This is a genomic window from Colwellia sp. F1 (genome assembly GCF_056238625.1).
On sequence record NZ_JBWDLI010000014.1, the window covers coordinates 1 to 105,084 of the forward strand.

Below are 105,084 nucleotides of genomic sequence, written 5' to 3' on the forward strand. Positions count from 1 at the left end.
TAAAAATTATGTTATGTTTATACATGCTAGCCTCCAGTTTTAGTTGTTTAACACACTAATTATGGCTCTGGTTTTACTAACCCACGAATTTGGAGGCTAGCACCTCGTGGGGAGTCATTATGTCTATTAACGTATTTTTTTTCTGCTCACTAACAAGGTGAATGCAAGTAATAACAGTAAAATACTCGCTGGCTCAGGAACAGATACTGGGTTGCTAGCAGCCACAGCATAGGCTTTATTGTTACTAGTAACATCAGTAAAACTCATTCCAAAGTCATCGCCAAAAGCGACGTTGGTAAGCCCTAACTCACTTAAGCCATCGCCAATAACATTAAAATTAATACTGGCTAAGGTAAAACTGCTTAACCCTTCTTGCGCGGGTAATAATTCATCCCACCAAGCATAGCTTATTTCAGACAGTGTTAAGCTGTTACTCATTACATCAGTGGCAAATTGGTCGCTACCGAGCAATCCTACATTGAGCTGATTGCCAAAACTAAACGAAGCATATTCAATTAGGCTGTTATCCCATAGTAAGTCAAATTCAAAGCTTGCCAGTAACTTTTGAAAACCAAAGCTGTCGTCTTCAATATCAGAAATAATAAAGTCAGCGGTTAATACATCGCCCACTTGATAGCTATCTTGATTTAAGTCAATGCTAAGTAAAGAGGCTTTGCTACTGAGTGAAACGAACAGTAGCGTTAATAATAATATTACTTTTTTCATGGTTATTTCCTGTTAAATTTATCGTAAGTTAAGTGTTATTCTGCAGCACAACGTGAACGCGTACATAAAGACATTAATGCTCTTATATCAAGGAGATTCACAACGCTATCTTGGTTGAAGTCATATTGGGGGTTATCAATTTCGCCGTGACGAATCATCATGGTGAATAGCGTGATATCGTGTCTATCTATATCGCCATCGTTATCAAAATCACCGAGTAGCTCAACATGACTGCTTAAATTAAATGACACAATAATAGGGTCATGATCGGATGAGCGATAAGCGTCTTCAGCAAAGTAAGTGGTTAGCTGTTCAGACGATTTGTATTCGGTGTTGTAGTCAAAAACGGCAGGCTCGTCAGCATTAATATGCCAAATAGTCGTATCAGCAACTTGCTCAGCTAAAGTATTATTTGCCAGCGCATGGTCTAAATAGCCAATTTCGCCGCCAAAGGTATAAGAATATCCTGCAACGCCTTGATAATCAGCAACTAGGTTACGAAAACCCTTAGCGGTAATTGCGTTGATAGGATCTTCTTTACCGTAAGCATTTAAATCACCAATAATGAGTTGGTTATTATTACTGGAATCCGTAGGGTTGGTGTTTAACCAGTCAACTAATGCGGTCGCTGCTTGGGTTCTTAACGCATTCCAACAGCCTTGGCCATCGCCTTGGTCAAGGTTGTTACCCGAAGCACTACCACAGCTACCTTTTGATTTAAAATGGTTAACCGCAATGGTAATTGACTCATCCGTGGCAATTTCTTTAAAGGTTTGCACCAGCGGTTGACGGTTACCAAAATTAAAGGGACCTTGATTAGTCGTGATAGCGTCACCGACCAAAGTAACCGTAGCCGGTTTATAAATAAGGCCTACCGTGATTGCATCTTCGCCAATACCCGCTTGATTCATTTTCACATAATCATAGCTATTTTCACCCAGTTGAATATTCAGTTGTGATACCAGCTCAGCAATCGCGCTGTTAGCCCCAAAACCATCGTTCTCTATTTCCATCAAGCCAACAATATCAGCATTCATATCAACCAGTGCCGAGACAATTTTACTATTTTGACGGGTAAATTCAGCTAAGGTATTTGCCCCGCGAGCGGTTGGAAACCCTTGGCCTGCACCATCGCCATTAAAGTAATTTAATACATTAAAGCTGGCAACGGTTAATGAGCCGGCATTAGTAACATCAGGTTGTGAAGTGCGCGGATTGGTAGGGGTAAACTGTGGCGTTGTCGTTGGTAGTAAACGAAACTCATTAAAACTATAATCAATCACCCCAGTTAATGCAGTGATAGAGTCACCTAAACGTAATGTATTTTGATAGCTTAACCCTGGGGCAGGGAATGGCACATTATCAGGGTTTTGCGCGTTATTTATATCATCTAAAATAATACGATTTCGCTTGTTTTTATCGGCTAAATTTAGCGCTTGCTCACTACCCGCGTTATATAGATTGGTTGGAATAATTAAACGACCATTTGATAAGGTTACCTGACCATAGCGGCCTAAATAATAAGTATCACTAACGTTTAACGTGTCTGTAAAACGAACTAACATCCCTTCAATAGTCTCCCAGTAATCACTACTTGCAACAGGTAAAGATACCTTGATTGCTTCAATTGGCTCCCCAACACCACAATCAATAAAATTAGTTGACGCCGTTAATTGAGTGCGGCCAAAGTTTTCGCTTACTGTGCCATTAACTCTGACTTTATTGCCTACACTTGGAAAATTTGACATCCCGTTGGCATAAACAAAAATAGCTTCGGAGGTGTTTAAGTCGTTATCAGTATCGCTTGCTTCTTCTTGAACAAAGTAACCAGCTAAATCGGGCGTTATTGCAGTAACAGTACCTTCAATCACTTTTATTTCACCAATAACAGGAGAGTTATCAGCACTGCCTTGAATACTACTAATAAGGTCAGCGTCATCGTTACACATACCCAATTCAGGATCTTCTGTCGGCTCTGTAGGTTCGGTTGGCTCTGTAGGAGTATTATTTGCTAAATGAAAACCTAAATTGTTAAACGTATCTCGCGCATGTGATTGCCATTGCTCTGCTTTAATAAACTCGTCTGTGCGATCAGTGTCGCCCGATTGTATTGAAGCTAAGCGTACTAATGAGGTGTCTTTGCCCCAGTTTTGTTTAACGCCATAAATACCAACATTATCAATAATGTGATCGCCGTGAACTAATTCAATGTAATCATCGCCGTTAAAGTTAACCGCACTGACAAAATGGTCAATGTAAGGTGCTAAAGCACTGTCGTTAGCAATTTGAGTTGACCCCAGCACTACGACATCTTTAGGAAGAATCTCACCCGTTAAGGTGTAGCTACTACTAATTTTTTTGCTGCCGTTTGAGTATAGATTGAACTGATACTGTGTTAAATCAATGGTTGACTCTGTGGGGTTATAAATTTCAACCGCTTTATTATAGCCAGAGCCTTCAACGTACTCTGAAAAGAATAAATTCAGTTCTGGTGTTAATGGCGCTACAGGTTCAGTAGGTTCAGTCGGCTCAGTAGGAACAACCGGTTCAGTGGTGGAACATTCAGCACTGTAAATCGTTGAAACCCACTCAGGGTTGTCAATAAAGGGGTTACGGTTGCCTTGGAATTCATAAATTTTGTTATTACGGTTAATTTCAAATTCATCAACCGGATCAGCATCATGCCATGCCAATAATGTACATAGTTTGCCTAGTTTTGGCTCTCTAGGCGATGTTAATGTATCAACAACTTGTAAATTAGGCGTTATAGAGTCTAAACCGGCATAGCGCATATCCATATATAAAACGATACGTGCTACATCACCTTTTACCGCATCTCTTGGTTCAAATGAATTACCATCAACACGGTTTGCTGGCGCTTCAGCTAAAGGCGCATCGCTGTGGTCAAAATCTAAATTGCCGCGTGACGCATTAACCGAAATATCGGTAGGCCTTAAGTGATGAATGTCAGCATAAGCTAGGGCGCTACTGCTTGGAAAACCATGACTTTTAGCCCAAACATGTTCACGGTTCCAGTTGTCTGGATTGGTCGATTGCGAACCACTACCATTGGCGGTCTTTGCTTTTGAAATACCACGATAAAACAAGATAACGTTGTCACTATTCAGCGGGTCTTCATCGGTTACCGTTAAAGCCGTCCATGCTTGAGAGTAGGTTAATTTTTTATGATTGGCAGAAATAACTTCATTGAGGCTGGTGCGGATCAGATCAACACTTTGTGCTGAATTAATCGCATTGATGACAGGGGCATAATAAGTGGCCGCATCAAAATCATCTGCATTAGCAATAGGGCTTAAATCTGGACAATTAAAACACGCGCCTGTAATGACGCTATTTTCGTTATCAACCGCTTTATTGTTTGAAGCTGATTGACTAAAGTCTTCAGACAACAGTGTTTTTGCGCTTAACGTACCTTGCATGGCCACGCTTGAAACCACACAAAAGGTTATCACGCTTAAGTTGATTTTCTGTTTAACAAAAAACCGTCTTTCCTTACTTATTTTCATTTTATATCTCCGAATGAATAAAATTAATTAAATAGTCGAGATAGTTTGACGTGCAAATGTTACGGTTTAGTTAATTAATGGCGGTTTTCTTGTAAAAGTTGACTTGATGGTCAAAAGTTTTGATCAGTAATGTCTTAAGTAGTCACCAGGTTCATTATAGGTAATGCGGGCTTGCAGACAATCTTTGCTATCATAGGTAGTCATATTGTTGACTTCACGGTAAAGCTTGTGATCACTTAACTGCAATATTTCTGTAATTTTATTATGAGTGAATATATTAAACAGGTTGTCGAGACTATCGAAAATCTTAAAGCCCAAGTTGAATATTTAGAGGCGAAAAATAACGAGGTAAGAGAGTTTATTCTTCTTAAAGATTTCCCTAATCTTATAGAGTCTTATTGCACTGACAACTAACTTGAAAAACTCCGGTTATGAAATTGCCAATCGTTATCTAATTACAGGGCTAGCCAATCAAGAAAAGCTAAAGTATTAGTATTCTATCCAAAGCTGTAGAGATTGAATTTTGAGCGGAGTCATTGAGCTCTCTGTCATTTGGTACAGATCTGTCACAGGCATATTTTTACCTTTTGTGACAAAGAAAAATAGCGGTCATTGACTACATGTTAAATACATTGGGGGCTTTGATAATTGAACACGATAAGAAGCCAGTAATGGCGCACCATGCAGGAGTCGAACCTGCGGCCTTGCCCTCCGGAGGGGCACGCTCTATCCAGCTGAGCTAATGGTGCATAGTATTGTTTTAACTGTTGTTGCCGTACATCTTTTGCAGTGGTTATTGTTTTTAAATATCAAACGCAACCAAGATAAGTTTAGGCTTGCATGCGATAAGCGCCGAAATACTATAGCTAATAAGGGGATTTGTCTAGCGATGAGTGTGAATATTTTCTTATTTAAGCAAGGTAACCGTTGATCAAATTAGCATTATAAGCCAACGATATTAATGTACTTTATTAGAAAAAATGCCTAAAGTAGAGATTATACTTTCAATTGACTATTGAATAAATTGCTATTTAATTATGACAAAAATAGAATCTCCGCTTTACTTTGACTGTCACCAGCCAATATTGATCAACATATTGAAAATAATTAAGCCAAAAAATCACAACCTTGTTTTGGCTTTGTTGTTTTTCTGCCTGGTCTTTGCCGCTAAACAAGGGGTAACACAAACGCTAAACCAAAGGACTGATAAGGGCGGATATCAGGTGACACAAATTGACGCAGAACCTTATACGCAAACCATACAACGTACTGGTAAAATAGATTTTGCCAGAGAGGTGAGTCTGTCATTTAAATCGGCTGGGTTTTTAACCGAGTTAACTATTGATGAAGGTGGAACTTTTGAAAAAGGCCAAGTACTTGCGGCCTTAGACACCGCGGAATTGCTTGCTGAAAAAAATGCCGCTTATGCACGTTTGCTGCAAGCTAAACGTAATATAACCCGCGTTAAAGCCTTAATAAAACAAAACCTAAGCTCACAACAAGACTTAGACGACGCGCTTACTACGGTAGAAACGACAAGAGCAACCCACAAGGTAGCAGCTTATAATTTAGAAAAAGCACAAATTTTAGCCCCCTTCAATGGCGTGGTGCTGCAGAGAAATACTGATTTAGGCGAGTTACAATCACCGGGAGCTGCCGTACTACGGGTGGCGGCATCAACAAATAATTTAATCGCTCGGGTTTCTTTGACGGGTAAAGAAGTTGCCTTAGTGCATTTAAAGCAGCAGGTAAAAGTTAACTTGCCGTATATCGGAGTAATGCAGGGTAGAGTTAGTAAAATTCCGGCAATAGCGGATAGCCGCAACCATTTATTTACTATTGAAGTTGCCTTAGCAGAAACTAACCTCACTCAGCCGATTATTGCTGGGCAGCTAGCAAAAATAGCGATTGATGTGCAAAGCCAACAGTTTGTTTATCGTTTACCTTTAGTCGCATTGAACGCTATGAATGAACAAGGGCAGGCATTAATAATGCTCGAGCAGCATAATAAGCCGCAGCAACAGGCCTTTGTTATTTATAAAATAGATAATGACTTTATTTATTTAACAGCTCAAGAAAACTCACCAACATTAACTGTTATTTCGCAGGGATGGAATCATTTGTCTCCCACCTCTGCCAATAAGTAAGAATGATGAAGTTACCTCGTTTAGCGATTAAAAATGCACAGTTCACGCTAACCATAGTGGTGCTATTAGTGCTGGTTGGTATAGTGTCTTATCTGAACATGCCGCGAAGTGAAGACCCTCAGTTTGATATTCCTATAACCTTAATTGAAGTTATATACCCTGGCGCATCGCCCAGTGATATTGAGACCTTGGTCGTTGACCCCCTTGAAGCTGAGTTTGCCGACATCGAAAATATCAAAAAAGTTGAATCGCAAATAAAAAATGGTGGTGCTCGTATTGAGGTGAAGTTTCATTATGGCGCAGATGCTGAGCTTGCTTTTAATAAAGTACAATTAGCGGTTTCTACCGTAAAACCGTCATTACCTGCTGGCGTACAAGATTTACTGGTGTTAAAAGCGACCCCAACAGCCGTTGCTGTCGTGCAACTAGCCTTATGGACTGAGCCGACTGATTACAAACAAATGGAGTTTTATGCCAAACTGTTAGCAAAGCGCCTAGAAACAATAGGCAGTGTTAAAAAAGCTGATGTGTGGGGGTATCCTCAACAAATCGTTGCGGTTGATTTAAATCAAGATTTACTATTACACCACAACGTGCCAATTACCCAAGTATTACAGGTATTAGAAGGGCGAGCGATAAATATTACGCCCGGCTTTGTTGATGCAAAAACACGCCGGTTTAATGTAAAAACCAGTGGTAACTTTGAAAAAACAACCCAATTAGCAGAAACCATTATTGTTTCAAATGATGATTTTGTTTTACGGCTTAAAGACGTTGCAAAGGTGAGTTTTGCTAGCCAAGATCCTAGTTACTTAGCTTACTATGATAAAAAGCCTGTTATATTTATTACCGTTGAACAACGCAATAATACTAATATCTTTTCTCTAACAACAGCGATACAAGCGGAAATAGCCCAATTTGAAAAAACTATACCAGCGCAATTAAAGCTTGCGGTTTTGTTTGAGCAAGCAGACAGTGTTGAAAGCCGCGTTAATGGCTTTTTTAACAATCTTTGGCAGGGGCTGGCACTGGTAGGCTTATTATCGTTGCTGTTTCTAGGGGTAAGAGAAGCTGTGGTGGTGATGATAGCTATTCCGCTTTCTTTTCTTATTGCCATTGGCTGGCTAGACTTTGCTGGTTTTGGTTTACAGCAAATGTCTATTGTGGGGCTTATTATTGCCTTGGGCTTGCTAGTTGATAACGCTATTGTGGTAACTGAAAGCATTCATAGAGAAAGGAAAAGCCATCTATCGCTTGCTGATGCTGCCATTGCCGGTACCAGTAAAGTGGGCTGGGCAATTTCAAGTGGCACTATCACTACCATGTTAGCCTTCTTGCCCATGCTGATGTTAGCAAGTGATACCGGTGATTTTATTCGCTCTATGCCGGTTACGGTTGTGTTAGTGTTATTAGCATCGCTGTTAATTGCGCTAACCTTTACGCCTTTTTTAGCGAGTCGGCTTTTATTGTCTCAGGCAAGTGAGCAAGGCGGCGTGAGAAAAACTAAAAAAATTAAAACGCTACAACATTATATTAATCACTTTGCTGAAAACTCCTATACAAGGTGGTTGAAAAGGCTGTTTCGTTTAAGAGCCCTGGTTATTGGTATCGCGTGCGTTAGTTTGTTAGGTATGTTGTCACTTTTTTCTGAGGTGGGCTTAAGTTTATTTCCTAAAGCCGAAAAACCCATGCTCTTAATTGATGTGGAAACACCACCTAATTCATCGTTGAAATATACCGATAGCGTGATGCAAGAAATGACACACTTCATTGAGCAGCAAGGGTTGGTGGATAAAGTTGCGTTAAATGTCGGGAGCGCTAATCCCCGTATTTATTATAATGAAATCCCTAAACGGGGGGTGGTTAAGTATGGCCAAGTACTAGTAGTATTAAAAGAATTTAATACCGAAGGTGTCGCGGCATTAGTGAGAACGTTACGTAATGAATTTACTCAGTGGTCGCAGGCAAAAATTACGGTAAAAGAATTCACCCAAGGCCCCGTAACAGATAAACCGATAGCCATTCGGTTAATGTCAGAATCTTTAGCTGATTTAGAGCAAGTCGCCAAGGACTTAGCGCATAAAATGGCTGAAACCCAAGGCACTATTAACATTGAAAACCCTATTGGTGTAGCAAATACAGAACTGAGCTTATCCATTGATTATGATAAAGCAGGCTTGTCAAATATAGACATTAATGCGCTAGACCAAACTTTGCAGTCAGTGTTAACAGGCACTTATATTGGTCGATTAAATGATAGCAATGGCGAAGATTACCCGATTTTAGTGCGCACTAAAGACGCTGATATTAACACCTTGTTAGCGAGTTATATTACGAGTAAAACAGGCGAGCAAATCCCACTAATGCAAGTGGTTGATATGCAGTTGCAAAAAGGGCAAACTGATTATTTTCATTATCAAAAATTACGTATGGCAAAAATATCGGCTGATGCCGCTTCAGGTTATTCTGTAAAAGCACTCACCGAAGAATTTGTACAATATATTGAGCAGTATAACTTACCTATGGGGATGTACTATACCTTGGGAGGAGAAGAAGAGTCTAGGCAAGAGTCTTTCGCGGGGTTAACACAAATTATGATGATCACCGCGATTGGTATCTTTGCTGTGTTAGTGTTGCAATTTAAATCTTTTTTACAGCCACTTATTATTTTTAGCTCTATTCCTTTTGCGATGGCAGGGTCGGTCATTGGGCTGTATTTAACAGGGCTTTCATTTTCTATGATGGCATTTATTGGTCTTATTAGCTTATTTGGTATTGTAGTTAATAACGCGATTATGCTCATTGACAGCAGTAATAGAAACTTAGCAAAAGGGCAGAGCAAGCAACAATCAATACTGAGCGCGAGCGCCACCCGCTTTACGCCAATATTGCTAACTACCTTAACGACTATTGGTGGTTTAATTCCGCTAACCTTGTATGGTGGCGCCTTATGGCAACCGTTGGGCGTTGTGCTTATTTCAGGGCTATGTGTTTCTGCAATTTCAAGCTTTTTGCTCGTGCCTGTGCTAACAGAGTTGCTGACGCGTGCAAACAGCCAACCTTACACTCTTGAGCAGGAAAACAATTAACGTATGCAAATGTATAGTGTTGGTATTTGGGGTTATAGTTTTGCGAGTATTGCTTATGTGCTTTTTTCGTTATTAATTCTTGCCGCTCATAATAAATCAAGCATTGCTAAATGGTTGTTGTTCAGCGCGTTAATGGCAACAACAGCGAATGTTATTGCTGCCTTGCAAATTAGCTTGGGCTTTTCTTTGCAATGGGCCATGCTGGCTGATGCGATTAAAATAGCGGCATTTTCCGTGTTAATTCTTAGCTTTAATATTGAAACGGGTAATATTAAAGAAATACTACAAAATAAGGTGGTAGGTAAGTACTTACTTTTCTGGCTAGTCTCGTCTGTTGTGTGCTGGACTTTAACCTATATCTTAGACCATGCTTACGAATACTTGTTTTTACTCTTTGTTTTACTTAACTTAACTAGTTTGGTGTTACTTGAGCAAGTTTACAGAGGCGCTAACATTGAAGCTAAGAAGTCTATTACGCCACTGGTTATTGCTTTAGGTAGCGTGGCGGTATTTGACTTTGTACTCTATGCCCAAGCCACTATGATCGAAGGCGTTGAATTTAACTTTTGGTATATCAGAGGGTATTTGTCAGCGGTAGCAGTGCCTCTACTGTTAGTGAGTATTCGGCGCTTTAAAGCCGGTACAGTGCGAATATTTGTCTCGCGCAATGTGGTGTTTTATAGCTCAATGCTTATGATTGCCGGGTTATATTTATTAGTTATGGCGGTAGCGGGTTACTTAATTAATTACTTTGGCGGTAAATGGGGACAATTTGTCAGCTTTGGTTTCTTTATTCTTGGCAGCATTGTGCTGGCGGTATTGCTGATTACCGAAACAGTGCGCCGTCAGGTTAAGGTTTTTATTTCAAAGCATTTTTTCGCCAATAAATATGAATACCGAGAAGAGTGGTTAGAGCTTATTGGCAAAATTGAAACGGCGACCGATGAAAACTATTACCAAATGTCATTAAACATTATGATGTCTAAAGTAGATGCTAGCGGTGGCAGTATTTTAAAAGCAATGGGTAATAATCGCTTTATCGAAAAATATAGTGACGGTATCAAGCTAGATGAGTCATTTAATGAGGATTTAGTGCTACTTGAACACTTCACTAAGCACCAAGGTTGGATTATTGATATTGACCAATACAGTGATAACCCGCTTGCCTATCCAGGGTTATTTATTCAACCTAAAATGTGGCATGACGCTGGCGTGAATATTTTAGTACCAATTTTTATCGGGAAAATTTTCTATGGTTTTTTTGTATTACTCAATAGTGGCGAAGAGAAAAAACTTAACTGGGAAGACAGGGACCTACTGTTCGCGATTGCTAAGCAATTGGGCAATTTTATCTCTTTAAATGAAGCGAATGATAAATTAGCCGAGTCTAAACAATTTGATGCGTTTAACCAAATGTCTGCGTTTTTAGTGCATGATTTAAAAAATATTCAAGCACAATTAGCGCTGATCACATCGAATGCTGTACAACATCGTGACAACCCTGAATTTGTTGATGATGTTTTTGAAACCGTAGAGTCAGCAACAGAGCGGCTCGCGAAAGTACTAACACAATTAAGACATAAGCAAGCTGCGCAATCAACGAGCAAAGAAGTCGATATAGTGGATATTATTAAACGTGTCATTGTCCAACGAAACGTAACACAGCCACAGGTGACGCTGCACTATAAAGAAAATTATTTACTCAATATAGATAATGAACGCTTTTTCTCGGTGATGAATCATTTAGTGCAAAATGCACAAGAAGCAACCCCTAGTGATGGCTGGGTAAACATTGCATTAGAAAAACATCATAATCAGATCAACATTATTATTAGTGATAATGGTTGTGGTATGTCAGAAAGCTTTATTAAAACAAGGCTTTTTAAACCTTTTGATACCACAAAAGGTAATGCGGGTATGGGCATTGGTGTGTTTGAAGCAAAGCAATTTTTTGAAACCCTTGCCGGTAGTTTAACGGCTGAAAGTATTGAAGGGCAGGGCACAAAAATGATAATTAGTTTACCAGCGTAAAAAAGTGCTATGTGGTAGTTGAGGCTTGAATAGAAGTTCACACAGATAATAAATTAGGATAAAGACTTCAATGGAAAAAGTATTAATTGTAGATGACGATAAAGGTATTCAAAAACAGCTGAAATGGAGTTTGTCTGACTACAGCCCTGTACTTGCGAGTGACCGCGAGTCTGCTATTGCCGCTGTTCGGCGCTACGAGCCTAAAGTTGTTACCTTAGATTTAGGTTTGCCCCCCGACCCAGCTAATGCAAGCGAAGGGCTAAAAGCATTAGAAGAAATTCTAGCGATTGCGCCACACACCAAGGTAATAGTCATTACCGGTAACGAAGACAGAGCAAATGCCTTAAAGGCAGTCTCAGCAGGTGCTTATGACTTTTATCAAAAACCCATTGATGCTGAAGTAATTAATGTCATTATTTCTAGGGCATTAACGTTAGCAACGATAGAAAGCGAAAACCGCACAATGCGAGCCGTGACCGATAGTAACATTGGCATTATTGGTAATAGTGCAGCTGTTGACCGCTTGCGAACGATGATCAAGCGTATTGCACCAACCAATATTACCGCATTATTATTAGGTGAAAGTGGCACCGGTAAAGAAGTGGCAGCTAAGGCAGTACACTTAGCTAGCGACAGAGTCAAGCAGCCTTTTATTGCTATTAACTGTGCCTCTATCCCTGAAAATTTACTTGAGAGTGAGCTGTTTGGTTTTGAAAAAGGGGCATTTACAGGGGCGCATAAAACCACTAAAGGCAAAATAGAATGCGCAGAAGGTGGTACTTTATTTCTTGACGAAATTGGTGATATGCCCTTTAACTTACAGGCTAAATTGCTTCGGTTTTTACAAGAGAAAGTGATAGAAAGATTAGGCGGGCGAGAGGAAATACCGGTTAATGTTAGAGTGGTTTGTGCAACCAATCAAAACTTAGAAGAAATGGTGGCGAATAAAACGTTTCGCGAAGACTTATTTTATCGCGTCAGCGAAATAACACTGAATATTCCGCCATTACGTGACCGTGAAGAAGACGTGTTAATACTGGCGCAATATTTCCTACAACTTTATGCTACTGAATATAAAAGTAATGCAAAATCATTTGCTGATGATGCTATTAGCGCTATTAAAGCGCATAAGTGGCCCGGTAATATTCGTGAGCTACAAAATAAAGTTAAATCATCAGTCGTAATGAGTACTGGTGTACAGGTCACTGCATTTGATTTAGGCTTTTTTGACCATAATGATAGCAACTACGAGCTGTCGTTAAACTTACGTGCGGTAAGAGAGCAGGCGGAATCAATTGCTATTCAAAAAGCGTACGCGCTTGCTGAGGGCAACATGTCTAAAACCGCTGAGCTACTCGGCGTAACACGGCCTACCTTGTACTCATTAATTGAAAAATATGAATTGAGTATTAACAATAGCTAGTGCCTAAGGCCTTGTTAACGCAGCGGCCTGTAGCGGCTATTGGTCGTTGAAAAACTACGGGTTGCTGGCGTTAGTTGAGGTATTATAGTAAGAGGAGATTAAGGCTCTTCTCTGCTTTCCTCTGTCCCTTGCTCTACTTGCGCCTGGGCAAACTGTCGATTTTTTTGTTTCAGGAGTTTATCAACATAGCGGGCTAATTTAACTTTCTCTTTAATTGTCCCTTCTAATATCTCTTCAACTTCGCGTAAAACTTCTCTTATGTTTTCAACGTTTTCAGTTGAATTAACCACTTGTTGAGCCGCCCCTTGGCTATTCTTTTGGTTGTTTTCAAGTGTGCGCGTGCTTAAAGAGCCTGTGAGCTCAACTGACATTTCTTGGGCAACCGCAGTAATATCCTCCAGAGTAAATTGGTTTAATTCCTCCAAAAAGCCGAACAGTAATAAGCGATCAACAAAAATATTAATTTTACGAGGAACACCAAGTGTTTTTTGATGGATCAATGCAAAAGCGTCATCTAAAAACAAGGCTTCTTTTACACAGCCAGCTTGTTGTAACCTATGGTTAATATAACTTTTTACTTCGGCTACGCTTAATGGCTGTAAGTGCGCAGAAGCAATAATACGCTGCCTAAACTGCTCCATATTAGGCGCCTGAATAATATCTTTAAGCTCTTCTTGGCCAAGTAAAAAACTTTGTATTAACGGCTTATCGTCAAGTTGAAAATTTGACAACATTCTTAATTCTTCTACGGTTTCAGCCGGTAGATTTTGCGCTTCATCAACCAAGAGCAAGGCGCGTTTACCTTGCTTGTGAAGTTGCCCTAAAAATGTCTCTATGCTGCGCAATACTTCTGCTTTAGTGCAGCGCTCTTTTAATGGAATTTTAAACTCAGTAGCAACAAGCTCAAGTAATTCGTTAGGTGATAATTTTGTTGTAACTAATTGTGCTGCAACAATATTTTCATCGCCAATGGAGGACAATAAATTACGGGCAATCGTTGTTTTACCTGTGCCTATTGGGCCGGTGATCACAATAAAGCCTTCGCCTTGGTCTAAACCATAGCGTAAATAAGACAATGCACGTTGGTGATGGCTAGTGGCAAAGAAAAAACGAGGATCAGGACTTAACTGGAATGGTTTTTCTGTAAAACCATAATAACTTTCATACATATTAAAATTCTTTGGTAACGTTAATTATTGCGCGCATTTCATCGTAGGTATACCGTTCAAGGTTTGAATCTCTATTAATATGTTGAAGGGTAAAGTGCGTTGATAAAGATGAAGTTAAATTTTTAGTGTAAATAGCAGACACCGTTCTGTAATGATCTTCTTGTCTACTGCCTTCGGGGTTGTTTTTATCAAAAATAAGGTAGTCGTATTTTGTCGTGAAGGTTAATTCACTCTTTCCACTGACCTTTCTGTTAATCGTAAAGCCAGCGCTTAAAGTATCATCAACCAAGCTAGACTCAATTCCTTCACGCCTTGAACCACTAGCATTCAAGGTAAAAGAGGTTCGGGCGAGTTGTAGTCTTGAGCTCCAAGCAAAACGCTTGTTTAAAGAAAACTCATTGCTTTCTATTAGCGCCAAGGTATACAAGTTTGTTAGCTGAAACTCACCATCAGTTGGTTGTGCTGATTGAGCAAAGCAGTGTGAAATATTTTCTATCACTGTCTCAGCAGGGCACCAGAATGCGCCTAAATCGACTTGTTGATAGCTGTTTCGGTCAAATACCTCTAAGCTTTCATCGTAGGTAATGGTATTGGTTAAACGCCTTGTACGATGTTGTAGGTTAAGGTTGTAAGACTCACCAAAAAAACGTTGGCTATAACCCGCAGCTAATGATGTTCTTGGAGAAGGGTTCCATTGAATGGAGGCGTTAATGTAATCATCACTTACTTGATCATCAGAGACATAATTGTAAGAGAGATCTAGGTGTAAATGTTGTGATACTAACCAACGAATACCTGGCCCCCATGACGTGGTTGCCATTTGCCTTTGATTTGCAACATTGCCCGAGAAATCCTCATCGTAAAAACGCACAAAGGGATTGAGGTTTATTGAGGTTATTAGTCCTAGTTTTGCGTCAATAGTGTATTGTTTTCCTGTGCTGGTTACCCCTAATGACTTTTGCTCTCTATTTGTATAATTACCGGTTAGCTGCCAAAAGGTCGTGCGTGCATTGCTGTTGTTTTGTGTTGCTAAGTAAGCAGAGGTCGCATTATATTCACCAATATTATCTTCAAACCTACTGACATTGTAACTTATTGATGAATCAAGAGAAAAGCTGCTATTGTTAACATTGTAAAGCAGGCCAGAAGCATAGCTTTCTGCTTTAATTGTGTCACCTGACACTAAATCAGCCAGCCCATTGTTGGCATTGTTTCGATTAATATTGTCAACAGTTGCCGTGGCAAATAACTGTGGTCCGTCAGCCCAGAGGCTATACTGGCCGTGGGTATCAAGCGTGAGATAATTGTCATTAACATCTGTATCATGGCTAAAGAAAAGGTTGTTGCTTTTACCGGTGAATGCTAGGTTGGCCACGCGTGATTGATAACCAAAGTCTACGCCAAAAATTGCTTGTGACACTAGACTAGAAGTTGGGTCTATTGTTGTGAGTTCAACATTGTCAGTATAGGTTTCTTCTATGCCGAAATTAGGCTTAAACTGCCACTCTCCGGCCATAGACCAAGATGAACAAGTGAAACAAAACAGTAGTGAAAGTGCGTTAGCTAGGCAAAAATGTTTAGATTTTCTTGCCGTAACCATAGCCATAATAGCCATATTCATCCTTTTTAGATCTAATGGTTTTATTCATTACGAAGCCGATAGCAATATCTTCATTTAGTTGAGAGACTGCTATTTTTACCTGTTCTATTTTTGTTCTTGACTCTTCTACAACAATCACCGCTTGTCCAACTAAGCTCGACAGAACAGGGGTTTCAGTCACCCCTATGATGGGCGGGCAATCAAAAATAACAAGACGGTCGGGGTAGCGTTGAGCCAACTCTTCAGCGAGTGATACCATTTTAGCACTGGCTAGTAGCTCATTGGTTAAATGATGAGGTTTACCAGCAGGGATTAATTTTAAGTTGGCAATATTGGTATTATAAATAACATCTGATAATGAGGGGGCTTCATCAAGTAGGTATTCAAGCAAGCCTTGTTTGCTTTCAAACTCAAACTCTTTATGTATGCTGGGCCTTAATACATCAGCATCAATCAATAAAACGGTTTTATCTTGCTCTAGCGCAATACTTAACGCGAGATTAATAGAAACAAACGTTTTACCTTCATTGGGGTTTGAGCTAGTCACCATAATTAAATTGCTGTGCTTTAATGTTTTAGACGCAGGCCCAAAAGCATTATTGATTAACTTACGTTTAATGTGACGAAACTCTTCTTGTATATGGTGTGCACTATTAGCACCGTAGATAAAGCCTCGCTCGGTTAACTGTTCGCCGTTTAAAATAAGTGTTTCTTTATTTTTGCTTGTGGCTTGGGTTGGCGCTACTGCCTCTTGCATTGATGGCTCTATTGGGGCTGTTGTTTCAAGTGCTTGGTTGTCTTGTGCGGCTTGTTGTTTGGCCAACGCCTTTTCTATGGTACTCATGGCTTATAATAGTCCCTTGATTGGTGCTTGAATGGCATCAGGAAATAAAAAATAACTGATAAATATAACAAGAATAATAAGCAGAACAAGGTTAGAAGCAATGAATATAATTGTTTTCTTTTTATGCCACTTTTGTAGCCCTAAGTTTTGGTTAGCAGAGACAACGCCAAAAACAGGGACGCCGGTCGCTTTAGACAATTGCGCAGTCGACGTTGCGACAGGCGACAATTGGCTAAGCAATAATGACAAACCTATGCCTGCGCCAAAACCAATAAAAGTGACTAAAATTAAGAATAAAATCCGCTTAGGCCCAGAAGGCTTGTCAGCTGCTCGTGGTGGATCTATTACTTTGAATTGAATTTTATTGGTGGTTTCGTCCGCTTGCTGTGCTAGCTGAGCGGTGTCTTGCCGGTTTAACAGCTCTTCGTACTTCTTTTTTGTTATTTCATAACCGCGATTAAGGGCAACAAATTCAGCTTCTATTTCAGGTAAAATATGAATTTTACTTTCAAGCTCATCAACTTGAGATTGGTGTTCTTGCGCTCTGACTTTAATTGAAGCAACTTGGTTTTCAAATTGATTCACTTGAATTTGTAATTGTTGAATGACGGGGTTTTGGCTAGTGATTAATGCATCACTGTTTGGCACACTTAAGTAGTCCTCTATTTCTTTAGCTCGTTGTTCTTCTATATGCTCTAGGCGCCTTTTCGCTTCCATTACATCGGGATGCTTATCGGTGTATTTTAATTGTAATGAGTCTAAGGTCAGCTCTAATTCAGCAATACGCTCATCGTAACTTGTTTGTATTGACGTTTCTGTTTGAATTTTATTTTGAGCATTCGCCGATTTAGCAGGTACGTTATTTAATTGAGCCTTGGCTGACTCAAGTTGTGTTTGAGCTTCAAGTAGATCTAATTCAATTGCTTGTAACTGTTCTTTAGCTTTATTGAGTTTATTGTAATAACCGCCATATTGATTTGGCAGCATACCAGTGTATTTTTGTTTAAAATTGGTTAAACGAGCTTCTGCAACGGTTAACCTGTTTTCATATTCGGCAATTTGGCTTTTTAAGAACTTTTGTGCAGAGTCAGCGTCTGTCCGGTTTTGTCCTAGGGTATTCTCTATAAATACTGTTAACGCAGATTGCACTACATTTTTTGCCATTTCAGGATCTTTATCTTCAAAAGATATGGTAAATATATTATCCCTACCGCGTGTTTTATTGATGATGATATTTTCTTTCAGCCGATTGATAATCCCTTCATATTGCTGGGGAGTATCAGCTTGAATATCTAAATCGGTCATGCGTGAAATGCGCTCTAAGTTCGGCCTACTCAGTAGCGTTTTTATCATTAAGTTTATTTGAACGTCAGGGTCTGTTTGTACCGTAAGCCCTTTTAATAAAGGCTCTAAAATTGATTGGGTGTCGGCATAAACTCGTGCTTCAGACTCATAAACGTCAGGCATCATAGCAACTACCCCCCACCCAATAGGACAAATTAACCAAGTTGATATAATGATATACCGACGTTTAATCCAAATACCTTTTAAATAATCGAGTAAATCATCAAATAATTCTTGCATTCTGAACACTAACCTTCATTAATTATATTTTTATAAAAGGATGTTTTACCCTTTTTGTTAGAACAAATTTCCATCTAAACTAAGCACCTGTGTACGATAGATGTTACCTACAACAAACCTGCACTAATGGTACTACTTAGCTTTCTAGCACCCAAGGCCATATTACTCGTTGGTCGGAATAAATCTTTGCTTAGGCGAGCAGGTGCGTAGGCATTTTGCGTTGAAGCAACGAAAAACGCATTTTACTTAAAACCAAGCTTCAGGAATAATAATAATATCACCAGGGAGCATATCTACATTGGCGCTAATATTGCCGTCTTTTATTAAACTGTCGATCAGTATGTCATATTGCTGTTGCTTGCCATTTTCAATTCTCACTAAAACAGCATTATTGCCATTGGCAAACTCGGTCAAACCACCAACCTGAATCATTACGTCGAGTAAGGTCATGTGCTGTGTATAGTTTATTGCGCGGGGTTGTGCGGCTTCACCAATAACACGTATTTGCTCACTAAACGGACCAACAAAGCTATCTACGGTAACCGTAACAATAGGGTCTCTTAAGTAAGTGGCTAATATTGCTTCTATTGAACGGGCTAATTCTGTTGGTGTTTTACCTGAGACTTTAATGTCTTCAACTAATGAGGTGGTAATCATGCCATCAGGGCGCACGACAAAAGAGCCGGAAACCTCAGGATTACGCCAAACGAATATATTCAGTACATCACCAGCACCAATAAGATACTTATAAGAGTTAACGTCTGCTGTAGTCGATGGGTGTAATGTTGCCGTTGGTAAATGATTAGTAGAACAGGCAGAAATGATTTGTGCTAAAAGTAAAACAACGGTTACTTTTAGTGTCTTGCTCAAGTTTATATCCATGCTTCGTACCTTAAACAGAAAAAATTATTTGTAATTCTACTGTTGATTGTAGGGTATTTTTTTCACAGATGCCACATTTAACAACTGTAAATAAAACGTTAACTTTAGGTATATTTTTGTTAGAATTACTTTTTTATCTTATTATAATAAGAATTTTCGTGGTAGTAGTGATAGATATATGATTATAAGGCAAGTATATCTATGGTGTGTAGTTGACTATAGTGTTGTAATGCGAGACTGAATAAATACCAACCTACAGCTATTTATGTTTTTTATTAGGGCGAAATTTATTTCGGCAATTATATTATTTATCAAGGAACCTAGTCTATTATGTCTAGCCCCAAATTTCGTGATTTATCTGCAGCGAGCAAATCATTAATATTAATTGAATTTTTTTTATTTTTAGGAGCACTACCATCAACCATATATGGTAATAACCTTCTAGTAGTGATGGATATTCCTACAATTTCAGACAGCTACCTAATTGTTTACTCACTAATATTTGCTTTATTAAATCAATTAACCTCATTAGCACTAGGCTTGTATAACTCTAAATTAAGAGTCAACTTTAGTGGCGTTATCAGGCGCGTGTTAATGTGTGTTGCGGTAGCATTCTTTATTTTAACCATCATCAATCCGCTATACAGTGAACAGGCATTACCCATTGAAGTATTAGCAGTGGCTTCTTTGGTCAGTTTTATTGTCATTGGTCTTTTTAGGTATTTAACTTTTACGATAGATTTTTTCGGCCTGAACAAGCGGGTTGTTTTAGTGCTTGGTGCGGGGGAAAGAGCCTCAATTATAGAAAGAAGAATGCGCAGGGATGTTGACAGGCAAAACTTTTCAGTGCACGGATATATTGTAATGAAAGGAGATGGCGAAGAAGGTATTAAGCAAGAAACACGTATAGTATTAGAAGGGTCATTAGTTAACTATGCATTACAGCATAATATTGATGAAATAGTGGTGGCCAGTGATGAGCGTCGTAATAATATCCCTATAGATGACTTATTCGCCTGTAAAATTCGCGGCATTGAAATCACTGAAATTTTAGACTTTATTGAGCGAGAAACTGGCCAAATAGCGGTTAATCTCATTTATCCAAGCTGGGTTATTTATTCTAACGGCTTTGCTTCGGTTAACCACCTTCGCAATACATTAGATTGGATTTTTAACGCGAGTATGGCTTTTGTTTTATTTATATTTACCTGGCCCATTATGTTAATTACCGCCTTGTTAATTAAATTAGACGAAGGCTTTAAAGCACCCGTTTTTTATTCACAAGAGCGCGTAGGTCTTGACGGTGAACCTTTTAACATTATTAAGTTTAGAAGTATGCGCTTAGACGCAGAAAAGCTTGGTGCCCAAATGGCGTCAGAAGATGATCCTCGCATTACTAAAATAGGTAATATACTTCGTAAATACCGTATAGATGAGTTACCGCAAATTTATAATGTAATGTGCGGTGATATGGGTTTTGTTGGCCCAAGGCCAGAGCGACCAGAGTTTGTCCATAGCTTAATTAAAAATATACCTTATTATAATGAACGCCATAATGTTAAGCCGGGTTTAACAGGGTGGGCACAATTAAAGTACCCTTATGGCGCTACTGAGGCTGACTCATTAGAAAAGCTAAAGTATGATTTGTACTACATTAAACACCGCAGCTTTATGTTAGATGTATTAATACTGATTAGAACGGTTGAAATTGTATTGTTTGGCAAAGGTAGGTAGTGCGTTCTATCGAGCTGTTTTCTGAGAAAGTTATCGCTTTAGCGAGGTGAGTATCATTTCTTTTAAAAACTTTTCGTCGAATGCTCTATCAATAGAAAGCCTGCCTAGCTCATACTTTCTATTTTTTACATCACAATTAATGATGTTTCTAAAAGTAAAGCCAAGTTGATAACCAATATTATTGAGTAAGTCAAACATACTGTGGCTGTAGGTTGACTCTCCCCCAACAGGATAAGATAAACAATTAACCGGTGTCATGAGGCAGTTTTCTAGTAGGCGTTTAGACTCTGTTAATTCGTAGGTGAGCTCTTTATTTGATAAGGCAGATAAAATACGGTGCGTATGTGAATGCGCACCAATGGTCATGCCATTTCGCTGTAACTCTTTTAAATGCTGCCACTGAACGAATAAATTATTTGCTAATTCAGTAGGAATTTCTTTTTGGGAAAGCGCGCGTAACTCTTTTAATTGCCCCTCTATTTTTGTAGGAAAAGACTTCACCCGGCTTAGCACTAAGCGAATTGCCTGCGAGTCGATGCGCTCGGGTAGTGTAACGCTATCAGGCCAGATACTTAACTTAACCGTTTGTCCAGCTAAGTGTCTTACATGCCATGCAATTTCATCCCACCAGGGTACAATATTTGCCCCCACTAAACTGGTGGTAACAAAAAATGTTGCTGGAATATTCATGCTTTTTAATAGTGGATAAGCACTGTCATAGTTGTCGCGGTAGCCGTCGTCAAAGGTTATTAGGGCTAGCTTTTCTTTTATTGGCAACCCCTGCTGTACAATGACATATAACTCAGCCATATCGATAATTCTAAAGTGGCTTTGAAAAAACAGTAAATGCTTTTTGAAATTTTCAATGTCGCAAGAATAAACACAAGGATCAAACGGTGTTTTACTCGCATCGCCAATACGATGAAAATTAAAGCAATACAAACCATTAGCACGAAGAGGCCATAAAATATTGGCGAGCCTTCCTCGTTTGATTGCTTGCCTTTTAATTAGCGCCAACGACATTAATAGCGCACTTTAAATTGTGGGCGAGGTAAAATATAGTCTCTATACTGGTTAGGGTTACCTACTTTCCCATCTTCAGCAGCTTTGACTATGTTAAACATTTCTCTTGAATTAACGTAGTGTAATACGTAGTTTTCACCATCATTATAAGTGTTTTCTAAGTAGGTAAACATATCATCGATCGGTTTGCCAAGTAGCACATCCATATCTTTTTCTTGTGTACCATGTGTATGTAGTTTTATAAAGCGCCATTCAGGTCTGCCTTCTACGTGTATGTTGGCGTTTACCCATAAATCAACGCGGTCATTGGTTGGCTCCATACCGCTTCTAAGATCAGAGTTTTCTATTTGCGGAAAGATACCCTTTTTAAGCTTTTTCCAATTAAGCATGAGCGGGCCATTTATTAATAACAAATCCCCCCAAGGTTTTTGTTTAACCTTAGCGCTAACGCCTGTGTTATGTGAGTTTGGCGCTACTGGATCGTCTTTGGCGTAATAAATACTATTAATGGTTGCTGGCTGTGTAGGATGTGGCGCAGACGGGAAAGTAAAGTCAGCATAGCACCCCGTTTCTTTGAGAATTATTAACTCGTTATTGATACCACAATTTGCCCCAGACGGATCGCAGTTATCTAGCGCCCAATTACCATGTATAAAGGCATATACCAGCTCACCAGTAGCAGGATCTCTACTAAGCGCTCCATGCTCGTTGTGCAATGTGTCACAAAAAGTGGTTAACAAATGACGTAAGTTTTCTTCGGTGTCGTCATGGTGATGTAAATGTACTTCAATTTCACCAAAACCTTGCTGACACAGGTCGGCAATTTTGTTTAAGTGCTCATAACGATACTCTTCTTCAGGATAAAAGAAGGTGTGCTGTGGGTGAAAACCATCAGCATCTTGGTGCTTCATTGCCATTTTAGGATAATCGCTTAGCCAACGGTCAACACGAGAGCGTTCAACTTCAATATCATTAGGCTTTCCCCATTGAGGTTCATAGTGGTCAACAATGGAAAACAGTATATGAATGGGTTGGTCGAGTTTTGTCTTGCGCTTTGTGTATTGCATTACGTATTGCGGCATCCAATTGAGCATATTCTTTTTTTTAAGAATAAAAAGAAATGCGGCTAGCGCAGAAGTAAATAGAAATAACAGAATAAAAACAAGCATTATCGAGAAGTCCTTTGCCATGTGCCTTGTACGTTAGAATTGAAGTATCGGATAAAACCCCGCATTAATGCCATGTTCATTGCAACAAAGAAAGCAATTAATGCCGCCACAGTATTAATATGTACCTCTTTTTTTTGTTGTTTAATTCCCCAAAATGCGACAGTGTAAAACGCGATCTGTCCGAGTAAGATTATTTGATATAAAGGCGCTGACAGTAAAGCAATATTAGTCATTAGCGCAATCAACATAAAGTGTGGTACAAACCACCTAAATACTTTATGACTTAAATAGGCAATAAAACGCCAGCCTAACAGAGGGTTTAGTGCCCATGTCATACTGAAAAAAGCTTGGTAGTTGCCCAAACCAATTCGCACTCTTCGCCCTTCTTCCTCAGCTAAGTTAGGCGCGACTTCTTCAGTGGCCACAGCAGCGGGGTCATAAACGGTTTTAAAGTTTTGCTTTGACACATTCATCACAATTTGAAAATCATCAACAATGGTATTGGTAGGCAATGGAATATAGAGTGATTTTTTTATGGCATAAATTGCGCCGTTAGCCCCGAGTAATGCTCCTAATTGAGCTTCATGAGACTTAAGCACTTGCTCATAACGCCAATAGAGGCTGTCTTTATTAATTCCAGACGCAGCATCAATAAGGTTTAACTCACCACAAACAGCGCCAATATGCTCATCTTCAAAGTGTTTAATTAAAACAGTAATAGCGTCAGAGTTAAAATGGGTATTGGCATCTGACATAACTAAAATTTCATCAGTCGCGCTTGCAACCAAGTCGTTTAATACACTCATTTTGCCACGGTTTTTGTCAAAAATATGGGCGTGAAAGTTTTTGGCGCTAACTTGTGACAAGATTTCTGCCGTTCTGTCGGTACTTCCGTCTGAGCCTACACGAATGGTTAATTTTTCTTGTGGGTAATCTAACGATAATAAGTTTTCAATACGCGCTTTAATACAAGACTCTTCATTATAAGCGGCAATAATAACAGTAACATTTGGTAACTCATTGCTGCTGTTGTTTGTGCTAACGCTATTTTTAGCACAAGTATTGATGTATTGTTCAATAGGCAAGTCTTTATTGCTAAAGGCTTGTTTTATAGTGGTGGTTAAGATGAGTAGTAGCGGATACATAAAATAACTGTAGACGATTAAGCCTATAGCTGTCCAAAATAAGGTTTCCATCAGCTAGGCATCCCTATTGGTCTTTTTTTCATAAGGCTGAGCAGGAATACCTAACATAGTTGCGCCCGCAGGAGCGCTTTTGGTTAACACAGCGTTTGCACCTACTTTAACATTGTCTTCAATCGTTAATTGCCCAATCACTTTGGCACCGGCACCGATAAATATATTTTGACCAAAAATGGGCGATTTGCCTTTTTCGTCGCCAATGACTACGCCACTTTCTAAAGTAATATTTTCCCCGCCTTTTACTTTAGAGTTAATGACAACCCCGATAGGGTGCATAATCACAAAACCTTTATCAAATTCAGCGCCAATGCCTATCACGCAGCCATTAAAAAACTTATTTAGCCATTGAAAAATATACGCTATTATTGTTAGTTCGTGAGTTGCGAACCAACGCATAAGGCGATAAAAAATATTGGCACTAGTCCCATCAGCGAGTAAAATGCGCAGCATGCTAACGTGGGCGCCGTCTTGTGCAAAAATATCTTGCTTACGTTTTAGGTCTGCTTTTAAATATTCCATTATTATTAATTACACTTTTTCATTGAGTAAATCGATTATTTGCTCAGCATTGTGCCGCCATTGGCGCTCTTTTTCAATGTAACTTCGCGCATTTAAGCCCACTTGTTTTTGCTGTTCGGATTGTTCAATTAACGACAGGGTTAAGTCAATGCATGCTTGACGATTATTTGCTGGAAATAGCCAACTGGTCTCTTTATCTTTCACTACCTCGGCAATAGGAGAAAAATCAGGGGCAATCATACCTTTTTCCATCGCCATAAATTCAAATAACTTCATTGGTGAGCCATAGTCATTTGAATCAGGCAATATGCCAAAATCCATTGCAGACAAATAAGTGGGTATTTGGGCATGCTCAACCCTACCTGGTAATATAATTTGAGATTCAACCCCCGCCATTTGGGTTCGCTTTTTAATGGGCTCAAAACAAACTCCATCACCAACGAGTAATAAAACCAACTTGGGGTGCGCTTTTAAATGGTCAACAATCATATCAACAAACCAGTCAATCCCATGCCAATGAACGAAAGCGCCAACATAACCTAGTACAACTTTGTCATTAATGCTTAATTGTTTACGTAGGGCAATGCCTGCATCTCTATCGATAACAAATTTATCTAAGTCAGCAGCATTCGGTGATACCACCGAGGGCGCTATATTTGGATAAGCCTGCGTTGCAACACGTTGAAAGTGGCTAGAAATAAAAACTAATCCTGTTGCATTACTAAAAACCCAAGCTTCAATTTTTTGCGCTAACCTTTTGAAGGTAAGGTGCCTAACACGGTGCACTAAACAGGAATCGTTGATTTCTAAAACAATGGGGACGCCTTTACGCTTTGCCCACCAGACACTCGCAAAAAGGAATAAAGAGTAGCGCTCATAAATACAATCAATATTGTGTTCTTTAACAGCGCGGCGTAAACGAAAATATGAAATAACATTAAAAAATAGCTCTATCCATTCAAAAACAAACTCAGGAAGGTACTGAGTTAACTTGGTTAATTTAGATAAAACCCCTTTTTTCTCTTTTATTTCAATGGCTTTAGGGGTGGTGGGAACCGTCTTAGGGATGGCTAACTCTTCCTCTTCGGGGTCTGCTCCTGGTAAAGACAATATAAAAACGTTATGGTTTAATTCTCGTAAGCCTTTTACCACGCCTCTAATATGCACGCCTTCTGCACCGCGGCCCCGTGTTCTGTGATGAAAAAGAATATTCATATTAGCTTTCACTCGTTAAATTTTCCATGGTGTACCCTTGTGATTGCCAGTAGGGAAGCAATTGCTCTAATACTGAAACGCATAAAAGGTTATCGTCATGGAATAAAATGATATCACCAGCCTTAACTGCCTGCTTTTTAAATCGGTTAATGATCACTGGCGCAGACTCCTTTTTAAAGTCTAGCGAATCTCTACTCCAATGTACTGCCGTTATTTTTTTCTGCCATAAAAAATAAAGTAATTTTAAGTTCCAGCGGCCTTGTGGAGCCCTAAATAACCTACAGGTATTGTTGGTCGTTTGCTGAATAATGTTGTTGGTGCTTTGTATTTCATGGTATTGGGCTTGCGCACTAATATTATTGAAATTAGGGTGACTATAAGAGTGATTAGCGATGCTATGGCCTTCATTATAAATACGAGCCATTAGCAATGGCTCTTTCTCAGCGACTTTACCAATAATAAAAAATGTCGCCTTAGCATTATATTTTTTTAATAACTCCAGCAATGGCTCAGTCACGCTCGAAACAGGGCCATCGTCAAATGTTAGATACAGCGTTTTTTTACCACGAGTTTTAGCGTATAAAAACAAGCTATCCGGTAATAAATGTGTGCGAACAAAGGCTTTAACCTGCTGAATCATTAAATAAGCATCCAATTACGACGTGAATTACAACTGATTGTTAATGTAGTGTAGCAAATATGCGATAAGAACAAAGCAATTTTGCATGTTAACTCCCTTTATTTTCTAACATTTTAAGCAATAGCCTCTTATTGGTTAGCCAAGAAAACTGGGTGGCATGCTGTTTTATTTGGTCACGAGACCAATGACTGCTAAGCAGTACCATTAAACCATCAGCGACAGCTGTAGCGCTTTTAGCTGGAATTAACTTACCGCAAATGTTCTCATCGACTACTTCAGGAATACCCCCGACAGTTGTGGCGAGCACAGGTGTACCTGCTGCCATAGACTCAAGTACAACATTAGGCACGCCTTCGTTGTAGCTAGGTAAACAAAGTGCTTTAGCATTTGATAACCACGGAGGTAATTCATTGTGAGCAACATTACCAAGCAAGGTTACCTTATTGGTAATGTTGTGTGCGTTTGCGTATTGCATCAGCTTTTTATGCATAGAACCAGAACCAGCATAAACAAGGTGTAAGTTAGGGTGTTGCTCTTGAATTTGACTAAAGCCTTCAATTAACTCCATCACGCCTTTGTCTTGTTTAAGGTTGCCAATATATAAAATATAATCGTCAGGAATTTTTGCCGGGTAATTTAAGCCAAATTTTTCATGAGCCACGCCATTATAAATAGTATGAATTTTTTCTTGTGTAACGCCTAAAGCAACAAGCTCTTTCGCCAAAGCTTTTGAAACAGATAAAATACCTTGCGCTTTCTTGGCAGCAGCTAAAATTTGTTTTGCCCGTGCAGGAACCTTACCGTGTAAGTTAATATCACTACCGTGAACTTTGAAAAAGAACTGGGTGTTATATAAACGGCTTAACCAACTTGCTGCTACCGCTTCAGGGAAAGCCCAGCTAGCAAAGATAACTTTGGGTGCACGTTTTTTTAGCCAAATGCCGCTATGCAAGAGTAGGGATAAAAACATAGTCACACTGTAAAAGCGACGGCCAATTTTAGGTAAATAAAAGTAGGGCACATAACGAATGTGGGGAGTTTGTTTAATTTGCTTTCTATGTTTAAACCAATCGGGGAAGGCGATAGGGATCAGTATACTTAAGTCATACTGATCCTTTAACAGCGCAAACTGTTGTTTATTGAAGGTTGCTCTATTAGGCTCCCAAGGCAGTGGGAACAAGTTAGTAATAATGACTAAAGAAGGAGTGTTACTAGACTTCACAAATAGTTACTCTATGTTTACCGCTGACAGTAAGTGGTATGTCATCAACAAAATTCAAATGCAAAGTCAGCTCGTTATCTGCATATTTATTAATTTCATCTTTTATTTTTTGTTGTTCGCTTAACGGTAGGGGGTTACTAACAATCATGGCGATAGCGAGTTCATCAATTTTGCTTTGTTTTACTTGAAAGCGAATAATATCTGCAAACTCTTTAAATAAGTGTGGAAATAACTCCCCAGGAATTTTCTTCCCCGAAGGTGTTTTTATAATATCAAGCTTTCTACCGTCGATACTTTTCATAATAGGTAAAGGGTTATTACAGCGACAAGGTGAATTAACTAACGTGGCTCTATCACCATTTAGATAGCGAATTAGTGGCATACCATAGTTGTATAAATCAGTAACAACCAAGTCACCACTTTCACCTGTGATTGCTGTGCCATCATCGGTAATAGTTTCCACCACCAAATGGTCAATATTTATGTGTAGGTTTTTGTGCGCTTTGCATTCAGCGGATATCAACATGAACTCACGACAACCAAAGGTATTGTATACGTGGCAATTAAACGCTTTTTCAATCACCTCGCGTTGAAAATCATGTAAAGGCTCAGCACCCGTTAAAATAGTGTTAGGAGAAAAAACTGATATATTATTCGCTCGTATGTACTTTGCCAGTTCATATAACGGGTTCACGTATGACACTAAAGCTTGAGGGCGATATCTGTTTATTTCGTTAACATATTCATGCATGTTGCTTGCGTTCATGGCAAACGAATTCATCATTTTTCTATTGTAAAAGGCATGGTATAAGTTATTTTTAAGGGCCTTTAGCTTAGTAGGCTGGCCAATGTCAGCACCCCATAAATACAATGTTTTTTGGCCAAGCCCTGCGCCTAACCAACCATAACCTCGCCACATCACCGCTTCACGCCGTGTATTACTATCAGTGTTTAATTCAAACCTAAAAGGCTGCCCAGTTGAGCCACCAGTGGCTTTTTTTATATTATTTGAATAATTATTTGCGACAAATTTTTGATAATGCTTAGCAATATCTGCTTTAGTGACTACCGGAAGTTGTTCAAAGTCAGACCTGTTTTTTATGTCATCAACTGAGTAAACCCCGACCTTTGCCCAAGCTTCGGGATAAAAGGTTGTGTTATCAAACGCATGCTGTAACAGCTTTCTGAGTTCTTGCCACTGGTGTTCAGCGAGCTGTGCTTTAGTTAATGATAAGTTTGACTGATAACGATTAATAGCAGCGAGCAGATTTTTGCCTTTTATTTTTTCGTATAAAGGCAGAATTAACTTTTTAAACAAAACGGGATACATATACTTTTCCTGACATTAAAGGCTAGTAAGTTTTTCCATTAAACAAAAATTGGATCGGTTTAAACTTTAAAACGAACCCTTTATGGATAGAGAGCGTAATAGCAATCGTTGTAAGTGTTAGTATTAAGAAACCTAACAGAGGTGCAACATTATACTTTACTAAAACTATAGCTAATAAAACTACAGTTAAATTATGAAATAAATATACGCTGTAGGCTGAATTTGAAAGGAACAACCATTGGTTAGAAGGCTTGTTAGCATATAGATAAAACAGTTTGAAAATGATTGCAGAAGAGACCCAGGCGATTAGGCTCTGTGAGTAAACCTTGACGACATCACCTAACAGGGGGTTTTCAATATTAATACCAAACTGTAGTAAGTAAGCGAATAACAACAAAAATAACAAGGATATACTATGTACAGAACTAAACCTCTTGAGTAATGTTGGAGAATTAAACAGCAATATACCAAAAATAAAGTAAGGTACATACGATACTATTTGGTAGGTATCAATCGCATTTAAAAAGATTGAATATAACGGAAAGCCGATCTTATTTAGTGCAACAATAGCGATAGAGCATAATGGTAATAAAAGTATTAATAATTCAACAGGTGGCTTTTCTAGTGTGATTGTAAAACGGTTCGCCTTTTTGACTATATTAGTACAGAAGTGGCTAATAACTGCGGCTATAAAAAAGTATACAAGTAGGTTAATTAAAAACCATAAATGTGAGAGCCAATGCCCCGACATTAAAAAACGGTAAAAAGAAAACACTTGCTCGTTTACCTTACTTAATATGAAACCTTGTAATAAATTAAGCGTGATAATAGTGGTAAATAAAGGGATAAATATTCGTTGTAACTTACTGCTAATAAAAAGTTTAATGGGTTGTCGTTGCAACATCATTAAACAAAAAAAGCCTGAAATAATAAAAAAAGCTGGCATTCTAAAAGAGTGGATAAAGGTAACTAAATAACTAAAGAATGGGTGGGTAGTGTCACTAAACACTAACCAATTTTGGTTCGGGTTATATACCTGAGAGGAATGAATAAATATACCTAACATCATGAGGACGCTACGCATGGCGTCCATATAATAATATCGCATGGAAGATGCTGACAAAATAAATTTACTCCTTTAAAAATTATACAAATACGGTTATTAAGCGCTTAAAAAATGAGAAATATGCCGCTTTTTTAAAAAGTATTTTCCTTCGTACTACAACCCTACTTTTAACGCCATATAAACAGCAACAATAATAACCCAAGAATAGCCCATGCAGTTAAACACTGTTTTTTTATTGAACAGCTGCGCTTGTAATTCTGGTCTTATTTTTATTAACCGTAAATGACTTGCGGTTAACATCCCTAAGAAAATAAACAGTAACAGCGTAAATTGCCGACTTAAAAAAAACGCGGTGACCATAAAGCCTATCATTGAATAAAACATTGCCTGGTTCATTTTTATTTCGGCAACATAAAGCGCTTTTTGTTCTTGGTTAGCGTCGGGGCTATCCCACTGGCTGAATTCTTTTTTAATACGGTAAGCGGCCAACATAGATAATACAATTAAACCACCCCATAGCGAATAACCAAGAACACCCATTTCTCCCGCAACATGAATATATGAATTATGCGCGACTAATTCGTGATGATCCATAAAATTACCTTTGCCCACGCCAAAAACAGGGTTGTGTATTAGCATTTGAATGCCAGCATACCAAGCCTCTAAGCGGCCGTTAGCAGACGACTCAGATGATGATATACCGCCAAACTTTGAGATTAACGTTGCTGCAATGGGAGCCATTACAATGGCAAATAAAATTAGCTTAGCGCCCGCTTTTTTCAGAAGGTAGTAAATAGTAATGACACCTAATACGCCAAGAATTGTTCCCCTAGAGCCTGTTATTAAAACGCCATAGCAGAAAACTATAAAAATGGTGGGCATCAATACTTTATTAATAAAACCTTTTTCACTAAAAAAATAAGCCAAAAAAGCAATATTCATCACTAAAAACATCCCTAAATCGTTAGGGTCACTAAAAAAGCCTAAATAGGTAATTCGAATGAGTTCTCGCCCAACAGAAACAGAGTCACCTAACCCATAACCTCTGATACCATCAAACGATTTTTGCTGTAAATAACCGTTATAAACCATAAATAAAGCCGCAATGATAGAAATATACATCAGTATTTTTTGCCGAGATATTGAGGTGATTAAGCTGCTATAAAGAAAAAATGGAATAACAGAAGCGACAAAAAACTTTTGTGCTTCAATAATGCCGCCACCACCCCAGCCATTTAAAAAGGCTGAAATCATAATTAAGGGGGTAAAGCCCAACAACATGTAGTGCTGAGGGAGGAGCTTTATAGGCCTGAGAGAGGTGAGCGTAAATATAAAAGCCAAAATGGCAAATACTTTAATAAAAATATAGTGCGAAGTTTCAAAAGAAAACTCATGCGGGCGTATCAATACTGAAATCGTGTAAAGAAATAAAAATAAAAAGGCCAAGCCAGCATTTGCTTCTTTTGTTGGAAAATGTCGAGCCATAACTGAATGTATATCCTAAGTTAATATGTTGCTTGTTGTACTTGCTGTCATTTACGTTAGCCATAACGAATAGCACAAAACGCGAGGGTTGATAGTGCGTAACTCATTTCATATAAAGAGGCTATGTTTACTCTGGATTTGTGCAATTTTGCCCGTTACTTGTTAAGGGCCAACCTTGTCCCGGTTGCCAGTTTTGTAGTAAACAACCATCCCTAAACACGACTAATTCATGATTAACTTTAACATTAGCGTAGGTATATTGTGGCCCGCCGTGAGGAAACTCTACCGTTAGGTCTATGGCGGTAAGGGTACCTAAACCAGCGTAAGCAATAAAACGGGCATCGGCTTGATTATAATTACCTAAATAGCGTGTCGCTATTATTGCTTGATTGCTTGGATCGCGAAAAATAAACTTAGTATGGTAGCCATCAGTATTATTCTTTAAACCACGCGCTCTAATTTTTAGCCAGTTATTATTATTAGCATTATTTTTATAAAGCTTTAAACCGTTAATATTGCCGGATCCTTTACTTAAAATAGCAACATCAAGAAAACCGTCATTATTCCAATCAGCAATATTACCCCATGGCCTAAATACATCAACACCAGCACCACTATTCATTATTAAGTTTCTTAATATGGTAAAAGTACCATCACCGTTATTTTGAAATACTCTTGGTGAGTTGCGGTAACTTTGGGTCATGGTCATAAAGTCGATAAGTCCGTCATTATTAAAATCACCAGGGTATATACCGCCGTATGTAGTCCAATTATTCTGATTAATTAAGCTACCGTCTGTCCAGGTTCCACCGCCTGCTTTGTCAGTGACATTGGTAAAGGTGCCGTCACCATTATTACGATGTAAAGAAAGATAAAACTCTTTTATTTTCTCGCCACCAGACCACTTACCATAGCCAAAAAGAATATCAAAATGCCCATCGTTATTATAATCTAAAGCAACTTGCATATTCCCTGTTACAGCGCGATCAACAGGGTGGTCGAACGCCAAGACAAAATCATCAAATGCTTTTTTTTCAGGGTTATAGCGCCAGTACCCCCCCCCTTCACCAGATACCACATCAGGCCAAGAGTCACCGTCAACATCAACGATTAAGTAAGAAGAAGAGCTATAGCCAGGGGCATCAGTATTGTCTAATTCAGGAATAATTGTTGTATTGGTTAGTGGCTCGTAAATACGTCGCCTAGGGTCGCGCACATCGGAAGAGACAATAAATTCAATATCACCATCACCGTTAATATCAAGCGCAGAGCACCTTGCTTTGCCGCCTCTACAGCCTTTAATTTCACTGTTATAAACAGGTAAACCGCCAGTGTTAACGCTAGCAGATAAGGGGTAGATTACAGAGTCACCACCGTCGGCATCTGAGCCAAATATGTCAGGTAATCCTGACTTTTTCCCCGTGACATTGGAAAATATATAGCGAGAAGTAATGCGGCCACTATCTGCTTGAGAGTATTTTCCTTTAGTATTGCTATAGTGTGAAAATTGATGACTACACTGACCTGAGACTACCTTATGTAACCACATTTGACTATCGCCAGCATTATCATTGTGCGTACCTGCAAATAAGTCCGGGCATCCATCATTATTCACATCAGGCATGCCTATCCAAAAGGGTTGATGTGCAAACGGCGCTATATCAATAACATCTTCGCTAACTTCTGTAAAAGAAACCATAAGGCTGGGATGTTGCGGCTCTATTACGGGCACATCAGGGGTGCCAGGTACATCAGGAACTGTAGGGGGCGTAACGGGTGGGAGCTCTTTATTAATCCACTGCCATGTTCTAACAGCGTTTGATCTATGTTGCCAGTTGAATAGCCGATACACATTTGAAAAAACACTGGCACAACCAACATGACCCCAGCCAGCAATGAGTTTTTCAATACGGGCGCTTAATCGTTCTTTGTTCGCTTGGTTATCTTCAAAGTAATAGGCAGTGGCTAGTATTAATACGGTTTCAATATTATGGGTGTCAGAGTAATAAGGCCAATAATCACCACTGGTACGGGTTTTATCGTCTGCCCAGGCGCTAGCAAAATACAGTAAGTCGGTATCTGTTTTGGTTTTATTGCAACTTTGCGCTCTACTACCGCCAATAGCCGCAAATGCTGGCAGGGGAACATGCGTTTTTGTGTTGGAGTTATAAGTAGAAGTAAAACCATATAAATCCACAGCATTACCTAATTTTATCAGCATATTAGGTATTGCTTGATTATGGGTAACCCAGTAACTTTGCCAGAGAAAATCAGCGATGTTCTCACTCATCCACGGAGAAAAACCACGGGAGTTTGAATCATTAAGGGGGGCACTGGTTGCACTATGGTTACCTTCATGTACATCAAGGTTATGTTCAAATCCGCCTGTTTTAGGGAGCCAATTGTTGACTTTATCCCAAGGGTGTTCATTTTGCTGCATTTTAGCTAGCGCAGTGATCCTTTGATTAAGGTGGTTTAAAATGGTCGCGTCAGCGGTTATTTCATAGGCCGCTATTTCAGCGAGCCCTGTCATACCTGCGCCACGCTCGGTAAAGCCTTCATTTTCACTATCAAAGTCATCGCGACTAGCATATTGATTCCAACCTAAATTACTTTGTAGTGCCATATCTATAATAAGTGAGGAGTCCCATTGGCTATTATCACCAGTTAATGCCCAGGCGAGTTTGGCGGGCTGTGGATAAATGTACTTACCATCGGCACAGGCAACAGAGCCCCAGGTCCAACAACCTCGTCCACCTGATTTACTAGGTGAAGAGTCGTCATTTCTTACATGAAAGAAATAAAATTGCTTACTTAAAAATGCTTCTTTTAAAAAGTCGACACGGCCTGTGGTCATATAGGCTTTAAAATAAGCGCTGGCACGATCAAATAACCAGTTAGCACCACTTGAGGTGTCAAAGTTTAATTGCCCAGACCACTGCTCAAATTGCGCGACTTGATACTGCTCAAATGAATCATTAGCGCCTTGAGAGCCAATGTAAGGGGCGATTAAGCCGGATGTCGCTAAATAGTTGGTATTATGTAAGGCAAATACTCTAGGGTATAGCATATTCGCCTTATTTGCCCCTGCCATGGCCCAACCGTTAGCATGGGGTTGCTCAGTAAGATCATTGCTTAAGTCACGGCCAGCATTGGTAATGCTTAGCTCAATATTGCCTGCAGTCATATCAACATGTTGCAATTGTATTGTTACCGAGCGTATTGAGTTATCTGACCAATGCCAATGTAGGCCTGCTGTAGCAAAAATGGCTTGCTCTACGCCTGCTATTGACACCTTAATTTCAGAAGACTCTTTGACGATTCCTTCAGCAATGGGTAAGGCAAAGGTTACTAATTCATTAGTGTGGGGAGTTATCTCGGTATCGGGCTGTAAAATAACCTTAGTATCAAGAGATGTCTTATTAGGAGGAGCACTCGGCTCACTCGGTTCACTCGGCTCACCCGGAACAGTCGGTTCAGGCTCCACTAGGATGGTAACCCTGTCTGTTGCCTTCCCGTCAGAATTGTCAATGACACTGAACTGAAACGTTAATGTAGTCGTTTCGCGCACTACCGGCGCAGTGAATTCAATTGTAGTGCTAGTAATATCAACAAGGGTGACAGTTGGCCCGCTAACTTGCTGCCAAAACTGGTCGACAACAGTACCATCAGCGTCTGACATAGTACCTGTTAACAAAACGACAGCCCCACTATGAATACTTTGGTTTTCGCCAGCATTCACAGTAGGTAGTGTATTGCTCGGAATGTCTGTTCCAGGCTTTTGTAAACTAACATTGCTACTTTCACTTTCACAACCTAACAGACAAAAGCATAAAAATAAAACACTCAACTTAGTGATGTTATTGAAAGATGACAAAAAACTCATAAACGATAATCCGTTACTTAATTTCAATTGTATTGACTCGTGTGTTTATCTTAATAGAAAAAGCTTTTTCTTTATTAACCGTACGGCTTTACAGATAATTATTTTGGGTTTGTTTTTAAGTAGATTAAATGAAAGCATAGGTGACGTCTGCCCTGAAAACTTAGCCTTATAACTATCGTTGACGCCCCCCATCATAAAGTCATACTTGGGGGCTTTGCAATGCGTAATTGACCAATAGTGTAAGTATAGCCCAGGAGATAGCTTTTTATGGTTCATTTCATCCCAGCCACTTTGATAAAAATAATAGGCATCTTGGTCTGTTAAGTAATAGTTGATTGCAATCGGCTTATTATCGATAAAAATAGCACTTACCCTAACGTTATTGTGATGCGCTTTAATAAAAGATAAATGAAATAAATTAAACGCTTGGCTATGGAAAGCCCCTGCTTTACCTTTGCCATTCCACCTTGTTTGATGAAAGTCGACTAAGGTTGGCCAAATATCATTTAGCTCACTTTGATTTAACCAACGAATATCAACATTTGTTGACTGTAACTTGTTCTTTGTGCGTTTAATTCTTGCGCGAGTATTTTTTGACAATTGTTGCCAAGACCAGTGATTACATTCAATAAAATAACGGCAATAGGGTTGCTGTCGAACAACACCCTGCAACAAAGGTAGTAGCTTTATTATATGGGCTTTACCTAACACGGCTTTAACTGATAATAAATCAATTGCCGCATTATTTATATGTTGAGCAAGTAACGCATAGAGTGTTTTTTCGTGGCCGGCTTGTATCTGAATGTCTAAATATTCAGAAGACACCTCTGCAACTTCAGGCTCACCTTGGCCAATAAAATGTAATGATTTAACATAAGGGAAATTTAATGATTGGTTGATATAAAAAGGGGCAAAGCCAATAACAGAGTCTTCTAAATAATAGACTATGCAGTGCAATTGCCAGTTTTTTTGCCAATAGTGTTGATACCAAGTACTGATCCATGAAAAAGATTCAAAAATAGTACAGCCGCCATTGTTTTGCTCAAAAGACAACCATATTGTTTTTAAGTCTTGGTAAGTGCTAATGACAACTTCTTTTATTTCTGCTTGCTGATGAATTGTCGTCATTTGTTTTTCAGTTTTAGCTTGTCAGTTAATAGCGTAAAAATCATTGCTTTGAGTTGGCGGTCTAACAAGGTAAACCAGCAAATTAATATAATAAAAGGGAAGGTGATAGCACCAGTTAGAATAAGCGCAAACCACGTGTTAATAACGAAGTACTCTAAAGTATAAGCGCCTAACAAGCCAAAGAAATACACAAGAAATATAGAGGTGAATAACTGAATGTAAATTGCTTTGATTTTATAGTTATTATAATGGCGAAACAGTGCCATTTTCATATAAACATTAAAAATAAGGTTTGTTAGTGCACTACTCATGGCTATGCCAATAAGGCCGTATTGCAAAGCGAGGTAAATCGACATTGGAATATTAAACGCGACGATACAAAAGCTAATGGCTGACAGTAATTTATGGTTAGCCTGCGCAAGTAAAATATTATTTGCACTTGCATTAAAACCAGAGCAGATGGTTGCAAATACTGCGAAACATAAAATATCATAAGAGTATTCAAATTCTTTTCCGACCCATAACACAATAAAAACCTTACCAAACATTAACAATGATAAATTGAGTACAGTGGAAACAAAAATATTGATCGTGGTTGTTTGAGCAAAAACCTTTTCCATATTTTTCTGTTTAGCTGCCATTTGGTTATAAATAGGTGAAAACACCCCTGTAACCGTGTTGATAAACGCTTGGCCATGCATGACAAGGTTCGCAGATATTTGCTGTATTGCAAGGGAAGGTAAATCAAATAATTTAGCGATAATAATAGGGTCAGAGCGAGCGCCAATAGTATTAATAATACCATTTAAAACCAAATGCTTAGAGTAGGAAAATAAAGATTTTATCTCTGCTAACTTCACCAAACTTACTTTAAAGGCAAGGCTTGAGAATAAGCGCTTAGCATAAAAAACTTTAAGTATGTTCGTAATGATATCGGCGATAAGTGTTGCAACCACTGCGCCCCAAATATTTAAATCGGAGATTAACCAAAAAACTAACAGTGCTTTAACGATGGCGTTTAATGACGATAAATTAGCGTCAATATCAAACCGTAATAAACCCGCAAAAAAACCGTGGAAAGGGTTCATTAAAAAGCCCCATAACACTTTAACCGACAGCACTAGCAGTATATGCACAAGGGTTAATTGATCGGCTCCCTCAACACCAAAAATAGCGGGTACTTGGGTTAACCCTGCCATTATTAATACCGAAGCAAGGCCCAATACAGCAAAAAGCACCAAAGAGGTTGAAAAAACCATATTGACGCGCTGTGTGTCTTTTAATTCTAATGCTTGAACTATTTGTCGTTGTACGGCTTGCGGGAAGCCTAAGTCAACCACATTAAACCAGCCTAATATGGAAAGAATTAAGATCCATAAGCCATAATTACTAGTACCTAACTCACTAATTAAGTAAGGGGTCAGTAATAACGACGTGATGACAACAATAGCACGCTCAAGAAACCGAAAAATAGAGCTTTTTAAAAGGAGTTTTTTCATTGAATCGTTTGTAGCCTTTGCTATGCAATTAAGGAGCGATGCTAATGCTGCACCTTGGTTAATGGTTGAGGATTATTTTTTTTCACGCTTCTTCGAATTTTCTCTATAGGTTTCTCAATTATGTTAATAACAATTCCTGATATGGTAATAAGGATAACAAAGGTCAATAAGAGAGCACTTAATGAAAAACTTTCTTTCAGTGACAAGGCTTGGTTAAACATAATTAAGCTTGCAAGTGCAGCTGCTTGATAATGTAAAAGGTAAAAGGGATAAGAATAGTCGCCTATCTTTTTATCTAGCGTTATTGGAAAGCCTTTAATAAATGCTTTGCCGTTAGCTAACGATAGCACTAATAAAAAATTAATAATCATACAGGTATAGAAACTCACTTCCATTAGCCAAAGTGGTAAAGAGTTGCTAATAGCAAAAGAGGTGATAATCGCTATTGAAAGAGACAGCATAAATAGTGCAAAAGGTTTAGCAATTAACACGTTAGGGATTGAAAATGCAGTTTTTTTATGTGATAAAAAGAATACTAAAGCCCCTAAAGAAAAGGGCAGAGAGCCTGCAGGGATAGAAAAATATCTGGCATGCCAATATAAACCTAATAGGTATGAAACAATAACGAAAGCAATTGATATGGTAACCCATATATAGGTGCGCCGTAGCGTTTTTGATATACCCAATGTAATTGCAGCATAAAAGAATAGCTCAACCGTCAGTGCCCAAGTGGCTGGTGATAAACGCGGCTCTATTTGGCTGGGTATCCAGTGGGGAAATATCATGGTGATATTACCAAAAATAGCCGTAGCGTTATGTGGTAACGTTAAATTATGTGAACTTCCATTACAGTAATAAATAATGGCAATACTCGTTAAGCCTGCCATCCAAAACGCAGGGTAAAGCCTTAAAAAACGATTGGCAGCAAACTTCTTTTTACCTAATGCTGAATAACCATAGCTGTTGTGCATGATATAAGTCATTAAGTAACCGCTTAAAATATAAAAGCCAAAAACAGCAAAACGACCAAAGTCGCTTAGCCAAAATAGATGGCCAATTACCACCATTGCTGCCCAAAGTGTTCTTAAAAGACCAAACAAGTACAGTGTCCTTAATATTGATGGTAGTTATTACCAAAGTAACACTTGAATAAAACGAAACATGGCACTTTGCTATCTTAGTATATGACATTATATTCACAGCGTTAGCTTAATAAATTACCTAAACGTAAATAAAAGTTTGTATTTACACCATGGCACAATTAATAGGTCTTGTTAGCATAAAAGTTTTTAGATTTCTCTTCAGGATTCTCGACAGGATCCCAAACGGGTTTAATCATGGTTTTTATTTTGGCAGCAACGCGCGTAATATTATTTGCAAGGCCTATTGGTATGTGTAACCAACGACAATACAAGAAAATTCGACGGCGAAATACCCAATGATACATAGCTTCTTCGGCATAAAACTTATAGCCCCAACGTTGTTCAAATAGTCGCGAGGCTTGCCAAGTTAGGCTCTTTTTCCAGCGGAAGAAAAAGAAACGCATATCAGCATATTCCATACGTGTGCCTAAATTATCAAATATAACAATAGACTTAGGTTGCGTGAATATTTTTAGCCCCATTTTCTTTATTTGAATGGCAATATCTATGTGCTCTCTAATTACCATTTGCGGGAGTTCAAGGTTGTTTAATACTTGCGTGTTAAAAAGAACACCATGTAGCTCAAACATTTCAGACGGGGTTACTTCTTTTGGGATATCCTCCGGCAAGGCACGTCGTAAGTGTTTTTTTTCAATAAGGTAGTCTTCATTATCTATAGTTAAATAGGTAATTTCGTTAGTGGATAAGTGGTTACGTAATGGAGCGCCAACATCAACACCCGCTTTCTCTAATGTTAATGGGTTAACCACTGCAACATCTTCAAGGGCGGCTACCTCTAATAATGGCGCAAGCCAGTTTTCTGTCACGTTGGAGTCATTGTCTAAAAACATGGTGTAAGGTGTGCTAATATCTGCGCGTACTTTGCGAATAGCCTCCATAGGAATGATTAAACCCATTTCGATTAGTTGGGCATTATCCTTAGTCGCGAGTAATGTTATCAGTTGCTTTTTTATCGCACTTGGGTAGTCAAGGTCGAGCACCTTTAAATAAAAGGGTTGTGTTGTCACCTTGTATAGGTTTTCAATACATTCAATAACACCTGAATAACGGTCTCTTGGGGTAATTACTACTGTGACTTGTACATCGTCCATTGTTTTTATCCACTTAAAAAGTATTTAATGACGGTATGAATATACCGACAATTTTATTAATAAGTAAGCTTATATTTTATAAGGCTTGTTAAGTTAATCGGTCTTTAGTTTAACAAGCTTTTAGTGAGAAGGTTAGTTTTTATCAAGCAAAAACACCACTTAGTTAACATTTTTATTCCATTGTGATAAATAAAAATTAACATAGTCTTCGGTCATTCGGTCAATTGAAAAATAGTCTAAACCTGTTTTAGTGTGCTGTAAGAGTTTTTCATATTGGGCTTGGTTTGCACAAAAGTCGATAATAGATTGGCTTATTTCTACCGGTGAAGTGCCGGATAAAGGTACGCCACAACTGCCTACTGTTTCGGGCAAACCACCTGAGTTGGCATACAATAAAGGTAAACCATAATTACGCGCTTCAAGTGACACTAAGGGGCAGGCCTCTTTTATTATGGTGGGGATAATTAAATAATCTGCTTGTTGATAATATATTTCAGGGTTGGGTTGGTAGCCGGCAAATGTTATGTAATGCGTTAGGTTGTTTTGTTGTGCAAATGACTTTAATTCATCTAATATTGCGCCATCGCCAACAACAATAAGCTTTAAATCGATTTTTTTTAGGTCATTAATAATAATGTTGAACGCCTTAACTAAGTTCCATATACCTTTTTTGGGGTCTAGCCGTCCGACATATAAAGCAGTTTTAGCAGAGTCTCTTTTTTTCAGCACGTTAACCTGAGGTAAAGTAATCCCGTTGTGTATTCTTGTCACCTTGCTGCCATAAAGACTTTTATTACGCTGCAATACTGCATCCGACACACAAATGACGTGCGCTGGCATGAGTTTTATTTTTCTTAGTAGTATTCTAAGGTTACGTTTCCATTTGGGTGCTGATGAACTACCCATCCTATGCTCAGTAATAACCCAAATTTTTTTTCTTGTGAACAGCGTTAATAAAAAAAGCTTTAATGGGGGGTAGTATGAGTGAGTGTGAAAAATAACTTTTTCATATTTTTTAGATGCTTTATATACACAGTAAAGCCACTTTAGGTTATTTTCTTGCACGGGGTTTTGCTCATGGTCATCATATAAGCTAGTGCTAGTGTAACTTCGATAAAAGCAAACGTGGTCAATATTGTGTGCTTGTAACTTATTAGTGATCGCGAGTGGAAACTCATCCCACCATTTAAATAAACCGCTAGGTGTATTGTAAAAAGAAAAAACGGCGGTTTTGTTGTGCATAAGTTTGATCGCTCCTGTAGTATTCACATATATAAAATAAGACGCTCATAATTACTTACTTTACTACGGTACTAAAAATATCAAGGTATTTATTAACCATGCTATCAATTGAAAATAGTGTTGAAATACGTTGGTAGCCTTGCTTGCCTAACTCTTGTCGCTTATCAGGTGATTTTATCAGTTTTTCCAGTGCTTGCGCTAATTTTTCTGGCGATGCTGGTGGCACTAAATAACCGGTTTTTTCGTGAAGAATGATTTCTTTGATACCACCAACATGAGTCGCGACTACAGCTTTACCTTTGGCGCCGGCTTCGGCAAAAACTAAACCAAATGCTTCTTCTATCGATGGCTGGACAAAAATATCGCACGCCTCAAGCCATTGAGAGGCGTTATTTATTTGCCCTAAAAAGGTGATATGTGATGTTAATGCTAATGTATTAATTAACCCTTGCAGCACCTGTTTTTCTTGAGCGCTACCATCACCTGCAATGTATAGGTGTAGGTGCTTATGTGTCTTGGATAGTGTCGCCAATGCGGTGATGGTGTCTTGATGCCCTTTAATTTCGCCCAAGTGGCCTAAACTTAGTAAAACAATTTGATTTTTAGGTAGTTTTAATAGGTTTCGAACGGCCTTAATTGATGTTTCGGTTGGTGCTGTTTCTATTATAGCGCCACCGTGTACTACATGACATTTATTAGCGGGCAATGCTAAGTTTTTTGTGAGTAATGATAAGCGGTCGTGCGACACGGCAACATAATGTGACAGCAAGGCTTTTATCAAGGTGTTAACTTTACTGGGTTGGTATTTACTTAAATCTGAGCGGTGAAAAGTGCCAATGGTGCGCACTCCGCAGGTAAACCCAGCAATCCCTGCATAAAGTTGGCTAAGCTCACAATGCGCATGGATAATTTGAATATGATGGTGCTTAATTAGTTGGCGTATTTTAAATATTAACTGTATAGCTGAATGGTTTTTACGATCGATTATTGTTAAATCTTGGATATTAACCCATGCTGCGGGCGAACTTAGGCATAATGGCGTAACGTCTTGCTGATGCTCACGTAAACCGAAAACAGTGTCAGAAAACCTTTTGGTTCGACCACCTTTTTCTAAACTTTGCACGACTTCTAAAATTTTCATTTTAGGTTTTGAGGGCATATCGCTTCCTTGATTTGGGTCATATATTTTTATTATCTACGTATCAATACGATTTAAACTCAATTATTATACCTTGAAATTGAGTCATTAGAATACCGTAGACTTTTTAATATATAGTCAATTAATAATGGATGAATGTATTGTGATCAAGGTAGCACATGTTATTGGAAGTTTAAAAATAGGTGGTGCAGAGCGCTTTGTCATTGACTTGTGTGAAGTGCAAAAAAGTAATGGCACAAAACCATTAATTGTTTCTTTAGGTCAACCTGGTGAAGCGTTAGAAGCAGAATGTCATCAACTAAACATTGCGGTGTATAACGATAACCATGTGCTTGTTATCAAGTTAATAAAAGTGTTTTTGCAATTAAAAAAATATGACGTCATTCATGTGCATACACACCATGCGTTAAAGTTTATTCGTCCGATACTCCCCTTGTTAAAGGCTAAAATTATTTATACTCGCCACGGCGCAGCACCTTTAGCTGGGTTGCATTGGGTGAAGCTGCATAAGAAAATTGTGCAATATATTGATGCCATCACATTTGTCTCGCAAGAGGGGTTAGACAACTTTCAACAAACGCACCATTGGGAACATGTGCCCAGTTATGTTATTGATAATGGTGTGCTAATTAAGCCAACAGTAAAAAAAGCACATAAGCAAAGTGTGTTGCGAGTGGGGTCTGTTGGCCGGATGATCCCGTTAAAAAACCAACTCTCCTTATTGCGCTCTGCATCGCTACTACCACCTTCGACACAAGAAAATCTCGAAATTCATTTCTTTGGTGATGGTGAATGCCTAACGGCCTTGCAAGCGTATAACAGCCAGCAATCTTGGCCTGTGAAAGTGTTTTTTCATGGTATGGTGAATGATAGAGATGTTATATACTCTAATATGGATTTGTTAGCCGTTACCTCTGAAACCGAAGGCTTATCTATGGTAATTATTGAGGCGATGGCGAATAAAATACCGGTAATAGCAACCAATGTTGGTGGCAACCCTAAACTAGTTATTGACGATAAAACAGGGTATTTGTTTGATTATAACGATGATCAAAAACTCGCGAACCTACTACAAATCTTTATTGAACATCAGCAAAAACTGGCCGCCTTAGGGGATAATGCCTATGCTTATATTACTGAAAACTTTTCATTAGCAGCCACCGCTAAAAAGTATGAGCAACTTTATCAGGCGTAACCTTCAGCGCTTTGTTTCTGGTTATTATTACTGTTTAGCGATAGTGGTTGTTGCTGTCTCAACTTTACCTTGGTGGCCATCTTATCAAGGGTTGATCATTCCTAAATATTTATTATTATTTGGCCCTCGATGGTTGTTGCTCTTAGCTAGTTTACTGGTTGTTACTTTCTTTACCTTGTTAAGCAAGCAGCAGAAACGGTTACTGCCCGTATTGTTTTTAGGTGTCTTTAACTACCTCGACTTTCAATTGCCGTCATATGCTTCTTATTTTGCACCAGGAAAAACCGCTGACTATACTATTAAAATTATGCAAGCCAATATTGGTGGTGGCTCAATGGTTGAAATTGAGCTGCTTATAGAAGAAGAGCAACCTGACATTTTACTTTTACAAGAAGCTAGCAAGGTGAGTTTTTCCAAGGCGATTACTTCAGCTTATCATACCGCTTGTAATGGCGGGCTTTGTATTGTTAGTAAACTCGCTTTTAAAGAAATAGGAGCGCTAAATCGGACACTCATTAATGGCTGGGGAAACTTTGCTATGCTGTATAAGGTAAAAACCAAAAAAGGGGAGTTTACTTTAGCCAATATTCACCTGGAAACACCACGCAGCGTGATTATGAGCTTTTTGCACCGAGTATGGGATCAACCATTAGCGAATAAAGTAGATGACAACAGGCACTACCAAGCTTTATTAATTTCGGCTTGGTTAAGCACACAAGAAAAAGTCATTGTCGCAGGTGACTTTAACATGCTAGAAGACGAGAATATTTACCGTCAATACTTTTCATTGATGAATAACGCAATAGGCTATGCGGGGTTTGGCTTGAACTATACTAAAAAAACGTCATGGCATGGTGCGCGTATTGACCACCTTTTATATTCAGATGGCCTAACACTTCACAGTGTGAAATTGCTTGACACTTTATTGGGTGATCACCAACCTATAGTATCAGTGGTCAGCTTTTCTGATGAGAGTTCGCATGAATAAAATGTTAGCGTACTGGTTAATTTTTATCTGCACTAGCTGCACTAGTTGGGGGAGTATAGCTGCAACAAGTACCAGTAATACCATTGAATTTACAGTTTCACCAGAGGGTGAGTCTACTTTGTTGCTATTGCCAGTCCCTAATGAAGCCATATCTGCACAAGCAATTTTAAGTCTTAAATATAAGGGCGCCATAATAGAGTCAAGTTTTTATCCGATGACATATTGGCCTAATAGGCAAGCTCAACGTTTTGTGAGAACAATATTAATAGACGCAACCCTGCTTAACTCTTTTTCAGGAAAACTGTCGTTAACATGGTCTAATCAGTCGACAAAAAGTGTAACAGGCACTTCATTCAGTTCAACGGTTGGCTTGAACACCGTGTTTAACCAAAATAGCACAGCAAACTTAGTTTACCCGTCAAAAGAATGGTTAAGGGAAAGTTTGTTGTTACATCCTATGAGGCAAAGTTATGCTGTAGATTGGTACGTCTTACCACAAATACAATATGCGCACTTCATTACGAATAAGGAAGCTTTAAAAGCCAAGGGTTACCCGCCAACACGTGCGGCTCAGTGGCTCTATGACCGCCCACAAGCCATGTACCAATTATTTATTATGACAGAGGATAAGCAGTGGTTAAAACAAGGTAATGCATTAGTTAACTTTTACAAACAACATATTGATGATAACGGGCAATTCACCTTAATAAAGCGTCTTGATTTTAAATACTTAATGCCTAGGGGCTTAGCCAGTCAATATTTATTAACCGGTGACAAAACAGCATTAAACGCCTTAAAGAAAATATTTCATTACTCTCTAGGTTGGGATGAAGCGTATAGGTTATCCCGTGGCTTTTGGACCGAGCGTAATCAAGCAACGGCATTAAATGTAGCCGTAACCTACTGGGAATTAACGGGCGATAAACAAGCGCTAGCGCGTATCAATGCCATTATAGAAGCCACAGTTCAAATGACCTTCAATCCTAAAAATAACTGGCCATTACGTGGGTGCCCGCAACATAGTTTTAAATCACATGAGGGCTGGGGTAGCGATAGCGCAGCTTGTTCACCCTGGATGATGGCATTACTCGGGGATGCATTGTGGCGCTATTACCGTTTAACAGGTGATAAAAAATCAGCAGCACTACTGGATGCATTTGGTGATTTTATTTTAAATCATGGTATATATTTTGGTGATAAGCGCGTTAATAAGATGGTTATCCCTAAGTATTTAGCGTCAATGGATAAACCTTCACAAGAGGAATTAAATCAATGGACTGATCCTCAACACACTTGTGATGTAGCAGCTTTGTTAGGTAAGTCTGTTTATGTTAAACAACAAAACCGCGCAGATGATTTTATGGTTAAAGCGTTGTTTAGTGCCTTTGTAGAACAGTGCAAAGGTCCGTACAAAAAATTACAGGCCGAGCAAGAGCTGCCCCAGTACTGGACCCTAATGCCACCTCGACGCTTTGCTTGGATGTATTCTTCAACCAGTGATTTACCGTGGTTAGTCGCGCAGTTATTGCACTAGCGATTTTATACCTGATTTTAGTTGTTATTAATAACCCAGCGACTCAGTGTTTTTTAAAAAGTTATTGATAGCACGTTCACAATCATTTTCACAAGTTAAGTAAACCCAATGTAACTTAGTATTATTAATATTGATTAAGGCTTTCTTAAGTCTTGCCACTTTGAGCGCAGGTAACTTGGTATACGTGCTATGATCGAGCTCATATTTAAATAAGATAACGGCATTATTGCTTTGTGATTGTGCGTAATGGACATTCCAATGGTCCACTACTTTTGAGCCAGTGAGTTTATAAGTAGATGGCAGCATATTGTTATTATAAAAACTGGGCTTACCATCGAGATCACTGCCGTCAAACGTATATATTTGATATATATTATCCTGGTGTTTTAGTGGCTGTGTAACCATATTAGAGTAATAAAATACAGTGGGGAAAATGCCGTTTGTTTGCGCTGTGTTTGTACTTTGAACGCTTGCAGTATGATTTAAAAATGATTTAATCGTGGTTGATGACAAAATTAGTATGGTAAATAAGACAAGTATTACTGAAAATTTAGGGCGTGTTAATGGCGTATGCTCAAGGGTATTTGCCAGTATATCCGTATCAACTAGTGTGTTACCCCACTTAAATAGCAGCAGCATAAAGGGGATGTAAATATACCAACCAAAAGCATTATGATCTTCCATTAAGCTACTTTCCATGTTGGTGTAATCACCAATCACAATCAGCGCAGCTATTCTGATCCAGTTAGTGATTAACGCCCCTAAGATAGCGACAGCAAAAAATAATGCCGCTCGCTTTATATTTTTGATATACAGGAAGATAAAAAGAGAACTTATAGCAAGCGAGACAATAAAATAACGCAAGCCAGAACAGCCATCTGCAATTTCAAATACCCCAGCAGGAATCGTAATATACTCTGCTTCAACAAAAGTGGGTATGCCAGTAAAACTCATAATATACGTGACAGCAGCAATAGAGAGATTTTGCAAAAGCGGTACTAACACTCCCCAAAAAGGAAAAATAAAGGCTAAAAAGGCTGCGGGAAATATTATTACCCAGCTAAAGTTAAACAAGACAATTAAACTAGACACTGTCAATGCCATGATAGCAAACCAATAACCTAAGCTTATTTGTGCATTACTGGTAATAAATAACAGTGCACCACTAGAGGCCATCAATACAGTTGACAATACCGAGAGCTTTTTCCTAAAGACTAGCTTGCCACTTTTAGATAATTGGTAAAATAAATATAAAACAATAAATGGAATTAAAAAGGCGTGTGAATAAGTTCCATCATCAAAGCTATGGCGTAGCAGTGTTGCTACAATAGGAATATTTAGCAGGCTTAACACGACAAATAATAGGCAGATACCCAAAAAAGGGAGCAGTGAATGTGTTGATGGTGCTTTGTTTTTATTGCTATTCATTGAATTATTTACTTTGCAGCCCTTAGTTCCATTAGAAGGTCGTCTGATTAAACTTATACAAATAGATATTAGTAATAGTATAACTGTTAATACTTTATCAACAGTGATGGAAACTTACCAATAATTAAGTGTAACAGTTACTGCCTGTTATAGTATTTTTTTATTCGTAAAGCGATACACATGTAGCACAAATCGCGATATTATCGATGAATAATGCATCATTACATTTGAGTGGTCTTAATTGATTACGAAGGGCTTGTTTAAACTCAATGACTCAGTAATGGTATATACTTAGTGATATATTAACAGCTTGATAATGCTAAAAGTCGTACTGCGTTTAAATCAGCAATAAATTAAATGAAAAAGAAAGGGAAGCTATGAAATTTATTAATAACAGAATTGCATTGGCAGTATGTGTTGCTTTAAGTGTAAGCGCTTGTTCGCCAGATAAAACATCAGCAGAGTATTTGAGTGTTGCGAAAAATAATATAACAAACTCACAAAATGAAGCCGCTATTATCGCCTTGAAAAATGCTGTACGCGTTGACTTACAAAATGCTGAAGCCCGTATGTTACTTGGTTCATTATATTTAAACAGGGGGGATGCTGTCGCGGCAGAAAAAGAACTCAAGCGAGCGCTAGATTTAACGGGTGATATAAAGACAATATTACCTAAGTTGCTAAAAGCACTTAACCTACAAAAGAAAAACGATGAAATGCTTACGTTAATTAGTGAGCTTGAAGAGGCTACTCCAGCAGTACTGCTTTATCAATATTTAGCTTATGATCGGTTAGGCCAAGGTGAGAAGGCAAGGTTATCTTTACTCCAAGCAAATGAATTATCCACAGAGTCTATTTATAGTCAATTAGGCGATGCCTATTTAAAAGCAGGATCAGATGATATTAAGGGGGCTTTAAGCAATATTGATAAAATATTAGCCATCGCACCTGATTTAATTGAAGCGCTGTTATTAAAAGGACAATTACATTTTGCCAATAAGGAATATGTTCAAGCACTTGAAGCCTTTAATCAATACCATCAATTAATGCCCCATGATTTACAGATAAGGCTATTTTTAGCGAATACTTATATTAAAAATGAACAATTTACCTTAGCAAATACGCAGTTAGACTTCCTATTAAAAGCAGCGCCAGAGCATCCGTTTTCTAATCAACTTAAAGGTGTGGTTGAGTATCAAAAGTCTGACTATACGCAAGCATTAACTCATACAAAAAAAGCCATTCAAAATGGTTTAAATACACCAGCTAACCGAGTGATTGCAGGGTTAAGCGCCTTTAAATTAGAGCAGTATGAAGCCGCGCATCAATATTTATCAACCTTGTCTGACGTATTACCCGCTACCCATACGATTCAACGCGTTTTGGCGTTAGTGCAAATGCAACTAGGTTACAGTTCTAACGCCGGGGATACGTTAGCAACACTTGAAGGTTTAACGCCAGATGATATTAACTTATTTACTACCGCCAGTTTTGAGCTATTACAAGCTGGAAAGGTAGACGAAGCTAAAAAACTATTAGCGAAAGCCGATGACCTTGCTAGTAATAACTCACAAGAGGTGGCAAAAGTAGGTATTTTAAAGCTGTCGATGAATGACTTAGATGGGCTAACAAATTTAGAAAAAGCGATTGAGATTAACCCAGAGCTACCTATGGCTAGAATAGCATTAGCTTCAGCCTATATAACAACAAAAGCCTATGACAAGGCATTAACTCTAGCTAAACAGTGGCAAGAGTCAGAGCCTGACAAGGTTGAAGGTTATAACTTAGCAGCAAAAGTACAGTTGCTTAACAATAACATTAGCGCGGCAGAAGCTGAGTTTAATCGTGCCTTAACCATTGAACCGCATAATGCACTATCGCTATTGTACTTTGCTAATAACGCTTTTGTTGCTGAAAAACCGAAAGAGTCAATAGAGCTACTTGATAAACTTTTTGAGGCAGCACCTAATCATTTGGCGGCGTTAGCGTTGAATTACCGTGCCCATAAAGTGTTAGATAAGCCTGATGCAGGCATTAAAAAAATAGCAGATAGCTTTACTGCCCAACAAAGCAATATTTCATACCGTTTACTTTATGCTCGAGTATTGTTTATAGAAGAGCGCTTTGACGATGTTATAGGCTTATTGTCGCAAAGTAATGATAGAGCCACAATGCCGCCAGAGCAATGGCTATTACTTGGTGACAGTTATGTAAAACTTAAAAAGCATACAGAAGCACTGGCTATTTACGACGACTGGATTAAAGCCCAACCACAACAAAGAATGGCTTGGTTAAGAAAAGTAGCCTTACAAGAAAAACTGACTGACTATCGTGGCGCGCTCTTAACTGTTGACCAAGCACTGATAAGGGCACCAGAGGATAACCAGTTTAGTGTTATGCGTATTAACTACCTTATTTTAGTGCAAAAACTTAAAGAGGCACAAAGACAAATTGATCAACTGACAAAAGAGCAGAAAGCACAGCCATTAGTAAAAGGGTTACAAGGTAAAATATGGTTAACAGAAGGTAAGTTTGAACAAGCCCTTTCTGGTTTAATAGCATTATATAAAGTATTTCCCAGCCCTTATAATTCATCACTCTTATTTGCGACATATAAAAAGTTAGGGCAAACAAAAGCAGCGTTTGATTTTATTCAACAACACGTAGAGGCGCATCCAACAGACAAGCTTTCACGAAAACTCTTGGCTGAAAGTGCAATTCATTATGAGCCGATGTTAGCAAAGAAGCATTACGAAGTGTTATTAACGTCTGAGCCAAACAATTTATCCTGGCTAAACAACCTTGCTTGGGTAGAATATCAATTAACGCATTATGCTGCAGCCGAGTCATTAATTAATAGAGCGTTAGCGTTAAATGGACAGCACCCTAAAATATTAGATACTGCTGGCTTAATTCATTTGAAACTAGGTAATAAACAAAAAGCACTTGCCCTGTTAAGTCAAGCCACAGCGTTAGCCCCTAATGATAAAGAAATCATGAAACATTATAAGCAAGCCGCAGAAGAGTAGACCTTTATTCACCTTAAGATGCTCCTCCTACCGAACAATACGAGGAGCATAATGAATGCCACTAACCTTACAACACTTTTAAAAAATCTACTTAGCTTTATTTGCTCATGCTCTGTGTAGTCATGCCCTTTGTTAGAGCAAGGTGTCGTTTATGCCAGATTTAATAGTGATAAAACGTTCAATTCATCTAGGTGCGTGAAAACATGCACAAAAAAGCCTTCATATAGAAGGCTTTTTACTGGTTAACTTTTGTTAGTTTACTTTCATACTTAGTAAACTATTAAGTGTAAGGTATTAAGCTTTACGGCGACGTGAAGCACTTGCTAAACCTAATAAACCAAGGCCTAAAATTGCAACTGACGTTGGCTCTGGCACAGTCGCTTTAGAAAGCGCTGCAGCATTTGAAGATTGTGCAATTTCTAATGTATATAACGTATTACCTTCTAGGGTAATTAAACCAGAATCTACAGAGTTACCTGCAGTTTCATCTAACAAGTCACCCACTTTATTATACGTACCTGTTTGTGAAGGCAGAATGCTATTTAGATCAAAATTAAATAAAGGGGTACAAGCAAAACAACCATATTCATTTAAAGTAACTGTTAAGCCCCAATCTGCTACACCTTCACCACCTTCGTCGAATACATTGACAAAAGTTGACCACAGCCAATCAAAGTTAATGCGAGCAAAACCATCAGCCGTAGGGCCAAAAGTAAATGAAGCTTCTAAGTTGTTAATGATTTGCGAGTTTGCATCAGTGCTAGAGTTACCATAAGCACCTACGCTACCACTTGTACTACCATCTGCACCACCAACGGCAAAAATATTACCCGTGATACCTGAATGCGCATCAGCATTGCTAGTGCCATCTGTTTGATTAGAGTTTAAATCAACAGTTAAAGGGGCAAAAGGGTCAGTAATCAGTGTACCGAATGAATCACCGTCGGTATTACCGTCTAATGTAGTGCTTACATTAGTCCCATTAAAAGAAATGCCAACATTCTCTAATTCAAACCCCGTAGGCGCAGGCCCAGGTAATAATACATTTTTATCTGCGTCATAAATAGTAACTGTTAAATCGTTTACGTCAATAGATGATTCAGCGATAACAGAGGCATTTGCACCAAAAGAGGCAACAGTAAGAGCTGAAGCTGCGATTACACTTTTTGATAAATTAGTCAATTTCATTTTTTCTCTCCAATTCCATGTGAAATACACGATTATGATTTCTTAATACTAGCATGCGCATTCCATGCCAACATTTTAAGTTGCTGATTTTAAATGTTTTGCTTGTGAATTAAATGTAAATTAAATATTAATGTAAAAAATTCTGACAGCTTATAATGGGGTAGTTCGGTTAAAATATAGACGTTAATTAAGCAAGAGCTACGGATTCACAACACCATTAAGAGTAAAGGCTCCTTTAAATACCATATTTATTTGGTGACAAGATGCTTTCTTTATCAAGGGCTTGCTTTATTTTTTTTAATTGCGGTATGAGTGAACTGTCAATTTTCTCATAAGCATCGTGGGCATGGCTAGAAAGCCGATAAGGAAAGTAACCTTTATTAGTTAGGGTTTCAAATAACTCATCATGACAAGCAAGTGCCTTTGCATCTTCCCCTTCAACCTCACGATCATAAACCAGAGATATAACACAGTCTAGGGTTCTTTCGGTCAATAAAGTTATGGATAAACCGGGCTCGAAGCCATATTTTATTTGAATATCAAAAATAATATCAGACATTATTTTTACATGCTTGCCGTCAATAGGCGCTATGGGTGCAAGCCAGAGTAGGCCAACATTGTCCTGAGTAGGGTCAATATTGTTGGTCAGTGTAGGGGGTGTTTTTTTACGCCAATAGCTACTTGGAATAAAGTAATGAGTTGGAATCCCTTGCTTTAGACGAAATATCTTTTCAAGTAAGGGTACATTAGTATTGAAATCTATCGGTGTAATAAAACTCAACACTGACTTCATTTTTATGGCAACTTTAAGGGTAAATTCGTCAATAAATTTAACATCATCAGCAATACCTTTAACCGCTGACTTTAATATTTTCTTCCAAACCTTTACTTCAGCTTTGGTGCCGTAAAAAGCACCGGACACGCTCCAACTGCTGATCATAAATTGTTTCTTTAATTGTGCTTTTAACGCCTCTGGTAGTGGCGTTTGTCCTTTGGACTTCTCCCAAGGGTAGAAGCTCAGTGCTTGTATCGCTTTGTGATCATTACCAATATGCGCCGCACTTTTTATTATGCCATTTAACTTTAAAGGCTGTAGCGCATCAATAAGCAAGGGGAGTTTTTCATTGTTATTAATACTAATAAAAAAAGCTTCAAAATACTCAGGTTTTGGCAGTAGCCAAATTGTCATTTTAGTGACAATACCTAAGTTTGATTGAGTAAATAACCCATCAACGTAAGGGCCAATACCCCACTTATAACAATTGGCAGCCACAGGGGTAATGCCATTTTTCGAAAATTGCTTAAAGCCAGTATTGATAGTAGTGCCATCGGCTAGAATAATTTCAAAGTTACACACCTTATCAAAATGATCACCATAGGTGGTATGGCCAAACCCTCGCTCTAGTGTATTGCCGATAATGCTACAATGGGGAGAGGAGCCGGTAGCATCCATCCAAAAGTCACCTCCTTGTGTTTGTAAAAAATCATAAAGTTCTTGCTGAGTAATACCAGCAGAAACTGTAACTGAGCCTTGCTTACTGTCGTAGTTTTCGATGGTTTTAAGCCTGCTCAGCTTTAATAAAACAGCATTATCAAAGCTGGGTTCTTGTGCGGAATAGCCCCAGTTTTTACCTGAGCTCACGGTATATAAAGCCGCTTTTTTGCCAGGTGTATTTTGTGCCGTATTGTATTCGTGAATTGCCGCAAGTATTGCTTTTATTGCTTCACTATTGCTTGGCTCAACCACAAGTACATTACTGTGCTTGCTAGGAAAAGTGCCTTGGTTATAGGGAACTAATTGGTTATCATTCGAAGTAACATAGTCAATGCCAACTATTGTTGTTAACGCCTCTATTAGTTTGTCCATGTTTCACCCGATATCTTTTGGTTTATTTTAATTCAATAATTATATTATAGGGTGAAGATTAATTGTTTTGCACGTATTAAACAAAAGTAAGCAAGTACGGCGCTGTTACTTTTGAGTAATCGACTAATTATATTATCTAATGAGAACTCAGTGGATTATCTTCATAACGCTAAGCTAAAAATTATACCTGTCATTATGTGCGGGGGCAGTGGTACACGCTTATGGCCACTCTCAAGAGCAGAGCATCCTAAGCAGTTTATTTCGTTAATCAATGATACTAGCTTGTTGCAAGATACTTTAGCTCGGTTGCCAGTGGGTCAAGAAGCACCGCTATTTGTTTGCAATGAAGAGCATCGTTTTTTAGTGGCTGAGCAGATTAAGCAAGTTAATTGTGATAATGCCAGTATACTACTTGAGCCTCAGGGGAAAAATACTGCGCCAGCAGTCGCCTTGGCTGCGCTTAACGCGTTAAAGAAAAATGAAGACCCTTTATTATTAGTATTAGCAGCCGACCATGTTATTAAAAATGTTGAACAATTTCATCAAGCAATTAATGTTGCTGTCAATGCTGCACAACAAGAAAAGCTAGTGACTTTTGGTGTTGAACCTACGCATGCAGAAACAGGGTATGGTTACATCAAAAAGGGCAGTCCATGGGGTAGCGAGCAAAATTGTAATACATTTGAAGTAGCACAGTTTGTTGAAAAACCAGATAAAATAACAGCGCAAGGTTACCTAGCCGCTGGGGAATACTTATGGAATAGCGGTATGTTTTTATTTAAAGCAAGCCGTTACCTTGCAGAGTTAACACGGTGTAGGCCTAGTATTTTAGCCGCCTGTCAAAAAGCGATGAGCAAGGTAAAAGTGGATGTAGACTTTATCCGGCCAGACCGTCAAGCTTTTTTACAGTGCCCAGGTGAGTCTATTGATTATGCCGTAATGGAAAACACCACAGATGCAATTGTTGTCCCCTTAAGTGCTGGTTGGAGTGACATCGGTTCTTATTCAGCGCTTTGGCAATTAGGCCAACAAGACTTGCAGCAAAATGTGCTTAAAGGTGATGTTATTGCGCACAACACCCGTAATAGTTATTTACATAGCCAAGACAAGCTTATTGCTACTTTAGGCGTTGACAATCTAGTGGTTATTAATACCCCCGATGCGGTTTTAGTGGCGAATAAAGATCAAGTACAACAAGTTGAAGGCATTGTTAATGAGCTAAAAACACAACAGCGCTCTGAAATAATATTACACCGTGAAGTTTATCGCCCTTGGGGTAAATATGACCTGGTAGACAGTGGTGAGCGTTTTCAAGTAAAGCGGATCACGGTAAATCCAGGAGCAAAATTATCCGTTCAGGCTCATCAACATAGAGCAGAGCACTGGATTATTGTTTCAGGAACAGCAAAAGTAACCCTAAATAGTGAAACAAGTCTGCTAGGCGAAAATCAATCAACTTATATTCCTATGGGTGCTATACATGCTTTAGAAAACCCAGGAAAAGACCCGCTAAAAATGATTGAAGTACAGTCGGGCAGCTATTTAGGTGAAGACGACATTATTCGTTTTGAAGATAAATATGGCAGGTAATAAAGCCGTCGTGCTTCCCTCCAGTAACTGTTATCAATATCAACCTTTGTCTTGCTTCAAAGCCAATGACATTCGTGGCAAGCTCGGTGAAGAATTGAACACAGACATTGCCTATCGAATTGGGCGTGCGTTTTCTCAATACACAAAAGCTCAGCAAGTCGTTGTTGGTGCCGATAGTCGTTTAACGAGTGCAGAGTTAACGTTAGCACTGACAAAGGGGTTAATAGACGGCGGAACCCATGTTATTGATTTAGGTTTATCAGGCACAGAGCATATTTACTTTGCCACTCATCATTTACATTGTGATGGCGGGATTATGGTCACCGCAAGCCATAACCCTATTGACTATAATGGCATGAAACTGGTGCGAGAAGATGCAAAACCCATTAGCGGCGATACTGGGCTTTTTGATATTCGTGCCCTAGCCGAGCAAAATATTTTTTCAAAAGTCGTAAAAAAAGGCCAACTATTTACCCATGACATTAGTAAAGCCTATACGGCACATATACTCACCTTTATTAACATTAACAACCTAGCCTTGCCTGATAAGCCTTTAACATTGGTTGTGAATGCAGGTAATGGCACTGCTGGCCCAGCAATTGATGCCATAGAATCTACTTTTAAGCAGCTTAAGGTGGTAGTGAACTTCATTAAAATACATCATCAGCCTGATGGTAGTTTTCCGCATGGTATTCCTAACCCCTTGCTGAAAAACAATAGAGCGGCCACCAGTGCAGCCGTTCTTGCCCATAACGCTGATATGGGTATTGCTTGGGATGGCGATTTTGACCGTTGTTTTTTATTTGATGAGCAAGGGCAATTTATTGAAAACTATTATATTGTTGGTTTGTTAGCTCAGAGTTTTCTTAATAAAAACCCTGCGAGTAAAATTATCCATGACCCACGCTTAACCTGGAATACTATCGACATTGTTGAGCAAGCCGGTGGGCAGGCGATCCAAAGTAAAACGGGGCATGCTTTTATTAAAGAGCGTATGCGTAGTGAGCAGGCTGTCTATGGAGGCGAATTGAGCGGCCATCATTATTTTCGGGATTTTGGCTACTGCGACAGTGGCATGATCCCATGGCTATTAGTTGCTGAGCTTGTCTGTTGGCAAAAAAAACCATTATCGTCTTTGGTGCAAGCGCGCATTGCCACTTATCCTGTATCAGGAGAAATTAATCGCGATATTACTCATCCTACTCGTGCAATTGGGCGGGTGCTGAACTTTTATCAACAAAATGCGCTATTGATAGATAACACCGATGGTATTAGTATGGAATTTGATACTTGGCGCTTTAATTTACGTTGTAGCCATACTGAGCCGGTTGTTAGGCTAAATGTTGAGTCAAAGGGCAGTGTTGCGTTAACGAACGAAAAGGCGCAAGAAGTATTAAAGCTATTATCATCCTAAATATCGGCCTCTAGGCGTTAGCTCACTTGCAGCGGTTGTTGTTTTTGGAACAAGCCTAATACTCAAATGAATCTTTAGGGAAGTGTCGTGGCGTTTGAAGCGCGCATTTTTATTATTATCTCGCAAAAGGAAAGTTAAATGAATTTCTTAAAATCAATGATTTGCGCAAGTGTTGTTATGGCACTCTCTGCCTGTAGTGACAATGAAACAGCGCAAACATATATCAGCAAAGCTGAAAGTTTGATTGTTGAAAAACAAAGTAACGCCGCGATTATTTCGTTAAAAAACGCTCTTAAAATAGAGGCTAAAAATGCGCAAGCACGGTTCTTGTTAGGTCAGCTTTATTTAAATGAAGGTGATGCAAAAAGCGCGGAAAAAGAGTTAGCGATTGCTAATCGATTAAAGTATCCTGCAGACAAAGTGTTGCCATTATTAGCACGCGCCTATATGTTAATTGAGTACGATGAAGATATTTTATCACTGAGTGAACAAGCAAAGCTTTTGTCTCCCTCCAGTACTCAATTTCTTGCCTACAAGACAATGGCAGCATTACGTACTGAAAACAAGGCCCTTGCTCAAGAGGCTGTGGATAAAGCCCTACTTGTATCAGCAAATGATAGTTATAGTTTACTAGCCAAAGCATACTTAGCATTTGCTAACCAAAATACCGATCAGGCTAGAACACTAGTTGAGCGCATTATTACTGCCAGCCCAAACAATGCAGATGCGTTAATGTTGCAAGGGCAAATCGCGATAATCGATAAGAATTTTTCCCTAGCGGTAAATAGTTTTCAGCAATACTTAGCACAGCAACCGAGTTCAGGTAAGGTTGAGCTATTTATTGCTGACGCCCTAATGAAAAATGGCCAGTACGAAGAAGCAGAGCAGATTGCTGATGCAATATTAGCAAAAATACCAACACAACCATTCTTACAGTACATTAAAGCCGTGGCGCGCTTTGAAAGTAAAGATTATACCGCGGCCAGTGAATACGCTAATCAGTCATTAAACTCAGGCTTCAACACTTTTAGTTTGAAGTTAGTTGCCGGTGCTAGCGCTTTTTATTTACAAAATTATGAACAAAGTAATCAATATTTACAGGAATTAATCCCCTATATTTCTCCTGAGCACCCAGCAAGAAGAATGTTGGCTATAAGCCAGTTAAAATTGGGCTTAATTGATGATATTAGTGAAACCTTAACGGGGTATGATTCAATAACGGCAGACAATGCACAGTTTCTATCAACATTAAGCTATGAGTTATTAGAAGTGGGTGCCTTTGATGAGGCCAAAGAAATGGCGGAATATGCCGCTAGCTCTGATCAGATGACAGCTGAGCAAACAGCGAGGTCGGGTGTTTTAAAGTTAATGATGAATGACCCTTCAGGTGTTGAAACGCTAGAATTAGCCTTACAACAAAACCCTGAATTAATCTCAGCCGAACTTGCCCTAGCTTTTGCATCCATTAAGTTAGGTGATTTACCTAGAGCTATTAAAATCGCGGATAAATGGTTATCACAATACCCTGAAAAAGCCAGTGGTTACAACTTACAAGCCAGTATTTATTTAAAACAAGATAAGCTGGCACAAGGGAAAGCAGCATTAGAAAAAAGCTTACAAGTAGAGCCGAATAATGCCTTTGCCTTAATACAAATGATACGGCTTGCTAATTACCAACAAGAGACCAAACAAGCAAAACTATTAGCAGAGCAAGCGCTAAAGGCTCATCCGAATAATATTGAAATATTAGGCCAATACTTTACGTTTAATCAAGACGAAGCTGGTCTGAAAGTGCTAAGCCAGGCGCAACAAAGCCATGGCGACAATATTCAATACGGTATTCTGTTAGCGCAGGCGCACATGCAATTAAAGCAATTTAAGCAAGTCACTTCGGTCTTAGAAGGTTATCAAGTTAACGCCAAAACACCTAAACGCTATTGGCAGTTATTACTGGCCGCAAATGCCGAACAAGATGCCGGCAAAGACATATTTTTGATCTTAGACAAGTGGCATAAAGTCAGTCCGTATCATATTGACCCCGTATTACTCTTAGCAGACTATTGGGTTAACAAAAGATCACCCGACAGAGCATTAAGTGTTTTACAGAGCGCTTTAAAAAAGCACCCTAATAATGTCATGCTACACTTAATAAAAATGCAAGTTTTGCTCGATAATAATCGTGCTAATGACGCTAAGTTATTGACGCAGACACTGAAGGAATTTGATCTCAACCCAGACTTACTGGCAGGTATTGAAGGGCGTATTTTACTGCTTAACAAAGAGTTCTCAGCGGCAATACCTAAATTAAACCAGTTATACAAAATAAAACCTAGCAATGCCAATGCAACCTACCTAGCCTTTGCATTAGAGGGCAATAAGCAAAAGTCTGAAGCTATCACCTTACTAGAGCAGCACAGCGCTAATGTTGAATTAAACCAGCAAATTAGTCCGAGAGTTAGTTTAAGCTTGGCCAACTTATACTTAGCTGACCAGCAAGATAAGGCGGTGGCCGAATATGAAAAGCTGATAACTGTTATGCCAAACAATATTGTTGTTTTAAATAATCTAGCTTGGCTTTATATGGATCAAGGAAAATTTGTTCAGGCGTTAGAATACATTAAACAAGCCTATAGTATTAATAGTGAAGTGGCGAATGTTGCTGATACTTATGCTCAAATCTTATTTAAGTCAGGAAAAAAAGTGGCGGCTTTAGTTAAAGTAAAAGAGGCCTATGAATTAGCAAAAGGGCAAGACATAGAGATTGCCTTAAACCTTGCAGAGATATTGATGGCCAACAATAACAACGACGAAGCTCAGTTGCTTTTATCAGAGCTTAATGTCATAACGGAAACGCAAAAAAAGAGAAAGCAGCACCTGTTGAAGTAATAGTAGTGCTTTGAGGAAGAAAGGCCTACCGTTTTTGGTAGCCTTCTTACTCGTGAATGATTACTGTGACGGTATATTGAGCAATTGTTGGCTAATATCCTGTTCTATTGATTGATATAAATTTTGAAAACCAGGTGATAAGTTAGCAAGAAATACTTCTGGGGTGATATAATATGGCGCTCTTAAACCATGGTATTCAATAGGCTCACCAAGGGGCTGAAAATTTATACCAACAAATTTCATACTACGGGCTAACCGTGGCTCCATCATTACGTATACATGCTTAATACCTGTGTTTATCGCCATGGTTGCGGCAGCCATATATAAACCAATAGCAATAAAAGGGAAGCAGCGTAATTCAATCTCAGAGTAGTTTTTTTCTTGAATAACACCGGTAGCAGAGCCTTTAAATTGGTCGGTTCTACGGCGTCTAAAGTCAGACTTTACCGCTAACCGTGAAATTTCAGCAATTTCAGAACGTTTAAAGTGTTTAGGGTGAAGTGCTTCATTTGTTATTGAGTCAAGGCAAAACTTTTCAATGGGTAAAACTTGCTCTTCTTGTTGAATTCTTACTATGCGTACACAGCTCGTATATGTGTCAGACGGCTTGTGTTTAATCAGAGAGAAAATCGATTGGCTATCAAATTCATCGCTTTCTTGGCCACCGGCTTTTATATCCTCAAATGCCAACTCCTCACAATAAACATTGTGGCGTATTTTAAAAGCCTCTTCCTTTAAGCCGTCATTAACAGCAACCTGGGGCTCTAAAAAACGACTAAAATGTTCAGTAATATTATAGGCGTCACGACTCACTTTAATTGAGGCGACTTTTTTTGTAATATTGCCAATAATAGGAGTGTTTAACAGGCGCTTATTCCAGTTCATTTTATTTCCAAGTTGTCATGTTAGTGTCAATGGTAACAGCCACTTATAAAAATTCTAGCGTATGTTAACTAAATACCCAGTAAGAAAAAAGTATAACCGACAGCTAATTTTTTTGCCGGTATCGCTTCTACGCTTTACAAGGTGAGACATCAATGAATAAAACAGGTATTCGTTGTCGCTGCACCTAGCCTGAATATTCATTTAGTATAGCTTAATTTAGTCTATTTTATTTATTTTTCCATCGTAAGGTTTTTGCCGCAGCTTTTGTTTGTGCTTGCGAATACCATGCTTTTTTTAGGTGTAATCATGGCTTGTTAAAGTTAACACGTAAATATTAATTTTTTAATAAAATAGGGAGAGTTATGGTCGCTAAATAAAAAATTGCGTAAAGTAGTGTGATGTCGTTATTTCTTAAGGGGAGAGTTTGCCATGTTTAAAACATTGATGACCACATGGATAGTTGTTACTTTCATGTCTGTAGGTGAAGCAAAAGCAAATTTTGTTGATCTGGTTGCCCAAGTTAAGCCGTCTGTAGTGGGCATTGGTGTACATACACCAACAAGCCGACCACAAAATATTTTACGTGGCACAGGCTTTGTGATTGGCGACGGGCGTTATGTCGTAACTAATGCCCATGTGTTACCTAAAGCGCTTGATGAGAGCTTATTGCAAAAAATGGCTGTTTTTATTGGCTCAGGTAAAGAGGCTAAGGTGAGGCAAGCTGAAATTATCGCTACCTCTGTGTTATATGATTTGGCTATTTTAAAGTTGTCTGGTGCAGCGCTGCCAGCGATGAAGCTTGCCAACCCTACCTTTCGCGGCGACGGCACTTATGTGGCTTTTACTGGGTTTCCTATTGGCTCAATACTCGGTTTATATCCAGTGACTCACCGAGGAATGATTGCAAGCACAACGCCTACAGTAGTACCGGCTCAATCAGCGGAGCAAATTAGTTTAAAAATGCTTAAGCGCATGCGAAACCCTTATTTGGTCTACCAACTTGATGCAACGGCTTACCCTGGCAACAGCGGTAGCGCAATGTATGATACAAACACTGGGGAGGTTTTAGGTATTATCAATAAAGTTTTTGTGCAAACAACGAAAGAAGCTGTCATTGCAAACCCAAGTGGTATTACTTACGCTATTCCTGTTAAATACTTACATGAAGTGTTGCGAGAAAATAATATTACCTTGGAGTGACTAGCTAAGATAAATGCTAATGTAACTCAGCGAGCCTATCTTTTGAGTAGTCATCAGTATTGGCTACTTTACTCTGTATTAGCTAGATTAACTTGATAACTTTCAAGCGGTGAATATAAGGCTGATAAGGGCACTAATTCAATATTGTTTTGTGCCAGTGTTGGAATTAAACGCGTTAAAGCTTGAATTGTTTCAGGGTGTGGGTGTGCAATGGCAATCGCTGTTTTATTCGACAGAGCATAATGAATTAAAGATTGAAACTGTTGAGATATATAAGCGTCTGTTAAGTGATTATCTAAAAATACATGCCTGTTTCTTACCGGAACACCCACTAACTTTGCAATACTCCCAGCTTTAGAGTGCGGGCTGGTTTTACTGTCTAAGAAAAGTAAGTTGTGTTGCTTTAAAAAGTTCATTGTCCAAGTCATGGGGTCACTTAATTGGGTTAAATGGCTACCCATATGATTATTAATACCAATAGCAAAAGGTATTTCGGCTAATGACGTATTTAAGCTAGCGACAATTTCATCCTTATTCATGGTGCTAGTAAGCGCACCCGGGCCCAGTTTTTTACCATTCTCTGCTTCCATTGGAATATGTAGAATGACTTCCTTATTATTGGCATTGGCTAGGGCGGCTATTTTTTTACCATAAGGCGTTTGGGGTAAAACAGAATAAGTAATAGCACCTGGTAGTAACAAGGTATTTTTATCAGTATAGCGGTAGCCTATATCATCGATAACAATGGCGATACGCACGGGCTGCGCTTGAATGCTTTTTGTTGGAAAAGTGCAAAAAACGAATAAAGTGATTAATGCTGAAATTTTAGCGGAAACGGTAGGAAAAACTGAAGTCATTGAATATGTTATTTATAATAATTAGTAGTAACAAAGGATAACATTCGGGAAGGCTGTTTAGTAGTAACTTTTATTCTTTACCAATGTTGGCTGCAATAGTTACCCTAGCGACACCATAGTTTAGGGTTGACTGCTTTCCCCTGATAGCGAATTTCAAAGTAGAGTCCAGGGTTGTTTTGTCCACCACTTTGGCCTACTAGCGCAATGGGTTCGCCTGTTTCTACGCGCTCACCGACTGACTTTAATAGTGTTTGGTTATGGGCATATAAGCTCATGTAACCATTACCGTGGTCAATGACCGTTAACAAGCCATAACCTTTGAGCCAGTCAGAAAATAAAACAGTACCATTATGTATTGTTTGTACTTGTCTCCCAATGGGGGCACCGAGCAAAACACCTTTCCAGGTTAAATAGCCTTGTTTTTTACTACCAAAACTACGTAATAACTTACCTTTCACTGGCCAACTTAGCTTTCTTTTAAGCTTGCTTAAACCGGTTAAGTTAATTTCAGCACGGATAATTTCAGTGAGCTTTTTTAAGGCGGCAGATAAGTTGGCTTCATCAGCTTTTAATTTAGCTAAATGTTGGGTGCTTGATAATAACTCTTTACTAAGAGAGGCAAGTGTTTCACTACGTTTTTCTTTATTTTTACTCAGTGTCAGTCGCTGTTGCTTTTGGTTTTGCTGTAACTGTTGTAAGTTCTCCACTTGCTCTTGATGCTGAGTGGTCACTAACATTAACTGGGCTATGGTTGCTTGAAATTTTTCTATTTCTTCAATACGTGCTTTATTCATGTATTGATAATACGTAATGCTACGCTGAATTTTTTCACTTTGTTTTTGGTTTAATAGCAGCTTTAAATAGTCATGTTGGCCTGTGGTGTATGCCGAGCGGAGTTGCTTTGCTAATAATCGCTCTTGTGCTTGTTTTTGTGAGGTTAATTGCTTTTTCTCTTGGCTTAACGAGGAAATTTTACTTTGTGTTTCTGCTAATGACTGTTCAGTATTGTTGATGGCTTTAGCAATCTTGGCGATGGCTAAATCATCACTCTTTAACTGTTTTTCTAGGGCAGCCCTGGCTTTGTTGGTTTTAAATATATTTGACTCTTGCTTAGCAATAGCCTGTTGAACGTCGTTAAGTTGGGCAGTGTTGCGCTTTTTTGCTTTCTCATGCTCACTTTCGTTTGCGCTACTATAAACAGAGAGCAATAAGCAACTTACCAGGAGTAAGTTGCTTATGGTATGCTGAAAGTAAGTGACTATAGGCATCAATAAATTTATCTTTTGCAGGTTAGGGCGTTAAGTAGACATTTTATTCGCATAAAACTGTCGACAGCATTAGCGCTGTGCTACATACATTACCTTATATTTATATCAGGATGGTATAGACTTGATATTACTTACAGTTTGCCCCATTAATCTAGTTGCATCAAGACCGAACCGGTCATTTCTTCGGGTTGCTCCATGCCCATTAAATGCAATAACGTTGGCGAAATATCACTTAACGTACCTGTACTTGCCGGTGTCGCATTTCTGCCAACATAAATAAGTGGTACCGGTTCACAGGTGTGTGCGGTATGAGCTTGGCCCGAAACCTCATCAACCATTTGCTCTGCATTACCATGGTCAGCAGTAATTAAACACTCGCCACCCGTCTTTTGCAATGCGCTAACAACGCGTCCTATACAGGTATCAACGGCTTCACAAGCTTTTACTGCTGCAGCAAAGTTACCCGTATGCCCAACCATATCACCATTGGGGTAATTACATACAATAAAGTCATGTTCACCGCTTTCAATGGCAGCAACGAGCTTATCGGTGAGCAAGGTTGAGTTCATTTCTGGTTGCAAATCGTACGTCGCTACGTCGGGTGAAGGGATTAAAATACGAGTTTCACCATCAAACTCAGCTTCTTGTCCGCCACTAAAAAAGAAAGTTACGTGGGCATATTTTTCAGTTTCTGAAATACGTAACTGAGTTTTATCATGCTTAGCAAGCCATTCTCCCATGACGTTATTAAGAGGCGTTGGTGGAAAAGCGCAATTGGCTTTAATGTCAGCTGAATATTGCGTTAACATAACAAAGTCGCTAAGCGTGGGCACTTTTTTGCGGTTGAAGCCGTCAAAGTTACTTTCGGTAAAGCAGCGACTAAATTGGCGGGCACGATCGGCTCTAAAATTCATGAAAATTAACGCGTCACCATCATTAACTTCAATCACCTCACCTTTGGCGTTAACGATAGCGCTGGCGCTAACGAATTCATCATTTTCATCGCGCTGATAAGCCGCATCAAGTGCCGATAATGCATCTTGGTATTGATACTTAGCATCACCTGAAACCATGACGTTGTATGCGGCTTCTACACGATCCCAGCGTTGGTCTCGGTCCATTGCAAAATAACGTCCAACAACAGAGGCTATTTGCCCTTCGCCTGTTGAATCAGCAAATAATTGTGTCAATTTCTGTTGGGCTTTTTCTATGGAGCTTTTGGCGCTGCGTGGTGGTGTATCGCGACCGTCTAAAAAGGCGTGCAGGTAAACTTTAGTTGCACCGCGCTCCTTTGCCATTTCCATCATCGCAAATATATGATCTTCATGACTATGCACACCACCTGGCGATAATAAACCAAATATATGCACGGCTTTATCTTGTGTGCTTGCTTTGTCAACAGCTTGACATAAGGCTGGGTTTTGTGAAAAGTCACCGTCGGCAATGGCTTTGGTAATGCGAGTAAAGTCTTGGTAAACAACGCGCCCCGCACCTAAATTTACATGGCCCACTTCAGAATTACCCATTTGTCCTTCAGGTAAGCCCACAGCCATGCCTGATGTTTGTATTAACATATTAGGGTAATCTGCTGTAAGCTTGTCTAACACAGGAGTGTTAGCAGCTTGTATTGCATTTGATTCGCCTAATTCACGATGGCCCCAGCCATCTAAAATAACGAGTACGGTTGATTTTTTCTTCGGTGCATCAATGGTAGACGCGTTACTGTTAGACATAATTACTAGCCTTGTATAGAGTACCTAAATTAAATTACTGTCATTGTACACAGTCAAGTTGATTTAATTAAGCAAGAAATGATTCATTTGGTATTACTAATACGAATAATCAATTCCCTAGAGGCTCGCAATTCCAATCAGCTTGGGTATAATGTCACGATTTTTTTATTTATTAACACTCTATATTGAAAGAAAGCCATCACTTTTTTTCTTGACTAATAGGCGCTTCATCTATGGAACAATTTATTACTTTTGCCAGCAATAACGCTTTATTAAGTGCCGTTTGGGTTGGCCTTGTTGTTATGATCATTGTAACAACGATAAAAATTAACTTATCACCTATTAAACAAATTAGCCCGCAAGAGTTAACCTTTTTAATGAATAACGAATCAGGCGTTGCCCTTGATACCCGTAGTGAGAAAGACTTTAACAAGAGCCACATTATAGACTCAGTGAGCTTGTCTAATGAAAAAATCACTAAAAATGGTTTTACTAGCCTTGAAAAACACAAAGAAAAGCCCATCATAGTTGTATGTAGTGCAGGCCTTAGTGGGTCAAAAGTAGCCCATGATTTACATAAAGCCGGTTTTACGCGAGTGAGCGTGTTAAAAGGAGGTATAGCTGCTTGGGTGAGTGCAGGTTTGCCTGTCATTAAAAAGTAAGTGTTATCTGCTTGCTTAACAGCACAGCTACAATCCCTAGTACAGTTAAATGAAAGAGAGTCGAAAATTATGGCAAAAGTAGATATTTACACTAAAGCGTACTGTCCTTTTTGTTCTCATGCGCTTGCATTACTTGAACATAAACTAACAGACTTTCCCTCATTACAAATAAACGAAATAAGTATTGATGGTGATATGGCATTGCGCGAAAAAATGATTGAACGCAGTGGCGGAGGTTATACCGTACCGCAAATATTTATTAATGATGTCAAAGTTGGTGGCTGTGATGAGCTCGTCGCTTTAGAGCGTAATAATCAGCTCGATGACTTACTCGTATAAGTTCAGTCACACCAAGTTAACAACACGAACAGTTAAACAAACCAATATTAAATTTTATACAAAAACAGGAAAATACCCATGAGCGATGAAAACCAAAACCCAGCAAGCGAAGCTGCACCAGCACAACCACAGTTTGCTATTCAACGTGTTTACACAAAAGACGTTTCTTTTGAAACACCAAACTCGCCGGGTATCTTTCAAAAAGAATGGAAACCTGAAATTAAATTAGACTTAGATACTCGCTCTAATAAACTAGCCGACGATACTTATGAGGTTGTTTTAGCGGTTACCGTGACAGCCACTGTTGAAGGTCAAACAGCCTTTTTAGCTGAAGTACAACAAGCAGGTATTTTCACTATAGGTAACTTACCTGAAGCACAGTTAGCGCATACGATTGGCGCATTTTGCCCAACAACATTGTTCCCTTATGCACGTGAAACCGTTGCCAGTTTAGTTAACCGTGGCTCATTCCCACAATTTAACTTGTCGCCGGTAAACTTTGAAGCATTATTTGCGTCTTATGTACAACAACGTGCAGCTGAAGCAAAAGCGAACGCGCCAGAAAGCACAGAAACACACTAATATAATCTGAGCTTGGTTTTAGGCTAATATAGTAAGCTGTGTGCACAGCGCTAATGAAAAACTTCAAAGCGGCTCGTTTTAATATTATTTGTTATTTCGTTGCTAAAAATACCTTAGGTAGTGATGGCGATTTTTAGCAACTGCAGCAGCGATGACTTGTAACTAAGCTTTGCTGTTAACTTTCCCAATGATAAAGGTACTTATGACCGATTCTGCTAAAATTACCGTATTAGGTGCTGGCTCTTATGGTACAGCATTGGCTATTTGTTTGGCTCGTAATGGTCATAAAACACTTTTATGGGGGCGTGATGTTCATCAAGTTGAAGACATGATTAGCGCACGTGAAAATAGAAAGTATTTAGACGGCTGTCCATTTCCTGACAGCCTAGAACCTATTAGCGACCTAGCAACAGCTGTTGGTGCAAGCGATAACATTTTAGTGGTGGTACCTAGCCATGCGTTTGGAGATATACTAAAAACTATCTCTCCTATGCTTAAGCCTAACGCTAAAGTAGCTTGGGCAACGAAAGGCTTAGACCCTCAATCGGGCGATTTACTGCAAACAGTTGCTAGAAGGGTCCTTGGAGAAGATGTTGCATTAGCCGTATTGTCGGGTCCGACATTCGCTAAAGAAATGGCAATAGGTTTACCCACGGCTATTTCCTTATCGTCTACGGATAAAAGCTTCGCAGCAGAGTTGTCTGGTTTATTACATTGCGAAAAATGCTTCCGCGTTTACCCTAATAAAGACTTTATTGGCATACAATTAGGTGGCGCTGTTAAAAATGTTATTGCCATTGGCGCAGGCATTGCTGACGGTATTGGCTTTGGTGCGAATGCACGTACAGCATTGATCACCAGAGGGTTAGCTGAACTGACACGTTTAGGGGTCGCATTAGAGGCTGACCCTGCAACATTTATGGGGATGGCTGGCTTAGGGGATTTAGTACTCACCTGTACGGATAATCAATCGAGAAACCGGCGTTTTGGTTTAGCCTTAGGGCAAGGCACGGGTGTTGAACAAGCAATGGCAGACATTGGCCAAGTCGTTGAGGGCTATCGTAATACGAAAGAAGTATACACTTTAGCCCAGCGCATGAATGTTGAAATGCCCATTGTTGAGCAAGTATACCAAGTGTTATACCAGAACAAGGCGGCAAAATTGGCTGCGGCCGACCTACTGTCTCGTGACCAGAAACAAGAATAGCGGCATCGTTTTTATTGTTTAATACCATATATGCTATTAAACAACTGCTGCATTTAAAGTACGCATTGGCTAGTGGCGACTCTGTGTTCTCACCTTAATTTTAAGCTAACGTTAAAGCAAATAGCAGTTATTATACGGCATCAACAAAACCTAATTGACGCCAGGCATCGTACACAATTACAGCTACCGCATTAGATAAATTCATACTACGGCTCTCCTTTAACATGGGAATTCTAATCTTATCTTGATCAGGAATTTGTACACGCACATCTTCTGGTAAGCCAGCAGTTTCTGAGCCAAAAAGTAAGTAGTCACCTGGGGTAAAAGTGACGTCACCATAAAAATTATTTGTTTTGGTAGTTACCGCTAAAATGCGTTTTGGTTTTTCTTGTTCGACAAAAGCGGTAAAGTTGCTATGGCGCTTAATAGCGGCAAACTCATGGTAATCTAAGCCAGCACGACGAAGTTTTTTGTCTTCAAAATTAAAGCCTAATGGTTCAATTAAGTGTAAACGAAAGCCTGAATTAGCACATAAGCGAATTATATTGCCCGTGTTGGGTGGAATTTGTGGTTGAAAAAGAACAACATCTAACATAATGGTCACAACGTGAGTTTGGATAGCAGCAAGATAATTTGCTATTATAACGATTAAGTTCATTTAATTCCCGCGGAGTTAGCAAAGAATTTAATTTAATTGTTATAACGCTTCATTTTTTCATTTTGGAATCAGTTTTATGTTAGAGCACTCAGGTATGAAAACGCCTCCTGCACCAGTAGACAACCAGTCTTTTGATTACGCTTACTGGGTGAAACTGGCAGCAATTATCTCGTCTTCAGTGGCGCTTACCTTAGTGGTTATTAAATTTTATGCCTGGTTTGTCAGTGACTCAAGTGCCATGCTTGCCTCAACCACAGACTCAATTTTAGATTTATTTGCCTCAGTAATGAACATTGTTATTCTGCGTTTTGCTTTAGCGCCTGCAGATGACGATCATAAGTTTGGCCACGGTAAAGCAGAAAGTCTGGCTGGCTTGGTTCAGGCTGCTTTTGTATTGGGTTCGGCCACACTGCTTATGTTTAATGGGGTTGACCGAATTTTACACCCTCGCGTTATTGTGCACAGCAATATTGCAATTGGCGTGTCTGTGATTGCCATTATACTGACCTTATTTTTAGTTATGTTTCAGCGTTATGTTATTAAGCGCACAGGTTCAATTGTGATCAGCGCTGATGCTTTACACTATCAGTCAGACTTATTACTTAACTTAGGGGTGTTAATAGCGCTTTACCTGAGCCAAGGCTTATGGGTACAAGCTGACGGTATTTTTACAGTGTTAGTGGCTTTATTTTTATTTTTCGGTGCAGGGCAAATAATTTATCAAAGTGTCGGCCAGTTAATGGACCAAGAGTTAGATGATGAAGAAGTGGCGCAAATTAGAGACATTATTTTAGCGCATGAACGTGTATTAGGCTTACATGAGCTACGTACAAGGCAAGCAGGTGCTAAGCGCTTTATTCAATTTCATATAGAGCTTGAAGATAGCCTCTCGTTACTTGAAGCGCATAGTATTGGCGATGAAATTGAAGCAGAAATATGCCAAGTGCTAGCACCCTGTGAAGTTTTTATACATCATGACCCTAAGTCGGTTGTCCCAGAAGAACTCAAAGTAGAGCAAGCTTAATCACCTATCATCCATTTTAGTGTTGTTGAAACCACTGGGCTGCTGCCGTTAACGCTTGTTGGCGGTAAATATCACTTTCAAAAAATAATTCATGGTGTGCGCCTTTGACAACTAACGGCTTACCATCAGGGCATGACTGAGGGTGTAGCTTGTGTAATTGTTGGCAAAAGTCATTTTGTGCTTGGTTAGAGATAATTGTGTCGTTGCCTGCTTGTATCACTAAGGTAGGCGTTAGTATTTTATTTATGTCAGCAAAAGCTTGTTCAAGTGCGCTAATGGATTCAGATAACCATTTAACCGTCACTCCGCCCAGTTGCAATTGAGCAACATCATGGTAGGTTTTATAAAATAGTTGAAATCGCAAAGCAGAGTGCATCAGTGGGTTATGTTCAAATTTACTGGCAATATCAGCAGTGGGATCATAATCATTTTGTCCAAAAAAGTACCATGGGTTATCAGTGATCCAGTGGTTAATTTTTTCGGTTACCTTAATGATGGGTTTGGCAATATAAGTAGGAATAAGGCCGCTATTAAAACCTAGCATAGGTGATGATAACACCGCGGCTTGAACCGTATTTGGGTGTGTTTGTAAATACCGAACAGCAATAGCGCTTCCCATTGAATGCGCTAACAAATAAGGCTTTTGCGCATTAGTGTTATGGGTAGCCTTGCACTGTGGTTTGACAATATTGTCGACGAAGGTGGTAAAGTCATCAACATAATACTGAAACTTCTCTACATAACCCTTGTGTGGGTTTGCAACTAAACGCGCAGACAAACCTTGGCCACGATGATCAATAATAAATACATTAAAACCCAAGTTAAATAAATCAAAACTCAGCTCTTTATATTTTAAATAGCCCTCACTGCGCCCAGGTGAAATAATTAAGCACTTATTGTTGTTTAATTTGCCATTACTTGGTTTATGAGTAAACATTGCGTAATTAATACGTGCTTGGTTTACGCCTCGAAACGAGGAAAACTCACCTTGTTGCCAAAAGTGAGCTATTTCATTATTGTAACGCACGCTAAGCTGCTGTTCAGTGGTAAAGCGATTGGCATTAATTTCTGTCATAAATCCAGCGAGTAGAAAAATAATAAGTAAAAATTTGCACATGTCATTAATTCAGGTTTAGGTGAGCTATTTTCAAGCGGGATTGTGCTGATTACGATTCACTTCCTGCTTAGGTTAAACACCTTAGTCGACGGGAGCTGGCTCACACTTCGCTTACGTTTTTTCAATGGATAGTTTTTCTTCTAGTTCAGTTAAGCGTGCTTCTATTGCGGCTAATTTAGTGCGTGTTTTAATTAGCACTTGTGTTTGAACATCAAACTCTTCACGTGTTACTACGTCTAGTTGTGATAACTTTCGCTGTAAAACTGTTTTGGTTTTATCTTCAAAATCGTTGGCCATGTTTTTTAAGCCTGGCGGAATAGCATCAGTCACTTGCTTGGCGATTTCTTCAATTTTTTTTGCATTAATCATGTGGCTTCCTGAGGTTATACTCGAAATTATTCTTCAAACCATTGTAACTGTTTTGCTAACGAGTAAAAACAGGTAAAATGAGCGACTTTACAAAAACATATTATTTCGTCACTACCCAGCTTGAATATATTGGCCGTAAGTACTAGAAAAGCACGGCGCTTATCAGTACAAGCTAACAGATTAGACAACGAAATTTAGACAAATAACAACAAGATGAATGGTTACTATGAAGCTTAACCCCGGACAAAACGAAGCGGTAAAATATGTCAGTGGGCCTTGCCTGGTTTTGGCGGGAGCCGGCTCAGGCAAAACAGGGGTTATTTGCCAAAAAATCGCGTATTTGATCCAAAAATGTGACTACAAAGCGCGTAATATTGCTGCCGTCACCTTTACTAATAAAGCAGCGCGAGAAATGAAAGAGCGTATTGTTAACATGCTTGGTAAAGAATTAACTCGAGGGTTAACTGTTTCAACTTTTCATTCGCTCGGGCTAGATATTGTTCGCAGAGAAATTAAAACGCTAGGTTATAAACCGGGCTTTACGCTGTTTGATGACCAAGACAGCTTAACACTATTGAAAGAATTAACGGTAGATGAACTCGATGGCGACAAAGATTTATTGAGCCAATTACAAAGCAAAATTTCAAACTGGAAAAACGATTTATTATTACCAGACGCCGTTGTGAAAATGGCACATGATGCGCAGGAGCAAGAATTTGCTGAGTTTTATCAGCGTTATCATCAACACATGAAAGCATACAATGCACTTGACTTTGATGATTTAATTTTGATCCCAACACTCCTTTTAAAAAACTACCCTGAGGTGCGAGAGCGCTGGCGTAGTAAAATTCGTTATCTATTAGTTGATGAATACCAAGACACAAATGCTAGCCAGTATGCGCTAGTAAAATTAATTACGGGTGAGCGTGGGCGGTTAACTGTTGTGGGTGATGATGACCAGTCTATTTACTCCTGGCGTGGGGCAAAACCTGAGAACTTAGTGTTGTTAGGTAAAGATTTCCCACAACTAAAACTGATTAAACTTGAGCAAAATTATCGCTCTAGTGGGCGCATTTTAAAATGTGCCAATATTTTAATTGCAAATAACCCCCATGTTTACGATAAAGCGCTTTTTAGTGAATTAGCTTATGGCCCAGAATTACGTGTAATACAGACCAAAAATGAAGAAGATGAGGTCTCACGTATTATTGGTGAACTTATTGGTCATCGCTTTATGAACCGCAGTCGCCATAAAGACTATGCTATTTTATACCGTGGTAACCACCAATCTCGGCTATTAGAAAAAGCTTTAATGCAAAATCGTATCCCTTACAAAATTAGCGGGGGCACTTCGTTTTTTTCGCGGTCAGAAATCAAAGACGTCATGGCGTATTTACGCGTATTAGTAAACCCAGATGACGACAATGCTTTTTTGCGTATTGTTAATGTCCCTAAACGAGAGCTTGGTCCTGCTACCATAGAAAAACTGGGAAATTACGCCAATATGCGGCAAATAAGTATGTTTGCTGCCAGCTTTGAGCTCGGTTTAGCGCAAACATTAACAGGGCGTGCGTTGATGAAAATGCAGGCTTTTACCCAGTGGTTAGTTGATGTTGCAGACCAAACAGAGCGGGGTGATACTGCAGCAGTGCTGCGTTCAATGATCAGGGAAATCAATTACGAAGACTTCCTTTATGACACTTCACCCAGCGCCAAAGCTGCAGAAATGCGGATGAAAAACGTTACCGAGCTTTTTAGTTGGGTAACGCAAATGTTAGAAGGTTCTGACGATGAAGAGCCGATGACGTTACCGCAAATTGTTACTCGTTTAACCTTGCGAGATATGATGGAGCGTAATGAAAGTGAAGATGATAGCGACCAAGTACAGTTAATGACCTTACATGCTTCTAAAGGTCTAGAATTCCCTTATGTTTTTTTAATTGGTATGGAAGAAGGCTTGTTGCCACATCAAACCAGTATTGACGAAGGGAGCGTAGAAGAAGAGCGCCGCCTAGCTTATGTTGGCATTACGCGCGCGCAACGTGAATTAATCTTTACTTATGCACGTGAGCGCCGTCAATTTGGAGAACTGTCGCGCACAGAGGCTAGTCGGTTTTTGCATGAATTACCACAAGACGATTTAAAGTGGGAATTAGGGCAAGTGAAAAAAACACAAGCAGATAAACAAGCGGCGAATAAGCAGGGTATGGCCAGTTTACGTGCGCAATTAGCTAAAAAGAAGTCATGAGTTGCAGGGGTTATTTCTTAACCGATAAGTAAAATAAAATGGCCGCTATGCCCGCACTTAGCCCAGCTAACAAGTGACAGTGTTGATTAAAAAATAGCGCTGAACTAATACACAAGCCTGCTGCTACTACTGCAAAAATTAAGCGCTGATTATTCGCTTGTTGCTGTTGAGTTATTTGCTCTATTAATTTCATATGTTGAAATTGACTTTCTTTTCCTGTTTTTAAATAGTCATAAATAAGATCAGGAATTTCGGGCAGCTTTTCATTCCAAAAAGGTATATTGTCTTTTATTTTAGTAAATACAGCGTTAATGCCCATTTGTTCTTTAACCCAGTTCTCTAAAAAGGGTTTGGCGGTTTGCCATAAATCTAATTGTGGGTAAAGTTGTCTACCCAAGCCCTCAATGTAAAGTAAGGTTTTTTGCAATAACACTAATTGCGGTTGTACTTCCATGTTGAAGCGACGCGCGGTGCTAAATAAGTTGACTAATACTTGGCCAAAAGAAATTTCAGCCAATGGCTTGTTAAATATTGGCTCACACACCGTGCGAATTGCAAACTCAAACTCATCAACGCTGGTATTGACCGGCACCCAGCCAGAGTCAACATGTAACTGAGCTACCTTGCGGTAATCACGATTAAAAAAGGCCACAAAGTTTTCTGCTAAATACCGTTTATCTTCGCGGTTTAACGTGCCAACAATGCCGCAATCTATCGCTATCCAGGTGGGATCAGCAGGGTTGGTGGCATCAACAAATACATTGCCAGGGTGCATGTCAGCATGAAAAAAACTATCGCGAAATACTTGGGTAAAAAATACTTCTACACCTCGTTCAGCGAGCAACTGCATGTCAACACCTAGTTCATTTAAGGTGTCAACTTCAGCCACACCAATGCCGTAAATACGCTCCATCACTAAAATGTTTTTATGGCTGTATTCACTATATACTTCAGGGACATAAAGTACCTTGTCGTATTCGCGGCCTTGTTCAAAGTTACGCCTTAACTGGATAGCATTGGCGGCTTCTCTGTTAAGGTCTAATTCATCTAAAATTGTTTTTTTATATTCAGCAACCACTTCAACAGGGCGCAAACGTTTACCGTCTGGCAGCCAGCGGGCGACAATAGCGGCAAGGCGCGACATCACTTTGACATCCGCTAAAATTATTTTATCAATTTTTGGGCGCAGCACCTTAATCACAACATTTTGTTGATGATTATCATTAGTCAAAGTTGCGGTATGTACTTGCGCGATTGAAGCTGAAGCCAAAGGCTTTATATCAAAATCACTAAAATATTGTTCGAATACTTCAAGCCCCATTGCCTCTACAATCAGTTGCTTGGCTAGTTCGCCATCAAATGGTGTTACTTGATCTTGTAAAAGTGCTAATTCATCAGCAAAGTCGGACGGTAATAAATCGCGACGGGTTGAAAGCATTTGCCCAAATTTAATAAATACAGGGCCTAGCTCTTCAATGGCTAGGCGAAAGCGTTGAGCAAGGTCTTTATTTTTGTGTTTGTTTTGCAACCAGAATAAAGAGATACGACCCAACTTTGCATACCAAGGCAGCATTCTTTTTGGCACCATATCGTCCAAACCATAGTGTAAAAATGTTTTAACAATGCGGTACAGTCGTTTGCTACTCACGAGTTTGAATGTCCTTTGGTTAATGCGTCAATGCGAGCGGAAATATCTTCAAGTTGCTGGCTAGCTTGGTTTACGTCGTGATTAAACGCTTCAATTTGGCTGCGGGTGACCACTAAGCGTTGTTCGTGCACTATATATTCACTAGCATCTGCTTGTATTTGCTTACTGGCGAACTGTAACTTGTTTGTAAGGCGTTTACCAAATTGCATTAACTTGTGAGTTGGCATATCACCAATATGCTTGGCTAATTCGCTTTGCCAATCAATATTAAGGTTTTCGGCTAGGTGCATAAACTGCTGTGCTACTTTAATGTCACCACTTAAGTCGAGCTTATTTTGTTTTATTAATGTGGTTAATTGTTGTTCGGCTTTTAATGCTTGTAGGGTTTTAAGGCTAGTGTTAATAGTACAATCAGCACGGTCGGTTAAAGCAGACACCATGATTTTATTATTAACCGCCGTTAAGCTTATCGGGAAATTTATTTCTGACAATAGTATGGTTAATGTTTTTTGCTCCAATTTTTGTAGATCAACTGGTTCAGTATGTAAAGACATTACTTTGTTAATGAATAACTCTACTGATGACATGAATGCTTGTTGCAACATGGTTATAACCTTGTCTGTTCTCTTAAGGATAGGTGCTTAAAAGTATCGGGTGAATGATTACGCTTAAAATTTATAGCCTTTATGTAAGGCAACAACACCACCAGTTAAATTCTTATAACTGGTTTGCTCAAAACCAGCATTATCCATCATGGCTTTTAATGTTTCTTGATCAGGGTGCATGCGAATAGACTCGGCAAGGTATTGATAACTATCCCCATCTTTTGCTACTAACTCACCCATTTTGGGTAAAATATTAAATGAATAAAAATCATAGGCCTTGTTGAGTAATGCATGTTCAGGTTTAGAAAACTCTAACACTAATAAACGGCCACCGGGTTTTAATACGCGATAAATAGAGCGCAGAGCCATGTCTTTATCAGTAACATTACGTAAGCCAAATGCAATAGTAACAATGTCAAAGGTATGGTCGTCAAAAGGTAGGTATTGGGCATTAGCCTGCACGTATTTTATATTTTGTACTAGGCCTTTATCGCGTAATTTATCACGGCCTACATTCAGCATTGAACTGTTGATGTCAGCTAAAACCACCTCGCCTTCTTTGCCCACTAACTGAGAAAATTTAGCAGTTAAATCACCGGTGCCACCCGCTAAATCTAACACCTTATTACCCGGGCGTACGCCACTGGCGTCAATGGTAAAGCGTTTCCATAAACGGTGAACCCCAAATGACATTAAATCATTCATTACGTCGTATTGTTTAGCCACCGAATGAAAAACCCCAGCAACCATTGACACTTTTTCTTCTTTATCAATAGTTTTATAGCCAAAGTGGGTAGTGGTGTCTGACACAGTGTCGGGTAGCTTTGTCGATTGATCTTGTGGTTGAGTCGGCATCTTTGATTCACTCATAACGAAAATTGCCAATAGTTTACTGTATGTGAGTAGGATAACCAAATATCGACTGGCTTTTTATTGATTTAGCGCAGCAGTGGGGTGGGTAAATCGCGAGTGAACTAACCGGGTAAATAGACCTTATTAGTGTTTTTACAACAAAATATGAAATAAAAAATAAAAAATGTAATTAAGTTACATTTTTAGCTTGCTTTATTAGAGTATGTACTCTATAATTCTTTTCGTTCTCCCCCTTATGTGAACGTTTTTTGTAATAATTGTATATTTTAGCTCTCCTCATAGCTAACTCAACCGATAGCCCTGCTATCGGTTTTTTTTTGCATTTTTTTTAGCACCTACACTTTAATACCATTAAACGCATAAAAACTACTGTCGCTGGTTATTTTAAAGTAGCATTAATACAAGTGATTGCATTATTATTAAGAAAGTTTATTTTATCTCAACTTCAAAAAGACAAACTTGGCTATAATATATTTGTTAAAACACTAACAATTAATGGACACTTATGAATACTTCTAATCTTTCTTTTAAAAAGCAAATTCTTGTTTTGCTTACTTTGCCTATGTTAGGTTTTTTATGGTTAAGTACAACGGCCATCAGTGATCACATAAAAATTGAAAATGAAATGCGAACAATTGCACCATTAACTGAGTTGTCGGTTGTTTATAGTGAGTTTGTTCATGAGTTGCAAAAAGAAAGAGGTATGACGGCAGGCTTTTTAGGCTCTAACGGCAAAAGCTTTGGTGACAAACTAAAAATTCAACGCCAAAATACGGATCAAAAACGTGCTCAAGTCATGAGCTTTTGGCAAGAGCATGATTTTACACTGAATAGTATAACTCAGCTGCACTCAACAATAACGCAGTCATTAAACGAATTGTCATCAATACGTAAACAAATAGATGCTCAACAAATAGCAAATACGGCCGCTATATTGTATTACACCGATTTAAACAAAAAACTACTCAGTGTTGCTATGTTAAATGCTGACATTAGTACCGACGCTTTAATAACGAAAGAAACAGTTGCCTATTTTAACTTTTTACAAGGTAAAGAGCGCGCAGGCATAGAGCGAGCCATACTGAGCACAACATTTGCCAAGCAAATGCACGATGCTAATAGCTATGTTAAATTCATTACTTTAGTGAGTGAACAAGAGACCTACTTTGCAAATTTCAAAGCGTTTACCAACGCAGAAAACAGGGCCTTTTTCGACCAGCAACTAAACACGAATGCAGTGAGAGAAGTCGCTAAAATTAGGGCAATAGCAACGCACCAACAAAGTGATTTTGGCATAGATGCAGGCTACTGGTTTGAGCAAGCAACAGGGCGTATTGGGCAATTAAAGAAAATAGAAAACCAGTTAGACGATAATATATTAGCCTTAGTGAACGCTAAACAAAGTGAAGCGTTTTCCTACTTAGTTAGAAGTATTGTGGTCAGTTTGTTAATTATTGTAATCGCGTCAGTGGTGAGTGTTTATGTAATAAAAGAGCTTACCAGCAGAGTGAGCAGTTTAACTAATGTATTGGCTAAAGTACGTAATGAAAATGACTTAACTGTTTCTAGCCCGTATGAAGGTAGCAGTGAATTAGGGCAAATTTCTACGGCGTTAAATAGCACATTAAGCAGTTTTTCCCATGTGATTCAAAACATGTCGTCTTCAAGTGTTACCTTGGCGTCGGCTGCTGCTGAAACTGCACAAACCTGTGAGTACAATTCGCAGTCTTTATTTGAGCAACAAAGTGGCATTGGTTTAATTGCCACGGCTATTGAAGAGTTGTCTGCGACAGTAAAAGAAGTCGCTGAAAATACGCAAAATACAGCAGCTTCGGCAAGAACTGCCGATGAAAAAGCAAAAAATGGGCTAGCCATAGTGCAAAAGTCTTATCATTCTATTGAGATATTAGCAGATGAGATTGATGGTTTAGCGAAACAAATTAATAGTTTGCATGCCAGCAGTAATAATATTACCAGTGTGGTTGATGTGATAAAGTCGGTCGCGGAACAAACAAATCTACTGGCATTAAATGCAGCGATTGAAGCAGCAAGGGCAGGGGAGCAAGGCCGAGGATTTGCGGTGGTAGCTGACGAAGTACGTACTTTGGCACAACGTACTCAAGAGTCTACTGCTGAGATTGAAAACTTTATTTTATCTTTACAAAGCGATGCTAACGCTGCATTTAATGTGATTGAAAGCAGTCAACAAAAAGCGGCTGATGCGGTGAGTAACTCTAAAGATGTTGAGGACGTGTTAGAAGAAATAACGCAGTCTGTGGGTGATATTTTTGCAATGACAGATCAAATAGCGACCGCCATCGAAGAGCAGGCCGTGGTAACTCAAGATGTAGCGGAAAACATTGTCTCGGTTGAAGAGAAATCAACAGAGACTACCACGGGCGCAAATCAAATATCTGTTACTGCGGCAGAGCAAGCAAGGTTAGCGGCTTCTTTGCAAGATATAGCGAACACTTTTAAAGTTTAAATAGTATGCAGCACACGTTAATGAATAGTGTTAAGGTGTGCTGGCACTCTCACAGTAAACTACTGAATGCCTTTTACTTTTTCTTGATATTTTACTTTAGCATAAGCTAGCATCACAACACCTAATGCAACGATAAATGCGGTTAAGTATAAAGCGTAATTGTAGTCATTAAACTGTTGTATTAAGGCGACTGAATATAATGGCGCAACAATTTGCCCTAAACCGTAAGCCGATGTTATGGCGCCCATAATAAATACTGGGTTTTTGTGAGAAAGTTGGCCAGCAACATTCATAAATAAAGCCACTAAACCGATAAAAGTTGCACCAAACAGTATGCCACTACTAAGGTTCATCATAATATTGTTGGATACTGTAGGAATTAAAATACCAACAATCTGTAATAACATTGCAATTATCATAATGTTAAAACTGCCAAACCTATCTGCTAAACGCATCCATACAATACAAGCTGGAATACCGGCAATACCGACTACTAGCCAAACATAACCGCCATAACCCTCTAAACCAGGCAGTGAATTAACAATATCAGGGAGAAATGTTGCCTGTACAACCATGCCTACACCCTCGGTAAAATAGGCGAGCACAAGGATGATAGCGACGGGGGAAAATAAAGATTTATCAAATGTATGTTTTACTATTTCGCTAGTCGGTTGTTTATCAAAGCGTAAAATATAAGCCGAATAACAGGACAATAGAGCACCAACGGACGCTAATACAAGCCATGCATCTTGCCAGTGGCCGCCATAATAAAATACACCCCGCATAATAAGATCAGAAATAACGATTGAAAAACCTAATCCGGTGAAATGTATTCCCATTGCTTTGGTTTTATTGGCTAACTTGAGTTTTAACATCACAATTGAAGAGCCAACAACGAGAGCCATTGCGGCACCAAAGCCAGCTAATAATCTTGTGATAATCCACACCAGGTTATTTTCAGTTACCCCTAAAGCAAAGGAAGAAACAACACAAAGTAATAAGCCTAATCTAAAAAACCTTACTTTATTATGTATGTCTTTAATAAAAATAGAAAAAACAGAGCCAGACAAATAACCAAGATAATTAATTGAGGCAAGTACACCCGCAAAAGCGATATTAATTGAGTCTGCCAACATTGCTGGTAACAGCGAAGTAAAGACAAAGCGAGCAACACCAACACCGACCACTAAGGCTAAAATTCCTGCTAGCAATATTGCACAGTTGCTCTCTCGGTTAAATTGCAGCATTTAGCTTTATTACCTTATTTTGTCTCTGAAATAGTGGCTGATAACCGAAACTCACACTAGCTGTAAATTGATCAGGCGATAGAGAGTCTTTTACAGTGTTAACCTAACTATCCATAGATTTAAGTGAGCGTAAAAATAGCCCTAAACCGCCAATAGCTAACACTAAAATAACAATAAGGTCGAATGATGTCATCGCACGCATACTAAAACGGACACTGGCTATAACACCAAAAATTAATGCCGTAATCGAGCCGACAGATAAAACCCAGCCCAGTATATTTTTGGCATTATAAAATATAAGGCCAACACCAAAAATAAATGGAATCATGACTGTACCGCCGGTAATACCAACGCCACCAAAGGCGTTAAAGCTATATATTCTTGAGCCTAAACCAAAATTAGCGCTAACTGAAATAGCATTCAGTAACATGTAAAAGCCCGCACACATCATTATTAAGCCAATAAAAAACTGCCCTACACCACCTGAACTTCCGCCTGCGCCATTCATTCTTATTTAAACCCTTTTTATATTACGACTTGATACCAGCAAAAATGGTTACCGGATAATTATATTTAACATACCATATAATGTATTTGCTATGATTATTTATTCTTATTTATAAGCGTTCTATACTGAATTAAATGAGTCGTTAAGCACAAGTGTATATCAAAGTGTATTGTTAATAGTCTCGGTTAAATTATAAGGAATAGTATGAAATATTTGCTAGCAATTGTATTGAGTGTGTTTGTATTAAATAAAGCGCAAGCGCAACACTCCATTCCTTTACATGAAGATAAAAAAAACTATCAAACAAAATTAATGTGGTCAGCGTTAAGTATTCCTTGGGGTATGGTGCAACTACCTGATGGGCGCATGTTAGCGACTGAACGTTCGGGGACATTATTTTTACTAAGCGAAAAGAAAGCGGCCATTGAAATTACCGGCTTACCTAAGATACATGTGAATAATCAAGGAGGCTTACTTGATATCGCTTTGCATCCTAACTTTGTAAACAACCAGGTGATATTTTTTACTTATGCTAGCCCCGAAGGCAAAGGCAGTGGCAGCAATACGGCATTGATGCAAGCTAAGTTAGACACAAAAAATAATCGGCTCATCGAGCAAAAGGTTTTATATAAAGGGGAAGAAAACACTAACAAAGGGTCACACTATGGTAGCCGAATAGTGATAACTGCTGACTATATTTATTTCTCTATTGGTGATCGAGGCAATCGAGATGTTAATCCACAAGACATAACTCGAGATGGGGGGAAAATTTATCGCCTACATCTTGACGGCACTATTCCTGCTGATAACCCTTTTGTTAGCAATAAAACGGCAAAAAAAGCGATTTATTCGTATGGTCACCGTAATCCTCAAGGGCTTATTAAACTGGGTAATACCGGGCAAATATGGTCTCATGAGCATGGACCAAAAGGAGGAGACGAGATTAATTTCATTGAAGCGGGTAACAACTATGGCTGGCCGGTGATCAGTTATGGTGTTAACTATAATAATAGCCAATTTACTGATATCACTGAAAAAGCAGGGATGGAACAACCCAAGCTTTACTGGGACCCATCTATTGCGCCGTCAGGCATGGCCTTTATTGACAGTGATAAATACCCACACTGGCAAGGAAAAGTGTTACTGGGATCAATGAAATTTAACCACCTTGTGTTAGTAGACATTAAAAATAACCAGGTAGTAAAACAAACCAAACTACTCAGTGATATTCAGGGCAGGGTTCGAAATGTTATTCAAGGAAGTGATGGCTATATTTATTTAGGCATTGACGGTAAAGGCATTTATCGCTTGCTCCCTTAATGGGTGTTTACCTGAGTAGGTAAATTGCTACCTTGTACATGTGATAACAGCAGGTAAGCCACTGAATACAACAAAGCTGCATATGGCTTACCTGAACCTTATTTTAACTTGGTAATACCGACTAACACCGCAATAGCACCCCCAACCATACCTGCCCATGCCTCTATTGGGGTGTCACCACTTAAGGCGCGACTTACTTGTGCGCTCGCGGCATCATAAATATTATAGCCCCACACAGCTAAAGCAGCACCAGCAACAATAAGTACAATGCCAATAATTTTATTATTCATATTTCAGTTCAACCTTATTCAGTAAAGAGTACCTTTAGCTTAGACCATCTATGGCATTAGATCATTATACGTATTTTGTGATCATTTCCTCTACGAAAACGCCTCTGTTTAATAATATTAATTCTATTAACTATTGTCCAATTCAGCGCTATGCATTGAGAGGGATACTTAACGTACATTAGGAGTGAATCTGGGCGCTATAAATAGCATGGCATTGTTCAGCGAAAAAACAGGGGGAGAATGCCCTAAGTGATTGAAAAGCAAAGGCTATGAAATTCTCTCATGTGGTATGTGAAATAAATGCGCTGTTAATCGCTAGGTTAACAACGTATAAATTACACCGAGTTGCTACCGCTAAACATATGCCAATAAGTTCGCTTAAATATTTATCAAAGAAAATACCAGCGAAGCCCATTAACCGGGCAAACGCGCTTGTGAGTTTAGCAAAAAGTAGAAATAAATTTAGGTTTTACCTTCGAAAATAGAAAATAGAAAATAGAAAATAGGATACAGGATCACGATGAACAAAGACTTCACTTTTACGCTTAAAAGCACTTCTCTTGATGAAAGCTATCAGCCTTCAGACAATACGCGTATTACCACTAACTTTGCCAATTTGGCCAGAGGTAAGTACCGTCAAGCGAACTTACGCAATGCGTTGAAGATGATTGATAATCGTTTTAATGCCTTAGCGCACTGGGATAACCCCGAAGGAGATCGCTACGCTGTTGAACTTGAAATTATTTCGGTTGAGCTCGATATTAAAGGCAGCGGTGAAAGCTTTCCCTCAATAGAGATATTGAAAACAAATATTGTTGACCACCACACTAACAAACGTATTGAAGGTATTGTTGGTAATAATTTCTCTTCTTATGTGCGAGATTATGACTTTAGCGTATTATTATTAGAGCACAATAAGAACCAGCCTAAATTTAGCATCCCAGCTAACTTTGGTGAACTGCATGGTAAGCTCTTTCAGTATTTTGTAAATTCGAATATTTACAAACAAAACTTTAAAAAGCTACCCGTAATATGCCTGAGTGTCTCAGATAACAAAACTTATCACCGCACAGAAAATCAGCACCCGGTATTAGGCGTGGAATATCAGCCTAATGAATCGTCTTTAACAGAGCAATACTTCAAAAAAATGGGTTTGCAGGTGCGCTATTTTATGCCGCCAAACAGTGTTGCGCCTTTGGCTTTTTACTTCTTTGGTGATTTGCTTAACGACTACACTAACCTTGAGCTGATAAGTACTATTTGTACCATGGAAACATTCCAAAAAATTTATCGTCCTGAAATTTATAACGCTAATGCGACTGCAGGAAAGGCTTATCAGCCTAGCTTAAAGAGTGGAGACCATTCATTAACGCAAATTGTATATGACCGAGAAGAGCGAAGCCGGTTAGCGAGTGAGCAAGGCAAGTTTACTGAAGAAAACTTTATTAAACCCTACCAAGCAGTGCTTGAACAGTGGTCTGCCAGCTACGCTTAACCCTGATATTCGCTCATTACTTTGCTGAACATTTTACAGAGACGGCACGCTTTATTAAAACTTGCTGAATAAAATTGATTAAGAAAACTAATTATGACAGAACTGATTAACAATAAATTATTACCTACGTCAACTGCCGGCAGTTTGCCTAAACCTGCTTGGCTTGCACAACCTGAAACACTCTGGTCTCCATGGAAGTTACAAGGCGATGAGTTAACCGAGGGTAAGCAAGATGCCTTACGTTTAGCATTACAAAGTCAACAACAAGCAGGCATTGACATTGTGAGTGATGGCGAACAAACCCGGCAGCACTTTGTAACCACCTTTATTGAGCACCTTAACGGCGTTGACTTTGAGCAACGTAAAACCGTTAAAATTCGTGATCGCTATGAGGCAAGTGTACCGACCGTTGTTGGCCCTGTTTCTCGCCAACAGTCTGTTTTTGTTGAAGATGCCAAGTTTTTACGCCAGCAAACAAAGCAACCGATAAAATGGGCTTTGCCAGGCCCTATGACAATGATAGATACGCTGTATGATGACCATTACAAAAGCCGCGAAAAACTCGCTTGGGAATTTGCCAAAATATTAAACCAAGAAGCCAAAGAGTTAGCAGCAGCAGGTGTTGATATTATTCAATTTGACGAGCCAGCTTTTAATGTGTTTTTTGATGACGTTAATGAATGGGGCATTGCCTGTTTAGAGCGAGCAATAGAAGGGCTAGAGTGTGAAACAGCGGTACATATTTGTTATGGTTATGGCATAAAAGCTAATACCGATTGGAAAAAGACCTTAGGATCAGAATGGCGACAATACGAAGAAGCTTTTCCTAAACTGCAACAATCTTCTATCGATATTATCTCACTAGAATGCCACAATTCTCACGTGCCAATTGAGTTACTTGCGCTTATTAAAGGCAAAAAAGTGATGGTAGGCGCTATAGATGTTGCAAGTGATACCATTGAAACGCCAGAAGAAGTTGCCAATACGTTACGAGAAGCGCTTAAGTATGTTGATGCCGACAAACTCTATCCATGTACTAACTGTGGTATGGCTCCTTTAGCTCGCCATGTAGCAAGGGGTAAATTAAATGCCCTAAGTGCGGGAGCAGACATAGTGCGAAGAGAACTTAGCGTTTAGCATGTCTCTTCATTAACCTTTATTGTACTAAGTAGATATTGGAAAACAATTAACCTAAATAACGTTAGACAAATGAATAGTTAGGCTCTGGCTTTTTAAAGCTTAGAGCCTCTTTTATTTAAGCTATATCACTAATCAGTAATATTAGTCACTAAGGTAATATTTATTTTTTAACCCACTGACCTGCTGCGTTTTGAACAAAATGGCCAGGCTGGGTTTTTTTGATCGCCTTTGCACCCGCTAAAGCCGTCACTTGTTGCATCGTTATGTTATTCTTGCGTGCTAAATCCATATAAATGCTTTTACGCTTTTTATTAATGCTCGCAGCTAAGCTTTTTGCCTCAGCACTAGCGACTACTACCCCTACATAACCATTTTGCATTTCACCAACAAGGCCTTGTTGTTTTGCGTCATCAAGTGATAAAGCCCATGCAGAGAAGGCCATTGTAGACACTACAACGGCATAGCTGAACTTTTTTAACAATTTTCTTGGTAATCTATTCGTTAGCTTATTCATCAGTTCTCCCTAAAATATATCGCTTTCGTCACTAAATATGTCATCTAATTCTTTATCTACTTTTACCTTTATTTCATGATCAATTTTTAAATTTAAATTGATTGTAATTGGCTCTTTAGCGCTCACTTCAACCCTATGAGTACAGCCGGTAAAAATAAAAATAGCTAACACCAGCGTTAGTATTTTATACATAAATATTCCTTAATGTGTTTGTAAACCTTTAATAATACCTTTTTCAAATCGTTCAGTTATTGATAATGACTCAAGTAAACCGAGTAAGTCGTAATGTAAATTTAAGTTCAAATTTACATCGTTATCAATATCAGGGTTACGCCCTTTTATCACGGTTTCTAAAAACATGTAACCATCGTCTGTCATTGACACTGCAGAAGACAGTTGATGGTAGTGTAAGTTTTGCAACGCATCAAAAGCGAGTTGTAATTGTGCATTGCTCGCTTTTAATTCCTCTACTGCTGGGTTGTCAATGACTTGTATTAAACCATCAGTAATGTTGTAGAGCTTACCTTGTTCAATAATAAATCTTTCGCCATCAAAGAAAATGGGGAGTTGTCCAGAAATATTACCAGTGACTACAATACCTTGTTTTTTGTCTAAGGCGAGAACTTGTTCTAAGTTTACACTGTTTAGCTGAACGTCAACTGAATGGTCTTGCTGTAACGGCCATTGTATTTTAGGTATTGAAAAACTCCCCCCTAAAGCATTGGCTTTAAGCATACTGGCAGACATTGTAATATTGTCTTGATAAGTGAAACTAAGTTGGCTTGAAAAATCAGTAATAGGGATAGGGCCGTCAATTAACGCAATCGTTAAATTTTTTGTTGTGTTGGGTAATGTTGTTATTTCATCCTTAAAAATAGCAAAGTGTTGCTGCCAATTTAGCGCTTGCAGCCAAATACCGTCTATATCACCACTGAGTGATGTTACTGCAACCTCCGCAGTTAATCGGTTATTTGCGACGTTGTTTAGATCGGTTAATTGCCCAGACACTTTATAATCTAAGCTGCCGTCAATAAGTGCGACTTCAATTGGCAGTTTAATATTCAGTGCTAGTAAGTCAGTAAGCGGTAATTTAGTGGCAAAAACTTGCACTTTGGGTGACTGTAGGGAACCACTAATATTTAGCTTACCTAAGGGGACTTGGTCAGCACTTGCTATTGCATTAATCGCAATATTGTCTAAGTCGCCGCTAACATGGCTTAAAACAGATAATGTTTTAAGTTGCATTATTTGTGGCATGCTAAGTTGCTCTGCATGGCTATTAACCGTTAAGTCTACTGCGGCTTTATTTTCTCCTTGTAATAACACGTTGCCATGTAGCTTAGTTTTCACTGTTTTTATAGCCAATAAAGGGGAGGTGGCTTTTTTACTACCTTGCTGTTCAGGTAGGTTAATGTTTTTGATGAGTAAAGACGATTGCTCAAATAAATTAACGGTGGTTTGCTGCTTATCTTTTGTGACCGACCCCGTTAAATAAATAGTGGTAGGCTCAGCGGTAAATGGCGTAAGGCTAGGCAATTTCAGCGAGCTTTCAATGTTAAATTGGTTTATAGAAAAGGTATTAAAACTGCCATCTGTGCTCAAAGGTAAACTAAGGGCTATATCCGTTAACGCTATCTGATGAATAGGCTCACTGTCTTTAGCGTCATTTTTTGCGCTTAAGTTGATACCAGTTACAGTGAGTTGCTGCGCATTAAGTTGTAGTGTGGCATTTTTGCTTGGCGTGATTGTTAACTGTTTTACTGGGTTATCTTTGAATAATGAAATAACTGCTGCAGAAACCTTCCTTTGCTCTAATAGGCTTACTAGGTGGGGTTGGTCGTATTCAAGTGTTAGTGTATTTTTGTCGGGCAAGGTTAATGACATTACTGGGTTATTGGCCGCTAAAGGTAAGGTTGCTTTAAAATCCAGTATTCCCAATAAGGCCAAAGCACCACTATGATTAATACCATTTGGCGAGCTTATGGCTAAATCAGGTATTTTATTGTCGATAGTCAGTGCAGCAGCTTTAGCATTGTAATCAATAACAGTAGTCAAATTACCCGTAATATCAGTCGAAGCTAAAACATTTTGAAATGCTGCTGTACTAGGTAATTGATGAAGATGAATAAACTCTTTTAATGATGCTAGGTTAGTGGTTAATGCCAGGGTAAAGCTTGCGTCGTTAACCGCTAATTCAGCTTGGATTAGCGCTTGCTTTGTCGCATTTTGCATTGAAAAATATAAATGGTTATTTATCGCGCTAAAACTACCTTGGTATGTAGTTGCCTCAACACCACTTTTATTAACATGAGTATTTGTATTGCTAGGTGACTGATAAGGCAAGTAAGTAAACTGCTTAACATCAATGTCTAGTGGGAGTTGTAGCCGCGTTATATTGTTCACGTAAGCGGTTAGCGATAATGGCTTATCCGTATTTACCGCTGGGGCGTTGTTTTCTAACAAAGGGGCTATGCCCTTAACAGAGACCCAGTTTGCCTTAATAGCTGTTACTTTGGGTACAGGTAAAAGTTGCCAATGTGCCGTTAATGCTTTTATATCAATAGTGGCTTTTGGGCTTTTGGGCTTTTTAAGCAAAGATTATCAACAATCATGGTCAGATCGCTCGATAAATGAAAATCTACACAGGTTATTTCAACTTGGTAGTCGCTTAATTGCGCTTTGACGATATTATTTACTAAGGTAACACGGGCGTTATAGCTTATCACTAGTGCAATACACAGCGCTATAATGATAGCGATAACAGCAATAAAAATAATTTTCAAAAATTGCACCTAAACTCCCTGTTTTAATTTTTTAGCTGAACTTTTTGGGTAAATAGTACAGTAGGCGCTCGACTTTTTTAACCTTGCAGTAGGTGCCGACTACGCGACACCTATGCTTATTTGTTATGCGTGTAATAATTAAGCATCAAAAAGCCAGTGCTTTAGAGAGCCGCTCTTACTTCTGAGTCTGAAAAAGCTAATTCGAACCTGGCTTTATAGAGAAGCTGTATATCATTAACATGCAGGCTAGGGACATCTTGTTCGCCGACAAAATTTTTCTTGATTAAGGTTTTATTATTGGCGTCTTTAATGACAACATCAAAATCATACCATGAGCTGTCAGAAAAAGCGTGATAGTCATACTTCCACTCATTAAGAATAACGATAATAGTTTTTCTTTCTGTTGCCTTTATATCATTGACCGTGGTTGCTGGTGTGGTTTCAATTGTTGACACATCAACACCTAACTTTGAAAACCCAGCCGTTAGACGATTAGTAAGAAACATAGACATTGATTTTCTATCATAGGTATAACGAGAAAATGGAATGCCAATAGTACTTCGACTTAGCCCTTCAAAGCTAGATGCTTTATTGCCGCTCACAACATAAGGTCGATGATCAATTACCGCAATCGCTAACTTTTCGGTTAACGGTTTATCCAATTCTGGTGCTGCTTGCTCTACACTCATGATACTTGCGCACCCACTTATCATTAGCATTAAAGTTATTATTAATAATTTTTTCACTGGTATTTCCCTTTTTTATTATAATCAATACATTGTAATGTAAAATATTTTTACGTCTTAATAATACCTAATTACCTTACGAATAAAACTATTAATTTAGAACAGGTTACGTTACTGAGTGATAAGTTATAAAGGTGTAATTTAAGAGTGAAATATTGGTAAAAAATGGTGTCTTTACTATGCTTAAGGCCAGAATTTTTCTAGCGCTATTAGCTATTGAAGAGCCTTAAGAGCTTAATGAGGAGAGCTTAATGAGGACACTCGTCCAAATTAGCCCTGATGAGCAATCAGAATTATTCAAGATGTCTACAAGTTGGGGGGCAAAGGACTTAGTGCACCTGAAAATTATGAAAATTATGAAAAATTGGTTGGGTTAACCCCTAATTATGTAAATAATTATGCTTAATCACAAATCAGAGATAATACACTAAGTTTGATTAAAAGCCCTAACGACCAAATAATGGGCAAAAAATTGTTGACTAAAATGTTAAGGAACGAAAACAGCTAACTGTTTTTTGTCCTGATTGATTTGTTTATAGTTACTCCGTTCCATTAATTAATCAGTTTACCTAACCCATTAATAGGTGGAATATGCTTCTGTTGCTTACGAATATTTGAGCGAAAACATTCGATGCTTATAACAAGACTTTTGAAGCAACAGAAGTCACTTGTTTCAATACGCATACTCAGGGGTTGCCGTCTCATCGACTATCTATAAGACTTGCGAGAAACAATACTACACTCTTCATTTACGACCTAATATCAACAAAACAAATTGAACGAAATAAAACTCACGTAGTGAGACGTTAATAGATAGATACTACGTTAAATCTAATAAACCAAATAAGCCTTTAACAACCATAAACAACTGAATAATATAAAAATAATCCTTGGCAGATTACAGGGTTAAAAAACCTAAAATGGAACTTATAAAGCATTGATAAACCTATACATTATCAATGCCACTGTAACCTTACACACATGTACAATAAATATAAACTCACATAAAGAGAATAATAATTCACTTTACTTTTTATGAAAATTTTATTTAAAATAATTTGATCTTCAAATATCTTCACGAATAAAATGAAATACACTGAATTTACGTCTAATGAATATAAATAAAATTAAACTTAACCTTAATCTCTCTAAAACGTAAGCGTCCGGCGATTAGCACGTTCCCCTAACTAATATTTCACTCTAAAGTTGCACCCACTTAATAAAAGGAGCAACGAATGAGCCGTAGAACGTTATCGATTTCGCTACTATTATTTCATTCAGCATTATCTTACGGATCACTCTGAACTATATTACAATCCCCATCAGTACATGATGAAGGTTCTATTGTTATTGCGTCCCCTTGTTCTGCCCAGGAGGAATGTTCACATCAGAGAATATGTGTTCAGCCTCACCACCAAGTACTATAAAAGCCGATCAGGATTGACGACACCCCAACCATGGAAAGACTAAAACTAGTTGAAGTAGAAAAATCGATACCTTTTAAATCAACCGCATTTTTGTGATGACTTTTGTTCTCAAAAAGCGACACGATAATAGCCAGTGCCATACACAGCAAAAACACTAAACCAACTCGGTCCATGAAAGGTAATTCAGGCCAAAGTAGTTTAAAGCTAAAGGATAATATCGCAGAGCCTACTGCCGCCGCTAAACCGCCATTAGCAGTAGTTTTTTTCCAAAACATTCCTAAGAAAAATAACACCACAATACCGGGGGTGAAAAAGCCGGTGAATTCTTGAATGTATTGAAATGCTTGGTCAAATTGCCCCAGTAAGGGTTTAGCTACTAACATCGCAATAACTAATGCGGTAAAACTAACAATACGACCGACAGTAACGTAATGCTGCTCACTTTTCTCTTGGCCTGCTTTTTTGTATAAATCTATGGTAAAAATGCTAGCGATACTGTTGGTCATTGAAGCGAGAGAAGAAACAATAGCCGCAACTAATGCCGCAAACACTAAGCCCTTTAAACCACTCGGCATTAAGTTCATTAGCTCAGGATAAGCTTGGTCAGGTTTAGCTAAATCAGGAACAAGTAGCACCGCAGCAATACCCGGTAATACTACAATAATCGGCATTAGTAATTTTAAGAAAGCAGCAAAGGCAATACCTTTTTGTGCTTCTCTTAAATTTTTAGCCGCTAAAGTCCGTTGAATAATATATTGATTAAAGCCCCAGTAAGATAAGTTCATCACCCACATACCACCGACTAATACTGAAATACCCGGTAAGTCGGCATAATGCTCGCTTTCTGGCGATAAAATCATGTCAAACTTTTCAGGGGCTTGAGTCATTAAGGTGTTAAAACCCTGAATAATCCCTTGATCTTGACCAATTAAATCAAGAGCAATATAGGACAAAAATAAACCACCAAAAACTAACAAGACCACTTGAATAATGTCAGTAAAAGCAACCGCTTTTAAACCGCCATATAATGAGTAAGCCACTGAAAATAAGCCTAAGAACATCATGCTGTACATCATATCAATGCCGGTAATAGTATTAATGGCTAATGCGCCTAACCATAAAATAGCGGTTAAGTTGACTAATACATAAACGCCTAACCAGAACACCGCCATAATGGTGCGTACTCTGTGGTCAAAACGTTGTTCTAAAAACTGCGGCATGGTGTAAATTTTACGATTTAAAAATACAGGCAGAAAATACTTACCCACAATCATCAAAGTAATAGCAGCCATCCATTCATAAGAAGCGATAGCCAATCCAATTTTATAGCCTGAGCCAGACATACCAATAATTTGCTCTGCGGAAATATTCGCTGCAATCAATGAAGCACCAACCGCCCACCAAGGTAAGCTATTACCCGCCAAAAAATAATCATTAGCATTTTTTTCATGACCTGCTTTTTCTCGTGATACCCAATAGGCGATGCCAATCAAGGCAAGGACATAAAAGACAAAGACAGAGATGTCAAGTATCGATAAATTCATGGTGGCTCCGGTTAATACTGTTGATTTAAATTAGTTATTTTACATGCCTATAGAGGAGAATCCGTAGGAATTAAATATTGAGAAGAAAACGTCATTACAGCAGTGTTGTAGCAAGAATACAGACAAATATGAAATGCAACTTCCACAAAAAACATCAACGATTTAAGAATAATTTTTTTCTGTCATCGGCCGGATTGTTAGCTCATCAATACATGAGTTTTCATCTTGACAAACCATGTGTAAAATTGAATTAACAACACTATCTACATGAAGATATTCAGGTCGTTCACTTTCCCTGAAAGGTGTGTCCACACCTCCTGGATAAATAGCACACACCTTTACACCTTTATCTCTAACTTCTTTTCTAAGCACTTTAGAAAGAGCATCCAAGCCTACTTTTGTCGTAGTGTAAGCGCCAATACCCTCGTTTGAAAACGAACAAACCGTTGACATTACATTTATAATCATGCCTTTTTGTCTTTCTTTCATTGATTTATTATATGCTTCTTGCATAAAAACACATGGAGCTACTAAATTAACTTTTAACATCCATTCTAGGTCTTCGATATTGATATCTTTAACATCAGCTCTTGAAGAATTAATACCTGCACAATTTATAAGAATATCAATGTGACCTAGCTGACAAATTGCATTTAAAACAAAGTCTGAAATATATGAATGCTCTGTAATATCAAATGCTTGGTGGTAACTTTTACCTCCTGTTGTAACTAAACTAGCAGATAAATTTTGCATTTTTCACTAGAGCGCCCACAAAAAGCAATGTTAGCGCCAAACGATGATAGTTTTTTTGTAAGTGCTTTACCGATACCTGACGTAGCGCCAGTAATAATAATGTTTTTATCTTTGAAATATTCGAACATATGGCATCCTATGCACAATCCAATGCGTTTTCTTAATATTAAATAGTTATTGCTTTAACTAGCTGTTTTTCGTTAAATAGTTTTATTCCAAAAAATCATCAACACTTTGATAAGTAAACTGCTCGCGATCAAATTGTATTGTCTTAATACCAAACGCTTCAGCTGCTTGGCAGTTATTCGTCATATCATCAATAAATAAAGTTTCAGTGGGAGTTAAATTAAATCGCTGACAGAGTAATTCAAAAATTGCTCTGTCAGGTTTAATTACATTTTCATGTCCCGAGATAATGACGTCAGCTAAACAGTTAAAAAAACTAAAGGTTTTTTTCAAATACTGATAATTTTCTTTTGACATATTAGACAAACCATAACAAGTCACGCCATTTTCCATCAGCTGTTGCAGCACATCCACAGTATGCGGCAAAGGAATAAAAGAACGGCGTACAGTATCAAAAATAGCCAACACAGAGTCAGGTGTTAATCCTGTTCTTGCTGCAATAATTTCACTCGACTCTTGTTCTGTAAAATCCCCTCTGTCCAACGCTAACCAATCAGGGTGCCCAAGAACATCTCGCTCAATTATCGCACGTAGAGTGATATCGTCTGTATGCATAGCAGAGATAGCTTTAGGGTTCCATTCCACTAACACCGCACCAAAATCAAAAACAACTTGTTTAATTGTCATTTATATTCTCATAGTAAATTCATAATTAGGCCTATTGACAATGCTAAACTAATGTAATTCAACATCTATTAATAACGGGTAATGATCTGAGGGTAAACTCCCTTTAATAGAATCCGTTAGCACACCAAATCGTTTCACCGCAAAACCTTTAGTGGTTAAAATATAATCTATGGTATGCCCCCCTTTTGACATGATATCAAAACCCACCGCAGTAAAAATAGGACCATAAGGTTTAAGTTCTGTTGTTTTAGACGCATCAAATAATTTGGCTTGATACAACTGATTATCAATTAAATTTTTATAACCAAGCTGGTTGGGTTCACTATTAAAATCACCAGTAACAATTACAGGTGATTTACCTGCAATTCCATCGATTTTCTGACGTAATATTTTTGCGCACTCTGCCTGCGCTACTTTTCCTTTATGATCAAAATGGGTATTGAAAAAATAAAAACTCTTACCATCATTACGCGTAAAATGCCCCCAGTTGATATTACGTCTGTATTTTGAATCCCAATCCTTTGAAGGTACTTCAGGCGTAGTCGAACACCAAAATGTGCCTTGCTTATTTAGTACCATTCTATCTTTGCGATATAAAATAGCTGCATACTCTCCTTTAGAGTTACTTTTACCATCATCACGCGCTAAACCATACCAATCATATTTCGGCAAAGCTGTTTTTAAATCAACAAGTTGATTTAATCTTGCTTCCTGTAAACCAACGATTTCTGCTTGATGAAATTCAATTAAGCTTGATACATGTTGCTTACGATATGGCCATGCATTATCACCATCTTTAACCGTGTTATACCGAATATTAAAACTGAGTACATTAAATGAATCTACGGCTGTAGATTGTGCATTTGCCGAAAATATAAACGTGTTCATTAATAATAAAATGGAAACACTTAATTTTAATATCATTATTACTTACCTATAAAACAATTAGCTCAATCATCGGGCGAATGAGCGTTCCAAATTAACGTTGCCAGAAAGGTTGAAACTAGGGCAGATCCTATCCATAAATAACCAACTAAATCAAAATTATAAACGGAAATATTATTAACCATGACTTTACTATCTTCAATTAAATAACCACTAATAACATCCTGAATACCAGCACCTAAATAACTGGCAATACCAATAATACCTAACGCCGTACCTGAGGTTTCTTTTGAACAAATATCTACTGCCATCAAGCCACCTAAATACACTAGTAATACCCCAAGCGCAGTACCAAATAACACCATACTGAGCATATCGATATAAAGGTTGGCTGGCGCTAACACAAATAACGCAACCGATAATGTATAAATAACACCAAAGATAAGTGCGGGTACATTACGCCGTCCACTAAACAATTTATCAGAGAGAATACCTGAAAAAAATGTACCGAAAATACCGGCGATTGCACTGGCTGAAATAATAAAGCTGGCTTCAATAGTGCTATAGCCTTTTTCAGCTTCCAGAAAGAAAATTCCCCAGCTATTTACCGCATACCGTGTGACATAAAAGAATGCGCTCGATAACGCTAAAATCCATAGAGAAGGCTTTTTGAATACTTGCCATTGTGCGGCGCTTAAACTTTGTTTTTTTTGGTTAGGTTCATCTGAATTCACATGTGGATGAATGACGCTTGGCAAACCATACACTTCAGGCCGTTCGAATAAATACTTCCAAATAACAAATGACATTAAAATACAAATAACACCGGAAACACGAAATCCGTATTCCCAACCATAATTGCTAATAATCACCGCAATTAAGACAAAGGTTATTGCTTCGCCAATATTATGGCTACTGCTCCACATGCCATAATAAGTGCCGCGTTCTTTGCCGCCAAACCAATGAGAAATAGAGACAACACTTGATGGAGCGCCTATTGATTGCATCCAACCATTTAACGTCCAAAGTAAAACAAAGAACCAAAATAAAGTGGTATAACCTAAAAAGATATTGATAACGCCGGATAAAAATAAGCCCGTGAACATAAACTTACGTACATTCACTCTATCGGCCAGCATACCATTAGATAACTTACCGATGGCATAGCTGAAGAACAACGCTGAACCGATAATGCCCACTTCAGAGGCATCGAATACGCCAGCATCAACCATAGACTTTTTAGCGACACTGAAGCTTAGCCGACACACATAATAAAAGGCGTAACCAAACGTAATGGTTAAAAATACTAACCATTTTTTTCGCTTTAATTCACTCTTAACATCAGCATCATGAACATCACGCTCAGGCGCATGTTGGCTTTTTTGATAAAAGCCGAATAGTGTTTCAATCATCAGAAACTCGATTTTTTAGTAGATAAATAGTGAATTAACTCTTCTGGTCTGTCTGTTTGAAACATATTTACACCCAGTCTCATTAAATGCCCCCAATGCTTATCTGGATCGGTAATACTGACTTCATCACTATGTCCGGGGCTTAAACTTTCCCATAAGGTATTAACCCAACAACGGGAATTTTGAGTTAAAGCCTGTTGACATGCTTCTTTTAACTGCTTTTCAGTTTTATAAATAATTTCAAAAGCAATGCTATTTATATCTTTAAAACTAGCAATTTGTTCTTTCATCTCACCATTTTGCTCAGCAATAATTGGCATAAAATGAGTATTATTAAAAAAACTATTTTGCTCTAAGCCAGCGCCTTCTGGTGAGGTTAACTTCATCTTGATAATGATTTGATCGCTAACGCCTAATTCTTTTGCTATTAAGTAAGATTGATCTCGCACTTCTGCTTTTGCGTCTAGATTTACCAAAATTCGGTTTTTAGTAAGAGATAATGCTTCCGCTAAAGTTGGAATTTGAGTGCTGGTCACTTCCGCGTTGTTTCCTCCTTTTCCTTCTTTAAGTTTTAGCTGCTGTAATTCTGCAAGGGTCATTTCAGCAACAAGACCAGTACCATTAGTTGTACGGTCTACTTCTTTATCATGAATGATCACTAAATGACCATCTTTAGTCCTACGCACATCAATTTCAACCATATCGACGCCGATACGAATGCATTCTTCAATAGCTTTAAGTGAGTTTTCAGGTGCTAAACGCCAACAAGCTCTATGAGCAATAACTATTACGTCACCTGTTGTATGCTCTAAATTTTCTTTGAGTTTAGCAATAGTGGAAAGGTGTATATTTTTTTCATCCGTTGCAGGGCTTGAGCAAGCAGTGATTAAAAAAATAACGCTAATAAATACATAATGAATTTTGTTGATGCATGAAGAAAAACACATTATTTTTTCCTATATTTTATATTAAAAATGGAGGGGAATGGCTCCCCTCCAATTAAACAAAAGCATACTCACTCTTAAATGAGGAATATTAACTTCTCATTAGAACGTATACTTAGCGCCTAAAAAGAAGAAACGACCTGTTTCTTTGTACTCATTACCACGCGCAGTATTACCTGCATACTTATACGTTTCTTCTTCAAGTAAATTTAATATGTCAAAAGAAACGGTTAGTTTGTCAGTCACATCATACTTAGCAGACATATCTAACTGACCATATTCATCGACATAATCATTACGTCTGCTGCCACCACGTACACTACTTAAATAGGAATCGCGCCATGAGTAAGCAAAACGTAGACTAAAGGCATCTTTTTCATAATAAGTAACTAAGCTATAAGAACTTTTTGATTGCCCTGGAAATGATTCTTTTTTAACTACACCGTCAAAATTGATCTCAGCGTCACTGTCTGAATAAGTATAATTTGCAGAAACCCCTAAACCATCAAAAGGTTCAGGTAGAAAGGTAAAAGGTTGTTGATAAACCAATTCAAAACCTTTTACTGAAGCTCCATCACCATTACTAGGCTTGCGAATTTCAAAGGTTTCATTTTGAACATCTTCTCCTGAATCATTCAATATTCCTGGTGGTAAATCAAGCTTCCCTGTTGTCGATGTTGTCGTAATGAAACTTTCAATATCTTTATAAAAGAATATTGCAGATAGCATCGACTCTTCGGCAAAATACCATTCCAAGCCAATGTCAGCTTGGTTAACAACAAAAGGGTCTAACTCAGGATTACCTAACGAAGCTCTTAATGTAGTAGGAGCAACCTGTTGGCTTGGCGCTAATTGTTGCAATGATGGTCTAGTCATTGCCCGTGATGCAGAGAAACGTGCTAATAAATCTTCATCAAGATCATATACCACATTAAGACTTGGTAATACTTCAGTGTATGATTGATCAACATCTAAAGGTATTGCTTGACCTGCTGTAATAGTAAAACCAGAAGAAGTTTGCTTAGTATTAACTACACGAATACCTACATTACCACGAAGTCTATCGCTGTCATCGAAATCAGCTTGTACATAACCTGCCCATGTTGATTCTTCTACACCAAAAGATGCAGGAAAGTCTTGTTTAGGAACAAAACCTGCTGGAAAAATATTGCTGTCTTTATTAAATTTATCAAATGGAATAACTATCCAATCACGCACAATAGCTGAGTTATTTTGACTTTCAAAATAACCATAAGGATTTTGAACACCCAAATCAGATAATGGTGGTGGGTTTAATTCTGCACTATTACTAATACGCTCATCTAGTTCGAGTGTAGTATTATCACGATTAGAATATCTAACACCAAAAGAAACAGTACTAAAGAAATCACCAGATAACTCTTTAGTAAGGTCAACTTGAGCTGAAACTTCTTCATCTTCAACAAATACATCAATAAAACGTGATTGGTTAAAATCGTAATCATTAAAGTTGGTAAAGTCACTACCTACACTAGAAAAAGTAGGGAAGTTTGCTCCACCTGAAGATACTTCTTCAAAGCTAAATCGACCTGTAAATGAATAAAGCACTCGAAACAAATCTTGTACATTTTCTGATTTTGAATAGCCTGCTTTAGTAGCAAGCGCCCAACCATCTCCTAAATAGTAATTCAGTTCAAAATTAGCAATAAACAAATCATCTTCAATGTCATCAAATACATTTTCAGTACGACTAGGCACATTATCAAATGTAGCTTTTGAAATAAGCAAAGGGTCATTCGTTACAGTCTCGACAGACACAGGAACGATACCACTTTCCAAAGTCAAACCGTCAATAGAAAATCTTGAGCGAAATTCAGTTAAAGAGGCGTATGCTAAATCAACATTGATATCCAAATCGCTATTTGGTCTATATTGAAATGCTCCTGTAAGCCCTAAACGCTCTTTATATCTTAATTCTATAATAGAACGTGGTAAACCAGGGTATTCTAATTTTCCAAACTTTCCATCAGTGACACCACTAAAATCACGCAATAACCAACGGTTATTTTCTGCCGAATCTGCTCTTAAATCTTGCTCTGCATATGATGCTGAAAATAGAACACCAAAATCATCCCAAGTATTACTAACAACAATAGTTCCTTTTGGATTTAATTCTTCAGCCAAGTCGTTATAAGCACCTTTCAAAGAACCAACAAGATGAAAACCTTCATCATCGAAAGGACGAGCTGTTCTCATATCAATAGTTGCAGCTAAACCACCTTCCGTTATTTTAGCTTCCGGCGATTTACGCAACGTTACTTCATTGAAAAGTTCAGATGCAAAAATATCTAAATCAACTTCTCGCCCACCACCTGATGTGACCGTCTGACCATTTAATGTCACTCGGGTAAATTCAGGAGCTAAACCACGAACAGTTACTTGCGAACCTTCACCTTCTACTCTATTGATGGTAACACCAGATATGCGTTGCAACGCTTCTGCTATATTTAAGTCAGGAAAATCACCGACACTTTCTGCCGATAAAACATCAACTACGCTATTACTAAATCGTTTGGCTGTTATACCACGAGTGATACTACCTCGTACCCCTGTGACAATAATTGTTTCAACTGACTCTTCTTCAGCTGCCTTTTTCGTCGTTTCCGCCGAAATCCCAGCTAATGAATACAGCGACAATGATATAGCCACTGCTAGCTTGGATTTTGTTAATAATTTCATTCTATTTTCTCCAAATCATTTTTTGTAATGTTTTATCCAATGAACTGCACTTGTACAGATATTTTAATAATTTTTGTGCATTTCCACTTCAAAGTGCATTTGTTTTATTCATTTCATAACTAAAATCAAACTCATAAATCCTTTACTACTTTACAACACAATAAAAGTAATAAACCACAACAGTTAACACATTATGAGTTGACTTTGTTAAAATATAGATCATTATCACAATAAGATCCACACTTAATGTGTGTCAATTAAAATATAATTCACATTTGCACACTTTATGTGTATATTTTACTTGATCAATTAAAATAAGAGCATTGGTAAATGAAACCCCAACTACGTGTAAAAGCTGAAGAAAGACTAAAAAATAATTTCACCACACTCACTAAGAGTGAATCGGAGTTAATCAAGTTAGTTTTTCGGAAAAAGTTTTTAACTCAATCTGACTTAACAAACTTAATGGATGTTACCCAACAATCCATTTCCCGAATGATTGGCAGTTTGGACAAACGAGGAATGATCCAGATCGGTGAGCGAATTCCGGGAGGAAAGAGAGGCATTCCAAGCAAAGCGATTAAAGTAATACCACAATATGCCTATTCCTTTGGCGCCTCTATCTCAGCTAATTACGCTTCATTGGCGATAATGGACTTTTCTGGCAGTGTATTGAAAGAGTGTTCGCAAACGTTTTCATCAATGGAAGTTGAAAAAGTAGTAAGCTGGTTCAGTGAGGTTATTACAACTTTATCCAATGAATTTAACATTGAGCCAAGAAAAATTTGCGGTATGGGCGTAGGTATATCGGGTTCTTTTATTAATTCTCAAGGCTCCGTTAGTTTTAACACCCCCTTTGAGCTAGATGAATGGGCATTAATCGATGTTGAGGATGTATTATCAGAAAAATTGGGTATACCTGTTTGGGTAGACAATGATGGTAACACCGCCGCACTAGGTGAAAGCATGGTTGGTGTGGGGAAATGGGCTAATAGCTTTGTTTATTTATATCTGGCAAAGGGGGTTGGTGGTGGTGTAGTACTCAATGGCGAACTCTGGCGAGGAAAACATGGTAATGCCGGTGAGTTTGCCGGCGGTTTGCCACCTAACATTTACCCTTTCCCAAACTTAGAATTATTACGTCAACAAGTCGCTAAAGATGGTCCTGCTTTTGAAACAGTTAACGAATTAGTTGCAAACTTTAATCCTCAATGGCCCGGTGTTAATGATTGGATCACTAGGGTACGGGATTCATTATCATTAATCTCATCAAACGCTACTGCTATTCTTGATATAGATGCCGTTGTTTTAGGAGGGTTATTACCTAAAGCTTTAGCTGAACAAGTAATACCTAGCATTAATTTATATGATCAAAAACGCAGAAACGTAGCTAGAGCTATGGCTAAAATAGTACCTGCTGAAACTCGGGGTGACGCAACGGCCATTGGCGCAGCATTACTGCCTTTTATTCATTTTTTTTCGCTTTAATTCATTAATGTTAAGCCAACTAATATCAAAAAAAAATAAGACCTATTTAGGTTACGCCTCAGGTAATTGCGGTAAAAGTGTTATCTCAACATTTTTCGAGGTATTTGCCCTTTTCTATTGCACCGAAGTCATCGGTATTCCTGCTCATATTGCTGGCACACTGATCATGTTATCTCTGATGTGGGATGCACTATCAGATCCTTTGATTGCCTATGTTATTGAACAACAACCCAATAGAAACAAAGTTATTCGTTTATCCTTTATCATTGCAACACCACTTACTGCCTTGTCATTAGTGGCGATATTTTTTTCTTCACAAGTTTCTTCCGAATGGCGTAATGGTTATATATTAATAGCATTAATACTATTTCGTACTTTTTATTCAATTGTTGATGTACCACATAATAGCCTGATGTCATTATTAACAAAAGATAGTCGAGAGAGGACCAATATAGCCAGCATGCGGATCTTTTTCAGTTCAGCTGGACGTATTACAGTAATGTTATTTTCAGCCTATTTATTACAAGAAAATAGTAACATCGAAACAGATAAACGGTTTATTGAAGTTGCTATGGGCTGTGCCATTATTTATATTATTTTTATCATCGTTACTTTGCTATCCATCAAAAAAATATCTTTCCAGTCGGGTAAAAATCAACAAAACAAGTTTATTGATATCATCAAAAGTATTTTTTTAAACAGACAACTAAGCATTGTGTTTGCGTTAAGCGCTGTTACTTCATTAACCACACCAATATTAGGCTCAAGCTTTTTGTACTATGCAAAGTATGGTTTAGGTAACGAAACATACGCGACTACCGTATTGACCATTATGGCTGTATGCCAAACATTGTCTTTATTATTTTGGTCAAAATTAAGTAATAAACTTACCTATAAATCTTCAGCATTATCACTTGCCAATATCACATTAATTTTAGCGATGTTATTAGCCATGTTATTTATCGAGAATGTGAGAGTATTTTACCTAGTTGGTGGACTGGCTGGTTTTTCCATCGGCGGCATTTACATGCTCAATTGGTCAATATTACCCGATGCAATTGATCACGGAGAAAGACACTTTAATCAACGTTTTGATATCAGTGTAATTGGCCTTTTTACTTTTGTAAATAAGCTATTTATTTGTATATCACAAGCGTTAGTTGGTTGGATACTCGTTTTTTATGGCTTAACCATCATCGATGATCAAGTCGTCATCACTCAAGATCAATCTGTTATGGCAATGAAATCAGCTTTTATCACACTAGTAGCGATTCCAATGATAGGTTCATTAATTGGCCTAATTATATTACAACATCATAAGATTAGGCAAAGTGAGTGTTAGAGCGCGAATTGACTTACATTAAATGTAACCCTAACTGTTTTTAGTTAGCTCGCCACTACAATACCGCAGTGATGCCCGCTAGACCTTATAAACCGAAAGATAAAGCCAAAGCGGAAAATGCGGTACTCATTGTAGAACGCTGGATATTGATGCGGATCCGTCATCAAGTGCTCCATACCTTGGCGAACTTGAACCATGAGCTAAAACGCTTACTCAGTCTCACATATTTACACGGGTGAGCGTGTTGGTAATCCCCCCGAAAAATAATAGAAGTCAAAAGTAGAATTTTCTCGTATGCTTTAACGCAGGAGAATTTTATGAAAAAAGCACATTTTACTGACAGCCAAATATTAGCCATTTTAAAGCAAGCCGAAAATGGTGTACCTATTCCCGAATTATGCCGTGAACATGGTATGAGTAACTCCTCATTCTATAAATGGCGCACTAAATATGGTGGTATGGACGCCTCATTGATAACAAGAATGAAAGAGCTAGAAGATGAAAACCGTCGCTTAAAAAAGATGTACGCTGAAGAACGTTTGAAAGCTGAAATTATTACGGAAGCTATGGCAAAAAAGTGGTAAAAGCTTCTGAGCGCAAAATGATGGCTAAAGAAGCAATTCAATGCCATCAGATCAGTATTAGTCTTGCATGCCGTACCTTTTCGATTAGTGAAACCTGTTATCGCTATCAGCCTAAACTCAATGGTGATAATAAACTTATCGCCGATTTGCTGTTAGGTTTAGTGCAAAACCAACGTAATTGGGGATTCGGGTTATGCTTTTTATACTTGCGGAATGTGAAAGGTTATCCGTGGAACCATAAACGTGTATATCGTATCTATCGTGAGCTTGAACTGAATATGAGGATTAAACCCAATAAGCGATTGAAACGTGAAGTACCTGAGCCATTAAGCGTTCCAGAAGCCGTTAACGAATGCTGGTCAATGGATTTTATGCACGACCAACTATCTGATGGGAGAAGTTGCAGACTGTTTAATGTGATCGATGATTTTAACCGTGAGGGCTTGGCCATTGATGCTGATATATCCTTACCCGCAGAGCGTGTGATCCAATCACTTGATAGAATAATCGAATGGCGTGGTAAACCTAACCGCATTCGCTCTGATAATGGGCCTGAATATATTAGTCACAAGCTTGCGGCTTGGGCTAAAAAACATGACATTGAGTTATGCTTCATTCAGCCAGGTAATCCTCAGCAAAATGCGTATATTGAACGTTTTAATCGAACGGTAAGGTATGACTGGTTGAGTCATTATATTTATCGAGATATTGAGGAGTTACAAGACAGAGCAACACAATGGTTATGGACTTATAACCATGAGCGACCTAATATGGGAATTGGTGGTATAACACCAATCCAGAAACTAAAAACTAACACAGAGAAAAGCGTCTACTACTGATCTTCATTAAAAATGGGGGGATTACCACTTGTCAATATCACGTTTGACTTTTTCGCATGTCTAAAAGGGTCTATAAAAGCGAATTTCACCGCTTTATATTATGATTTGTAAAATAATTTGAATTAGCGATGATAAGCAATTGTTGTATTTGTTTTGAGTCGCTATTTAACTTGTTTTATTTTAATGTTTTATAAGCGAGTGTCCTGGTTAAATTTTGTACAAATAAAAAAACCACAACTTGAAAGTAATAAAAGGTATACCGGAGAGATAAATTGAAATTTTGACCGTTCCCTATTTCTAAATTTCAAAAAAATATATTTTGAGCATTTTGAAAGCAATGAAATAACTGCACAAAAAAGGAAAAAACTAATAAGCCCAAGTGAGAATAAATAAGTTGTCCCGGTAGCATGATCATATGATAAATAAGCTATAGAAATACTGTAGAGCAATATTCTAATCCAGACTTCTTTCAACACACACTCCTCATAAACATAGACATAATGACTCCCCACGAGGTGCTAGCCTCCAAATTCGTGGGTTAGTAAAACCAGAGCCATAATTAGTGTGTTAAACAACTAAAACTGGAGGCTAGCATGTATAAACATAACATAATTTTTA

Annotated in this window: 78 protein-coding genes, 1 tRNA gene and 2 pseudogenes; 28 read left to right on the forward strand and 53 right to left on the reverse strand. The window is 38.5% G+C overall.

Annotated features, from left to right (window positions below):
- Window positions 1-126 precede the first annotated feature (126 nt).
- Together AC0UA9_RS13315 and AC0UA9_RS13320 are read right to left on the reverse strand one after the other, a co-directional pair.
- On the reverse strand, window positions 127-726 hold the full coding sequence (locus AC0UA9_RS13315; protein WP_475660592.1) for a PEP-CTERM sorting domain-containing protein: 600 nt from the start codon (window positions 724-726) through the stop codon (window positions 127-129).
- A gap of 35 nt (window positions 727-761) precedes the next feature.
- A complete protein-coding gene (locus tag AC0UA9_RS13320; protein WP_475660593.1) occupies window positions 762-4,253 on the reverse strand; it encodes an ExeM/NucH family extracellular endonuclease in 3,492 nt (1,163 codons plus the stop codon).
- Window positions 4,254-4,517: 264 nt separating this feature from the next.
- On the opposite strand from AC0UA9_RS13320, the gene AC0UA9_RS13325 reads away from it, so the two are divergent.
- Window positions 4,518-4,667, forward strand: coding sequence for a hypothetical protein (locus AC0UA9_RS13325; protein ID WP_475660594.1), 150 nt, complete (start codon window positions 4,518-4,520; stop codon window positions 4,665-4,667).
- Window positions 4,668-4,925: 258 nt separating this feature from the next.
- On the opposite strand, the gene AC0UA9_RS13330 is transcribed toward AC0UA9_RS13325, so the two are convergent.
- Window positions 4,926-5,002, reverse strand: a tRNA-Arg gene (locus tag AC0UA9_RS13330).
- A 288-nt stretch (window positions 5,003-5,290) separates the two neighbouring features.
- Between AC0UA9_RS13330 and AC0UA9_RS13335 the strand changes: the two genes are divergently transcribed.
- The 4 genes from AC0UA9_RS13335 to prsR all read left to right on the forward strand — a co-directional run bounded on the left by AC0UA9_RS13335 (window position 5,291) and on the right by prsR (window position 12,943).
- Window positions 5,291-6,400: an efflux RND transporter periplasmic adaptor subunit gene (locus AC0UA9_RS13335; RefSeq protein ID WP_475660595.1), complete on the forward strand. Its 1,110-nt coding sequence runs from the start codon at window positions 5,291-5,293 to the stop codon at window positions 6,398-6,400.
- A gap of 2 nt (window positions 6,401-6,402) precedes the next feature.
- Entirely contained in the window at window positions 6,403-9,489 is a 3,087-nt protein-coding gene (locus tag AC0UA9_RS13340; protein ID WP_475660596.1) for an efflux RND transporter permease subunit, read from the forward strand.
- A 3-nt stretch (window positions 9,490-9,492) separates the two neighbouring features.
- Window positions 9,493-11,520 carry an XrtA/PEP-CTERM system histidine kinase PrsK gene (gene prsK / locus AC0UA9_RS13345; protein WP_475660597.1) on the forward strand — a complete coding sequence of 676 codons (2,028 nt, stop codon included), beginning with the start codon at window positions 9,493-9,495 and terminating at the stop codon, window positions 11,518-11,520.
- Window positions 11,521-11,590: 70 nt separating this feature from the next.
- Window positions 11,591-12,943 carry a PEP-CTERM-box response regulator transcription factor gene (gene prsR, locus AC0UA9_RS13350; protein WP_475660598.1) on the forward strand — a complete coding sequence of 451 codons (1,353 nt, stop codon included), beginning with the start codon at window positions 11,591-11,593 and terminating at the stop codon, window positions 12,941-12,943.
- Window positions 12,944-13,041: 98 nt separating this feature from the next.
- On the opposite strand, the gene AC0UA9_RS13355 is transcribed toward prsR, so the two are convergent.
- The 5 genes from AC0UA9_RS13355 to AC0UA9_RS13375 all read right to left on the reverse strand — a co-directional run bounded on the left by AC0UA9_RS13355 (window position 13,042) and on the right by AC0UA9_RS13375 (window position 19,022).
- Complete coding sequence (locus tag AC0UA9_RS13355) at window positions 13,042-14,112, reverse strand: XrtA/PEP-CTERM system-associated ATPase (RefSeq protein WP_475660599.1); 1,071 nt, start codon at window positions 14,110-14,112, stop codon at window positions 13,042-13,044.
- A 1-nt stretch (window position 14,113) separates the two neighbouring features.
- Entirely contained in the window at window positions 14,114-15,727 is a 1,614-nt protein-coding gene (locus AC0UA9_RS13360) for a TIGR03016 family PEP-CTERM system-associated outer membrane protein (RefSeq protein ID WP_475660600.1), read from the reverse strand.
- The gene (locus AC0UA9_RS13365) at window positions 15,690-16,556 is read right to left on the reverse strand and encodes an XrtA-associated tyrosine autokinase (protein WP_475660601.1); all 867 of its coding nucleotides are present in this window, start codon (window positions 16,554-16,556) and stop codon (window positions 15,690-15,692) included. Before AC0UA9_RS13365 ends, AC0UA9_RS13360 begins: the two co-directional genes overlap by 38 nt.
- A 3-nt stretch (window positions 16,557-16,559) precedes the next feature.
- Window positions 16,560-18,140 (reverse strand): XrtA system polysaccharide chain length determinant, encoded by a 1,581-nt coding sequence (locus tag AC0UA9_RS13370; RefSeq protein WP_475660602.1) that lies wholly within the window; start codon window positions 18,138-18,140, stop codon window positions 16,560-16,562.
- 246 nt (window positions 18,141-18,386) lie between these two features.
- A complete protein-coding gene (locus AC0UA9_RS13375; RefSeq protein WP_475660603.1) occupies window positions 18,387-19,022 on the reverse strand; it encodes an XrtA/PEP-CTERM system exopolysaccharide export protein in 636 nt (211 codons plus the stop codon).
- 330 nt (window positions 19,023-19,352) lie between these two features.
- On the opposite strand from AC0UA9_RS13375, the gene AC0UA9_RS13380 reads away from it, so the two are divergent.
- Window positions 19,353-20,756, forward strand: a complete 1,404-nt coding sequence (locus AC0UA9_RS13380; protein ID WP_475660604.1) for a TIGR03013 family XrtA/PEP-CTERM system glycosyltransferase — start codon at window positions 19,353-19,355, stop codon at window positions 20,754-20,756.
- Window positions 20,757-20,786: 30 nt separating this feature from the next.
- Here the strand turns inward: AC0UA9_RS13380 and AC0UA9_RS13385 are convergent, their stop codons facing one another.
- The 17 genes from AC0UA9_RS13385 to AC0UA9_RS13465 all read right to left on the reverse strand — a co-directional run bounded on the left by AC0UA9_RS13385 (window position 20,787) and on the right by AC0UA9_RS13465 (window position 42,795).
- Entirely contained in the window at window positions 20,787-21,779 is a 993-nt protein-coding gene (locus AC0UA9_RS13385; protein WP_475660605.1) for a polysaccharide deacetylase family protein, read from the reverse strand.
- The gene (locus AC0UA9_RS13390) at window positions 21,779-22,948 is read right to left on the reverse strand and encodes a hypothetical protein (protein ID WP_475660606.1); all 1,170 of its coding nucleotides are present in this window, start codon (window positions 22,946-22,948) and stop codon (window positions 21,779-21,781) included. Before AC0UA9_RS13390 ends, AC0UA9_RS13385 begins: the two co-directional genes overlap by 1 nt.
- Window positions 22,948-24,144 carry a glycosyltransferase family 2 protein gene (locus AC0UA9_RS13395; RefSeq protein WP_475660607.1) on the reverse strand — a complete coding sequence of 399 codons (1,197 nt, stop codon included), beginning with the start codon at window positions 24,142-24,144 and terminating at the stop codon, window positions 22,948-22,950. Before AC0UA9_RS13395 ends, AC0UA9_RS13390 begins: the two co-directional genes overlap by 1 nt.
- A 3-nt stretch (window positions 24,145-24,147) precedes the next feature.
- On the reverse strand, window positions 24,148-24,669 hold the full coding sequence (locus AC0UA9_RS13400) for a serine O-acetyltransferase (RefSeq protein ID WP_475660608.1): 522 nt from the start codon (window positions 24,667-24,669) through the stop codon (window positions 24,148-24,150).
- Between the two features lie 9 nt (window positions 24,670-24,678).
- The gene (locus tag AC0UA9_RS13405) at window positions 24,679-25,884 is read right to left on the reverse strand and encodes a glycosyltransferase family 4 protein (protein WP_475660609.1); all 1,206 of its coding nucleotides are present in this window, start codon (window positions 25,882-25,884) and stop codon (window positions 24,679-24,681) included.
- A gap of 1 nt (window position 25,885) precedes the next feature.
- Window positions 25,886-26,524, reverse strand: a complete 639-nt coding sequence (locus tag AC0UA9_RS13410; RefSeq protein WP_475660610.1) for a polysaccharide deacetylase family protein — start codon at window positions 26,522-26,524, stop codon at window positions 25,886-25,888.
- An 88-nt stretch (window positions 26,525-26,612) separates the two neighbouring features.
- Window positions 26,613-27,746, reverse strand: a complete 1,134-nt coding sequence (locus AC0UA9_RS13415) for a glycosyltransferase (protein WP_475660611.1) — start codon at window positions 27,744-27,746, stop codon at window positions 26,613-26,615.
- Entirely contained in the window at window positions 27,736-29,076 is a 1,341-nt protein-coding gene (locus AC0UA9_RS13420; protein ID WP_475660612.1) for a phenylacetate--CoA ligase family protein, read from the reverse strand. Before AC0UA9_RS13420 ends, AC0UA9_RS13415 begins: the two co-directional genes overlap by 11 nt.
- A gap of 22 nt (window positions 29,077-29,098) precedes the next feature.
- Window positions 29,099-30,184, reverse strand: a complete 1,086-nt coding sequence (locus AC0UA9_RS13425; protein ID WP_475660666.1) for an acyltransferase family protein — start codon at window positions 30,182-30,184, stop codon at window positions 29,099-29,101.
- Window positions 30,185-30,295: 111 nt separating this feature from the next.
- Window positions 30,296-31,627 carry an O-antigen ligase family protein gene (locus AC0UA9_RS13430; protein ID WP_475660613.1) on the reverse strand — a complete coding sequence of 444 codons (1,332 nt, stop codon included), beginning with the start codon at window positions 31,625-31,627 and terminating at the stop codon, window positions 30,296-30,298.
- Between the two features lie 127 nt (window positions 31,628-31,754).
- A complete protein-coding gene (locus AC0UA9_RS13435; protein WP_475660614.1) occupies window positions 31,755-35,513 on the reverse strand; it encodes an FG-GAP repeat domain-containing protein in 3,759 nt (1,252 codons plus the stop codon).
- Window positions 35,514-35,558: 45 nt separating this feature from the next.
- On the reverse strand, window positions 35,559-36,641 hold the full coding sequence (locus AC0UA9_RS13440) for a GNAT family N-acetyltransferase (protein ID WP_475660615.1): 1,083 nt from the start codon (window positions 36,639-36,641) through the stop codon (window positions 35,559-35,561).
- Entirely contained in the window at window positions 36,638-38,140 is a 1,503-nt protein-coding gene (locus AC0UA9_RS13445) for an oligosaccharide flippase family protein (RefSeq protein WP_475660616.1), read from the reverse strand. The genes AC0UA9_RS13440 and AC0UA9_RS13445 overlap by 4 nt, the downstream gene beginning before the upstream one ends.
- Before the next feature lie 41 nt (window positions 38,141-38,181).
- Window positions 38,182-39,240, reverse strand: a complete 1,059-nt coding sequence (locus tag AC0UA9_RS13450) for an acyltransferase family protein (RefSeq protein WP_475660617.1) — start codon at window positions 39,238-39,240, stop codon at window positions 38,182-38,184.
- Between the two features lie 161 nt (window positions 39,241-39,401).
- Window positions 39,402-40,394, reverse strand: a complete 993-nt coding sequence (locus tag AC0UA9_RS13455; protein WP_475660618.1) for a glycosyltransferase family 2 protein — start codon at window positions 40,392-40,394, stop codon at window positions 39,402-39,404.
- Window positions 40,395-40,553: 159 nt separating this feature from the next.
- Window positions 40,554-41,636, reverse strand: coding sequence for a glycosyltransferase family 4 protein (locus AC0UA9_RS13460; protein WP_475660619.1), 1,083 nt, complete (start codon window positions 41,634-41,636; stop codon window positions 40,554-40,556).
- Window positions 41,637-41,691: 55 nt separating this feature from the next.
- Entirely contained in the window at window positions 41,692-42,795 is a 1,104-nt protein-coding gene (locus AC0UA9_RS13465; protein ID WP_475660620.1) for a glycosyltransferase family 4 protein, read from the reverse strand.
- A 127-nt stretch (window positions 42,796-42,922) separates the two neighbouring features.
- Between AC0UA9_RS13465 and AC0UA9_RS13470 the strand changes: the two genes are divergently transcribed.
- From AC0UA9_RS13470 to AC0UA9_RS13480, 3 genes are read left to right on the forward strand one after another with little or no spacing between them, the layout of a single operon-like run.
- Window positions 42,923-43,990 carry a glycosyltransferase family 4 protein gene (locus tag AC0UA9_RS13470; RefSeq protein ID WP_475660621.1) on the forward strand — a complete coding sequence of 356 codons (1,068 nt, stop codon included), beginning with the start codon at window positions 42,923-42,925 and terminating at the stop codon, window positions 43,988-43,990.
- A complete protein-coding gene (locus AC0UA9_RS13475) occupies window positions 43,968-44,978 on the forward strand; it encodes an endonuclease/exonuclease/phosphatase family protein (RefSeq protein WP_475660622.1) in 1,011 nt (336 codons plus the stop codon). Before AC0UA9_RS13470 ends, AC0UA9_RS13475 begins: the two co-directional genes overlap by 23 nt.
- Complete coding sequence (locus tag AC0UA9_RS13480) at window positions 44,971-46,512, forward strand: hypothetical protein (RefSeq protein ID WP_475660623.1); 1,542 nt, start codon at window positions 44,971-44,973, stop codon at window positions 46,510-46,512. The genes AC0UA9_RS13475 and AC0UA9_RS13480 overlap by 8 nt, the downstream gene beginning before the upstream one ends.
- A 27-nt stretch (window positions 46,513-46,539) precedes the next feature.
- Here the strand turns inward: AC0UA9_RS13480 and xrt are convergent, their stop codons facing one another.
- Window positions 46,540-47,940 carry an exosortase gene (gene xrt / locus AC0UA9_RS13485; protein ID WP_475660624.1) on the reverse strand — a complete coding sequence of 467 codons (1,401 nt, stop codon included), beginning with the start codon at window positions 47,938-47,940 and terminating at the stop codon, window positions 46,540-46,542.
- Window positions 47,941-48,317: 377 nt separating this feature from the next.
- On the opposite strand from xrt, the gene prsT (AC0UA9_RS13490) reads away from it, so the two are divergent.
- Window positions 48,318-50,969 carry an XrtA/PEP-CTERM system TPR-repeat protein PrsT gene (gene prsT / locus AC0UA9_RS13490; protein ID WP_475660625.1) on the forward strand — a complete coding sequence of 884 codons (2,652 nt, stop codon included), beginning with the start codon at window positions 48,318-48,320 and terminating at the stop codon, window positions 50,967-50,969.
- A gap of 294 nt (window positions 50,970-51,263) precedes the next feature.
- Here prsT (AC0UA9_RS13490) and AC0UA9_RS13495 read toward each other — a convergent pair whose 3' ends face one another.
- Together AC0UA9_RS13495 and AC0UA9_RS13500 are read right to left on the reverse strand one after the other, a co-directional pair.
- A complete protein-coding gene (locus tag AC0UA9_RS13495; RefSeq protein ID WP_475660626.1) occupies window positions 51,264-52,157 on the reverse strand; it encodes a PEP-CTERM sorting domain-containing protein in 894 nt (297 codons plus the stop codon).
- A gap of 235 nt (window positions 52,158-52,392) precedes the next feature.
- A complete protein-coding gene (locus tag AC0UA9_RS13500; RefSeq protein WP_475660627.1) occupies window positions 52,393-54,024 on the reverse strand; it encodes an FAD-binding oxidoreductase in 1,632 nt (543 codons plus the stop codon).
- 195 nt (window positions 54,025-54,219) lie between these two features.
- On the opposite strand from AC0UA9_RS13500, the gene AC0UA9_RS13505 reads away from it, so the two are divergent.
- From AC0UA9_RS13505 to prsT (AC0UA9_RS13515), 3 genes are all read left to right on the forward strand, one after another.
- A complete protein-coding gene (locus AC0UA9_RS13505) occupies window positions 54,220-55,614 on the forward strand; it encodes a mannose-1-phosphate guanylyltransferase/mannose-6-phosphate isomerase (RefSeq protein ID WP_475660667.1) in 1,395 nt (464 codons plus the stop codon).
- The gene (locus tag AC0UA9_RS13510) at window positions 55,604-57,028 is read left to right on the forward strand and encodes a phosphohexomutase domain-containing protein (protein ID WP_475660628.1); all 1,425 of its coding nucleotides are present in this window, start codon (window positions 55,604-55,606) and stop codon (window positions 57,026-57,028) included. Before AC0UA9_RS13505 ends, AC0UA9_RS13510 begins: the two co-directional genes overlap by 11 nt.
- A 138-nt stretch (window positions 57,029-57,166) precedes the next feature.
- Entirely contained in the window at window positions 57,167-59,914 is a 2,748-nt protein-coding gene (gene prsT / locus AC0UA9_RS13515) for an XrtA/PEP-CTERM system TPR-repeat protein PrsT (protein WP_475660629.1), read from the forward strand.
- A gap of 60 nt (window positions 59,915-59,974) precedes the next feature.
- Here the strand turns inward: prsT (AC0UA9_RS13515) and AC0UA9_RS13520 are convergent, their stop codons facing one another.
- Window positions 59,975-60,799 carry a PEP-CTERM/exosortase system-associated acyltransferase gene (locus tag AC0UA9_RS13520; protein ID WP_475660630.1) on the reverse strand — a complete coding sequence of 275 codons (825 nt, stop codon included), beginning with the start codon at window positions 60,797-60,799 and terminating at the stop codon, window positions 59,975-59,977.
- Window positions 60,800-61,228: 429 nt separating this feature from the next.
- Here AC0UA9_RS13520 and AC0UA9_RS13525 point away from each other — a divergent pair, with 429 nt between their 5' ends.
- Window positions 61,229-61,999 carry a S1 family peptidase gene (locus tag AC0UA9_RS13525; RefSeq protein WP_475660631.1) on the forward strand — a complete coding sequence of 257 codons (771 nt, stop codon included), beginning with the start codon at window positions 61,229-61,231 and terminating at the stop codon, window positions 61,997-61,999.
- A gap of 68 nt (window positions 62,000-62,067) precedes the next feature.
- Here the strand turns inward: AC0UA9_RS13525 and AC0UA9_RS13530 are convergent, their stop codons facing one another.
- From AC0UA9_RS13530 to gpmI, 3 genes are all read right to left on the reverse strand, one after another.
- Window positions 62,068-62,856: a divergent polysaccharide deacetylase family protein gene (locus AC0UA9_RS13530; protein WP_475660632.1), complete on the reverse strand. Its 789-nt coding sequence runs from the start codon at window positions 62,854-62,856 to the stop codon at window positions 62,068-62,070.
- Window positions 62,857-62,960: 104 nt separating this feature from the next.
- Window positions 62,961-64,064 (reverse strand): murein hydrolase activator EnvC family protein, encoded by a 1,104-nt coding sequence (locus tag AC0UA9_RS13535; RefSeq protein ID WP_475660633.1) that lies wholly within the window; start codon window positions 64,062-64,064, stop codon window positions 62,961-62,963.
- 206 nt (window positions 64,065-64,270) lie between these two features.
- Window positions 64,271-65,857, reverse strand: a complete 1,587-nt coding sequence (gpmI, locus tag AC0UA9_RS13540) for a 2,3-bisphosphoglycerate-independent phosphoglycerate mutase (RefSeq protein WP_475660634.1) — start codon at window positions 65,855-65,857, stop codon at window positions 64,271-64,273.
- Between the two features lie 233 nt (window positions 65,858-66,090).
- Here gpmI and AC0UA9_RS13545 point away from each other — a divergent pair, with 233 nt between their 5' ends.
- The 4 genes from AC0UA9_RS13545 to gpsA all read left to right on the forward strand — a co-directional run bounded on the left by AC0UA9_RS13545 (window position 66,091) and on the right by gpsA (window position 68,647).
- Window positions 66,091-66,519 (forward strand): rhodanese-like domain-containing protein, encoded by a 429-nt coding sequence (locus AC0UA9_RS13545; RefSeq protein ID WP_475660635.1) that lies wholly within the window; start codon window positions 66,091-66,093, stop codon window positions 66,517-66,519.
- A 69-nt stretch (window positions 66,520-66,588) separates the two neighbouring features.
- Complete coding sequence (gene grxC / locus AC0UA9_RS13550; RefSeq protein WP_475660636.1) at window positions 66,589-66,858, forward strand: glutaredoxin 3; 270 nt, start codon at window positions 66,589-66,591, stop codon at window positions 66,856-66,858.
- Window positions 66,859-66,936: 78 nt separating this feature from the next.
- The gene (secB, locus tag AC0UA9_RS13555) at window positions 66,937-67,440 is read left to right on the forward strand and encodes a protein-export chaperone SecB (protein WP_475660637.1); all 504 of its coding nucleotides are present in this window, start codon (window positions 66,937-66,939) and stop codon (window positions 67,438-67,440) included.
- 202 nt (window positions 67,441-67,642) lie between these two features.
- Window positions 67,643-68,647 carry an NAD(P)H-dependent glycerol-3-phosphate dehydrogenase gene (gpsA, locus tag AC0UA9_RS13560; protein WP_475660638.1) on the forward strand — a complete coding sequence of 335 codons (1,005 nt, stop codon included), beginning with the start codon at window positions 67,643-67,645 and terminating at the stop codon, window positions 68,645-68,647.
- Window positions 68,648-68,777: 130 nt separating this feature from the next.
- Here the strand turns inward: gpsA and trmL are convergent, their stop codons facing one another.
- Window positions 68,778-69,242 (reverse strand): tRNA (uridine(34)/cytosine(34)/5-carboxymethylaminomethyluridine(34)-2'-O)-methyltransferase TrmL, encoded by a 465-nt coding sequence (gene trmL / locus AC0UA9_RS13565; protein WP_475660668.1) that lies wholly within the window; start codon window positions 69,240-69,242, stop codon window positions 68,778-68,780.
- 139 nt (window positions 69,243-69,381) lie between these two features.
- On the opposite strand from trmL, the gene AC0UA9_RS13570 reads away from it, so the two are divergent.
- Window positions 69,382-70,329, forward strand: a complete 948-nt coding sequence (locus AC0UA9_RS13570; protein WP_475660639.1) for a cation diffusion facilitator family transporter — start codon at window positions 69,382-69,384, stop codon at window positions 70,327-70,329.
- Window positions 70,330-70,345: 16 nt separating this feature from the next.
- On the opposite strand, the gene AC0UA9_RS13575 is transcribed toward AC0UA9_RS13570, so the two are convergent.
- Both AC0UA9_RS13575 and ubiK read right to left on the reverse strand, forming a co-directional pair.
- Window positions 70,346-71,404: an alpha/beta fold hydrolase gene (locus tag AC0UA9_RS13575; RefSeq protein ID WP_475660640.1), complete on the reverse strand. Its 1,059-nt coding sequence runs from the start codon at window positions 71,402-71,404 to the stop codon at window positions 70,346-70,348.
- Window positions 71,405-71,557: 153 nt separating this feature from the next.
- Window positions 71,558-71,815, reverse strand: a complete 258-nt coding sequence (gene ubiK / locus AC0UA9_RS13580) for a ubiquinone biosynthesis accessory factor UbiK (RefSeq protein WP_475660641.1) — start codon at window positions 71,813-71,815, stop codon at window positions 71,558-71,560.
- Window positions 71,816-72,041: 226 nt separating this feature from the next.
- Between ubiK and rep the strand changes: the two genes are divergently transcribed.
- Window positions 72,042-74,063 carry a DNA helicase Rep gene (gene rep, locus AC0UA9_RS13585; protein WP_475660642.1) on the forward strand — a complete coding sequence of 674 codons (2,022 nt, stop codon included), beginning with the start codon at window positions 72,042-72,044 and terminating at the stop codon, window positions 74,061-74,063.
- Between the two features lie 10 nt (window positions 74,064-74,073).
- Here the strand turns inward: rep and ubiB are convergent, their stop codons facing one another.
- The 3 genes from ubiB to ubiE all read right to left on the reverse strand — a co-directional run bounded on the left by ubiB (window position 74,074) and on the right by ubiE (window position 77,171).
- On the reverse strand, window positions 74,074-75,711 hold the full coding sequence (ubiB, locus tag AC0UA9_RS13590) for a ubiquinone biosynthesis regulatory protein kinase UbiB (RefSeq protein WP_475660643.1): 1,638 nt from the start codon (window positions 75,709-75,711) through the stop codon (window positions 74,074-74,076).
- On the reverse strand, window positions 75,708-76,316 hold the full coding sequence (locus tag AC0UA9_RS13595; protein ID WP_475660644.1) for a ubiquinone biosynthesis accessory factor UbiJ: 609 nt from the start codon (window positions 76,314-76,316) through the stop codon (window positions 75,708-75,710). The genes ubiB and AC0UA9_RS13595 overlap by 4 nt, the downstream gene beginning before the upstream one ends.
- A 63-nt stretch (window positions 76,317-76,379) precedes the next feature.
- Window positions 76,380-77,171 (reverse strand): bifunctional demethylmenaquinone methyltransferase/2-methoxy-6-polyprenyl-1,4-benzoquinol methylase UbiE, encoded by a 792-nt coding sequence (gene ubiE / locus AC0UA9_RS13600; protein ID WP_475660669.1) that lies wholly within the window; start codon window positions 77,169-77,171, stop codon window positions 76,380-76,382.
- A 523-nt stretch (window positions 77,172-77,694) separates the two neighbouring features.
- On the opposite strand from ubiE, the gene AC0UA9_RS13605 reads away from it, so the two are divergent.
- Complete coding sequence (locus tag AC0UA9_RS13605; RefSeq protein WP_475660645.1) at window positions 77,695-79,674, forward strand: methyl-accepting chemotaxis protein; 1,980 nt, start codon at window positions 77,695-77,697, stop codon at window positions 79,672-79,674.
- Window positions 79,675-79,733: 59 nt separating this feature from the next.
- Here AC0UA9_RS13605 and AC0UA9_RS13610 read toward each other — a convergent pair whose 3' ends face one another.
- Both AC0UA9_RS13610 and AC0UA9_RS13615 read right to left on the reverse strand, forming a co-directional pair.
- The gene (locus tag AC0UA9_RS13610; RefSeq protein ID WP_475660646.1) at window positions 79,734-80,921 is read right to left on the reverse strand and encodes a YbfB/YjiJ family MFS transporter; all 1,188 of its coding nucleotides are present in this window, start codon (window positions 80,919-80,921) and stop codon (window positions 79,734-79,736) included.
- A gap of 103 nt (window positions 80,922-81,024) precedes the next feature.
- On the reverse strand, window positions 81,025-81,429 hold the full coding sequence (locus AC0UA9_RS13615; protein WP_475660647.1) for a hypothetical protein: 405 nt from the start codon (window positions 81,427-81,429) through the stop codon (window positions 81,025-81,027).
- Window positions 81,430-81,633: 204 nt separating this feature from the next.
- Between AC0UA9_RS13615 and AC0UA9_RS13620 the strand changes: the two genes are divergently transcribed.
- The gene (locus tag AC0UA9_RS13620) at window positions 81,634-82,749 is read left to right on the forward strand and encodes a PQQ-dependent sugar dehydrogenase (protein ID WP_475660648.1); all 1,116 of its coding nucleotides are present in this window, start codon (window positions 81,634-81,636) and stop codon (window positions 82,747-82,749) included.
- A 98-nt stretch (window positions 82,750-82,847) separates the two neighbouring features.
- Here the strand turns inward: AC0UA9_RS13620 and AC0UA9_RS13625 are convergent, their stop codons facing one another.
- Complete coding sequence (locus AC0UA9_RS13625) at window positions 82,848-83,039, reverse strand: DUF3185 family protein (RefSeq protein WP_475660649.1); 192 nt, start codon at window positions 83,037-83,039, stop codon at window positions 82,848-82,850.
- 520 nt (window positions 83,040-83,559) lie between these two features.
- Here AC0UA9_RS13625 and AC0UA9_RS13630 point away from each other — a divergent pair.
- Window positions 83,560-84,534 carry a DUF1852 domain-containing protein gene (locus AC0UA9_RS13630; RefSeq protein WP_475660650.1) on the forward strand — a complete coding sequence of 325 codons (975 nt, stop codon included), beginning with the start codon at window positions 83,560-83,562 and terminating at the stop codon, window positions 84,532-84,534.
- A gap of 93 nt (window positions 84,535-84,627) precedes the next feature.
- Complete coding sequence (locus AC0UA9_RS13635; protein ID WP_475660651.1) at window positions 84,628-85,671, forward strand: methionine synthase; 1,044 nt, start codon at window positions 84,628-84,630, stop codon at window positions 85,669-85,671.
- Window positions 85,672-85,834: 163 nt separating this feature from the next.
- Here AC0UA9_RS13635 and AC0UA9_RS13640 read toward each other — a convergent pair whose 3' ends face one another.
- The 12 genes and pseudogenes from AC0UA9_RS13640 to AC0UA9_RS13695 form a co-directional block, all read right to left on the reverse strand.
- Complete coding sequence (locus tag AC0UA9_RS13640; RefSeq protein ID WP_475660652.1) at window positions 85,835-86,188, reverse strand: YdbL family probable chaperone protein; 354 nt, start codon at window positions 86,186-86,188, stop codon at window positions 85,835-85,837.
- A 9-nt stretch (window positions 86,189-86,197) separates the two neighbouring features.
- The gene (locus AC0UA9_RS13645) at window positions 86,198-86,380 is read right to left on the reverse strand and encodes a YnbE family lipoprotein (protein WP_475660653.1); all 183 of its coding nucleotides are present in this window, start codon (window positions 86,378-86,380) and stop codon (window positions 86,198-86,200) included.
- Window positions 86,381-86,389: 9 nt separating this feature from the next.
- Entirely contained in the window at window positions 86,390-88,783 is a 2,394-nt protein-coding gene (locus tag AC0UA9_RS13650) for an intermembrane phospholipid transport protein YdbH family protein (RefSeq protein ID WP_475660654.1), read from the reverse strand.
- Window positions 88,741-88,971, reverse strand: a complete 231-nt coding sequence (locus AC0UA9_RS13655; protein ID WP_475660655.1) for a hypothetical protein — start codon at window positions 88,969-88,971, stop codon at window positions 88,741-88,743. The genes AC0UA9_RS13650 and AC0UA9_RS13655 overlap by 43 nt, the downstream gene beginning before the upstream one ends.
- 161 nt (window positions 88,972-89,132) lie before the next feature.
- Window positions 89,133-89,660 carry a hypothetical protein gene (locus AC0UA9_RS13660; RefSeq protein ID WP_475660656.1) on the reverse strand — a complete coding sequence of 176 codons (528 nt, stop codon included), beginning with the start codon at window positions 89,658-89,660 and terminating at the stop codon, window positions 89,133-89,135.
- Between the two features lie 1,465 nt (window positions 89,661-91,125).
- Window positions 91,126-92,688, reverse strand: a complete 1,563-nt coding sequence (locus AC0UA9_RS13665) for a sodium/sugar symporter (protein WP_475660657.1) — start codon at window positions 92,686-92,688, stop codon at window positions 91,126-91,128.
- A gap of 162 nt (window positions 92,689-92,850) precedes the next feature.
- Window positions 92,851-93,569, reverse strand: a pseudogene (locus AC0UA9_RS13670) (SDR family oxidoreductase).
- An 82-nt stretch (window positions 93,570-93,651) separates the two neighbouring features.
- Window positions 93,652-94,254, reverse strand: a complete 603-nt coding sequence (locus tag AC0UA9_RS13675) for an HAD family hydrolase (RefSeq protein ID WP_475660658.1) — start codon at window positions 94,252-94,254, stop codon at window positions 93,652-93,654.
- 48 nt (window positions 94,255-94,302) lie between these two features.
- Entirely contained in the window at window positions 94,303-95,178 is an 876-nt protein-coding gene (locus tag AC0UA9_RS13680; protein WP_475660659.1) for an endonuclease/exonuclease/phosphatase family protein, read from the reverse strand.
- Window positions 95,179-95,204: 26 nt separating this feature from the next.
- The gene (locus AC0UA9_RS13685; RefSeq protein WP_475660660.1) at window positions 95,205-96,551 is read right to left on the reverse strand and encodes an MFS transporter; all 1,347 of its coding nucleotides are present in this window, start codon (window positions 96,549-96,551) and stop codon (window positions 95,205-95,207) included.
- Window positions 96,551-97,498, reverse strand: coding sequence for a glycerophosphodiester phosphodiesterase family protein (locus tag AC0UA9_RS13690; protein WP_475660661.1), 948 nt, complete (start codon window positions 97,496-97,498; stop codon window positions 96,551-96,553). The genes AC0UA9_RS13685 and AC0UA9_RS13690 overlap by 1 nt, the downstream gene beginning before the upstream one ends.
- 99 nt (window positions 97,499-97,597) lie before the next feature.
- Window positions 97,598-100,213 (reverse strand): TonB-dependent receptor, encoded by a 2,616-nt coding sequence (locus AC0UA9_RS13695; protein WP_475660662.1) that lies wholly within the window; start codon window positions 100,211-100,213, stop codon window positions 97,598-97,600.
- A gap of 330 nt (window positions 100,214-100,543) precedes the next feature.
- On the opposite strand from AC0UA9_RS13695, the gene AC0UA9_RS13700 reads away from it, so the two are divergent.
- The 4 genes and pseudogenes from AC0UA9_RS13700 to AC0UA9_RS13715 all read left to right on the forward strand — a co-directional run bounded on the left by AC0UA9_RS13700 (window position 100,544) and on the right by AC0UA9_RS13715 (window position 104,466).
- Window positions 100,544-101,701 carry an ROK family transcriptional regulator gene (locus tag AC0UA9_RS13700; protein WP_475660663.1) on the forward strand — a complete coding sequence of 386 codons (1,158 nt, stop codon included), beginning with the start codon at window positions 100,544-100,546 and terminating at the stop codon, window positions 101,699-101,701.
- 7 nt (window positions 101,702-101,708) lie between these two features.
- On the forward strand, window positions 101,709-103,043 hold the full coding sequence (locus AC0UA9_RS13705) for an MFS transporter (RefSeq protein WP_475660664.1): 1,335 nt from the start codon (window positions 101,709-101,711) through the stop codon (window positions 103,041-103,043).
- A gap of 44 nt (window positions 103,044-103,087) precedes the next feature.
- Window positions 103,088-103,261: pseudogene (locus AC0UA9_RS13710) on the forward strand (IS21 family transposase); the annotation flags it as partial.
- A gap of 99 nt (window positions 103,262-103,360) precedes the next feature.
- Window positions 103,361-104,466, forward strand: a protein-coding gene (locus AC0UA9_RS13715) for an IS3 family transposase (protein ID WP_475660665.1) whose coding sequence is annotated in 2 segments (ribosomal slippage) — window positions 103,361-103,610 and window positions 103,610-104,466 — 1,107 coding nt in all. Because the reading frame shifts where the segments join, the coding sequence is not laid out codon by codon here.
- Window positions 104,467-105,084: the final 618 nt, after the last annotated feature.

What these genes read in the sequence shown, in the direction of transcription:
- AC0UA9_RS13620 (WP_475660648.1), top strand. Translation starts at nt 81,634, where the DNA reads ATGAAATATTTGCTAGCAATTGTATTGAGTGTGTTTGTATTAAATAAA.
- AC0UA9_RS13365 (WP_475660601.1), bottom strand. Translation starts at nt 16,556, where the DNA reads ATGAGTACCATAGAAAAGGCGTTGGCCAAACAACAAGCCGCACAAGAC.
- prsT (WP_475660629.1), top strand. Translation starts at nt 57,167, where the DNA reads ATGAATTTCTTAAAATCAATGATTTGCGCAAGTGTTGTTATGGCACTC.
- AC0UA9_RS13430 (WP_475660613.1), bottom strand. Translation starts at nt 31,627, where the DNA reads ATGGCTCGACATTTTCCAACAAAAGAAGCAAATGCTGGCTTGGCCTTT.
- AC0UA9_RS13325 (WP_475660594.1), top strand. Translation starts at nt 4,518, where the DNA reads ATGAGTGAATATATTAAACAGGTTGTCGAGACTATCGAAAATCTTAAA.
- AC0UA9_RS13695 (WP_475660662.1), bottom strand. Translation starts at nt 100,213, where the DNA reads ATGAAATTATTAACAAAATCCAAGCTAGCAGTGGCTATATCATTGTCG.
- AC0UA9_RS13685 (WP_475660660.1), bottom strand. Translation starts at nt 96,551, where the DNA reads ATGATTGAAACACTATTCGGCTTTTATCAAAAAAGCCAACATGCGCCT.
- AC0UA9_RS13375 (WP_475660603.1), bottom strand. Translation starts at nt 19,022, where the DNA reads ATGGATATAAACTTGAGCAAGACACTAAAAGTAACCGTTGTTTTACTT.
- AC0UA9_RS13680 (WP_475660659.1), bottom strand. Translation starts at nt 95,178, where the DNA reads ATGATATTAAAATTAAGTGTTTCCATTTTATTATTAATGAACACGTTT.
- AC0UA9_RS13615 (WP_475660647.1), bottom strand. Translation starts at nt 81,429, where the DNA reads ATGAATGGCGCAGGCGGAAGTTCAGGTGGTGTAGGGCAGTTTTTTATT.
- AC0UA9_RS13500 (WP_475660627.1), bottom strand. Translation starts at nt 54,024, where the DNA reads ATGGACAAACTAATAGAGGCGTTAACAACAATAGTTGGCATTGACTAT.
- AC0UA9_RS13505 (WP_475660667.1), top strand. Translation starts at nt 54,220, where the DNA reads ATGTGCGGGGGCAGTGGTACACGCTTATGGCCACTCTCAAGAGCAGAG.
- AC0UA9_RS13405 (WP_475660609.1), bottom strand. Translation starts at nt 25,884, where the DNA reads ATGAATATTCTTTTTCATCACAGAACACGGGGCCGCGGTGCAGAAGGC.
- AC0UA9_RS13370 (WP_475660602.1), bottom strand. Translation starts at nt 18,140, where the DNA reads ATGCAAGAATTATTTGATGATTTACTCGATTATTTAAAAGGTATTTGG.
- AC0UA9_RS13335 (WP_475660595.1), top strand. Translation starts at nt 5,291, where the DNA reads ATGACAAAAATAGAATCTCCGCTTTACTTTGACTGTCACCAGCCAATA.
- AC0UA9_RS13665 (WP_475660657.1), bottom strand. Translation starts at nt 92,688, where the DNA reads ATGAATTTATCGATACTTGACATCTCTGTCTTTGTCTTTTATGTCCTT.
- AC0UA9_RS13440 (WP_475660615.1), bottom strand. Translation starts at nt 36,641, where the DNA reads ATGACGACAATTCATCAGCAAGCAGAAATAAAAGAAGTTGTCATTAGC.
- AC0UA9_RS13460 (WP_475660619.1), bottom strand. Translation starts at nt 41,636, where the DNA reads ATGCACAACAAAACCGCCGTTTTTTCTTTTTACAATACACCTAGCGGT.
- AC0UA9_RS13570 (WP_475660639.1), top strand. Translation starts at nt 69,382, where the DNA reads ATGTTAGAGCACTCAGGTATGAAAACGCCTCCTGCACCAGTAGACAAC.
- AC0UA9_RS13545 (WP_475660635.1), top strand. Translation starts at nt 66,091, where the DNA reads ATGGAACAATTTATTACTTTTGCCAGCAATAACGCTTTATTAAGTGCC.
- AC0UA9_RS13445 (WP_475660616.1), bottom strand. Translation starts at nt 38,140, where the DNA reads ATGAAAAAACTCCTTTTAAAAAGCTCTATTTTTCGGTTTCTTGAGCGT.
- AC0UA9_RS13465 (WP_475660620.1), bottom strand. Translation starts at nt 42,795, where the DNA reads ATGCCCTCAAAACCTAAAATGAAAATTTTAGAAGTCGTGCAAAGTTTA.
- AC0UA9_RS13700 (WP_475660663.1), top strand. Translation starts at nt 100,544, where the DNA reads ATGAAACCCCAACTACGTGTAAAAGCTGAAGAAAGACTAAAAAATAAT.
- gpmI (WP_475660634.1), bottom strand. Translation starts at nt 65,857, where the DNA reads ATGTCTAACAGTAACGCGTCTACCATTGATGCACCGAAGAAAAAATCA.
- AC0UA9_RS13510 (WP_475660628.1), top strand. Translation starts at nt 55,604, where the DNA reads ATGGCAGGTAATAAAGCCGTCGTGCTTCCCTCCAGTAACTGTTATCAA.
- AC0UA9_RS13530 (WP_475660632.1), bottom strand. Translation starts at nt 62,856, where the DNA reads ATGACTTCAGTTTTTCCTACCGTTTCCGCTAAAATTTCAGCATTAATC.
- AC0UA9_RS13595 (WP_475660644.1), bottom strand. Translation starts at nt 76,316, where the DNA reads ATGTTGCAACAAGCATTCATGTCATCAGTAGAGTTATTCATTAACAAA.
- AC0UA9_RS13605 (WP_475660645.1), top strand. Translation starts at nt 77,695, where the DNA reads ATGAATACTTCTAATCTTTCTTTTAAAAAGCAAATTCTTGTTTTGCTT.
- prsR (WP_475660598.1), top strand. Translation starts at nt 11,591, where the DNA reads ATGGAAAAAGTATTAATTGTAGATGACGATAAAGGTATTCAAAAACAG.
- AC0UA9_RS13705 (WP_475660664.1), top strand. Translation starts at nt 101,709, where the DNA reads ATGTTAAGCCAACTAATATCAAAAAAAAATAAGACCTATTTAGGTTAC.
- prsT (WP_475660625.1), top strand. Translation starts at nt 48,318, where the DNA reads ATGAAATTTATTAATAACAGAATTGCATTGGCAGTATGTGTTGCTTTA.
- AC0UA9_RS13400 (WP_475660608.1), bottom strand. Translation starts at nt 24,669, where the DNA reads ATGGAATATTTAAAAGCAGACCTAAAACGTAAGCAAGATATTTTTGCA.
- AC0UA9_RS13340 (WP_475660596.1), top strand. Translation starts at nt 6,403, where the DNA reads ATGATGAAGTTACCTCGTTTAGCGATTAAAAATGCACAGTTCACGCTA.
- AC0UA9_RS13410 (WP_475660610.1), bottom strand. Translation starts at nt 26,524, where the DNA reads ATGATTCAGCAGGTTAAAGCCTTTGTTCGCACACATTTATTACCGGAT.
- AC0UA9_RS13425 (WP_475660666.1), bottom strand. Translation starts at nt 30,184, where the DNA reads ATGCGATATTATTATATGGACGCCATGCGTAGCGTCCTCATGATGTTA.
- AC0UA9_RS13625 (WP_475660649.1), bottom strand. Translation starts at nt 83,039, where the DNA reads ATGAATAATAAAATTATTGGCATTGTACTTATTGTTGCTGGTGCTGCT.
- AC0UA9_RS13640 (WP_475660652.1), bottom strand. Translation starts at nt 86,188, where the DNA reads ATGAATAAGCTAACGAATAGATTACCAAGAAAATTGTTAAAAAAGTTC.
- AC0UA9_RS13360 (WP_475660600.1), bottom strand. Translation starts at nt 15,727, where the DNA reads ATGGCTATTATGGCTATGGTTACGGCAAGAAAATCTAAACATTTTTGC.
- ubiE (WP_475660669.1), bottom strand. Translation starts at nt 77,171, where the DNA reads ATGCCGACTCAACCACAAGATCAATCGACAAAGCTACCCGACACTGTG.
- trmL (WP_475660668.1), bottom strand. Translation starts at nt 69,242, where the DNA reads ATGTTAGATGTTGTTCTTTTTCAACCACAAATTCCACCCAACACGGGC.
- prsK (WP_475660597.1), top strand. Translation starts at nt 9,493, where the DNA reads ATGCAAATGTATAGTGTTGGTATTTGGGGTTATAGTTTTGCGAGTATT.
- xrt (WP_475660624.1), bottom strand. Translation starts at nt 47,940, where the DNA reads ATGAATAGCAATAAAAACAAAGCACCATCAACACATTCACTGCTCCCT.
- ubiK (WP_475660641.1), bottom strand. Translation starts at nt 71,815, where the DNA reads ATGATTAATGCAAAAAAAATTGAAGAAATCGCCAAGCAAGTGACTGAT.
- AC0UA9_RS13480 (WP_475660623.1), top strand. Translation starts at nt 44,971, where the DNA reads ATGAATAAAATGTTAGCGTACTGGTTAATTTTTATCTGCACTAGCTGC.
- AC0UA9_RS13320 (WP_475660593.1), bottom strand. Translation starts at nt 4,253, where the DNA reads ATGAAAATAAGTAAGGAAAGACGGTTTTTTGTTAAACAGAAAATCAAC.
- AC0UA9_RS13395 (WP_475660607.1), bottom strand. Translation starts at nt 24,144, where the DNA reads ATGGAAACCTTATTTTGGACAGCTATAGGCTTAATCGTCTACAGTTAT.
- AC0UA9_RS13380 (WP_475660604.1), top strand. Translation starts at nt 19,353, where the DNA reads ATGTCTAGCCCCAAATTTCGTGATTTATCTGCAGCGAGCAAATCATTA.
- AC0UA9_RS13355 (WP_475660599.1), bottom strand. Translation starts at nt 14,112, where the DNA reads ATGTATGAAAGTTATTATGGTTTTACAGAAAAACCATTCCAGTTAAGT.
- AC0UA9_RS13435 (WP_475660614.1), bottom strand. Translation starts at nt 35,513, where the DNA reads ATGAGTTTTTTGTCATCTTTCAATAACATCACTAAGTTGAGTGTTTTA.
- AC0UA9_RS13455 (WP_475660618.1), bottom strand. Translation starts at nt 40,394, where the DNA reads ATGGACGATGTACAAGTCACAGTAGTAATTACCCCAAGAGACCGTTAT.
- AC0UA9_RS13390 (WP_475660606.1), bottom strand. Translation starts at nt 22,948, where the DNA reads ATGCTTGTTTTTATTCTGTTATTTCTATTTACTTCTGCGCTAGCCGCA.
- AC0UA9_RS13315 (WP_475660592.1), bottom strand. Translation starts at nt 726, where the DNA reads ATGAAAAAAGTAATATTATTATTAACGCTACTGTTCGTTTCACTCAGT.
- AC0UA9_RS13690 (WP_475660661.1), bottom strand. Translation starts at nt 97,498, where the DNA reads ATGTGTTTTTCTTCATGCATCAACAAAATTCATTATGTATTTATTAGC.
- AC0UA9_RS13475 (WP_475660622.1), top strand. Translation starts at nt 43,968, where the DNA reads ATGAGCAACTTTATCAGGCGTAACCTTCAGCGCTTTGTTTCTGGTTAT.
- AC0UA9_RS13630 (WP_475660650.1), top strand. Translation starts at nt 83,560, where the DNA reads ATGAACAAAGACTTCACTTTTACGCTTAAAAGCACTTCTCTTGATGAA.
- AC0UA9_RS13495 (WP_475660626.1), bottom strand. Translation starts at nt 52,157, where the DNA reads ATGAAATTGACTAATTTATCAAAAAGTGTAATCGCAGCTTCAGCTCTT.
- AC0UA9_RS13470 (WP_475660621.1), top strand. Translation starts at nt 42,923, where the DNA reads ATGGATGAATGTATTGTGATCAAGGTAGCACATGTTATTGGAAGTTTA.
- AC0UA9_RS13660 (WP_475660656.1), bottom strand. Translation starts at nt 89,660, where the DNA reads ATGAGTGTAGAGCAAGCAGCACCAGAATTGGATAAACCGTTAACCGAA.
- AC0UA9_RS13520 (WP_475660630.1), bottom strand. Translation starts at nt 60,799, where the DNA reads ATGAACTGGAATAAGCGCCTGTTAAACACTCCTATTATTGGCAATATT.
- AC0UA9_RS13645 (WP_475660653.1), bottom strand. Translation starts at nt 86,380, where the DNA reads ATGTATAAAATACTAACGCTGGTGTTAGCTATTTTTATTTTTACCGGC.
- AC0UA9_RS13575 (WP_475660640.1), bottom strand. Translation starts at nt 71,404, where the DNA reads ATGACAGAAATTAATGCCAATCGCTTTACCACTGAACAGCAGCTTAGC.
- AC0UA9_RS13385 (WP_475660605.1), bottom strand. Translation starts at nt 21,779, where the DNA reads ATGTCGTTGGCGCTAATTAAAAGGCAAGCAATCAAACGAGGAAGGCTC.
- gpsA (WP_475660638.1), top strand. Translation starts at nt 67,643, where the DNA reads ATGACCGATTCTGCTAAAATTACCGTATTAGGTGCTGGCTCTTATGGT.
- AC0UA9_RS13610 (WP_475660646.1), bottom strand. Translation starts at nt 80,921, where the DNA reads ATGCTGCAATTTAACCGAGAGAGCAACTGTGCAATATTGCTAGCAGGA.
- AC0UA9_RS13420 (WP_475660612.1), bottom strand. Translation starts at nt 29,076, where the DNA reads ATGTATCCCGTTTTGTTTAAAAAGTTAATTCTGCCTTTATACGAAAAA.
- rep (WP_475660642.1), top strand. Translation starts at nt 72,042, where the DNA reads ATGAAGCTTAACCCCGGACAAAACGAAGCGGTAAAATATGTCAGTGGG.
- secB (WP_475660637.1), top strand. Translation starts at nt 66,937, where the DNA reads ATGAGCGATGAAAACCAAAACCCAGCAAGCGAAGCTGCACCAGCACAA.
- AC0UA9_RS13635 (WP_475660651.1), top strand. Translation starts at nt 84,628, where the DNA reads ATGACAGAACTGATTAACAATAAATTATTACCTACGTCAACTGCCGGC.
- grxC (WP_475660636.1), top strand. Translation starts at nt 66,589, where the DNA reads ATGGCAAAAGTAGATATTTACACTAAAGCGTACTGTCCTTTTTGTTCT.
- AC0UA9_RS13675 (WP_475660658.1), bottom strand. Translation starts at nt 94,254, where the DNA reads ATGACAATTAAACAAGTTGTTTTTGATTTTGGTGCGGTGTTAGTGGAA.
- AC0UA9_RS13525 (WP_475660631.1), top strand. Translation starts at nt 61,229, where the DNA reads ATGTTTAAAACATTGATGACCACATGGATAGTTGTTACTTTCATGTCT.